Annotated in this window: 105 protein-coding genes and 1 tRNA gene (1 of these 106 running past the window's edge); 37 read left to right on the top strand and 69 right to left on the bottom strand. The window is 41.4% G+C overall.

Going from position 1 to position 115,343, the window contains the following annotated elements:
• On the bottom strand, positions 1 to 94 hold the beginning of the coding sequence (gene dnaQ, locus BKK48_RS03945) for a DNA polymerase III subunit epsilon (protein WP_077426868.1). It extends 674 nt beyond the left edge of the window; only the first 94 of its 768 coding nucleotides appear in the window; it begins with the start codon at positions 92 to 94; the stop codon falls past the left edge of the window.
• 59 nt (positions 95 to 153) lie between these two features.
• Here dnaQ and rnhA point away from each other — a divergent pair, with 59 nt between their 5' ends.
• The gene (rnhA, locus tag BKK48_RS03940; protein WP_077426867.1) at positions 154 to 618 is read left to right on the top strand and encodes a ribonuclease HI; all 465 of its coding nucleotides are present in this window, start codon (positions 154 to 156) and stop codon (positions 616 to 618) included.
• Positions 619 to 844: 226 nt separating this feature from the next.
• On the top strand, positions 845 to 1,906 hold the full coding sequence (locus BKK48_RS03935; protein ID WP_077426891.1) for a porin: 1,062 nt from the start codon (positions 845 to 847) through the stop codon (positions 1,904 to 1,906).
• A 77-nt stretch (positions 1,907 to 1,983) separates the two neighbouring features.
• Here BKK48_RS03935 and BKK48_RS03930 read toward each other — a convergent pair whose 3' ends face one another.
• The 7 genes from BKK48_RS03930 to BKK48_RS03900 form a co-directional block, all read right to left on the bottom strand.
• Positions 1,984 to 2,739, bottom strand: coding sequence for a class I SAM-dependent methyltransferase (locus BKK48_RS03930; protein ID WP_077426866.1), 756 nt, complete (start codon positions 2,737 to 2,739; stop codon positions 1,984 to 1,986).
• Between the two features lie 128 nt (positions 2,740 to 2,867).
• Positions 2,868 to 4,022 carry an N-acetylglucosamine-6-phosphate deacetylase gene (gene nagA, locus BKK48_RS03925; RefSeq protein WP_077426865.1) on the bottom strand — a complete coding sequence of 385 codons (1,155 nt, stop codon included), beginning with the start codon at positions 4,020 to 4,022 and terminating at the stop codon, positions 2,868 to 2,870.
• Between the two features lie 56 nt (positions 4,023 to 4,078).
• Positions 4,079 to 4,885, bottom strand: a complete 807-nt coding sequence (nagB, locus tag BKK48_RS03920; protein ID WP_077426864.1) for a glucosamine-6-phosphate deaminase — start codon at positions 4,883 to 4,885, stop codon at positions 4,079 to 4,081.
• A 100-nt stretch (positions 4,886 to 4,985) separates the two neighbouring features.
• Positions 4,986 to 5,864, bottom strand: coding sequence for an N-acetylneuraminate lyase (gene nanA / locus BKK48_RS03915; RefSeq protein ID WP_077426863.1), 879 nt, complete (start codon positions 5,862 to 5,864; stop codon positions 4,986 to 4,988).
• A 9-nt stretch (positions 5,865 to 5,873) separates the two neighbouring features.
• Complete coding sequence (locus tag BKK48_RS03910) at positions 5,874 to 6,740, bottom strand: MurR/RpiR family transcriptional regulator (protein WP_077426862.1); 867 nt, start codon at positions 6,738 to 6,740, stop codon at positions 5,874 to 5,876.
• Positions 6,733 to 7,647, bottom strand: a complete 915-nt coding sequence (locus BKK48_RS03905; protein WP_077426861.1) for an N-acetylmannosamine kinase — start codon at positions 7,645 to 7,647, stop codon at positions 6,733 to 6,735. The genes BKK48_RS03910 and BKK48_RS03905 overlap by 8 nt, the downstream gene beginning before the upstream one ends.
• A 67-nt stretch (positions 7,648 to 7,714) precedes the next feature.
• Complete coding sequence (locus BKK48_RS03900; protein WP_077426860.1) at positions 7,715 to 8,398, bottom strand: N-acetylmannosamine-6-phosphate 2-epimerase; 684 nt, start codon at positions 8,396 to 8,398, stop codon at positions 7,715 to 7,717.
• A 315-nt stretch (positions 8,399 to 8,713) separates the two neighbouring features.
• On the opposite strand from BKK48_RS03900, the gene BKK48_RS03895 reads away from it, so the two are divergent.
• From BKK48_RS03895 to nagE, 4 genes are all read left to right on the top strand, one after another.
• On the top strand, positions 8,714 to 9,703 hold the full coding sequence (locus BKK48_RS03895; RefSeq protein WP_143538780.1) for a sialic acid TRAP transporter substrate-binding protein SiaP: 990 nt from the start codon (positions 8,714 to 8,716) through the stop codon (positions 9,701 to 9,703).
• 75 nt (positions 9,704 to 9,778) lie between these two features.
• Positions 9,779 to 11,629, top strand: coding sequence for a TRAP transporter large permease subunit (locus tag BKK48_RS03890; RefSeq protein WP_077426858.1), 1,851 nt, complete (start codon positions 9,779 to 9,781; stop codon positions 11,627 to 11,629).
• A 120-nt stretch (positions 11,630 to 11,749) separates the two neighbouring features.
• A complete protein-coding gene (locus tag BKK48_RS03885; protein WP_077426857.1) occupies positions 11,750 to 12,877 on the top strand; it encodes an N-acetylneuraminate epimerase in 1,128 nt (375 codons plus the stop codon).
• Between the two features lie 74 nt (positions 12,878 to 12,951).
• Positions 12,952 to 14,418: an N-acetylglucosamine-specific PTS transporter subunit IIBC gene (gene nagE / locus BKK48_RS03880; protein ID WP_077426856.1), complete on the top strand. Its 1,467-nt coding sequence runs from the start codon at positions 12,952 to 12,954 to the stop codon at positions 14,416 to 14,418.
• A 485-nt stretch (positions 14,419 to 14,903) separates the two neighbouring features.
• On the opposite strand, the gene trhP is transcribed toward nagE, so the two are convergent.
• From trhP to galE, 6 genes are all read right to left on the bottom strand, one after another.
• Positions 14,904 to 16,286 carry a prephenate-dependent tRNA uridine(34) hydroxylase TrhP gene (gene trhP / locus BKK48_RS03875; protein WP_077426855.1) on the bottom strand — a complete coding sequence of 461 codons (1,383 nt, stop codon included), beginning with the start codon at positions 16,284 to 16,286 and terminating at the stop codon, positions 14,904 to 14,906.
• 3 nt (positions 16,287 to 16,289) lie between these two features.
• Complete coding sequence (locus tag BKK48_RS10125; RefSeq protein WP_279625938.1) at positions 16,290 to 16,421, bottom strand: hypothetical protein; 132 nt, start codon at positions 16,419 to 16,421, stop codon at positions 16,290 to 16,292.
• Between the two features lie 29 nt (positions 16,422 to 16,450).
• Positions 16,451 to 18,460 carry a hypothetical protein gene (locus BKK48_RS03870; RefSeq protein ID WP_077426854.1) on the bottom strand — a complete coding sequence of 670 codons (2,010 nt, stop codon included), beginning with the start codon at positions 18,458 to 18,460 and terminating at the stop codon, positions 16,451 to 16,453.
• Positions 18,461 to 18,540: 80 nt separating this feature from the next.
• Complete coding sequence (adk, locus tag BKK48_RS03865; protein WP_077426853.1) at positions 18,541 to 19,185, bottom strand: adenylate kinase; 645 nt, start codon at positions 19,183 to 19,185, stop codon at positions 18,541 to 18,543.
• Between the two features lie 125 nt (positions 19,186 to 19,310).
• Complete coding sequence (locus tag BKK48_RS03860; protein ID WP_143538784.1) at positions 19,311 to 20,573, bottom strand: MFS transporter; 1,263 nt, start codon at positions 20,571 to 20,573, stop codon at positions 19,311 to 19,313.
• A 78-nt stretch (positions 20,574 to 20,651) separates the two neighbouring features.
• On the bottom strand, positions 20,652 to 21,668 hold the full coding sequence (gene galE, locus BKK48_RS03855) for a UDP-glucose 4-epimerase GalE (protein WP_077426852.1): 1,017 nt from the start codon (positions 21,666 to 21,668) through the stop codon (positions 20,652 to 20,654).
• A 189-nt stretch (positions 21,669 to 21,857) separates the two neighbouring features.
• Between galE and dld the strand changes: the two genes are divergently transcribed.
• Both dld and BKK48_RS03845 read left to right on the top strand, forming a co-directional pair.
• Positions 21,858 to 23,546: a D-lactate dehydrogenase gene (gene dld, locus BKK48_RS03850; RefSeq protein ID WP_077426851.1), complete on the top strand. Its 1,689-nt coding sequence runs from the start codon at positions 21,858 to 21,860 to the stop codon at positions 23,544 to 23,546.
• Between the two features lie 113 nt (positions 23,547 to 23,659).
• Entirely contained in the window at positions 23,660 to 25,138 is a 1,479-nt protein-coding gene (locus tag BKK48_RS03845) for an aldehyde dehydrogenase family protein (protein WP_077426850.1), read from the top strand.
• Positions 25,139 to 25,230: 92 nt separating this feature from the next.
• On the opposite strand, the gene BKK48_RS03840 is transcribed toward BKK48_RS03845, so the two are convergent.
• Positions 25,231 to 25,761 carry an inorganic diphosphatase gene (locus BKK48_RS03840; RefSeq protein ID WP_005695476.1) on the bottom strand — a complete coding sequence of 177 codons (531 nt, stop codon included), beginning with the start codon at positions 25,759 to 25,761 and terminating at the stop codon, positions 25,231 to 25,233.
• A gap of 175 nt (positions 25,762 to 25,936) precedes the next feature.
• Between BKK48_RS03840 and BKK48_RS03835 the strand changes: the two genes are divergently transcribed.
• The gene (locus BKK48_RS03835) at positions 25,937 to 27,256 is read left to right on the top strand and encodes an NCS2 family permease (RefSeq protein ID WP_077426849.1); all 1,320 of its coding nucleotides are present in this window, start codon (positions 25,937 to 25,939) and stop codon (positions 27,254 to 27,256) included.
• A gap of 107 nt (positions 27,257 to 27,363) precedes the next feature.
• Here BKK48_RS03835 and acpP read toward each other — a convergent pair whose 3' ends face one another.
• From acpP to dprA, 11 genes are all read right to left on the bottom strand, one after another.
• Positions 27,364 to 27,594, bottom strand: coding sequence for an acyl carrier protein (acpP, locus tag BKK48_RS03830; RefSeq protein ID WP_005544465.1), 231 nt, complete (start codon positions 27,592 to 27,594; stop codon positions 27,364 to 27,366).
• 259 nt (positions 27,595 to 27,853) lie between these two features.
• Positions 27,854 to 28,582 (bottom strand): 3-oxoacyl-ACP reductase FabG, encoded by a 729-nt coding sequence (gene fabG / locus BKK48_RS03825; RefSeq protein ID WP_077426848.1) that lies wholly within the window; start codon positions 28,580 to 28,582, stop codon positions 27,854 to 27,856.
• Between the two features lie 13 nt (positions 28,583 to 28,595).
• Entirely contained in the window at positions 28,596 to 29,534 is a 939-nt protein-coding gene (fabD, locus tag BKK48_RS03820) for an ACP S-malonyltransferase (RefSeq protein WP_077426847.1), read from the bottom strand.
• Between the two features lie 132 nt (positions 29,535 to 29,666).
• On the bottom strand, positions 29,667 to 30,617 hold the full coding sequence (locus tag BKK48_RS03815) for a beta-ketoacyl-ACP synthase III (RefSeq protein WP_077426846.1): 951 nt from the start codon (positions 30,615 to 30,617) through the stop codon (positions 29,667 to 29,669).
• An 18-nt stretch (positions 30,618 to 30,635) separates the two neighbouring features.
• Positions 30,636 to 31,652: a phosphate acyltransferase PlsX gene (gene plsX / locus BKK48_RS03810; RefSeq protein WP_077426845.1), complete on the bottom strand. Its 1,017-nt coding sequence runs from the start codon at positions 31,650 to 31,652 to the stop codon at positions 30,636 to 30,638.
• 21 nt (positions 31,653 to 31,673) lie between these two features.
• Positions 31,674 to 31,844, bottom strand: a complete 171-nt coding sequence (gene rpmF, locus BKK48_RS03805) for a 50S ribosomal protein L32 (RefSeq protein ID WP_005544470.1) — start codon at positions 31,842 to 31,844, stop codon at positions 31,674 to 31,676.
• Positions 31,845 to 31,866: 22 nt separating this feature from the next.
• Positions 31,867 to 32,391 carry a 23S rRNA accumulation protein YceD gene (gene yceD / locus BKK48_RS03800; RefSeq protein ID WP_077418435.1) on the bottom strand — a complete coding sequence of 175 codons (525 nt, stop codon included), beginning with the start codon at positions 32,389 to 32,391 and terminating at the stop codon, positions 31,867 to 31,869.
• Positions 32,392 to 32,641: 250 nt separating this feature from the next.
• The gene (gene pfkA / locus BKK48_RS03795; RefSeq protein WP_077426844.1) at positions 32,642 to 33,607 is read right to left on the bottom strand and encodes a 6-phosphofructokinase; all 966 of its coding nucleotides are present in this window, start codon (positions 33,605 to 33,607) and stop codon (positions 32,642 to 32,644) included.
• Positions 33,608 to 33,718: 111 nt separating this feature from the next.
• The gene (locus BKK48_RS03790; RefSeq protein WP_077426843.1) at positions 33,719 to 34,300 is read right to left on the bottom strand and encodes a hypothetical protein; all 582 of its coding nucleotides are present in this window, start codon (positions 34,298 to 34,300) and stop codon (positions 33,719 to 33,721) included.
• Positions 34,293 to 35,069: a peroxide stress protein YaaA gene (yaaA, locus tag BKK48_RS03785; protein WP_077426842.1), complete on the bottom strand. Its 777-nt coding sequence runs from the start codon at positions 35,067 to 35,069 to the stop codon at positions 34,293 to 34,295. Before yaaA ends, BKK48_RS03790 begins: the two co-directional genes overlap by 8 nt.
• A 40-nt stretch (positions 35,070 to 35,109) precedes the next feature.
• Positions 35,110 to 36,228 carry a DNA-processing protein DprA gene (gene dprA, locus BKK48_RS03780; RefSeq protein WP_077426841.1) on the bottom strand — a complete coding sequence of 373 codons (1,119 nt, stop codon included), beginning with the start codon at positions 36,226 to 36,228 and terminating at the stop codon, positions 35,110 to 35,112.
• Between the two features lie 535 nt (positions 36,229 to 36,763).
• Between dprA and leuA the strand changes: the two genes are divergently transcribed.
• The 6 genes from leuA to sodC all read left to right on the top strand — a co-directional run bounded on the left by leuA (position 36,764) and on the right by sodC (position 44,370).
• Complete coding sequence (gene leuA, locus BKK48_RS03775; protein ID WP_077426840.1) at positions 36,764 to 38,311, top strand: 2-isopropylmalate synthase; 1,548 nt, start codon at positions 36,764 to 36,766, stop codon at positions 38,309 to 38,311.
• Positions 38,312 to 38,706: 395 nt separating this feature from the next.
• Complete coding sequence (gene leuB, locus BKK48_RS03770; RefSeq protein ID WP_077426839.1) at positions 38,707 to 39,783, top strand: 3-isopropylmalate dehydrogenase; 1,077 nt, start codon at positions 38,707 to 38,709, stop codon at positions 39,781 to 39,783.
• 134 nt (positions 39,784 to 39,917) lie between these two features.
• A complete protein-coding gene (gene leuC / locus BKK48_RS03765) occupies positions 39,918 to 41,327 on the top strand; it encodes a 3-isopropylmalate dehydratase large subunit (RefSeq protein ID WP_077426838.1) in 1,410 nt (469 codons plus the stop codon).
• A 13-nt stretch (positions 41,328 to 41,340) separates the two neighbouring features.
• On the top strand, positions 41,341 to 41,943 hold the full coding sequence (leuD, locus tag BKK48_RS03760) for a 3-isopropylmalate dehydratase small subunit (RefSeq protein WP_077426837.1): 603 nt from the start codon (positions 41,341 to 41,343) through the stop codon (positions 41,941 to 41,943).
• Between the two features lie 137 nt (positions 41,944 to 42,080).
• The gene (locus tag BKK48_RS03755) at positions 42,081 to 43,739 is read left to right on the top strand and encodes a sulfatase-like hydrolase/transferase (RefSeq protein ID WP_077426836.1); all 1,659 of its coding nucleotides are present in this window, start codon (positions 42,081 to 42,083) and stop codon (positions 43,737 to 43,739) included.
• 85 nt (positions 43,740 to 43,824) lie between these two features.
• The gene (gene sodC, locus BKK48_RS03750) at positions 43,825 to 44,370 is read left to right on the top strand and encodes a superoxide dismutase family protein (protein WP_077426835.1); all 546 of its coding nucleotides are present in this window, start codon (positions 43,825 to 43,827) and stop codon (positions 44,368 to 44,370) included.
• Between the two features lie 75 nt (positions 44,371 to 44,445).
• Here sodC and BKK48_RS03745 read toward each other — a convergent pair whose 3' ends face one another.
• The 7 genes from BKK48_RS03745 to malQ form a co-directional block, all read right to left on the bottom strand.
• Entirely contained in the window at positions 44,446 to 44,739 is a 294-nt protein-coding gene (locus BKK48_RS03745; protein WP_077426834.1) for a heavy-metal-associated domain-containing protein, read from the bottom strand.
• Between the two features lie 7 nt (positions 44,740 to 44,746).
• On the bottom strand, positions 44,747 to 45,100 hold the full coding sequence (locus tag BKK48_RS03740; RefSeq protein WP_077426833.1) for a mercuric transporter MerT family protein: 354 nt from the start codon (positions 45,098 to 45,100) through the stop codon (positions 44,747 to 44,749).
• Positions 45,072 to 46,184 (bottom strand): transglutaminase-like domain-containing protein, encoded by a 1,113-nt coding sequence (locus tag BKK48_RS03735; RefSeq protein ID WP_077426832.1) that lies wholly within the window; start codon positions 46,182 to 46,184, stop codon positions 45,072 to 45,074. The genes BKK48_RS03740 and BKK48_RS03735 overlap by 29 nt, the downstream gene beginning before the upstream one ends.
• Before the next feature lie 256 nt (positions 46,185 to 46,440).
• A complete protein-coding gene (locus BKK48_RS03730; RefSeq protein WP_077426831.1) occupies positions 46,441 to 48,105 on the bottom strand; it encodes a PTS transporter subunit IIBC in 1,665 nt (554 codons plus the stop codon).
• Between the two features lie 15 nt (positions 48,106 to 48,120).
• Positions 48,121 to 48,909 carry an endonuclease/exonuclease/phosphatase family protein gene (locus BKK48_RS03725; RefSeq protein WP_077426830.1) on the bottom strand — a complete coding sequence of 263 codons (789 nt, stop codon included), beginning with the start codon at positions 48,907 to 48,909 and terminating at the stop codon, positions 48,121 to 48,123.
• A gap of 11 nt (positions 48,910 to 48,920) precedes the next feature.
• A complete protein-coding gene (gene glgP, locus BKK48_RS03720) occupies positions 48,921 to 51,188 on the bottom strand; it encodes a glycogen/starch/alpha-glucan family phosphorylase (protein WP_077426829.1) in 2,268 nt (755 codons plus the stop codon).
• Positions 51,181 to 52,695, bottom strand: a complete 1,515-nt coding sequence (gene malQ / locus BKK48_RS03715) for a 4-alpha-glucanotransferase (protein WP_077426889.1) — start codon at positions 52,693 to 52,695, stop codon at positions 51,181 to 51,183. Before malQ ends, glgP begins: the two co-directional genes overlap by 8 nt.
• Before the next feature lie 193 nt (positions 52,696 to 52,888).
• Between malQ and BKK48_RS03710 the strand changes: the two genes are divergently transcribed.
• On the top strand, positions 52,889 to 53,611 hold the full coding sequence (locus tag BKK48_RS03710) for a UTRA domain-containing protein (RefSeq protein ID WP_077426828.1): 723 nt from the start codon (positions 52,889 to 52,891) through the stop codon (positions 53,609 to 53,611).
• A 134-nt stretch (positions 53,612 to 53,745) separates the two neighbouring features.
• Positions 53,746 to 54,063: a met regulon transcriptional regulator MetJ gene (gene metJ, locus BKK48_RS03705; RefSeq protein ID WP_077426827.1), complete on the top strand. Its 318-nt coding sequence runs from the start codon at positions 53,746 to 53,748 to the stop codon at positions 54,061 to 54,063.
• Here the strand turns inward: metJ and cueR are convergent.
• Entirely contained in the window at positions 54,060 to 54,455 is a 396-nt protein-coding gene (cueR, locus tag BKK48_RS03700) for a Cu(I)-responsive transcriptional regulator (protein WP_077426826.1), read from the bottom strand. The genes metJ and cueR overlap by 4 nt on opposite strands.
• A 72-nt stretch (positions 54,456 to 54,527) precedes the next feature.
• Between cueR and BKK48_RS03695 the strand changes: the two genes are divergently transcribed.
• Positions 54,528 to 54,734 (top strand): heavy-metal-associated domain-containing protein, encoded by a 207-nt coding sequence (locus tag BKK48_RS03695; RefSeq protein WP_077426825.1) that lies wholly within the window; start codon positions 54,528 to 54,530, stop codon positions 54,732 to 54,734.
• Positions 54,721 to 56,886, top strand: coding sequence for a heavy metal translocating P-type ATPase (locus BKK48_RS03690; protein WP_143538776.1), 2,166 nt, complete (start codon positions 54,721 to 54,723; stop codon positions 56,884 to 56,886). The genes BKK48_RS03695 and BKK48_RS03690 overlap by 14 nt, the downstream gene beginning before the upstream one ends.
• Before the next feature lie 51 nt (positions 56,887 to 56,937).
• Here BKK48_RS03690 and BKK48_RS03685 read toward each other — a convergent pair whose 3' ends face one another.
• The 3 genes from BKK48_RS03685 to BKK48_RS03675 form a co-directional block, all read right to left on the bottom strand.
• Entirely contained in the window at positions 56,938 to 58,074 is a 1,137-nt protein-coding gene (locus BKK48_RS03685; RefSeq protein ID WP_077426823.1) for a glycerate kinase, read from the bottom strand.
• A gap of 14 nt (positions 58,075 to 58,088) precedes the next feature.
• On the bottom strand, positions 58,089 to 59,351 hold the full coding sequence (locus tag BKK48_RS03680; RefSeq protein WP_077426822.1) for a GntP family permease: 1,263 nt from the start codon (positions 59,349 to 59,351) through the stop codon (positions 58,089 to 58,091).
• Between the two features lie 121 nt (positions 59,352 to 59,472).
• A complete protein-coding gene (locus BKK48_RS03675; RefSeq protein WP_077426821.1) occupies positions 59,473 to 60,579 on the bottom strand; it encodes a sugar diacid recognition domain-containing protein in 1,107 nt (368 codons plus the stop codon).
• Between the two features lie 207 nt (positions 60,580 to 60,786).
• Here BKK48_RS03675 and BKK48_RS03670 point away from each other — a divergent pair, with 207 nt between their 5' ends.
• A complete protein-coding gene (locus BKK48_RS03670; protein WP_077426820.1) occupies positions 60,787 to 62,172 on the top strand; it encodes a DASS family sodium-coupled anion symporter in 1,386 nt (461 codons plus the stop codon).
• Positions 62,173 to 62,243: 71 nt separating this feature from the next.
• On the opposite strand, the gene BKK48_RS03665 is transcribed toward BKK48_RS03670, so the two are convergent.
• Positions 62,244 to 64,094 carry an ABC transporter ATP-binding protein gene (locus BKK48_RS03665; RefSeq protein ID WP_077414636.1) on the bottom strand — a complete coding sequence of 617 codons (1,851 nt, stop codon included), beginning with the start codon at positions 64,092 to 64,094 and terminating at the stop codon, positions 62,244 to 62,246.
• Between the two features lie 204 nt (positions 64,095 to 64,298).
• Between BKK48_RS03665 and BKK48_RS03660 the strand changes: the two genes are divergently transcribed.
• A complete protein-coding gene (locus tag BKK48_RS03660) occupies positions 64,299 to 64,643 on the top strand; it encodes a carboxymuconolactone decarboxylase family protein (protein WP_077426819.1) in 345 nt (114 codons plus the stop codon).
• 47 nt (positions 64,644 to 64,690) lie between these two features.
• Here the strand turns inward: BKK48_RS03660 and BKK48_RS03655 are convergent, their stop codons facing one another.
• The gene (locus BKK48_RS03655; protein WP_077426818.1) at positions 64,691 to 65,734 is read right to left on the bottom strand and encodes a glycosyltransferase family 9 protein; all 1,044 of its coding nucleotides are present in this window, start codon (positions 65,732 to 65,734) and stop codon (positions 64,691 to 64,693) included.
• Positions 65,735 to 65,811: 77 nt separating this feature from the next.
• Between BKK48_RS03655 and BKK48_RS03650 the strand changes: the two genes are divergently transcribed.
• Together BKK48_RS03650 and BKK48_RS03645 are read left to right on the top strand one after the other, a co-directional pair.
• The gene (locus BKK48_RS03650; protein WP_077426817.1) at positions 65,812 to 66,561 is read left to right on the top strand and encodes a 3-deoxy-D-manno-octulosonic acid kinase; all 750 of its coding nucleotides are present in this window, start codon (positions 65,812 to 65,814) and stop codon (positions 66,559 to 66,561) included.
• Entirely contained in the window at positions 66,558 to 67,151 is a 594-nt protein-coding gene (locus BKK48_RS03645) for an XTP/dITP diphosphatase (protein ID WP_077426816.1), read from the top strand. Before BKK48_RS03650 ends, BKK48_RS03645 begins: the two co-directional genes overlap by 4 nt.
• A gap of 145 nt (positions 67,152 to 67,296) precedes the next feature.
• Here the strand turns inward: BKK48_RS03645 and BKK48_RS03640 are convergent, their stop codons facing one another.
• The 11 genes from BKK48_RS03640 to glyQ form a co-directional block, all read right to left on the bottom strand.
• Positions 67,297 to 69,117, bottom strand: coding sequence for a monovalent cation:proton antiporter-2 (CPA2) family protein (locus BKK48_RS03640; protein ID WP_077426815.1), 1,821 nt, complete (start codon positions 69,115 to 69,117; stop codon positions 67,297 to 67,299).
• 202 nt (positions 69,118 to 69,319) lie between these two features.
• Positions 69,320 to 70,294, bottom strand: coding sequence for a protein translocase subunit SecF (gene secF / locus BKK48_RS03635; protein ID WP_077426814.1), 975 nt, complete (start codon positions 70,292 to 70,294; stop codon positions 69,320 to 69,322).
• Between the two features lie 11 nt (positions 70,295 to 70,305).
• The gene (gene secD, locus BKK48_RS03630) at positions 70,306 to 72,156 is read right to left on the bottom strand and encodes a protein translocase subunit SecD (RefSeq protein WP_077426813.1); all 1,851 of its coding nucleotides are present in this window, start codon (positions 72,154 to 72,156) and stop codon (positions 70,306 to 70,308) included.
• 24 nt (positions 72,157 to 72,180) lie between these two features.
• On the bottom strand, positions 72,181 to 72,474 hold the full coding sequence (gene yajC, locus BKK48_RS03625) for a preprotein translocase subunit YajC (RefSeq protein WP_018356379.1): 294 nt from the start codon (positions 72,472 to 72,474) through the stop codon (positions 72,181 to 72,183).
• 224 nt (positions 72,475 to 72,698) lie between these two features.
• Positions 72,699 to 72,775, bottom strand: a tRNA-Ile gene (locus BKK48_RS03620).
• A gap of 85 nt (positions 72,776 to 72,860) precedes the next feature.
• Positions 72,861 to 74,927 (bottom strand): glycine--tRNA ligase subunit beta, encoded by a 2,067-nt coding sequence (glyS, locus tag BKK48_RS03615; RefSeq protein ID WP_077426812.1) that lies wholly within the window; start codon positions 74,925 to 74,927, stop codon positions 72,861 to 72,863.
• Positions 74,928 to 76,201: 1,274 nt separating this feature from the next.
• Positions 76,202 to 76,573 (bottom strand): endonuclease domain-containing protein, encoded by a 372-nt coding sequence (locus BKK48_RS03610; RefSeq protein ID WP_077426888.1) that lies wholly within the window; start codon positions 76,571 to 76,573, stop codon positions 76,202 to 76,204.
• Between the two features lie 6 nt (positions 76,574 to 76,579).
• Positions 76,580 to 77,032 (bottom strand): hypothetical protein, encoded by a 453-nt coding sequence (locus BKK48_RS03605; protein WP_244154854.1) that lies wholly within the window; start codon positions 77,030 to 77,032, stop codon positions 76,580 to 76,582.
• Positions 77,029 to 78,306, bottom strand: a complete 1,278-nt coding sequence (locus BKK48_RS03600) for a histidine-type phosphatase (protein WP_077426887.1) — start codon at positions 78,304 to 78,306, stop codon at positions 77,029 to 77,031. Before BKK48_RS03600 ends, BKK48_RS03605 begins: the two co-directional genes overlap by 4 nt.
• Positions 78,307 to 78,333: 27 nt before the next feature.
• Positions 78,334 to 78,981: an FABP family protein gene (locus BKK48_RS03595; protein ID WP_077426810.1), complete on the bottom strand. Its 648-nt coding sequence runs from the start codon at positions 78,979 to 78,981 to the stop codon at positions 78,334 to 78,336.
• A 46-nt stretch (positions 78,982 to 79,027) separates the two neighbouring features.
• On the bottom strand, positions 79,028 to 79,936 hold the full coding sequence (gene glyQ / locus BKK48_RS03590; RefSeq protein WP_077426809.1) for a glycine--tRNA ligase subunit alpha: 909 nt from the start codon (positions 79,934 to 79,936) through the stop codon (positions 79,028 to 79,030).
• Between the two features lie 194 nt (positions 79,937 to 80,130).
• On the opposite strand from glyQ, the gene BKK48_RS03585 reads away from it, so the two are divergent.
• Positions 80,131 to 82,056: a TonB-dependent receptor plug domain-containing protein gene (locus BKK48_RS03585; RefSeq protein WP_077426808.1), complete on the top strand. Its 1,926-nt coding sequence runs from the start codon at positions 80,131 to 80,133 to the stop codon at positions 82,054 to 82,056.
• Between the two features lie 50 nt (positions 82,057 to 82,106).
• Here the strand turns inward: BKK48_RS03585 and rpsT are convergent, their stop codons facing one another.
• Positions 82,107 to 82,370: a 30S ribosomal protein S20 gene (rpsT, locus tag BKK48_RS03580; protein WP_005548279.1), complete on the bottom strand. Its 264-nt coding sequence runs from the start codon at positions 82,368 to 82,370 to the stop codon at positions 82,107 to 82,109.
• A gap of 267 nt (positions 82,371 to 82,637) precedes the next feature.
• Between rpsT and murJ the strand changes: the two genes are divergently transcribed.
• The 7 genes from murJ (at position 82,638) to ispH (ending at position 90,039) form a co-directional block, all read left to right on the top strand.
• Positions 82,638 to 84,212, top strand: a complete 1,575-nt coding sequence (murJ, locus tag BKK48_RS03570; protein ID WP_077426807.1) for a murein biosynthesis integral membrane protein MurJ — start codon at positions 82,638 to 82,640, stop codon at positions 84,210 to 84,212.
• Positions 84,213 to 84,258: 46 nt separating this feature from the next.
• Entirely contained in the window at positions 84,259 to 85,197 is a 939-nt protein-coding gene (gene ribF / locus BKK48_RS03565) for a bifunctional riboflavin kinase/FAD synthetase (protein ID WP_077426806.1), read from the top strand.
• Positions 85,188 to 85,430, top strand: a complete 243-nt coding sequence (locus tag BKK48_RS03560) for a DUF4160 domain-containing protein (RefSeq protein ID WP_077426805.1) — start codon at positions 85,188 to 85,190, stop codon at positions 85,428 to 85,430. Before ribF ends, BKK48_RS03560 begins: the two co-directional genes overlap by 10 nt.
• Complete coding sequence (locus tag BKK48_RS03555; protein WP_077426804.1) at positions 85,414 to 85,662, top strand: DUF2442 domain-containing protein; 249 nt, start codon at positions 85,414 to 85,416, stop codon at positions 85,660 to 85,662. Before BKK48_RS03560 ends, BKK48_RS03555 begins: the two co-directional genes overlap by 17 nt.
• A 26-nt stretch (positions 85,663 to 85,688) precedes the next feature.
• Positions 85,689 to 88,514: an isoleucine--tRNA ligase gene (gene ileS / locus BKK48_RS03550; RefSeq protein WP_077426803.1), complete on the top strand. Its 2,826-nt coding sequence runs from the start codon at positions 85,689 to 85,691 to the stop codon at positions 88,512 to 88,514.
• Positions 88,515 to 88,579: 65 nt separating this feature from the next.
• Positions 88,580 to 89,098 (top strand): signal peptidase II, encoded by a 519-nt coding sequence (gene lspA, locus BKK48_RS03545; protein WP_077426802.1) that lies wholly within the window; start codon positions 88,580 to 88,582, stop codon positions 89,096 to 89,098.
• Positions 89,095 to 90,039 (top strand): 4-hydroxy-3-methylbut-2-enyl diphosphate reductase, encoded by a 945-nt coding sequence (gene ispH, locus BKK48_RS03540; RefSeq protein WP_077426801.1) that lies wholly within the window; start codon positions 89,095 to 89,097, stop codon positions 90,037 to 90,039. The genes lspA and ispH overlap by 4 nt, the downstream gene beginning before the upstream one ends.
• A 99-nt stretch (positions 90,040 to 90,138) precedes the next feature.
• Here ispH and mnmA read toward each other — a convergent pair whose 3' ends face one another.
• The 11 genes from mnmA to BKK48_RS03485 form a co-directional block, all read right to left on the bottom strand.
• Positions 90,139 to 91,290 (bottom strand): tRNA 2-thiouridine(34) synthase MnmA, encoded by a 1,152-nt coding sequence (mnmA, locus tag BKK48_RS03535; RefSeq protein ID WP_077426800.1) that lies wholly within the window; start codon positions 91,288 to 91,290, stop codon positions 90,139 to 90,141.
• Between the two features lie 97 nt (positions 91,291 to 91,387).
• Positions 91,388 to 92,332: an ADP-ribosylglycohydrolase family protein gene (locus BKK48_RS03530; protein WP_077426799.1), complete on the bottom strand. Its 945-nt coding sequence runs from the start codon at positions 92,330 to 92,332 to the stop codon at positions 91,388 to 91,390.
• The gene (gene nqrM / locus BKK48_RS03525) at positions 92,332 to 92,592 is read right to left on the bottom strand and encodes a (Na+)-NQR maturation NqrM (protein ID WP_077426798.1); all 261 of its coding nucleotides are present in this window, start codon (positions 92,590 to 92,592) and stop codon (positions 92,332 to 92,334) included. The genes BKK48_RS03530 and nqrM overlap by 1 nt, the downstream gene beginning before the upstream one ends.
• 2 nt (positions 92,593 to 92,594) lie before the next feature.
• The gene (locus BKK48_RS03520; RefSeq protein ID WP_077426797.1) at positions 92,595 to 93,635 is read right to left on the bottom strand and encodes an FAD:protein FMN transferase; all 1,041 of its coding nucleotides are present in this window, start codon (positions 93,633 to 93,635) and stop codon (positions 92,595 to 92,597) included.
• Between the two features lie 170 nt (positions 93,636 to 93,805).
• Positions 93,806 to 95,041: an NADH:ubiquinone reductase (Na(+)-transporting) subunit F gene (gene nqrF / locus BKK48_RS03515; RefSeq protein WP_077417255.1), complete on the bottom strand. Its 1,236-nt coding sequence runs from the start codon at positions 95,039 to 95,041 to the stop codon at positions 93,806 to 93,808.
• 12 nt (positions 95,042 to 95,053) lie between these two features.
• A complete protein-coding gene (nqrE, locus tag BKK48_RS03510; RefSeq protein ID WP_077421192.1) occupies positions 95,054 to 95,650 on the bottom strand; it encodes an NADH:ubiquinone reductase (Na(+)-transporting) subunit E in 597 nt (198 codons plus the stop codon).
• A gap of 3 nt (positions 95,651 to 95,653) precedes the next feature.
• Positions 95,654 to 96,280 (bottom strand): NADH:ubiquinone reductase (Na(+)-transporting) subunit D, encoded by a 627-nt coding sequence (locus BKK48_RS03505; protein WP_077426796.1) that lies wholly within the window; start codon positions 96,278 to 96,280, stop codon positions 95,654 to 95,656.
• Complete coding sequence (locus BKK48_RS03500; RefSeq protein ID WP_077426795.1) at positions 96,280 to 97,014, bottom strand: Na(+)-translocating NADH-quinone reductase subunit C; 735 nt, start codon at positions 97,012 to 97,014, stop codon at positions 96,280 to 96,282. The genes BKK48_RS03505 and BKK48_RS03500 overlap by 1 nt, the downstream gene beginning before the upstream one ends.
• Positions 97,007 to 98,242, bottom strand: coding sequence for an NADH:ubiquinone reductase (Na(+)-transporting) subunit B (locus BKK48_RS03495; protein WP_077426794.1), 1,236 nt, complete (start codon positions 98,240 to 98,242; stop codon positions 97,007 to 97,009). Before BKK48_RS03495 ends, BKK48_RS03500 begins: the two co-directional genes overlap by 8 nt.
• A 2-nt stretch (positions 98,243 to 98,244) precedes the next feature.
• Positions 98,245 to 99,588, bottom strand: coding sequence for a Na(+)-translocating NADH-quinone reductase subunit A (locus BKK48_RS03490; protein ID WP_077426793.1), 1,344 nt, complete (start codon positions 99,586 to 99,588; stop codon positions 98,245 to 98,247).
• A 320-nt stretch (positions 99,589 to 99,908) separates the two neighbouring features.
• Complete coding sequence (locus tag BKK48_RS03485; protein WP_077426792.1) at positions 99,909 to 100,220, bottom strand: BolA family protein; 312 nt, start codon at positions 100,218 to 100,220, stop codon at positions 99,909 to 99,911.
• Between the two features lie 92 nt (positions 100,221 to 100,312).
• Here BKK48_RS03485 and BKK48_RS03480 point away from each other — a divergent pair, with 92 nt between their 5' ends.
• The 3 genes from BKK48_RS03480 (at position 100,313) to BKK48_RS03470 (ending at position 102,710) form a co-directional block, all read left to right on the top strand.
• A complete protein-coding gene (locus tag BKK48_RS03480) occupies positions 100,313 to 100,912 on the top strand; it encodes a YajG family lipoprotein (RefSeq protein WP_077426791.1) in 600 nt (199 codons plus the stop codon).
• Between the two features lie 305 nt (positions 100,913 to 101,217).
• Positions 101,218 to 102,165 carry a magnesium/cobalt transporter CorA gene (corA, locus tag BKK48_RS03475; protein ID WP_077417240.1) on the top strand — a complete coding sequence of 316 codons (948 nt, stop codon included), beginning with the start codon at positions 101,218 to 101,220 and terminating at the stop codon, positions 102,163 to 102,165.
• The gene (locus BKK48_RS03470; RefSeq protein WP_077426790.1) at positions 102,165 to 102,710 is read left to right on the top strand and encodes a YggT family protein; all 546 of its coding nucleotides are present in this window, start codon (positions 102,165 to 102,167) and stop codon (positions 102,708 to 102,710) included. Before corA ends, BKK48_RS03470 begins: the two co-directional genes overlap by 1 nt.
• Before the next feature lie 57 nt (positions 102,711 to 102,767).
• On the opposite strand, the gene pyrH is transcribed toward BKK48_RS03470, so the two are convergent.
• The gene (gene pyrH, locus BKK48_RS03465) at positions 102,768 to 103,481 is read right to left on the bottom strand and encodes a UMP kinase (protein WP_077426789.1); all 714 of its coding nucleotides are present in this window, start codon (positions 103,479 to 103,481) and stop codon (positions 102,768 to 102,770) included.
• 130 nt (positions 103,482 to 103,611) lie between these two features.
• Here pyrH and BKK48_RS03460 point away from each other — a divergent pair, with 130 nt between their 5' ends.
• Positions 103,612 to 105,168 (top strand): phosphoethanolamine transferase, encoded by a 1,557-nt coding sequence (locus tag BKK48_RS03460; RefSeq protein WP_077426788.1) that lies wholly within the window; start codon positions 103,612 to 103,614, stop codon positions 105,166 to 105,168.
• 101 nt (positions 105,169 to 105,269) lie between these two features.
• On the opposite strand, the gene tal is transcribed toward BKK48_RS03460, so the two are convergent.
• Positions 105,270 to 106,223: a transaldolase gene (tal, locus tag BKK48_RS03455; protein WP_077426787.1), complete on the bottom strand. Its 954-nt coding sequence runs from the start codon at positions 106,221 to 106,223 to the stop codon at positions 105,270 to 105,272.
• Positions 106,224 to 106,475: 252 nt separating this feature from the next.
• Here tal and BKK48_RS03450 point away from each other — a divergent pair, with 252 nt between their 5' ends.
• Positions 106,476 to 108,113, top strand: coding sequence for an ABC transporter substrate-binding protein (locus BKK48_RS03450; protein ID WP_077426786.1), 1,638 nt, complete (start codon positions 106,476 to 106,478; stop codon positions 108,111 to 108,113).
• 121 nt (positions 108,114 to 108,234) lie between these two features.
• On the opposite strand, the gene BKK48_RS03445 is transcribed toward BKK48_RS03450, so the two are convergent.
• Entirely contained in the window at positions 108,235 to 108,585 is a 351-nt protein-coding gene (locus BKK48_RS03445; RefSeq protein WP_077426785.1) for a hypothetical protein, read from the bottom strand.
• A 12-nt stretch (positions 108,586 to 108,597) separates the two neighbouring features.
• Positions 108,598 to 109,635, bottom strand: a complete 1,038-nt coding sequence (locus BKK48_RS03440) for an IS1595 family transposase (protein ID WP_077426784.1) — start codon at positions 109,633 to 109,635, stop codon at positions 108,598 to 108,600.
• 347 nt (positions 109,636 to 109,982) lie between these two features.
• Here BKK48_RS03440 and BKK48_RS03435 point away from each other — a divergent pair, with 347 nt between their 5' ends.
• Positions 109,983 to 110,471: a hypothetical protein gene (locus BKK48_RS03435; protein ID WP_077426783.1), complete on the top strand. Its 489-nt coding sequence runs from the start codon at positions 109,983 to 109,985 to the stop codon at positions 110,469 to 110,471.
• Between the two features lie 38 nt (positions 110,472 to 110,509).
• Here BKK48_RS03435 and BKK48_RS03430 read toward each other — a convergent pair whose 3' ends face one another.
• Genes BKK48_RS03430 through BKK48_RS03425 form a run of 3 tightly spaced genes read right to left on the bottom strand, consistent with a single transcriptional unit; the run spans position 110,510 to position 115,195 of the window.
• Complete coding sequence (locus tag BKK48_RS03430; RefSeq protein WP_244154853.1) at positions 110,510 to 113,200, bottom strand: type III restriction-modification system endonuclease; 2,691 nt, start codon at positions 113,198 to 113,200, stop codon at positions 110,510 to 110,512.
• 8 nt (positions 113,201 to 113,208) lie between these two features.
• Positions 113,209 to 113,415, bottom strand: a complete 207-nt coding sequence (locus tag BKK48_RS10085; RefSeq protein ID WP_244154852.1) for a hypothetical protein — start codon at positions 113,413 to 113,415, stop codon at positions 113,209 to 113,211.
• 1 nt (position 113,416) lies between these two features.
• Entirely contained in the window at positions 113,417 to 115,195 is a 1,779-nt protein-coding gene (locus BKK48_RS03425) for a site-specific DNA-methyltransferase (protein WP_244154851.1), read from the bottom strand.
• Positions 115,196 to 115,343 lie beyond the last annotated feature (148 nt).

Raw genomic sequence — 115,343 nt, 5'->3', positions numbered from 1 at the left:
TTTCAATAATTCCATGACCTTCGTAATGCGCCCCCAGTTGGTTCATCCCCGTGGTTTCCGTATCCAACACAATTTGGCGGTTTGGATTAATCATTTGTTCACCCTATTTCTTTCCATTAAAATGTCACCATTTTACACAACAACGATTTTGTTATGCAAAAACAGATTGAAATTTTTACTGACGGTTCTTGTCTTGGTAACCCCGGCGCAGGCGGAATTGGTATTCTGTTGCGTTATAAACAACACGAAAAAACCCTCTCCAAAGGTTATTTCACCACCACCAATAACCGAATGGAATTGCGTGCGGTGATTGAAGCGCTCAATTCCCTAAAAGAGCCTTGCCAAATCACCCTTTATAGTGACAGCCAATATATGAAAAAAGGCATCACCCAATGGATTTTTAATTGGAAAAAAAATAATTGGAAAGCCGCTAGCGGTAAACCGGTGAAAAACCAAGATTTATGGATCGCGCTCGATCAGGCAATCCAACGTCACCAAATTGAATGGAAATGGGTAAAAGGCCATGCCGGCCACCGTGAAAATGAAATCTGCGATAGATTAGCCAAAGAGGGCGCAACAAACCCGACTTTTAACGATGAAGGATATCAAGCTGAATAAAAGTGCGGTTGATTTTTGTCTTATTTTATGAGCAGATTGTTCAAATTTCACACTCGACTGTCTAAAAAATGTGATCTTGATCTGATATTTAAACATTCGCAACCGTTTTCCATTGACAGAAAAAAGGCTTTTTGCAATGATCCAAGCCGTCTATTTCAGCAGTTGACATTTTCAATCATGAAAAGTTCAATCCTAGACATTAACCAACCAATAAGGAATAACAATGATGAAAAAAACACTAGCAGCATTAATCGTTGGTGCATTTGCCGCCTCAGCAGCGAATGCGACAGTAATTTATAACAACGAAGGAACAGAAGTTGAATTATACGGTTCCCTTCGTTTAATTATGGAAAAGAGCAGCTCAAAAACAACTACTGCAACTTCTTCAAGCAAAAAATCACAATCTGCATTGCGTAATGCGGGTTCCCGTATGGGTTTCAGAGTGAAACACGACTTAGATAACGATTTCTATGCGTTAGGGCGTGTTGAGTTCCGCTTTAATGATACGGAATCTCGTGATAAGTTCGGTAGCCTTTATGCTTACCGTGCTTATGCTGGTTTCGGTAGCAAACAATATGGTGAATTAACATTTGGCCGCCAAGTAACGATTGCTGATGATTTAAGCCAAACAACCGACTATGAATACGGTATTATTCCAAAAGGTGATTATATTCCAACAGCAGGTACTGGTGTAATTCGTTATGGCTACCGTGGTATTGAAGGGTTACAGTTAAGCGCAAATTATAACTTTGGTCAAAGACATGATGAAAAAGGTGATGACCTCGTACCAGGAATTAAAGGCGGATTTGGTGTAGGTGCTGTGTATGCTCAAGATAACTACGATATCCGTTTTGCCTATGGTCACACTAACTATGAAACAGGTTCAAATAATCAATCTCACCGTAAAGACGGTTATTTAGCCTCATTAAGCTATAAATTTGGTGATTTCAAATTAATCGGTGACTTCGGTTATGCTCATGAAAAAGATGGCGATCTAAAAACCGATAAATTCTATGTAGCACCTGGTTTCGAATATCAAGCACTTGCTAAATCTAAAATCTATGGTAACTACCTCTATGAACGTGTGAAAACCAAAGAAAAGAGCAAATCTAAAGAACATGGTTTCTTACTTGGTGTTGACTATCAATTCCACAAACAAGTGGTGGTGTTCTTAGAAGGTAAATATACTCGTACTAAAAACTATGACTACAATGCTAACGGTGGTTATGACTACATCAGCAAAAAAGATGACAAAGCTATCGGTGTAGGTATGCGTGTATACTGGTAATTTGAAATTCTTTTCAAATCTTTAAAAAGGCGAATCGAAAGATTCGCCTTTTTTAATAAGTGCTGTCAATTTCTCAATTATTTTTGACTACACACTGCAATAAAATGCAATTTGTGTTCAGGATCATTAAAGGTTTTAAACATTCTTTTAAATTGCTCACGGTTTTCAGTTTTCATTGCATTTCTAACGATTTTTAATGTACCCAACACGCCTTCATCATAAATCATTCCCTTTGGTGAAAGTAATGTCATTTCGCCTGAAAACGTATCCACATTTCGGAATCCGCTTTCTTGAAAAAGTCCTTTCCAACCTTCTTTGGTTAATGGGGTTACCGTGACATTAATCGCTTTACGCATATTATCAAGAATAGTTTGGTGATCTTCTCCTACCAACATCACATCATGGGTCAGTAAAAAACCGCCCGGTTTTAACACCCGAAAATATTCTGCAATGGCTTTTTTCTTCGCCTCCACCGGCAACATTGTCAACATTGCTTCATTGATCACGATATCAAAGGTTTCATCTTCAAAAGGCAATTTCATTGCATTAGCACGCTGAACATGAATTTTATCTTGTAAATTATTGGCGATGATATTTGCTTTCGCTTTTTCTAACGCTTCCTCATCTAGATCCACGCCCTCAATATGGCAACCGAATTGTTTCGCCAAACCAATTGCCGTTGTTCCCATATTACATGCAACTTCTAACACTTTTTTATGCTGAGTGAAATCACCGTTTCCTATCAACCAATCCGTTGCTTTTTTGCCACCGGGACGTAAACGTGTTTTGCCTAAACGTGCCAGAAAATTATGTCCCACTTCTCCTTTCGCCATTTTAATCTCCTACTATAAAACTAAGTTTTTATATTATAGATAAAAATTATTCTTATTAAAGACAATAAAGAAAAAAATCCATACCGTTGTGACGATATGGATTTTTTAATTTTGATTCAATCTGTTTTTTATGATGACAAATTGGGTTTCCATTCCCCGTTCAATACCGTACCAATCACCTCATAATTTGATGTAAACACAGCAAGATTGGCGACTTTACCTTTTTCTACCGAACCCAAACGATCATCTACGCCGATAGCTCGAGCCGGATAAAGGTTACTCATACGAATCGCTTCAGCAAGGGGAATTTCAACGTATTCCACGGCATTTTTGATGGATTCCATCATAGTAATCGAAGCGCCTGCAATAGTACCATTGGCATCATAACAACGCCCTTCTCTCACATAAATAGTTTTGCCTTCAAAGGTAAAAGTTTCTAATTCAGGGCCTGCCCCTGCGGCCGCAATAGAATCAGTCACAATACATAATTTGTCGCCTTTGATTTTTTTATCAAGTCGGACATTGCCATAATTCACATGCACACCATCGATAATAATACCGGTATAAATATCGGAGTCTAACACAGCCCCCACAACCCCCATTGCTCTGCCGGAGCTGATGGGCGACATGGCATTATGCAGATGGGTGGCAAAGGTTGCCCCTTTACGAAAAGCTGCCTTTGCGGTTTCATAATCAGCATTGGAATGACCAATAGAAACAATAATACCGCTTTTGACAAAATCAGGAATATATTGTGAAGTCGGGTTTTCTGCGGCAATCGTGATTTTAGTAATCACATCGCCATTCTCACACAGAAAATCTTTCATTTCTGGGGAAATTTCACGGATATATTCCGAGCGATGCACGCCTTTTTTTTCTACACTAATATAAGGCCCTTCAATGTGTAACCCGAGTGCTTGGTTTTTATGTAGGGTTAAATATTCACGCATGGTGTTAACCGCTCTTTTAATGCCTTCGTCTGGGGCGGTAATAAAAGTGGGAAGAAAACTGGTACAACCGGATTTTAAATTGGTGGCTTGCATGATCTCCAAGGTTTCCACCGTGGTTTGATCGTTAAACATCACACCGTCACAACCATTGAGTTGAAGATCAATAAAACCGGCCGTTAGATTATTGCCCCGTAAATCAATGGTTTTAATGCCTGCTTCAAGTTCATTTTGCGGTATAACGGCTTCGATAAATTCTCCGTTAATCACCACTGCAAAATCGTGTAACACCTCGTATTTGGTATAAATCACTGAATTCACTAATGCATATTTCATTTTGTCTTCCTAAAATCATCAAAAAAACAACCGCACTTTTGTGCGGAATTGCTAAATTATGATAACACGCTATGAATGGCGCGTTGCTCTAATTCACTGAAATATTTTACCGTTTTCACTTTTAATTCTTGCTGTGCGGCTTCATCGCATACCAAAATAAAGTGGCGGTGAAGCTGCAATGCACTAACGGTCCACATATGGTTTACGGCCCCTTCCACGGCAGCTTGCACAGCAAGCGCTTTTTGGTGTCCGGTCGCTAAAATCATCACTTCTTCTGCATCCAATAAAGTGCCTACCCCAATGGTTAAGGCATATTTCGGCACTTGATTGACATCATTATCAAAGAAACGGGAATTGGCAATGAGTGTATCTTGCGTTAGGGTTTTAATGCGTGTACGGGAATTTAATGATGATGCCGGCTCATTAAAGGCGATATGCCCATCATTTCCCACACCGCCCATAAATAAATTGATTTTTCCGTAAGATTTAATTTTTTCCTCATAACGGCGACATTCTTCATCATGATCCTCTGTATTACCGTTTAAAATGTGAATATTTTGCGGTTGAATATCAATGTGATTAAAGAAGTTTTTATGCATAAAGCTGTGATAGCTTTCAGGGTGAGCTTGTGGTAAACCCACATATTCGTCCATGTTAAAAGTAACGACATATTTAAAACTCACTTCACCTGTTTGATAAAGTCGGATTAATTCTTGATAGGTTTTTAACGGCGTACTGCCGGTGGGTAGCCCCAGCACAAAAGGGCGTTCTGCTGTGGGTTGAAAATGGTTAATCCGATCAACAATATGACGGGCAGCCCAACGGCTGACTTGTTCGTTTGTTTGTAAAGGGATAAGACGCATAATAAATTCCTTATCGTTTGACCGCACTTAGCACATTGCACGACTTTAGAGAAAATGAATTCTGACAGAATGGGCTATTGTGCTAAGTGCGGTCAATTTTTTATAAATATTTCTGTTTTAATTCTTTTGCTTTGGCAAGTTGTTCCGGCGTTGCTTTTGCCGTCATTGGTTCACGACAATAGCCTGCCTCCACGCCCTCCAATTTAAGCAATTCTTTAATGGTTAAATATAAACCATTAGCCAAAATGCCTTCAATCAAATCATTGGTGATATGTTGAATCGCAAGAGCATCTTGCAGCTTACCGGCTTGGGTTAATTCAAAGATTTGACGGGCACGCACACCGTTGACATTAAATGTCGAACCAATCGCACCATCAACGCCTAAAGCGGCAGCCGGCAACATCATTTCATCAAACCCTGCCCAAATAAGGTGATTTGGATAAGCCTTTTTCAAACGTTCTAAGAGATAAAAATCCCCTGCGGTAAATTTCACACCCAGCACTTTCGGGTTTTTATAAAGTTCACCGAATTGCTCGATCCCCATATTCACCCCGGTTAAAAATGGAATGGAATAGACGATCATATTATTACCGGTTTTCTCAATAATAGTGTCGTAATAATGTTTGATCTCAGGAAAGCTGAATTTATAGTAGAAAGGTGTAACGGCAGACAAACAGTCATAACCTAATTCGGTGGCATATTGACCTAATTCAACGGCTTCCTGTAAATTCACACTGCCCACTTGTGCAATCAATGCCACTTGATCTTTTACTTCATCTTTTGCAATGCGGAAAATTTCTTTTTTCTCTGCCGTAGAAAGCATAAAGTTTTCTCCGGTAGAACCACCCACATATAAACCATCCACTTTCATTTTGTCGATATTATAACGAATAATCTGGCGTAATCCTTTCTCATTAATGGATCCGTCTTCGTTGAATGACACTAATAACGCACTGAAAATACCTTTTAAATCACGCATAATTTTCTCCTATTTTATACGTTGTTCGAGAATCACATTGAGGGTCTTTTGCTTAGTTTCCACCGCTCGTTCCTGCTCTGATTGCACCAGCAAAGCATAAATTAAATCCAAGACAAAAAGCTGGGCAATTTTGGTTCCGATGGAATCCCCCTGTAATTTGCCCTGCTTATTCCCGTTCACCAAAACAAAATCCGCAGAATCAGTAATGGGTGAACGTAAACTATGGGTGATCGCCACAGTGGTCGCCCCATTTTTTTTCGCAATATTTAGGGCATGAGCGGTTTCTTGCGAATAACCGGAATGGCTAATGCCAATCGCCACATCTTTTGGCGTTAATAATGCCGCTTGCATATACATAAAATGATTGTTACCTGTGGCATCCACTTGAAAGCCGATACGCATCAATTTATTTTTTGCTTCTTCTGCCGTGATCCCTGATGATCCCACGCCAAACAAGAAAATACGATTTGCCTGACGGATAGCGGAAACCGCCTTTTCCAATTGTTTAAAATCCAGCAAATTTAGGGTTTCATTCACCACATTGGAAATCGCACTTTGTAATTTTTGAGCGATATGTAACGAGCTATCTGTATGCTCAATATCCGTTTCCAACAACGGATTATCGCCATTATCCTTAGTGGCGAGTTCGATAGAGAGTTCTAATTTAAAATCGCTAAAACCCTTAAATCCAATAGAACGACAAAAACGGACAAAAGTGGCTTCCCCCACCTCTAAATGGTCGGCAATTTCCGAAAGCGGACACTGCACCACCAAATCCGGCGACATTAAAATTCTGTCGGCAATTTTTTTCTCTGTTTTTGTTAGGCTTTGATAAAGCGAGCTGATGGTGTTTAAAATATTTCCATTTTTAGGCATAACAATTCTCTTCACTCACATCTTGAGGCTGACTAAGCAAGCTATCTTTAACCCAGCGGGCTGCCCCCACTAAACCGGCATCTTGTCCCAATCGGGCGCTTTCAATTTCGCAACGATAAATGGATGGCATTTCATCAAGAAATCGTTGCACCAAAGGCAGATAGCCTTCTGCTAAACCGACACTTCCGCCTATCACGATTTTTTGCATATCCATGGCTATTTTTAAATCGGCCACTAAATTGGCAATAGCCCTTGCGGAATTTGCGACAAGTGCGGTCGCTTTTTCATCATTTTTTCTAAAACGTTCAAATACTTCTTTCGGAGAACAAGGATCGCTCCAAGTTGATGCCACCGCTTCAATGGCTCGACCGGCGGCAATTGCCTCCACACAGCCACGCCGCCCACAACCGCACAACGGGCCATTCGGATCGGCTAAGGTATGACCGATATGCCCTGAAATGCCGTTGGGTTCTGTGAGTAGTTGATGATTGACAATCAACCCACCGCCAACCCCGGTTGACACCGTAATAAAGGCAAAATTGGCTAATTGACTACGATCTTGTAATTGATATTCTGCATAGGCCGCCGCCTGCACATCATTTAATAAACCAATAGGTTTGGAAGTATGGCGGGCAATACTTGCTTTTAATGGAAACTCGGCAAGTCCGCCCAGGTTTTTAGGATTAAGTGCGGTCAAAATTCCTTGATTAATGATACCGGTAGAGGCCACGGCAACATAATCAAACTGATGACAATAATCCGCCATTAACTGCGCAATAGCTTGATGTAATGCTCTCGCGGCATGCGCTTGTGGTGTGGCAATTTGTTGACGCTGAATAATGCCGCTTTCTTCGACAAGGGCGGCCGCAATCTTCGTTCCACCAATATCTAAAGCTAAACCACGCATAATGCCTCCTTTTTGATAGGATTTTCCCCGACTGTTACCATTTAAACGTTAGCGCCAACTTTGCTTACTAGGCGGATTTCACCGCCTGAGCAAACCAACTGACGATATGCTCAAGGCGTGTTAATGCAGAACCTACCGTGACAAAATCCGCACCGATTTCTATCGCTGTTTTCGCCAACTCCGGCGTATTGTAACGCCCCTCTGCCATCACCCGACAGCCTGCTGCTTTCAAATCTCTTACCAGTTGATAGTCCGGTTCTTCTGGCACTTCTCCTCCGGTATAGCCGGACATTGTGCTACCGATAATATCAAAGCCGAGTTTTTGACAATGTAGCCCTTCTTCCAAATTGGCACAGTCTGCCATAGCAAGACAACCTAATTCATGAATTTTTTTGACCGCACTTTCTAAATCAACAGGACGGGGGCGATGAGTACCATCCACGGCGATAATATCTGCACCGGCATTTGCCAAGGCTTCAATATCCTGCAAGAAAGGGGTGATGCGAATTGGGCTATCCGGTAAATCACGTTTTACAATGCCAATAATCGGCACTTTGACGACTGCCCGAGTGGCTTTTAAATTTTCTACACCCTCAATACGAAGCCCCGCTGCTCCACCAATAACAGCGGCTTGCGCCATAGCGGCCACAATTTCAGGCTTATCCATCGGGCCATCATCAACGGGTTGACAAGAGGCGATTAACCCCTTTTGGATTTGCTGGAAAATCTGTTCTTGTGTCAATTTGGACATAGATTGCCCCTTGTTTTTAGTCAAATCATTCTATTCAGATAAGCTTTCAACAATATCGCTAAAGCCTAGCATTTCATCGTTGATGGGCATTATATAGAAATAAAATTTTATTTTAAATTTATTTTTGAAGTGTTTTTTCTTAAATGTGATCTACCTCTCAATTTTGAAATAAAACTCCACAATCTATTTAAAAAGCATTTTTTTACTCTTAGAATGAAACCTGAAAATCCTTTGGGTAGGCGCTGTGGAAGCAACTGTTTTACCAAACTCTTTTTTAAAACACCCTCTATTCTTATCGTTTTCAACAGGAGCAACATGATGAAATTAACCAAACACTTTTTAGCTACAGCAATCACTTTGGGTCTGTCTTCCGCCGTTTTTGCCGCAGATTATGATTTAAAATTTGGCATGAATGCCGGCACTTCATCAAATGAATATAAAGCCGCAGAAATGTTTGCCAAAGAGGTGAAAGAAAAATCCGGTGGTAAAATTGAGGTGTCGCTTTATCCAAGTTCACAGTTGGGTGATGACCGTGCAATGTTAAAACAATTGAAAGACGGTGCCCTTGATTTTACTTTTGCAGAATCTGCACGTTTCCAATTGTTCTATCCTGAAGTGGCAGTACTCGCCCTTCCTTATGTTATTTCTGATTATGAGGTGGCACAAAAAGCCCTGCATAACACCCAATTTGGTCAAGATCTCATTCAAAAAATGAACAAAGAATTAGGGATCACTTTATTGTCGCAGGCCTATAATGGCACTCGTCAAACCACCTCAAACCGTGCCATTAATAGCATAGCAGATATGAAAGGGCTTAAACTTCGTGTACCGAATGCGGCAACGAACTTAGCTTATGCCAAATATGTCGGCGCTTCCCCAACGCCAATGGCCTTTTCAGAAGTCTATCTTGCTCTTCAAACCAATTCTGTAGATGGCCAAGAAAATCCATTAGCCACGGTGCAAGCGCAAAAGTTCTATGAAGTGCAGAAATTCTTAGCCATGACCAATCATATTTTGAACGATCAGCTTTACTTAGTGAGTAATGAAACCTACCAAGATTTACCGGAAGATCTGCAAAAAGTGGTGAAAGAGGCGGCAGATAATGCGGCTAAATACCACACGCAATTATTTGTCGAGGGGGAAAAAGACTTGTCCGCTTTCTTTGAAAAACAAGGCGTTACGATTACCCGTCCGGATCTTGCGCCATTTAAAGAAGCGATGAAACCGTTTTACGCAGAATTTGTAAAACAAACCGGCAGTAAAGGTGAAGTGGCATTAAAAGAAATTGAAGCCCTCAATAAATAATCATACCAAGTGCGTCAATAATTTGGCGCACTTCTCTCATCTTGCTTCCTTTGGTCTTCTTTCATGGAGTGAAGTATGAAAATTTTTAACAAACTTGAAGAATGGATTGGTGGCGTTTTATTTCTCGTCATTTTTTGTATTCTTATCGCCCAAATTCTTTCCCGACAACTCTTTCACGCTCCGCTGATTTGGAGTGAAGAACTGGCTAAGCTCCTTTTTGTTTATGTCGGGATGCTCGGGATTAGTGTGGCAATCAGAAAACAAGAACACGTCTATATTGATTTCTTAACGAATTTGATGCCCGAGAAAATCAGAAAAATTGCCAACACCTTTGTTCAACTCATTATTTTTGCCGGTATTTTCTTTTTTATTCACTTTGGTGTTCGAAATTTCATGAATGCCTCCTTCCCTATTGATGCACTGGGTGGCATTTCTGAAAAATGGATTTTTGCTTCTCTCCCTATCATCGCATTGTTGATGATGGTGCGTTTTTTCCAAGCTCAAGCCCATAATTTCAAAGAAGGGAAAAGCTATTTACCTGCCACATTTTTCATCATAAGTGCGGTCATTTTACTGGCAATTTTATTCTTCGCCCCTGAGTGGTTTAAAGTGCTGCGTTTCACGAACTATATGAAATTAGGCTCAAATGCCGTCTATGTCGCTTTGTTGGTGTGGCTTGTCATTATGTTCTTAGGCGTACCGGTGGGCTGGTCGCTTTTTATTACCTCTCTGCTTTATTTTTCCATGACCCGCTGGAATGTGGTCAATGCGGCGGCAGATAAACTGGTATACAGCCTTGACAGCTTCCCACTGCTCGCTGTGCCGTTTTATATTCTCACCGGTATTTTGATGAATACCGGCGGGATTACCGAACGCATTTTTAGTTTCGCCAAAGCCCTGCTAGGACACTATACCGGCGGAATGGGCCATGTGAATATTGGCGCAAGTTTATTATTCTCCGGTATGTCAGGCTCTGCCCTTGCCGATGCAGGCGGTTTAGGTCAACTTGAAATTAAAGCCATGCGTGATGCCGGTTATGATGATGATATTTGTGGGGGGATCACTGCCGCCTCTTGTATTATCGGCCCTTTAGTGCCACCGAGCATTGCCATGATCATTTACGGGGTGATTGCCAACGAATCCATTGCGAAACTCTTTATTGCCGGTTTTGTGCCGGGCGTACTCGTCACTATCGCATTAATGGCGATGAATTATTATGTGTCTAAAAAGCGGGGTTATCCAAGAACCCCTAAAGCCTCCCGCGAGCAACTTTGCAGCGCATTTAAAAGGGCATTTTGGGCAATTTTAACGCCATTATTAATTATTGGTGGGATCTTCTCCGGTCTCTTTAGCCCAACGGAATCTGCCGTAGTCGCTGCAACCTATTCTGTAATTATCGGAAAATTTGTCTACAAAGAACTCACTCTAAAAATGCTTTTCAACAGCTGTGTTGAAGCCATGGCAATTACCGGTGTGGTGGCATTAATGATTATGACGGTAACTTTCTTCGGCGATATGATAGCCCGTGAACAAGTGGCTATGCGTATTGCCGATGTATTTGTTGCGGTGGCAGATTCACCGTTAATGGTCTTAGTGATGATTAATGCCTTGTTGCTCTTCTTGGGGATGTTTATTGATGCTTTAGCATTGCAATTCTTAGTGCTACCAATGCTTATCCCCATTGCGATGCAATTTAATATCGACCTCGTATTCTTTGGGGTGATGACCACGTTAAATATGATGATCGGTATTTTAACCCCACCAATGGGTATGGCGCTCTTTGTGGTCGCCCGTGTCGGCAATATGTCGGTATCTACCGTCACCAAAGGGGTATTACCGTTCTTAGTCCCTATTTTTGCGATGTTAATTTTAATTACGGTGTTCCCACAAATTATTACCTTTATACCGAATCTGTTGATTCCGTAAAGGAGAGATAATCCAAAGTGCGGTTAAAAATACGCTCATTTTTGACCGCACTTTAAATCACACGCTATTCAATGCTGTTTTATGAATAGCCAACCCTAACATTACCCAATGAGGTTTATGATGACACGAACAAAAACAGCATTATGCACAGCACTTTTTGCCACCCTCGCCTTTTCTGCAAACGCTCAGGCTTATCCGGATCTGCCTGTGGGCATTAAAAGTGGAGCGGGGGCATTAATCGGTGATACCGTTTATGTGGGATTAGGTTCCGGTGGCGATAAATTCTATTCCCTCAACCTAAAAGACCCTGCCGCCCAATGGCAAGAGATTGCTACCTTCCCGGGTGGAGAACGCAATCAGCCCGTTGCCGTTGCAGTAGAGGGAAAACTTTATATTTTTGGCGGCTTGCAAAAAAATGAAAAAGGTGAGCTTCAATTAGTCAATGATGCCTACCAGTATAATCCAACGGATAATACTTGGACAAAATTGCCAACCCGTTCTCCACGAGGTTTAGTGGGTTCATCCGGTGCATCATATGGCGATAAGGTTTACATTGTCGGTGGCTCCAATCTTGCTCTCTTTAATGGTTTCTTCCAAGATACGATGGCTGCCGGTGAAGATAAAATGAAAAAAGAAGCCATAGCCGCCGCCTATTTCAATCAACGCCCGGAAGATTATTTCTTTACCACGGAATTATTAAGCTATCAGCCTTCAACCAATCAATGGCGTAATGAAGGTCGGCTGCCATTTTCCGGTCGGGCCGGTGCCGCATTTACCATTCAAGACAAAGATTTAATGGTGGTGAATGGAGAAATCAAACCCGGACTTCGCACCGCAGAAACCCACCAAGGGCAATTCACCGCCAAAGGTGTGCAATGGAAAAATCTACCTGATTTACCAGCCCCTGAAGGAAAAAGCCAAGATGGTTTAGCCGGTGCAATGGCAGGTTATAGCCATGGGCATTATTTAGTCACCGGAGGCGCAAACTTCCCGGGATCGGTTAAACAATTTAAAGAAGGTATGTTGCACGCTCACAAAGGGTTAAGCAAAACATGGCATAAGGAAATTTATACCTTAAATAATGGAAAATGGCGTATTATTGGCGAGCTACCAATGAATATCGGCTATGGATTATCCGTTTCTTATGATAATAAGGTGCTATTAATTGGTGGTGAAACCGACGGTGGAAAAGCCTTAACCTCGGTGAAAGCGTTAAGCTATGACGGTAAGAAATTAACCGTGGAATAACCACAAATAAAGATAAACGACCGCTTGTGAACAGTATCCTTACAAGCGGTGCATAAAAAATCTAAGGAGTATTTATGAGTGTTCTAAGCTATGCACAAAAAATCGGACAGGCATTGATGGTTCCAGTTGCCGCCTTGCCTGCCGCCGCACTATTAATGGGGATCGGTTATTGGATCGACCCCGACGGTTGGGGGGCAAATAGTCAATTAGCGGCCTTATTAATCAAATCAGGGGCGGCTATTATTGATAATATGGGCTTATTATTCGCCGTTGGGGTGGCTTTTGGTTTATCCAAAGACAAGCATGGTTCCGCAGCCCTTTCCGGCTTGGTAGGTTTTTATGTAGTGACTACATTGCTTTCTCCGGGCGGTGTCGCACAATTGCAACATATTGACCCAAGCCAAGTTCCTGCCGCTTTTGGCAAAATTAACAACCAATTTATTGGGATCCTAATTGGGGTTATTTCTGCCGAACTTTATAATCGTTTTTATCAGGTGGAATTACCTAAAGCCCTGTCGTTCTTTAGTGGAAAACGCCTCGTACCGATTGTCGTGGCCTTTGTAATGATCGCCCTTTCTTTCCTTCTTCTCTACGTTTGGCCACCTATTTTTAATGGTCTTGTTTCTTTCGGTGAGTCAATCAAAGATTTAGGCGCCGTTGGTGCAGGCATCTATGGTTTCTTTAACCGCTTGCTCATTTCAGTGGGCTTACACCATGCCTTAAACTCCGTATTCTGGTTTGATGTAGCGGGAATTAACGATATTCCAAATTTCCTCGGTGGCGCAAAATCCCTTGCTGAAGGCAGCGCAACTGTCGGGGTAACCGGTATGTATCAAGCAGGCTTCTTCCCGGTGATGATGTTTGGTTTACCGGGTGCGGCTTTGGCTATTTACCACAGTGCCAAACCAAGCCAAAAAACCAAAGTAGCTTCCATTATGTTGGCTGCCGCCTTTGCTTCTTTCTTCACCGGGATTACCGAGCCACTTGAGTTTTCATTCATGTTCGTCGCCCCAATTCTTTATGTTATTCACGCACTCTTAACCGGGATCTCCGTGTTTATTGCAGCAAGTATGCACTGGATTGCCGGCTTTGGTTTCAGTGCCGGTTTAGTGGATATGGTACTTTCTTCTCGTAATCCGCTTGCGGTAAATTGGTATATGCTCATTGTACAAGGCGTCGTTTTCTTTGCCATTTACTATGTGATATTCCGTGCCGCAATCAAGATGTTCAACCTCAAAACCCTTGGACGTGAAGATCAAGAAGAAACACAGGAAGAAACGGCCGTGGCAGAAAACAGTTCTCGTGAAGAAACGGCGATCAAATTTATTGATGCGTTGGGTGGGAAAGAAAACTTCAAACATATTGATGCCTGTATCACTCGATTACGTCTTACCTTGGTTGATCACAACAATATCAATGAAGCGCAGCTGAAATCCCTCGGTTCAAAAGGGACGATCAAAATAGGCAATGATGGGTTACAAGTGGTGCTAGGCCCTGAAGCAGAGCTCATTGCTGAAGCGATGAAACGCTATGTTCACTAAGCATGATTAAAAGCCATCAGAATACCGCTCAATAAACTGGGCGGTATTTTTTTATCTATACTTTTCTTTTTAGCGCACATAAAAAAAGGCCCTTTCAAACACTGAAAGGGCAAAAAGTTATTTGGAGTCATACTATGAGTTGTTGAATTAACAAATCAGGTACGGAGAGAATTATACTCAAATTCAAAACCAATGCAACTATTATTTAACAAATATTTCACATTTTTTGTAAAAATAATATTCTTCGCTTTGATTAGGCTATATCCTCCCCATGCCGGCTAACCTCCCCCCTTTGCCAAGCAGGGATGACGCCCTGTATTTACAGCGTGATATTCTTTTCAATACGCAAAAAAAAGCCCTTTCGAAACAATCTGAAAGGGCGAAAGTATTTGGAGTCATACTATGAGTTGTTGAATTAACAAATCAGGTACGAGGCGCATTATACTAAAACACAAAACAAATGCAACAATTATTTAACAAATAATTTATATTTTATGTGGATTACGAGTATTGCTATCCACTAAATTACGCATTAGCAGTGCATAGGCAAGGTTAATGTCTTGTGGCACGTCTAAAAAAACAAAATGCCCGTCACCTAATGCTGCCTCAACCGGCTCATTTTTTCGATTAAGCATTTTCTCTATTTTAAAATTGATATTGCCTTGTGGCGTCATCATTTCGACTTCATCGCCCAATAAAAACTTATTTTTTACTGCCACTTCAGCCATGCCCTGATCGTTGCGTTTTCCGGTAAACTCACCAACAAACTGCTGACGATCAGAAATAGAATAGCCATATTCATAGTTTTGATACTCATCATGTGTATGGCGACGTAAAAACCCTTCGGTATAGCCACGATGGGCGAGGGATTCCAACGTATCCATTAAACTTTCATCAAAAGGTTTACCCGCTGCTGCATCATCAATCGCTTTTCGATACACTTGCGCAGTACGGGCGCAATAATAGAAAGATTTGGTTCGCCCTTCGATTTTTAAGGAATGGACACCAAGTGCGGTCAATTTTTCCACATGTTGTACGGCACGCAAGTCTTTTGAATTCATAAAGTAAGTGCCGTGTTCATCTTCAAAAGCAGTCATTTGTTCATCCGGCTTTTGTGATTCCGTATAAAGAAAGACTTTATCCGTCACCTGTCCTTCACCCAGCGTTGGGGCAACATTTTTAACTTCAATTTGTTGGTGAGGATCGACTTTTGGCACAATATTGCCCACTTCATCTGTCGTGCCTTCTTCCATTTTATATTCCCAACGGCAGGCATTGGTGCAAGTGCCTTGGTTCGGATCACGCTTATTAATGTAACCGGAAAGTAAACAACGCCCTGAATAGGCCATACATAACGCACCGTGTACAAAAATTTCGAGTTCAATATCCGGCACTTGCTGACGAATTTCAGCAATTTCGTCTAACGAAAGCTCACGGGATAAAATCACCCGAGTAAGCCCCATTTGCTTCCAAAACTTCACTGTTGCCCAGTTTACTGCATTAGCTTGTACGGAAAGGTGAATATCGATATGAGGGAAATGTTCACGCACTAACATGATTAAACCGGGATCGGACATAATTAACGCATCCGGTCCCATATCAATCACCGGTTGTAAATCTTTAATAAAGGTTTTCAGTTTAGAATTGTGCGGTGCAATATTCACCACCACATAGAATTTTTTGCCAAGGGCGTGGGCTTCATCAATACCAATTTTTAAATTCGCATGATTAAATTCATTATTACGCACACGCAAGCTATAACGAGGCTGACCGGCATAAACGGCATCTGCCCCATAGGCAAAGGCATAGCGCATATTTTTGAGCGAACCGGCGGGAGAAAGTAATTCGGGCTTAAATGAAGTTGTCATAATTTACTCTTTTTCTGATTTCAAGTCAGTCACCTGCCCATGGGCAGATGGGGTTAAAAGCCCGTATTTTAGGTCGATTTCATTAATTGTAAAGAATAAAGTGCGGTCAGTTTTTGGCGTGTTTTTCGTCACCATAAAAATACCCACGCAAGGTGGGTATTTGTTTATTCTTCCTCGGAAGAACCTTCTTCTATCAAAAGCTCTTGTTCTCTCTCTTCAAGGGACTGACCGTTGATAAAAATGCCATTGTCATTTTTTTCAAACTTAGCCATATAATTTCCTCCCTCTTCAACAAAAGGAGGAAGCAACCTTTCTCTAGGTTTAATTTCATTTTGAATGAAAGACCACACTCCACTTTGTTCTTTTATTTGCCGTGTTTTCTCATCCGGAATATCCACCAATCCTTTATCAAAGGAAAGGCTAACTAAGCCCTCTACCCTTTCTAAGAAAGCATCCTCCCGAGAGGATTTCACATTTTCCGGTGCTTTTGTCAGTATGCCATTAGCCTCAAGGTTTACCGCATAGGCTTTCGTTTCAGGGAGGGTGTTAAGGTTAAAACTCAACTTGGCATTATCCAAAATAAAATCAAGATCCAACCCAATATTATTCAAATATTTTTCTTGCGTTGATGGGGTTAAATAAGCTTGGCAAAGCCTATCATACATTCCTAAACAAAAAGCAGAGGATAAATAAGCCCGATGCTCATTGCCTTTCATGGGAAGAGATATAACCAACTCTTCAATTTGTATCCCCTCTTCAGGCACGCTCACTTTCTTGGTATTGAGCGTAAAGGTTTCATTATATTGATCATTGGCTAACGCTTGATATTGGTTATCAAAGACGAGATCAGTGAGTTTATTGTTAAATAAGCGCAATTCCCCCAATGAAAAATGAACACTTGAGCGTCCGCTAAATTCCTCTGCCCATTTCTCTTTAAGTTTTAAAAAATCTTTATTATCTTTCACCACCGGTGCTTTAACCGTAAGACTGTCTAACCAAAAAGGCAGAAAAGCAAGCTCATTTGCAAGGTGATAATCCGCAAATTGAATCGCCACTTTTCCTTGTTTGGCTTCCCATTGTTGAGATTTATCTTCCGGGGTTTGTTTTACATTTTCGACATTAAGTTTAAAATCAACCGAAGCTTTTTCAAGATCCTGATTATTTAAACTCAAGACCAATTCCCCCTCTTTCAAATGAAAGTAAGGTTTTTGATTTTTCGGCGCATTCACCGAAAGCACAGAAAGTTTCCCGTCAAATACCTCATTTTGAGTGAGAATGGCACTAAGTAAATTGACCCCGGCTTTGATATTTTGATTGCCTTTTTCAAGGCGTTTAAATTCACTATAAAAATTCACCGAACTTGGCACACCCTGTTGTTTCAAAGTGATATTGAGGCCACCAAATGTGGTTTGGCTTTCTTCTGTTGTGCGGTTTTTATTGGAAATACGCAAAATATCACTACTGAATGTCGTGGTTAAATCCCGTTTTTCCCCCTGATCTTTTTTATTAAATTTGTAGGTGGCATTTTTGAGCTGTAAACGCGTATTCTCCCCGTTTAATAAAGCAATATCCGCATTTTCAGTGAATAATTCGATATTCGTTAAATCATATTGACGGGCTGTAACAGGGATAAGATGAATTTTTCCCTCAAGTTTTTTTAGATTGCTGTCATTATCATAATTAAACCCGGTTAAATTTCCCTTGAGTTCTATTTCTTTATGATTAACAAAGTTTAGTGAAACTGCGAGTTCTTGCGGTTTATTGGCAAAATCTCTAAATTCGGTAAGGATAGTTGACTGCAAATAATCCCCTACCGGTGAAAATTGACTATTAATCGTATTCTTATCAATGGTAATGTTTAAGGATTTATTTAATTTTCGGACAAACTGATCAGAAAATTTGGATTCTGCGGTAATAAAGAAAGGCAAAGTCGTTAATTGAGTGGAAATCATCTCCGCCTTATCATCTTCGCTATTTTTTATACTGAATACTAAATCACGGCGAAAAAAATTCTTATTGCTTTCTGTAATCTGTAATATCGCTTCGTTATCTAACGAGTAAGGGAATTTTTGTAATACCTGATCCACTTTATAATTGGTATAAATTTGTGCACCTGTGCCTAACGCAACCAATATTGCAGCAAGCGTCAAGGTGATTGCTTTTCTTTTACTCATATTTCCCTCAATTCAATATTGAAAACAAGCAAGAAAATGACCGCACTTTTCATCAAAGTACGGTCAGCGTTTCGTTATTTTTAACCTAAGATTTTATCCAGCTCTTGGCTGACGGCTTCCACTTTTTGTGTGCCATCTAAGCGGAAATATTGTGTATTCCCCGCTTTCGCTTCAGCTTGATAATAATCCACCAATGGTTGGGTTTGTTTGTGATAAACCGCTAAGCGATCCAATACGGTTTCCGGTTTATCATCCGCACGGATAATCAGATCTTCGCCGGTAATGTCATCTTTGCCTTCCACTTTCGGTGGATTATAAACAACGTGGTAAGAACGCCCTGAAGCTTGGTGAACACGGCGGCCACTCATACGCTCAACAATCACCTCATCAGGCACATCAAACTCTAAGACATAATCAATTTTCACACCCGATTCTTTCAAGGCATCAGCTTGTGGAATGGTTCGAGGAAAACCGTCTAATAAGAAACCCTGTGCACAATCCGGTTGGGCAATACGATCTTTTACTAATGCCACGGTTAATTCATCCGGCACTAATTTTCCTTCATCCATTAAGGCTTTCGCTTGTTTCCCCAGTTCCGTCCCCGCTTTAATGGCGGCACGAAACATATCGCCGGTTGAAATTTGAGGAATACCAAATTTTTTCATAATAAACTGTGCTTGTGTTCCTTTCCCTGCGCCCGGTGCGCCTAAAAGAATAATTTTCATAAGAAATCTCCATTAACTCAATATAAATAAACGTGGGTAAGATACTGATAAAGCAAGCGAGGGTCAAACCTTTTATCTTTTTGACCGCACTTTGCTATTAGGCCGATTTGTTCTCGTTCCTTTTCTCATTCCTTTTTATCATTCCAGGGGGCGACCCAATATAGGCAAATCATCCCCGGAAGGGCTAAAAATAAACATAACCAAAAATAATCATAATAGCCCACTGCTCCCACTACATAGCCTGAAAGCATTCCCAATCCTTTACTCGGCAAAGCAGAAAGGCTGGTAAACAATGCCAGTTGGGTGGCAGTATAAAGTGGGTTAGTTTCACGCGCCATAAAAGCCACAAAGGCTGCCGTGCCAAGCCCTACACCAATATATTCAGCCGCGATAACAAAACCTAATCGCCACAATTCGGTGGAACTGATGCTGTCAAAATGACCAAATTTTGCCAACCAAATAAAACCGCCAATGGTAACCATTTGCACAAAACCGAATAACCATAATGCTCGGTTAATACCGAGTTTTAACATAATCACGCCCCCGGCAAGCCCGGATAAAATGCTTGCCCAAAGGGAGGTGCTTTTCACCACCAGTGCAATGTCTTCTTTGCCAAATCCCATGTCATAAATGAATTTGGTTTGAAGCGTGGTAGCAAAGGAATCGCCAAATTTATATAAAAACAAAAACAATAAAAAACCGATCCCTTGTGCCACACCTTTACGTTGGAAAAACTCTTGCAAAGGAATCCAAAAGGTTTGATAAAAAGGCTGATTGTGTTGTGGCGTATCAATCTTGGGTTCTTTGGCGAGAAATAAGGTCATAAAAATCCCCGCCAGCATACAAAGTGCCGTCCATAAAAACACCGTTTCCCAAGGGTAAATTGTAGCCAGATAAAGAGAAAGCCCACCGGGAATTAAACCCGCAATGCGATAGGCATTAATATGAATGGTGTTGCCTAAACCAAGTTCATGGTCACTTAAAATTTCACGGCGATAAGCATCAAGCACAATATCTTGTGTGGCAGAAAAAAAGGCAATCAGCAATGCAATATTCGCCACCACCGTCAATTGCGAGCGAGGATCAAAAAGGCTAATAATATAAAGTAAAATCAATAAGATCACTTGAGAAATTAAAAGCCAACTTCGGCGGCGGCCTAAAAAACTGGGAAAATAGCGATCTAATAACGGCGCCCATAAAAATTTTAAGCCGTAAGGCAACATAACCCCTGTCACCGCACCAATTAATTCCACAGAAAGCTGCTTATCGGTTAACCATACCGGTAACATTTGCAATAGTACAAAGAGCGGTAAACCGGAACTGAAACCGGTGAACACGCAAATCAGCATCTGACGTGTAAAAATTTGGGAAAAAAGCGAATTTGTCATAAAAGTGCGGTCAATTTTAGTCATGTTTTCGTGGCACAGCGTTGGCTGCCGTGCCACCATAAAGGATTTTTAGAAAAATTAATCCTTATATCCTTGCGGGTTATTTTTTTGCCAATTCCAAGTATCCTTCATCATTTGCTCCAGATTACGTTCAGCACGCCAACCCAATTCTTTTGCCGCTAAACTTGGATCCGAGTAGCAAGTGGCAATATCACCCGGACGGCGATCCACCAGTTTATAAGAAATCTCAATATGATTGGCTTTTTCAAAGGCTTTCACCATATCTAACACTGAATAACCTTGTCCTGTGCCAAGATTATAAATGTGTAACCCCGGATCCTCTTCGTGACGCTGAAGGGCTTTTAAATGCCCGATAGCTAAATCCACCACATGAATATAATCACGCACGCCGGTGCCATCATGCGTGTCATAATCACTGCCAAAAACAGAAAGCTGTGCCAGTTTACCAATCGCCACTTGGCTAATATAAGGCAATAAATTATTCGGAATACCGTTTGGATCTTCACCAATCAAACCGCTTGAATGTGCGCCTACCGGATTAAAATAGCGTAAAATCGTCATACTAAATTGTGGTTCGGCTTTTGCCACATCCCGTAAAATTTGCTCCACCATATATTTTGATGTGCCATAAGGATTGGTTGTGCCGCCCACTTCGCAGTCTTCCGTAATGGGAATAATTTTGGGATCACCATATACCGTAGCAGAAGAGCTAAAAACAAAGTTCCACACCTTCGCTTTTTTCATTTCTTGCAACAACACCACTGTACCGGCAACATTGTTCATATAATATTCCGCCGGTTTTTGCACACTTTCTCCCACCGCTTTTAAACCGGCAAAGTGAATAACAGAATGAATAGCATTTTCAGCAAAAACTTTTTGCAGTAATGTACGATCTAAAATATCGCCTTCGTAGAATTTAACGCTTTTACCGGTGATTTGTTTGACACGTTCAAGAGATTTCGGCGATGAATTGCAAAGATTGTCTAATACCACTACCTCTTTGCCTGCATTTAATAATTCAACAACTGTGTGCGAACCAATATACCCCGCCCCACCCGTGACTAAAATTGCCATCTTCGGCTCCTCTTCATAGACTTGTAACTGGCGTTGATTATAGCACTATTTTGCTTTAAAAAAATGCAGCAAAGTTAACCGCACTTTTATGTGATCTTTGTCACAGAACTCTTTTTTGCTACTGGCATAATTTTTTATTGGAGTATATAAAATAGAAACGACTTTTTAACATGCCTATTACAACTCACTATGAATCAATTAATTTCTCAGCTCACAAACATTGTGGGAACACAACACATCATCACTGATCCGTCAAAAACCGAATCTTATCGTAGCGGATACCGTTTCGGCTCAGGAAACGCCATTGCAGTTGTTAAACCGGCCACCTTACTTGAATTTTGGCAAGTTCTGAAAGTGTGTGTTGCGCAAGATGTTATTGTGATTAACCAAGCTGCCAACACAGGATTAACCGGGGGTTCAACACCAAACGGCAATGATTATGATCGTGAGATTGTGATTATCAATGCCATGAGAATTGACGGTATTCAATTGATTAACAATGCCTCTCAAGTGATTTGCCTACCGGGCTCAACATTAAATGATTTGGAAAATAAACTAAAACCTCACGGGCGTGAACCACATTCAGTGATCGGTTCATCTTGTATTGGTGCCTCTGTCATCGGAGGAATTTGTAATAACTCCGGTGGCGCACTTGTTCAACGAGGCCCCGCCTATACGGAAATGGCACTTTATGCTCAATTAAATGAGCAAGGTGAATTAGAACTTAAAAATCACCTTGGTATTGATTTAGGCCATACCCCGGAAGAAATTTTAACGAATTTACAAGGTCATCATTATCAACAGAAAGATATTGTTCAGGATTGCGGAAAAGGGCATGACCACAGTTATTGCAATCACGTTCGTCAAGTGGATGAAAACTCTCCGGCCCGTTTTAATGCCGATCCTGCTCGCCACTATGAAGCCTCAGGTTGCGCAGGAAAACTGGCTGTGTTTGCCGTGCGTTTAGACACCTTCCCATCAGAAAGTGAAACGGCTGTTTTCTACATAGGTACGAACCAGACCAATGTGTTGAACGGAATCCGCCGTCAAATGTTAGGGCATTTTGAACAGTTGCCGATTTCAGGTGAATATATTCATCGAGATGCTTTTGACATTGCCGCCCGTTATGGAAAAGATACCTTTTGGGTGATAAAAAAATTTGGCACGCATTGGCTACCTAAGTTATTTTCCTTAAAAGCCAATGTGGATCGCTTAAGTAAAAAAGTCGCCTTTTTGCCTCAACATTTAAGCGATAAATTTCTACAATTGGCCTCCAAAATATTACCGAAACATCTACCCAAACGCTTATGTCAGTATCGAGATCGCTATGAGCACCATTTAATTATAAAAATGGGTGGAAAAGGGGTAAGTGAAGCCCGTCATTTCTTAAAAGATTATTTTAGCGATCATCAAAAAGGGGGGTATTTTGAATGTGATGCGGTAGAAACACAAGCAGCAATGCTCCATCGTTTTGCCGTCGCCTCAGCCGCTGTCCGTTATCGTGCTATCCATGAAAAAGAGGTTGAAGATATTGTTGCACTTGATATCGCATTGCGTCGTAATGATAAAGAATGGTTTGAGAAATTGCCCGAGGAAATCGATAAACAAATCAGCCATAAACTTTATTACGGACACTTTATGTGTCATGTATTCCATCAGGATTACATTGTTAAGAAAGGTTATGATTGCGAAAAATTAGAACATGACATGTTGGAATTATTAGATAAACGGGGTGCGCAATATCCGGCAGAACACAATGTCGGTCATTTGTATGAAGCGAAACCTGCATTACATAAATTCTATAAAAAGTTAGATCCAACCAATAGCTTCAACCCCGGTATCGGACAAACGTCAAAGAAAAAGTATTGGGCCGAATAGCCTTTTAATTTACTGGTTTTATTTAATTTTATCGGTGTATACCGATAACCCTTTCAACCCAATCAAAAGGGTTGAAAATAAACTACTCACAATGACAATTAAAGGAGTCGTCTATGGCAAAAAACCTCAATGTTTTTGAAAAGGAATACGGTTTATTAATTAATGGAGAATGGAAAATGGGAGGAACGCTACTTGCCTCCTATAATCCGGCCAACGGGGAAGAACTGGCAAAATTTGTTGATGCAACAGATGCCGATGTAGATGCCGCTGTTTCTGCCGCACAACAGGCATTTAAAACATGGCGTCACACCACGGTTACCGAACGGGCGGCAATATTAAATAAAATAGCTGATGTCATTGAGGAAAATACCGAATTATTCGCTTTACAAGAAACCTTGGATAACGGCAAACCAATTCGAGAAACAAGAGCTGCAGATATTCCATTAGCCGCCGATCATTTCCGTTATTTTGCCGGTGTAATTCGTTCGGAAGAAGGCTCGGCAAATCAGTTGGATAACGAAGATTTATCTTTGGTCTTGCGTGAACCTATCGGTGTTGTAGGGCAAATTATTCCATGGAATTTCCCATTTTTAATGGCAGCATGGAAAATCGCCCCTGCATTGGCAGCCGGTTGTACTATTGTCATTCATCCCTCTAGTACGACTTCATTGAGTTTGTTATCGCTTGCGCAAAAAATTAATCACTTGCTACCAAAAGGTGTGCTGAATGTTATTACCGGACGAGGCAGCAAATCCGGAGAATATATGTTACATCATAAAGGATTTAGCAAACTCGCCTTTACCGGTTCAACCGCAATTGGGCGTAATGTTGCAGTGGCAGCAGCCGAGATGCTCATCCCAGCAACCCTTGAGTTAGGCGGCAAATCAGCCAATATTTTCTTTGATGATATGCCCTTTGATAAAGCATTAGAAGGCGCACAAAAAGGAATTTTATTCAATCAAGGTCAAGTCTGCTGTGCCGGTTCTAGAATTTTTGTCCAAGAAGGCATTTATGATAAATTCGTGGCTGCACTGGCTGAAGAATTTAAGAAAGTCAAAGTGGGCTTGCCTTGGGAAGATGATACCCAAATGGGCGCACAGGTAAATGCAGGTCAGTTAGAAACCATCCTGAAATATGTCAAAATTGGCGAACAAGAAGGTTGTCGTATCATTACCGGCGGAAAACGTTTGCAAGAAACAGGCCTAGATAAAGGGGAATTTTTAGCTCCAACATTAATTGAAGCACCAAATAATCAAGCTCAAATTGCACAGGAAGAAATTTTTGGTCCGGTGGCGACCGTCATTAAATTTAAAACTGAAGAAGAGGTCATTAAAATGGCCAATGACAGTGAATACGGTTTAGGCGGTGGTATCTGGAGCCAAAACATCAACCGTTGTTTGCGTGTTTCTCGTGCTCTTGAGACCGGTCGGGTTTGGGTAAACTGCTATAACCGATTGCCGGCAGGTGCACCGTTTGGGGGGTATAAACAATCCGGTATCGGGCGTGAAACCCATAAAATGATGCTTGATGCTTATACTCAAGTTAAAAATATTTACATCAGCACCCGTGAAGAGCGTGAAGGCATGTACTAATTCACGGTAAACAGAAAGGCAGCCTACAAGCTGCCTCTCCTCCTAATATAAAGGGCTGATGTGAATTCAGTCCTTTTATCTCAACCTAAAAATTAACGCTCATTCCAACGTTTAATGGATTCACGAATCACTTCTTTCGCTTCTTCAACATCGCCCCAGTGTGTCACTTTTGTGCTACCCGGTTTTTTCAATGCTTTGTAATTGTTGAAATGAAATTCAATTTGTTTGATTAATTGAGCCGGAACATCCGCAAGGCTGTTATAAGCATTACCGGTATCACGGTCATCTGCCGGTACACAAACAATTTTATCGTCCACTTCGCCATCATCTACAAATTTCATCACACCAATCACTTTGGCTTCAAGAAATACGCCGGTTGCCAGTGGTTGACGGGTCAGTAATAACACATCTAATTCATCACCATCTTCGTCTAAGGTTTGTGGAATAAAACCATAGTTTGTCGGCTTGGCAAAAATTGCCGGTTCAACACGATCCAACTGGAACGCTGCAACTTTACGGTTCCATTCAATTTTGTGGCAGCTGCCTTCGGGAATTTCATTGACGACATTGATGATTCCTGCATCCACATCACCTGGAGTTAAAATTTGATTAAAATCAGCCATTGTCTTTCCTTATTTAATTGAGTTAAAAAACGGCAAGAGTATAGCAGTTTTTAAGTGGTGTTGTCGCTCTAAATTTTATTCAAAAACAACCGCACTTTAGTCACGCAAACGTTTACATCTCATCCTGTTTCGGTAAAATAACCCCCTTTCATTCCAACTTACCTTTAGAGGCAACATGTCTAATTTAGAAAAAATCTTTGAACTGCAAAAACGGGGTTCAACCATTCGCCAAGAAATAATTGCCGGTTTAACCACCTTTCTTGCGATGGTGTATTCTGTGATTGTCGTACCTAATATGCTTGGCGCAGCCGGTTTTCCCGCTGAATCTGTCTTTATTGCGACCTGCTTGGTCGCTGGTTTAGGCTCGATTTTAATTGGCTTATGGGCCAACGCACCAATGGCAATTGGTTGTGCTATTTCCCTTACTGCCTTTACAGCCTTTAGTTTGGTGATTGGACAAGGCGTGTCTATCCCTGTTGCATTAGGTGCGGTATTCCTAATGGGGGTTGCATTTACCCTGATTTCAGCAACAGGTATTCGTGCTTGGATTTTACGCAATCTACCTTCCAGCATCGCTCACGGTGCCGGTATCGGTATTGGATTATTTTTACTGTTAATCGCCGCCAATGGTGTCGGCTTAGTGGTGAGTAATCAAACCGGTTTACCGGTGAAATTGGGGGATTTCACCGCATTTCCTGTGATGATGTCATTAATCGGATTGGCCTTTATTGTTGGATTAGAAAAAATGCAAATCAAAGGCGGGATTTTATGGGTGATTATCGCCATTACGCTCATTGGTCTTATTTTTGATCCTAATGTAAAATTCAGCGGTGATATTTTCAAAATGCCTACTTTTGGTGAAAACTCTCTATTTTTACAATTAGATTTACAAGGGGCATTACAACCGGCAATTTTACCTGTCGTCTTTGCTTTAGTAATGACTGCCGTTTTTGATGCCACCGGCACTATCCGCGCAGTGGCAGGACAAGCGAATTTATTGGATAAAGACGGACAAATTATCAATGGTGGCAAAGCCTTAACTTCTGATTCCGTCAGCAGCTTATTTTCAGGATTATTCGGCACCGCCCCTGCTGCGGTCTATATTGAATCGGCAGCCGGTACTGCCGCAGGCGGTAAAACCGGAATTACCGCGGTTGTCGTAGGAATTTTGTTTTTATTTATGCTCTTTTTCCAACCTCTTGCATTCTTAGTCCCGGGATATGCCACCGCACCGGCACTCATGTATGTGGGGTTGTTAATGTTAAGTAATGTAAGCAAATTGGATTTTGATGATTTTGTTGGAGCGATGAGTGGGCTAATTTGTGCTGTATTCATTGTGCTAACAGCAAATATTGTCACCGGAATTATGCTAGGTTTTGCCGCATTAGTGATCGGTCGAATTGTCAGTGGTGATATTAAACGCCTCAATATCGGCACAGTGTTAATCGCTATTGCGCTGGTCGCTTTCTATGCCGGTGGTTGGGCATTAAGCTGATCTTAGACATTTCACCGATCAAAATGACCGCACTTTAAAAACTGCGGTCATTTTTTAAAAGATTGAATAAAAAATTAGGCGACCTAATAAAGTCGCCTAACTTGAAATTATTGATTATTTTGAACGTAGTCAATCGCAGATTGAACAGTTGTGATTTTTTCAGCTTCTTCATCTGGAATTTCAATATCGAATTCTTCTTCTAAAGCCATTACTAATTCAACTGTGTCTAAAGAATCCGCACCTAAATCTTCAACAAAAGAAGCTTCAGGTTTAACATCTTCTTCTTTAACACCTAATTGTTCAACGATGATTTTTTTTACGCGTTCTTCAATACTCATTTGTTTTTCCTATGTTGTCATAACTCATTGCTGAGGGTTAGTAGTGTATGGATTTTTAACCGCTTTGCAACTTTTTGAGCGGTGGTAACACCACAAAAGCGCAAATAAAAAACCATACAGAAAAAATAGTTACATACCTTTACAATACGCATAAGGCGTAACCAAATCAGGTTGCGTGGCAGATTTTAACATTATCTAAAATCTTTGGCTATGATTTTATAAGGGAAATCCACCCGGACAAATAGCCAGTGCCAAAGCACTAGCTCATATACAAGCCACCATTGACATGTAATGTGGTGCCTGTGATATAGGCCGCATCATCAGAAGCTAAGAAAGCCACAGCTTTTGCAATGTCTTTTGCTTCACCCAGACGACCGGCAGGAACGTTCGATAAGATCCCGGCTTTTTGCTCGTCCGTTAACACTTCTGTCATATCTGTAGCAATAAAACCCGGTGCGACCACATTGACAGTAATCCCTCGAGAGGCCACTTCTTTTGCCAATGCTTTTGAAAAACCAATGACCCCGGCTTTAGCCGCACAATAATTGCTCTGACCTGGGTTACCCATTGAGCCAACCACGGAGCCAATGTTGATGATACGCCCAAAACGTTTTTTCATCATAGAACGCAACATCGCTTTAGAAAGATGATAAATCGAGGTTAAATTGGTTTGCATAATGTCAAACCATTCTTCATCTTTCATACGCATAAGGAGATTATCACGGGTGATACCGGCATTATTGACAAGAATATCAATATCCCCAAAATCGTTTTTGATTTGCTCTAATACCGCTTCAATAGAAGCGCTATCTGTCACGTTTAATACTAAACCTTTACCTTTTTCACCTAAATAGGCCGAGATCGCTTCCGCCCCTTTTTCAGAGGTTGCCGTACCAATAACAAATGCCCCTTTTGATGCCAATTCTTCGGCAATAGCACGACCAATTCCACGCGTTGCCCCTGTTACTAACGCAATTTTATTTTGCATGTTTTCTTCCTTTTTACGCTAAAAATTCTTCAATGCTATTAAGTGAAGCAAGATCATTCACTGATGTCGCTTGTAGGTCGCCCACAATTCGCTTGGTTAAACCGTTTAACACTTTACCCGGCCCTATTTCTACTAAAGCTTGAACACCCTCTAGAGCCATTTTTTCTACGGTTTCTGTCCAACGTACCGGGCTATAAAGTTGACGAATCAGTGCATCACGAATAGCGGCACTTTCTACTTCTTTCGCCACATCAACATTATTAATGACTGCAATTTCCGGAGTATTGATAGCCATTGCATCTAACGTTACGGCTAACTTATCCGCCGCCGGTTTCATTAATGCACAATGCGATGGCACGCTTACCGCTAACGGCAATGCACGTTTTGCGCCGGCTTCTTTACACAATGCAGCCGCTCGTTCTACCGCTGCTTTTGCACCGGCAATCACCACTTGTCCCGGTGAGTTAAAATTCACCGCAGACACCACTTCGCCTTCCTCTGCTTGCTGACAGGCCTTAATAATCGCCTCATTATCCAAACCAATAATGGCATACATTGCACCGGTGCCTTCCGGTACCGCTTGTTGCATGAGTTTTCCTCGTAATTCCACTAATTTAATGGCATCTTGAAAGTCTAATGCGCCCGAACAAACCAAAGCGGAATATTCACCTAAACTGTGCCCTGCCATCACTTCCGGTTTTAGCTGAGGATACTTTTCTTGCCATACCCGATAGATCGCAACAGAGGCAGCCAAAAGTGCCGGCTGGGTTTGCCATGTTTTATTCAGTTCTTCAGCTGGGCCTTGTTGCACAAGTTGCCACAAATCATAACCCAGTGCTTCAGAGGCCTGTTTAAATGTCTCCAACACCACAGGATAGACGCTGGCAAGTTCGCTTAACATTCCTACGGTTTGTGAGCCCTGTCCAGGAAATACCATTGCAAATTTTTTCATTTTTTTCCTACTTTTATTTTTAATTGAAATATTTCTTTAATAAAAACCGGTATCCACGATGGTACATATTAAAAAGTGCGGTCAAATTTAACCGCACTTTCCAATAATTCCACGGCGATTCTAACAGAATTATCAGAAACGCACCAATGCCGAACCCCAAGTCCAACCACCACCGAAAGCTTCCAGTAGTAACAACTGTCCGCGTTGGATACGCCCGTCACGCACAGCTTCATCTAATGCTACCGGTACCGTCGCCGCACTATTATTAGCATATTTATCAAGGGTGACCACCACTTGAGACATATCCATATCTAATTTTTTCGCTGTTGCCGCAATAATGCGCAAGTTGGCCTGATGCGGTACAAGCCAATCTAAGTCTTTTTTATCCAAATTATTGGCAGCTAAGGTTTCTTCCACCACATTAGAAAGCTCACGCACGGCAAGTTTGAACGTTTCATTGCCCTGCATTTCAATATAGCCGGATTTTTCAACACCACGCTCAGGCTGTGGCAACACCAAGGCATTATGTTTATCCGCAGAGGCGTGTAAATGGGTTGAAATGATCCCTTCTTGCTCACTTCCTTCTAAAATCACTGCACCGGCTCCATCACCAAATAACACAACGGTGCTGCGATCCGTTTCATCTAATTTACGGGAGTTAAGATCTGAACCAATCACTAACGCTTTTTTTACTTTGCCGGTTCGGATAAATTGATCGGCTACACTTAATGCATAAACAAATCCTGTGCAGGCTGCGGCTAAATCAAAGGAAATGGCATCATCAATCTCCAAAAGACCTTGGATTTGGCAAGCGGCACTCGGGTAAGCGTGAGAGCTACTTGTCGTAGCGACAATGATAAGATCGATATCTTGAGGATTAAGTTTTGCACTTTCAATGGCATTTTTCGCCGCCTCAAAACCCATTGTTGCAACGGTTTCGTCCGCTGCAGCAATACGACGTTCACGAATACCCGAACGGGTGACAATCCATTCGTCTGAAGTATCAACCATTTTTTCAAGATCCGCATTGGTACGGATTTGGCTTGGTAAATAACTACCGGTAGATAAAATTCTGCTATTCATAATCAATAAGTTAAGTCATTAATAACGGGCCAAACCCGCCAAAATTTTTTCAGGAAGTTTCTGACGGGCTTGGAAAGCGGCATCAGCAATAGCCTGAGCAAAGGCATTCACATTTGCACTACCGTGGCTTTTGACAACCACTGCGGTTAATCCAATTAGCGAAGCCCCATTATATTCATCGGGATTAATACGTTTTAAACGTTGATAACGGGTTTTAAATAAATAACGCATTCCCCAAAAAACAGGTTTTAAACAATAATGTTTAGACTGTCCTTTAAATAAAGATAAAACATTTTTGGCCGCCCCTTCTAGGGTTTTTAAGGCAATATTACCGGAAAAACCATCACTGACGATCACATCAGCTTTACCGTTTAATAATAAATCCCCTTCAATAAACCCGATATAATTCAGTGCAGTCGATTTTTCTAACAAATGGGCGGCATCACGAATAAATTGATGCCCTTTAATTTCTTCCACACCAATATTTAATAATCCGATTCGGGGATAAACTAAATTAAGGCGATGCTCGGCAAAAATGCTCCCCATTATAGCAAATTGATAAAGATTTTCCGCACTACATTCAAGGTTTGCCCCCAAATCCAACATCACCGATTTTTCACCGTCAATAGTGGGGATCATCGAAATCAAAGCCGGCCTGGCAATGCCTTTTAGGGGTTGCAATAAAATCTTTGACAGCCCCATTAACGCCCCGGTATTCCCTGCACTGACACAACCTTGAGCAATCCCTTGTTGAACCGCCTCAAGCGCTAAACGCATCGAGGTGTTTTTACTATGGCGAAGTGCATAGGAAATGCCTTGATGGTTATCAATTGTTCGAGTGCAATGATGAACTTGAATACGCGCTAAACTGGCTTGCGGGATATTTTCAAGAAAAGGGGAAATTTGCTGGCTATCACCAAACAAGATTAAAGAAAGCATTGGATCTTTTTCCAACGCTAAAAGTGATGCGGGGAGAGTAATACGGGGACCAATGTCCCCGCCCATCACATCTAACGCTAAGGTTAGACGGTTCAAGTGAATACCTATAAGTAAAAATTACTTATTAATCACTTTACGACCACGATAGTAACCATCAGCGGTTACATGATGGCGTAAGTGAGTTTCACCACTTGCTTTATCCACAGATACGGCAGCAGTAGTTAATGCATCATGTGAACGACGCATATCACGACGTGAACGAGATTTTTTATTTTGTTGAACAGCCATTGGCTATACTCCTAAATTTAATTTACTTTTGTTTTAAATTAGCTAATACAGCGAACGGGTTCGGTTTTTTTGCCAATTCTTCCGGCAATTCGCCAAAAACCTGTTCCTGCGCGGACACTTCACAGTGTTCAGATGAATGCTTTGGTACCAGTGGTAAAGTTAAAATTAACTCATCTTCCACCACACCAAGTAAATCTATTTCGCCAAATTCATTAAATTCAATCGGCTCATAAATTTCCGGCAATACATCAGCCTGATCCCAATTAGCCACTGGGCTGTAAAGAAAATCACATTCCAGTGTCTGTTTGAACGGTTTACCACAACGCTGACATTCTAACTCGACATCAACTCGGGCTTTTCCCTTCATCACCACTAATTTTTGTGGATCAATATAAAACGATAATGTTACCTGTGCATCGCTAAGCACATTTACCACGGATTCCGCTAACCGCACTAACTGATTAATCGCATAACAACCTTCATAATCAACACGTTGTTGTGCGCTTTTAACAGGATCAATGGTGAGGGGTAGTTTTACCTTTTGCATAGGGCGTGAATATTACCCCTTGTAAAGAAAATAGTCAAAGGGAAATCACACTTTTACACAATAAAAAAACAAGCAAATTTTAGATAAAATTAACTTTTACAAGAATTCCCTTTTTATTTTTACTAAAATCGGGAAATTGTTCGTAGCAGAACAATGCTACGCTCAAACTCAAAAGGATATCAGCCCGAAGATTATGCTCTCACGATCATGAAAAATGCGGCTGAAAGCAACCGCACTTTCTATTGGTTAATTATTCTAAGCGTTTTGCCACTTCTAACCAATCTGCTTTAAATTCACGGCGCATATTATTAATGGCGTCAATAATGTCATGATGAACAAGGTGTTCATTTTGGATGCCGACACAATACCCGCCTTTGCCTTGAAGCAGAATATCCACCGCATAAACGCCCATGCGTGAAGCCAAAATACGGTCAAATGCACAAGGTGAACCACCACGTTGAATATGACCCAATACTGTCGCACGGGTTTCATGTCCTACTCGTGCTTCGATTTCTTTTGCAAGCGAATGAACATCAGTAATCAATTCAGTGATCGCAATGATCGCATGGCGTTTTCCCCGAATAATACTGCGTTCGATTTGTTGCACTAACTCTTCACGATCAAATTCCATTTCAGAGGCAACAATATATTCACAACCGCCGGCAATGCCCGCAGAAATAGTTAAATCACTACAATGGCGTCCCATAATCTCTACAATAGAAATGCGTTGGTGGGAACTTGAGGTATCCCGTAAACGGTCGATAGCATCCACCGCTGTTTGTAATGCGGTTTGATAACCAATGGTATAATCCGTGCCCGCTACATCATTATCAATAGTGCCGGGAATCCCCACACAAGGGAAACCATGTTCTTCCGTTAAAAGTTTGGCGCCCATATAAGAACCGTCTCCCCCGATTACTACGAGGGCATCAATACCGTGTGAACGTAAAATTTCCGCACATTTTGCCCGTACGTTCGGATCTTTAAACTCAGGAAAACGTGCAGAACCTAAAAATGTTCCGCCACGGTTAATCACATCGGACACACTATAACGGTTTAATTGCTTGATTTTATTGTTATATAAGCCTTGATAACCATCATAGATACCAAACACTTCTAAACCTTCTGCTAATGCCGCACGCACAACACCACGAATTGCGGCGTTCATACCCGGTGCATCGCCACCACTGGTTAATACTGCAATTTTTTTAATCATATACGACCTACCTAACGTTAAATAAGAAATGCTGTTAAGGTTACACGATTCAGCCTAATGGCTCTAGAAAAAATTTAAGAAATTTCTTCACCTTTTGATCTAGATAAATTTTTATTTCGAATTTTGACAATGCCACTGCCAAGGCATTTTATCAATCTGTTTCATTTCCTTTGCAATGAGGTATTTTTGCAAGTGCCGTAACATTTTTTCCTCACTTAAATGTCGGCTTTTTTTCACTTTTTGGGAATACTGAAACTGCACAAAACCACATTTGGCGATCTCTTCCCCCCTCATCATATTGACCTGCCAATAGGGATCTTTTTCTGTTGGTCGGTAAATCACATAGCCTTTTAATCCGTCATCTCGATTGGTTTTGCTACTTTTCATCGGGGTTAATTTAAACAACGCTACCTCTGTGTTGCGATAGACCCGCTCACGCAAGCCAATCCGCTCTTTAATGTCACGATGTTGTGCATTGCGATCTAACAGCAACTCAATTTGTGACTGCCATTTTTCTAAGCTATCCGGTTGACTGACATACACATAACGAGCCACAGAGCCTAAATCTTGCCCGGCTGCCTTATGATAGTGTTTGTTTTGGTATTGAATCTGCTCAGGGATATCCAGTTGTGAGGTTTGACTGGCACAAGCAGAAAGGAAAAGTGCGGTTAAAATAACAACAATTTTATTCATCGTGATCTCGCTTAAATACCCATTCTTTTTCAGTAGAAGCAGCCTCATCAAACCAATAGCCGCCCAAATCGAAATCTTTTAATTGTCCAGCTTGGGTTAAACGCTGTTGAATCATATAACGGCACATCAACCCTCGGGCTTTTTTAGCATAAAAACTCACCACTTTATATTGACCGTTTTTGTTATCTAAAAAGATTGGTTTAATAATGTTGGCGTGAAGTCCGCTTTCTTTTACCGATTTATAATATTCATCGGAAGCAAGATTAATCAACACATTATCGCCTTGTTCATCAAGGGCTTGTTGGAGTGATTGGGTAATCACATTTCCCCAAAATGCGTAAAGATCCTTACCTTTCTTATTGGCTAATTTTGTGCCCATCTCTAAACGATAAGGTTGCATTAAATCCAGAGGTTGAAGTAAACCGTATAAACCGGAAAGCATACGCAAATGCGATTGGGCAAATAAAATATCCTCATCAGATAAGGTATCGACATCTAAACCGGTATAAACATCACCTTTAAAGGCAAAAATGGCAGCGCGTGAATTCTGTTCGTTGTGTTCTTTTGTCCACTCGGTAAAACGTGCCGCATTAAGTCCTGCCAGCTTATCGCTGATAGACATTAAAGAGGCAATTTCTTGTGGGGAAAATTGGCGACAAATATCAATTAACTGTGCGCTATAGTCAGTTAAGTGCGGTTGAAAAACAGGCAGTTTTCTGACCGCACTTTCAAAATCTAGGGTTTTCGCAGGGGAAATAATCGCTAACATAGGCTCTCCTCAATAGAATGTGCGCTATTTTAGCATATTTCTATACTCGTTTATAAAGCCCATTTTCGTTCAAAATCAAATCTTGCAATTCTAAGTCCAGAAGTTGGACCAATAGCACATCCACCGGCAAACCAAATTCCTGTGCAAGATCATCAAGACTCACCGGGGTGTAACCAATTCTCGCATAAAGTTTGGGGTGACTTGGCGCTTCAACCACTCTGCGGGGATCAGGCGGTGGGGTGTAATTTGCCGTTTCCACTTGGTTAAAATCAATTTCAGTTTGACTATGAATAGAATGTTGATAAAGCGTTTCAAGAATATCTTTCACATTTTCAACAAGCACCCCACCTTGCTTAATCAGTTGATGACATCCTCGACTAAAATCACTCAAGACATTTCCCGGCAAAGCAAACACTTCCCGATTTTGCTCCAAGGCATAACGTGCCGTGATTAATGATCCGCTTTTTTCTGTGGCTTCGATCACCAATGTGCCGACCGAAAGCCCGCTAATAATCCGATTACGGCGGGGAAAATGAGCGGCAATCGGTGGTTGGTTTGGCATAAATTCGGACACCAACGCACCATTATTTTCAATAATCTGCTCCGCCAAGACACGATGTTTTGCCGGATAAATCTCATTTAATCCACTGCCCAATACCGCAATAGTTTGCCCACCAATTTCCACCACCGCACGATGGCAATGCCCGTCAATGCCTAAAGCCAAACCGCTTGTTACCGTAAAACCGGCAAGGGAGAGTTCTGTGGCAAAATATTTCGCCCAGCGTTCGCCATAAGTGGTGCAATATCGGCTTCCAACAATGGCCATTTGTCGCTGTGAAATCGCCGTCACATTGCCTTTCACAAATAATAAAGGTGGAAAACTTGAAATTTGTTTCAATAAATAAGGGTAAAACGGTGAAAAATAATTCACTAAATGATTTCCCTCTTTCTCCGCCCAAGCCAGCGCTAAATCCATAAATTTATTTTCAGGTTTAAACCAACGGCGAATTTGAATAGCACTCCAACCCATTTGACGAAAAGCCGCTTCATCATATTGCAATAATTCTTTTAACGTAACATTCGATAAGATTTTCTCAATTGCCACACCGCCTAATTTAGGCACTTGCATTAATCGGAGTAAGGTTTCATTGACATTCATTGTGTTTATTTATCTCTTCTCAATCAATGCATTAAGGCTATGTAAAAAGCGAATAATTGACGAGCATTTCTAATCACTTTTGTGAAACAGCTCGTAAAAATCATATAAAACAACGATTTTTTACCTACCTTAGAAATAAAGAAAAGATAGAGGAAAAAACAGTACGAAATCATTTATTTGGAATATTTATCTAACAAACTTATATTTAAAAGATGAAATCACTAAATCAACATTCCACATATTCAAGATGATAAGATAAAACGCTAAAAAAAGCATTTGACAGCGTTTGATTTATTCGTAACATAGCAAGGGTTTTACAACGAATTTTTATAGGATTTTTATGTTTTCTTCTGTTTTTTTATCCCTCAACCTGCTGCTCTCACATGTTTTGTGCGGCTAAGTTGTGGATGAAAAACAGTTCAATGTAAATCCTCTTCATTCAACCAACCCGCACTTCAAAAAGTTGCGGGTTTTTGTTTAAAAAATTTTGCAAAAAACAACCGCACTTTTGGCGTGATTTTAGAAGGATATGGCTATGACAGATCGCATCATTATTTTTGATACTACGCTACGAGACGGCGAACAAGCATTAAAAGCAAGTTTGACCGTGAAAGAAAAATTACAAATTGCCTTGGCGTTGGAACGCTTAGGGGTGGATGTGATGGAAGTGGGCTTTCCGGTTTCTTCTCAAGGAGATTTTGAATCGGTAAAAACCATTGCTCAACACATTAAACATTCACGGGTTGCCGCGTTATCCCGTGCCGTTGATAAAGATATTGATGCTGCCTACGAAGCCTTAAAAGTAGCGGAAGCATTTCGTATTCATACGTTCATCGCCAGTTCCGCTTTGCATGTAGAAGCAAAATTAAAACGTACTTTTGATGATGTGGTAGAAATGGCCGTTGCGGCGGTAAAACGTGCCCGTAACTACACCGATGATGTGGAATTTTCCTGCGAAGATGCCGGCCGTACCGGTATTGATAATATTTGTCGTATTGTCGAAGCAGCAATCAATGCCGGGGCGACCACTGTCAATATCCCTGATACCGTAGGTTATTGCTTGCCAACAGAATACGGCAATATTATTGCGCAAGTGCGTAACCGAGTACCGAATATCGACAAAGCGGTCATTTCCGTGCATTGCCATAATGATTTAGGCATGGCAACCGCCAATTCCTTAACGGCAGTACAAAATGGGGCACGTCAAATTGAATGTACGATTAATGGTATCGGCGAACGTGCCGGTAACACCGCCCTTGAAGAAGTGGTGATGGCGATTAAAACCCGTCAAGAATTGTTTGGTGTGGATACCCGTATTAACACGCAAGAAATCCACCGTGTCAGCCAAATGGTGAGCCAGCTTTGCAATATGCCAATTCAACCGAATAAAGCCATTGTGGGTTCTAACGCTTTCGCCCATTCTTCCGGTATTCATCAAGACGGGATGTTAAAAAATAAAAATACCTACGAAATTATGTCGCCGGAAACCATTGGTTTGAAAAAAGAAAAACTAAACCTCACTGCCCGCTCCGGCCGTGCCGCAGTGAAAGGCCATATGGCAGATATGGGTTATACCGAGCAAGACTACGATTTGGATAAATTGTACGATGCGTTTTTGAAATTAGCCGATAAAAAAGGACAGGTGTTTGATTACGATTTGGAAGCCTTAGCCTTTATCGATATGCAACAAGGCGATGAAGATCGTTTGGTATTGGATAAACTGTCTGCGCACTCGACCAAAGAATACCCTGCCACCGCCTTTGTTCAACTACAATTAGACGGAGAAAAATTAAGCACCTCCTCTATCGGAGGAAACGGCCCGGTCGATGCCGTCTATAATGCGATTTTGACCTTAACAGGCTTAGACATCAAAATGTCCCACTACCACCTCACCGCTAAAGGCGAAGGCGCAGAAGCCCTAGGCCAAGTAGATATTGTGGTGGAACACGAAGGCAGAAAATTCCACGGTGTGGGATTAGCCACAGATATTGTGGAATCCTCCGCATTGGCGTTGGTGCATGCGATTAATGCGATTTATCGAGCGCATAAAGTGGCGGATATTAAGGGAAATAAACCTCATTAAAAAACATTCCCCTCTTTCGTAAAGAGGGGTTAGGGGAGATTTAGCAGAAATAATATCAACCCCATAGGTTAATTTAACATCTAAAAATCTCCCCCTGCCCCTCTTTAAAAAAGAGGGGAGAAAATGCGGAAAATCAACCGCACTTTTAAAATAACGCTCCGATAAATTCGGGGCCCCATATAAATTGCCTTTGCGACTTTCAATTTTTAGGCAATTTTCGTCTGTTTGAGCCGCTTGCGGCGAGTTCAGAAAATTGCCGTCAAGAAAATTGAAACCAAGCAAAGATCAGCAATTTAACTGGGGTGTGTTTCTTTTGCCTACTTTGCTTTGCACAAGCAAAGAAAAGTAGGTCGCCCATTGGGCGAAATTCAATACATAAAAATAGGAAAATCCAAATGAAATCATACAACATCGCCGTCCTCCCCGGTGACGGCATTGGTCCGGAAGTGATGGCTGAAGCCATTAAAGTCCTCAATAAAATTCAAGAGAAATTCAATGTTAAATTCAACTTTAATGAATTTTATGTGGGGGGAGCAGCAATTGATCACTATGGCAACCCATTACCGGAGGAAACCTTAAAAGGTTGTGAAACTGCAGATGCCATTTTATTCGGTTCTGTAGGCGGCCCGAAATGGACGCATTTACCACCGGATCAGCAACCGGAACGTGGTGCACTTTTGCCTTTACGCAAACATTTCAAATTATTCTGCAACCTTCGTCCGGCAACCCTTTACAAAGGGTTAGAAAAATTCTGCCCATTGCGTGCCGATATTGCAGCAAAAGGCTTTGATATGGTGGTGGTGCGTGAGCTCACTGGGGGAATTTATTTCGGTCAACCAAAAGGCCGTGAAGGCGAAGGAGCACAAACCAAAGCATTTGATACCGAGGTGTATTACAAATACGAAATCGAACGCATTGCCCGTGCAGCTTTTGAGGCAGCCATGAAACGCCGTAAACATATTACCTCAGTGGATAAAGCCAATGTGTTGCAATCCTCTATTTTATGGCGTGAAACCGTGGCAGAGGTCGCTAAAGATTATCCTGACGTTACCGTTGAAAATATGTATATCGACAATGCGACCATGCAATTAATCAAAGCCCCGGAATCTTTTGATGTGTTGCTCTGCTCTAATATTTTCGGCGATATTATTTCCGATGAAGCGGCGATGATTACAGGCTCAATGGGCATGTTACCTTCCGCTAGTTTGAATGAACAAGGATTTGGCTTATACGAGCCAGCCGGGGGATCTGCACCGGATATTGCAGGAAAAGGTATTGCCAATCCGATTGCACAAATTTTATCGGCGGCGATGATGTTACGTTACAGTTTCAATTTGAATGAAGCGGCAGATGCCATTGAAAATGCCGTGCAGAAAGTCTTGGCGAGCGGTCATCGCACCGGTGATTTAGCCGATGACTCAGCACCAGTTTCTACGGCAGAAATGGGTACATTAATTACCAACGCAATTTAACCCTAGGGGAAAGGCTATGTTATGCAGGTTAATCATTTAAACTGGCATGAATAACTTGTCACTCCCTAAAAGTGCGGTCAAAAATTTCATCTTTTTTCACCGCACTTTCCCCCTAAAAAAACAGGAAAAAAATTATGGCAAAAACACTCTATCAGAAATTATTTGATGCTCACATTGTTTACGAAGCGGAAGGCGAAACCCCAATTTTGTATATTAACCGTCATTTAATCCACGAAGTGACTTCACCACAAGCCTTTGACGGATTGCGTGTAGCCGGCCGCCAAGTGCGTCAAGTGGGAAAAACCTTCGGTACAATGGATCACAGTATCTCCACGCAAGTGCGTGATGTGAATAAATTAGAAGGTCAGGCAAAAATTCAGGTGTTAGAACTTGAAAAAAATACCAAAGCCACCGGTATTCAATTGTTCGATATGAAAACCAAAGAACAGGGCATTGTGCATGTTATGGGACCGGAACAAGGTTTAACCCTACCGGGGATGACCATTGTTTGTGGAGATTCCCACACTGCCACCCATGGTGCATTCGGTGCTTTGGCATTTGGTATCGGCACTTCCGAAGTGGAACATGTTTTAGCCACCCAAACCTTAAAACAGGCACGGGCGAAAAGCATGAAAATTGAAGTGCGTGGTAAGGTTGCACCGGGTATTACCGCAAAAGATATTATCCTTGCTATCATCGGTAAAACCACGATGGCAGGCGGCACAGGGCATGTGGTGGAATTTTGCGGTGAAGCCATTCGTGATCTTTCGATGGAAGGGCGAATGACTGTTTGCAATATGGCAATCGAAATGGGAGCAAAAGCCGGTTTAATCGCCCCAGATGAAACCACCTTTGCCTATTTAAAAGGTCGCCCTCATGCACCAAAAGGGAAAGATTGGGACGATGCGGTGGAATACTGGAAAACCCTAAAATCCGATGATGATGCAGAATTTGATACGGTTATCACTTTGGAAGCCAAAGACATTGCCCCACAAGTGACTTGGGGAACCAACCCGGGTCAGGTGATTGGTATCAATCAGTTAGTGCCTAATCCTGCTGATATGGACGATCCCGTCACCCGAGCCTCCGCCGAAAAAGCCTTGCAATACATTGGCTTAGAAGCCAATACCGATCTCAAAGAAATTAGCGTCGATCAAGTATTTATCGGCTCTTGTACCAATGCCCGTATTGAAGATTTGCGTGCTGCCGCTGCCGTCATGAAAGGACGTAAAAAAGCCGACAACGTGAAACGTATTCTCGTGGTGCCGGGTTCAGGGCTAGTCAAAGAACAAGCGGAAAAAGAAGGATTAGATAAAATCTTTATCGAAGCGGGCGCAGAATGGCGTAACCCGGGCTGCTCTATGTGTTTAGGTATGAATGATGACCGCTTAGGGGAATGGGAACGTTGCGCCTCCACCAGCAACCGAAACTTTGAAGGTCGCCAAGGTCGTAACGGACGAACTCACCTCGTCAGCCCGGCAATGGCGGCAGCGGCCGGTATGTTCGGTAAATTTGTTGATATTCGTGATGTGGCATTAAATTAAAGAGGAAAATAAAATGGCAGGATTTAAACAACTTTCAGGCTTAGTCGTACCGCTAGACGCGGCAAATGTGGACACTGACGCCATCATTCCAAAACAATTTTTACAAGCCATTACACGAGTAGGCTTTGGCAAACATTTATTCCACGAATGGCGTTATTTAGATGTGGAAGGCACACAACCGAACCCGGAATTTGTGCTAAATTTTCCACAATATCAAGGGGCAACCATTTTACTTGCCCGCAAAAATTTAGGTTGTGGCTCTTCCCGTGAACACGCCCCTTGGGCGCTTGCCGATTACGGTTTTAAAGTGATGATCGCCCCAAGTTTTGCAGATATTTTCTACAATAACAGCCTAAACAATCATATGTTGCCAATTCGTTTGAGCGAGCAAGAAGTGGAAGAAATTTTCCAATGGGTGTGGGCCAATGAAGGCAAGCCCATTCATGTGGATTTAGAAGCGATGACCGTAACAGTAGGCGAAAAAGTCTATCACTTTGAATTAGACGAATTCCGCCGCCATTGCTTATTAAACGGTTTAGATAATATCGGTCTTACCCTTCAACACGAAAACAAAATCGCAGAATACGAGAAAAACATTCCGGCATTTTTGCGTTAATACATTCAAGTGCGGTGAAATTTTCGGTATTTTTTACCGCACTTTCTTGAAATCCCCTGATAGCGTTTGACAGCTTTTCCCCTTCCCCCTATTATCTCGCAGATAACGTTACACCCATAATGACAAGGAATAATGCAATGATTGCTTACACCTTTTTATCTTTATTTACCCTTGCGGCAATAATTTTTATCATCAATTCCCATTACCGATGGACCTATCTCTTTGCCATTTCGTTATTTGTTTTCTTTTTTGGTGGAATGTTTGCCCTCACTGGGCAATGGCAACGTGCGCTTAATTTCGCCTCCGTCCTCTTTGTTGCGTTGATGCTATTCCACCGCTTAAAAATCCATTATTACAAACAACCTCTTCTTATTTCCGATTTTTTTCTTGTGGTCGATTGGCGAAACTGGGAAACCCTCATGCACTATAAAGGGGCATTAGTCGGCGTGATAGGCTTGCTCGGCTTACTTGGCTATGCGATTTTCGGCTGGTCAGATGTCGAATCCTTAAGTCTATTCGGCCATCTTTTCGGGGGGATATTATTTCTCGGCAGCTTTGCTTTAATGTGGCATTATTCTAAAAACCCTCAAGCTTTGCAGGTTTGGTTAGATTCTCTCCCTGATGACGGACGTGATGTCTTTTTAAATTTACCGATGTCTTGCCGAGGAATATTCTTTAAAGTGCCACAATTCTCAGGTGAAGGTGAAAATTTTACGAAAAAAATGACCGCACTTTATACCGAACAAACAGAACAAGCGCCCACCACCAAACCGGATATTGTAGTGGCTTTATTAGAATCCACCCTCAATCCACACCAATTTGCTTTCACCCAACAAAATATTCCCCCTTTATCGATGTTTGAACAGCAAGATGACACGGTATTTATCTCGCCATTACGGGTGCATACTTTTGCGGGGGCTACTTGGCGATCGGAGTTTAGTTTTCTTGCCGGCGTGCCTTGTACAGATTTTGGCGCATTAGCCAGTGGCGTGTTCTATTCTGTTGTGCCACATCTACAATCAAGTTTTGTTAAAAATTTACGGGCACAAGGTTATTTTTGTGTCGCACTTTCGCCTTTCACCAAAGGTAACTACAACGCAAAATCCGCTTACGATCATTTTGGTTTTGATTTAATGTTACAACCGCAAGATTTAGGCTACCCTGCTCCTTTGAGTAAAAATTTGTGGACGATCAGCAGTGAAGAAATGATGACATACACCAGAATGATTTTAGAAAAACAACATCCTTCACTCGAAAAAATTAATCAACCTCTGTTTGTCTATGTGTTAACCATGCGTGAACACGGCCCTTATCGTTTGGATATGGAAAATCACTACAATCTTGCGATGCAAAATCTCAGTGATAAAAGTATTTCCGCCCTCAATGATTACACCCAACGTATTGTTGCCCTCAATGACGCTATTGAGAAAATGGATGATTACTTACACCAACGCAATAAGCCCTTTGTTTTTGGTTATTTTGGCGATCATCAAGTGGCCTTTGATAACGCCATTCCTGCCAAAAAAGGCGATTTACCTTTGCCGGATTACATTACCCAATTTGTGGTGAGAACAAATATTGATAGCGCCTTTAAACAAGAACAGGATTTTCTCGATCTTGCCTTTGCCGGCGGGGTATTACTGGATGTAGCAGGGCTAGCGGCACAAGATGATTTTATGAAAGCAAATAAAGCGATGCGTCATTTAAGCAAGGGAAAATTAGAAGACAGTGCCGATAGCCAATTGGTCAATGATTATCGCCACTATCTCTACCAACAGTTAAAAATTACACAATAATGTTAAATTGTTGCAAAAACTTGTCGAATTATTATCCAATCTTTTATTATAATGAGAATGAGTTTTCAACAATAAGGAGCTTATTATGAATCTAAAAACTCTCTTGGCATTAACCTTAACGGCGGTATGCACATCGGCTGTGGCCCATGCCCAAACGACCGATAAATCGATTGAAGTGAAAGTTCAACAGCTTGATCCGGTAAAAGGAAATAAAGAAGTGGGGACTGTTACCATCACCGAATCGGCTTATGGTTTAGTCTTCACCCCAAATTTACAAGGCTTAACAGAAGGCTTACATGGTTTCCATCTTCACCAAAACCCTAGCTGTGAACCAAAAGAAAAAGACGGCAAACTCACCGCAGGTCTCGCCGCCGGGGGGCACTGGGATCCAAAAGAAGCCAAACAACACGGTTATCCATGGCAAGATGATGCCCATTTAGGGGATTTACCGGCATTAACCGTATTACATGACGGCACTGCAACCAATCCGGTGTTAGCCCCACGCATTAAACATTTAGATGAAGTGCGTGGACGTTCCATTATGATTCACGCCGGTGGGGATAACCATTCCGATCACCCTGCTCCACTTGGCGGTGGCGGTGCTCGTATGGCATGTGGTGTGATTAAATAAATGAATTTTTAGAAACACAAGAGCGGTCAAAATTCTCGGTATTTTGACCGCTCTTTTTATTTAGATTTCAGTAAGTTAGTTCACCACTTCCGCCGTATAATTCAACTTATGAATGGCGTTAATCAGCTGTTCATCCGTCACTTTGGGATCTTCTCGCACTGTTACCGTTCTATCCTTAATTGAGGCTTTTGTGGAAATCACGCCATCAATATCCCGTAATTCTTTATTCACCAAATAAGCACAAAGTTGGCAAGTCATTTCCTTCACTTTCAAAACAACCTGTTTTTCAGCCTTTATTGCTGCCTCTTCCGCTTGGGTAGGGAATATGGCACATAATGAAAGTAAAAGTGCGGTCAATAATTTCTTCATTTTTTCCTCATTCTAAAATCCACGGAAGAATCGTCGGATAAGTTAAAAAAAACAACATAACAATGAAAACGATCCAATAAAGTAAGATAAGTTTTCTGCGTGAAATATATTTTGTACAAATGATTTTATTGGAAAACATCAGTAACCAAAAACCATAGGCAAAAGCACAAAGTGAAACTAAAATCATCGGAACACGCAAATAATCGTATTCCCCCAACCCGATAAGCCAAGTGGATGACACGCCGAACACAAGATAAATTAAAGGGGCAATGCAGCATAACGTGGATGCCACCGTGGCACTCAATGCGGTGGCAATGGCAACCCAAAAAGAGTTATTTGCGTTTTTTAGAGACATAGTCATATTTAAAGGCTTTTGGATCAAAGAAATTGAGCGGATCGCCACCGATTTCTGCATAGGGATAACCGAAATTATTAATCGGTGCGAGTTCCGGCTGCGGATATAAATCAAAATCACGAGCGTGGTTAAATCCTACCCAATTCGCCTCCCAATTGCCGAATAAATATTTTGCGACAGCTTGGGTATCTTTATCTTCTACCGATTTGTTCTCTGCTAAACGCATTTTGGCGACATCCGCAGAATCGACCGGAACCCAACCAAAACCGGCAAGATAGAACTCTGCACGACAATGTTGAGCGCCACTAACATTGGCTAATCCATATTCATCTGCACTGCCAAACGCCCCTTTAGAATATTGCCCCATTTTCTCCGCTGCCCCTAAACGAATACCAAAAATTTCACGGGCAGGAATATCTACTGCTCGGGAAAGGGCAACAAAAACGGAATTAATGTCTGTGCATTTGCCTTTTAGCACACCCGTGGTGAGGATTTTTTCCACATCACCGTCACCACAACCTAATACGGAATTATCACGCTCCATATTTTTGACAATCCATTGATGAATCAACTCAGCCTTTTTCAATGGGTTACGCTCTGTCCCAACAATTTTATCGGCAAACTGTTTCACAATACCATCGGTTTTAATATGTTGGGTTGGTTTTAAATATTCCTGCACATCCACAGAATAACGAATTTCTTTGGGCGGTTGATAATGTTCTAATGCTCCTGTGACCATAGGTTCACGATCTTTGGTTTCAATCAGCATTGTGATTTTTAAGTCACGTTTTTGTGCTGCTTTATCCCAAGTCGCAAACAACGTTTTCGCTCCATATTGATTATTTTCTGTCACATAAGCCTCAAGATAATTTCCTTCAAAATGGAGGGATTTCACTTGTTGATAATCACTGTTAAAAGGCAGTGGTACCCATAAATTGGTTTGCCCTTGCGAGCCTTTTGGTGCAATCAAATCATAGGTTTGGGTAAATTCATACAAATGGGAATCAGTATTGTAATTTGGGAGGTTAACATTGGCATAAGTAAATGCGCTACACGCAGAAACCATTGCCACGACAATGCGTTTTTTCATGGAAAGATCCTCTAGTTAATAACAGTTAAAACTTAACACATTAGATAAACTAATATGGACAGAAAATATGCTAACGGATCTCCTCATCGTCCGTCAATGTTCTTCATAAAATTTATTTGTGGGCATTGAAATGCTTAATCTGATCAGAAACGAATAGGCTACCTATCCTGATTTCATAGTAGATAAAGGCAATTTGAAAGAGGGGAATTTGAAAAAGAGCGGTCAAATTGACCGCTCTTTTAGTATCTAAAGGTGATTATTCTTTTGGAATTTCAGCACCTGAGGCTAGTAAATCTTGGATATCGGATTTCAGTACATCGGCTTTTGGCCCGTAAATGGCTTGAACACCGGTTCCTTTAATAATAATCCCCATCGCCCCGGCTTGTTTCCAACCGGCTTCATCGCCGATTAAATCCGCATTATGCACAGAAATTCGTAAACGTGTCATACAAGCATCCACATGAGCAATATTATTACGACCACCCAGTAAATTCACAATTTGCACTACTTGTGCACTGGCATTCGCCACTTTTGGCTCATTCGATGTATTTTCATCAGCACTTTTCGCATCATAGTTACCATTACGCCCTGCGGTGGCAAGATTAAATTTTTTAATCATAAAATTCGCAATGAAGAACATGGCAACCGCAAAGAGAAGTGAAACCCAGATAAAGTTAATCACATCCATTCCAATGCCGGCTTTAATCGCCATTGGTGTGCGGGTTAAAAACTCAATATTACCGAAAGAATGCATGCGGAGATTGACGATATCTGCCATCGCAAATGCCGCCCCTTGAACTAAGGCATATACAATATAAAGCGGCATAGCGGCAAACATAAACATATATTCAATCGGTTCGGTAACACCGGTGAGGAACACCGCCAATGCGGAGGAGAGGAAAATCCCTTTGTAGAGTTTTTTCTTATCCGCATCCACATTGACATACATAGCAAGGGTTATCCCCATTAAAATCCCACTTGAACCAATCATTTGCCCCACTTTAAAGCGAGCCGGAGTGACGGTTGAAAGCAGATCATTATATTGCGCTAAATGACCGGCATCTTTTAAATTAATTAAATCGGAAATCCACGCCAACCACAATGGGTCTTGTCCAAAGACTTGTGCCCCTTTTTGCGCCCCAGTTAAGAACTCATAGGTTCCCCCTAAGGAAGTGTAGTTCATTGGGATCGTCAGCATATGGTGCAAACCAAAAGGTAATAAAAGACGTTCTAATGTCCCGTAAATAAATGGTGCTAAAATTGGTGCGCTATTTTGTGAAGTCGCAATCCATTGACCAAAATGGTTGATCCCGGTTTGTACCAAAGGCCAAAATAAGGCAAGAATGATCGCCACTAATACGGAACGGTAAATCACCACAAAAGGAACAAAACGTTTACCGTTAAAGAAAGTCAGCACTTCAGGTAATTTGCGGAAGTTGTAGTAGCGATTGAAGGTTGTCGCCCCCACGAAGCCTGCAATAATCCCGACAAACACCCCCATATTTAATGCCGGTTGGCCGAGTATGTTGACAAAGTAGTTTGCCACCGGAATATCACCGGCAAAGAATGTGCTGACATAGGCATTAGGATCCGCAAGCATTTCAATTTTCACCCCGAAAAAATGTCCGGTAATCAGGTTAATTAAAATAAACGCCAATCCTGCGGCAAATGCACCACCGGCACGTTCGTTTGCCCAACTACCACCAATGGCGAGAGCAAATAAGAGATGGAGGTTACCAATAATCCCCCAACCGATTTGGGCAATAATATTACCAATGCGTGCAACCCATTCGGCATCGCTTAACAAAGGCAATGAGTTACCAATACTCACCATTAATCCGGCAGCCGGCATAACCGCAATCACCACCATTAGGCATTTGCCAAATTTTTGCCAGAATTCAAAACTTAGCAAGTTTTTCATGTGTTCCCCCTATTTTTATAGTGTGATATCGACTTCCAAGCCAAAATGGTCGGAAATTATCGGTTTATTTTTACCGTTAAAAATCACCTGACTGGATAACACATTTTTGGCTTGATTTAAGAAAATATAATCTAAACGCTTTGCTTCCCGATGACTACTCCAACCATCAATGGCTTTTTCAACGGTAATGCCCGAATCTTTTTGTTTGGCAAGTTCATAGCTATCAATCAAACCTAAGGATTTAATTTGTTGATAGGCTTGCGGATTGCTGATCGCATCGGTATTAAAATCGCCCATCAGGATTTTTAAATTTCCACTTTGGCTACGATTGATAATATTCCTAATGTTGTCGAGTTGATCCTCTTCGCTATCAGGTAAATTAATATGGCAGGAATAACAATCAATAAGTTGGTTTTGATATTCCACCGTTAAACCGAGGATTTTACGAGAGAGGATAGAATCAAGACGTTGGTGCTGACTACAATAAAAAGGATCGACTTCATAAACCGGTAAACGGGTTAAAAAAGCAATCCCTTCATCGTATTTGTCATAACCGATATGGGAATTACTCCAATATAAAGAATATTTCTGCTCAACTTGCCGATTAATTTGGCGTAATAATATGACGCCATAATTATCTTGTTTTAAGGATTGGGCAATGGAGGGGGCGGCCATTAGCTGGTTGACCTCTTGCAAAGCAATAAGATCATACCCCTTTTCCACAATAGTTTGCGCAAGAAGTGTGATTTTTTCTGCTTGGTTGGTTTCCAACCAAGCATGTACATTTAGGGTAAGTAGTTTCATTGCCCTCTCCCTTAGCCCTCACAATGCCAAATATCTGCGTTATATTGTGCAATAGTGCGATCTGATGAGAAGAAGCCCGCTTTGGCGATATTTTGAATGACTTTTTTATTCCAACTGTCTTGATCTTCATAATCTGCTAGGATTTGCTCTTTCGCTTTCACATAAGCATTGAAGTCAATTAAGGTCATAAACCAGTCTTTATTTAATAATTCATGATAGAGGCGTTCTAAACGTACCGGATTACCCAATTTCACTAATGCCGGATTAACAATAAAATCCACGGCCCGTTTAATGTCTTTATCATTCTCGTAGTAATCTTTTGAAACATAGCCTGCGGTTTCATAAAGTTTAATGATGCTTTGTGAGTCTTTCCCGAAAGTATAAATATTCTCCGCACCTGCAAGTGCCGCAATCTCAACATTCGCCCCATCCATTGTCCCCAGAGTTAATGCACCGTTAAGCATAAACTTCATATTTCCGGTACCGGACGCTTCTTTTGAGGCGAGGGAGATTTGTTCAGAAATATCAGTTGCCGGAATGAGTTTTTCTGCCACACTTACATTATAATTTTCCACTAAATAAACATTTAAATATTTGTTGACTTGCGGATCGTTATTAATCAGTTCCGATAAACAAAGAATTAAATGAATAATATCTTGGGCAATCACATAAGCCGGGGCGGCTTTTCCACCAAAAATCACCGTAATTTTACGTTGAGGTAATTTACCTGCTTTGATTTCAAGATATTTATGAATCACATAAAGCGCATTCATTTGTTGACGTTTATATTCATGGAAACGTTTAATTTGTGTATCAATAATGGAATTTTCGTCTAACTCAATGCCTTTATTTTCTTTAAGATAGGTTTTTAACGCTAACTTATTGTTAAATTTAATTTCAGCGAGTTTTTGATGAACTTGTTTGTCATCTGCAAAGGCAAGTAATTTTTCTAATTGTGTAGCATCTTGCAGGTAACCCTCTCCAATAAGTTGTTTGAGATAGGCTGCCAATTCTTGGTTGGAAAACTCTAACCAACGGCGGAACGTGATCCCATTGGTTTTATTATTAAATTTCTCCGGATAAAGGGCATAAAATGCTTTAAGCTCCGCATTTTTCAAAATATCGGTATGAAGTGCCGCAACACCATTGACCGAATTTGAGAAATGGATATCCATATGTGCCATATGAACACGCTGATGTTCATCAATAATTTGCACCGCAGGATCGGTATATTCCGCACGGACTAATTCATCTAATTTTTTGATAATCACCACAAGATGAGGCACCACTTCTTCTAAATAAGCCAATGGCCATTTCTCTAACGCTTCTGCCAAAATGGTATGGTTGGTATATCCCACCATATTACGAACAATATCCACAGCTTGAGCAAAGCCAATCTGATGTTTTTCGGTCAGTAAACGAATTAATTCAGGGATCACCAAAGAAGGGTGAGTATCATTAATTTGAACATAAGCATAATCGGCTAAATCCTGTAAATTACTACCACGTTCAATAGCTTCATCAATCAATAATTGTGCCGCATTAGAAACCATAAAATATTGTTGGTAAATGCGTAAAAGTTCACCGTTTTTATCGGAATCGTCAGGGTAAAGGAAGAGGGTTAAATTTTCTTTAATATTAGTTTTATCGAATTCAATCCCATTTTGAATTAAGTGATAATTGACCGATTGGATATCAAATAAATTCAATGAATTTTTGGTTGATTTTTTATAGCCTAAAATATCAATACGATCTAATTTTGAAGTTAATGTAAAGGCTTTAAATGGCACTTCATAACGAACATCCGTTGGCACTAACCAAGAATCATTTTCGATCCAATAATTCGGTTCGGCATTTTGTTCATTGCGTTTAAACACTTGCTTAAATAAACCACAGTGATAGTTCAATCCCACCCCTTCTGCATTTAATCCAAGGGTTGCCATGGAATCGATAAAACAAGAAGCCAAACGCCCTAAACCGCCATTGCCTAAAGAGGGTTCCGGCTCAATATCTTCAATATGGCTTAAAGATTTTCCGGCCTGTGCCAGCTCGTCTTTAATGTCTTGATAAACACCAAGATTAATCAGATTGTTTGATAATAATTTACCAATCAAAAATTCAGCGGAAATATAATAGACTTTCCGTTTTCCGGTATTTTTGGGTTTATCTGCCGAAATACTTTTTACATAGTTTAATAACTGTACATAAATATCTTGATCATTTAATTGCTCAAGTGTTTTATTCGTTGCAATTTGCACAAAAGTACTGAATTTAATCATTGTTTTTTTCCTTATTCTCTCTTTGGTAAAGTGCGGTTATTTTGCTTAAGAAATCTTTTTTATCTTGCGTGAGATCGCTTTCTCTCATTCGCCACTGCCAATTTCCGCCCACGGTAGAAGGAATGTTCATTCTTGAGTGAGCCGGTAAATCTAAAATATCTTGCATGGTAGCAATAGCCGTATTACTCACGGTGGCAAAGAGCTGGCGAATAACGGCCTGACAAAGCGATTCCCCCGCATGGCGATGGGTATAATCATTGACATATTGCTGTTGCGTAACCGTTAATTTGTCGTACCAACCGTTTAGCACATCATTATCGTGGGTTCCCGTGTAGGCAATACAATGAGGGATACAATAATGGGGGCTATCAAAACTTGCCCCTGTGGTATCTTCAAAACCAAATTGTAAAATTTTCATACCGGGATAACCGCAATCTGCCAACAATTTTTTTGCTTTATCATCAATGTTACCAAGATCTTCTGCGATGATAGGCAAATCCCCTAATTGCTGTTTCACGGCTTCAAATAGGGCATAACCCGGCCCCGGTTGCCAACTGCCATACTTGGCAATTTCCGCATCGCCATCCACTTGCCAATAGTCGGAAAACCCTTTGAAATGGTCTATCCGCAATACATCATAAATTTTAAAACTTTCTTCGATACGATAAATCCACCAGGCATAGCCTTCTTTTTTATGCGCTTCCCAATCATAAAGCGGATTACCCCAAAGCTGACCGGTTGCACTGAATTGATCGGCTGGAACACCGGCGACAAAAAGTGGGTTACGTTCGGCATCCAATTGGAACAGCTCCGGTTTTGTCCACACTTCTACACTGTCTGCAGAAACATAAATCGGCATATCACCAATGATTTTAATGCCCTTTTGATTGGCATAATCTTTCAATGCCAACCACTGTTGAAAGAAAAAGTATTGGGTGACTTTGAAATACTGAATTTGCTCTGCCAACAGAGTGCGGTATTTTTCTAACACTTCCGGCACACGGGCGATGACCTGTTTATCTTCCCATTGTTGTAAGGCCTGATTGCCAAAATGCTCTTTGAACGCCATAAATTCTGCATAATCGGCTAACCAAGTGCGGTTATTTTTTTCAAAGTTTTCAAATGCCGTGCAAAATTTTTCATTCGCCACAAAGTTTTTTACCGCCCTTTCTAAAATCGGCCGTCTGGCATAAAAAATCCGCTCATAATCCACTTGGGTCGGATCCTCACCAAAATTGACGGTTTGATAATCTGTTGCTTGCAAAAGCCCCATTTTGGCTAATAAATCAAAGTCAATTAAATGGGTATTGCCTGCCACCGCAGAAAAGGATTGGTAAGGTGAATCACCATAGCTTGTGGTGGTTAATGGAAGGATTTGCCAATAGGTTTGTTTTGTTTCAACCAGAAAATCCACAAACTCATAAGCAGATTGGCCAAAAGTACCAATACCCAATGAATTTGGAAGTGAGGTAATGTGCATTAATACACCACTTGAACGAGTCTGCATAATATTTCCCCAAAGCATAAACATTGGCGCTCATTCTAACCTAAATCCAACTTTACGCAATAACTTTTCCGTAAAAGTTCAATCTTTAACGTAAAAATTTGAAATAAATCAAAACTATTCCGTATAACCCAATTTTTTATGCTATGCTATCCCCTCCATAAGGAAAGGAATGACAATAAACGGATAGTCTAAGATGAGTAAATACAAAAAAGTTTATCGTGATATAAAAGCCAAAATTGATCGTGCAGTTTTCATGGCAAATCAAGAATTACCGAGTGAAGGTGAGTTAATGCAATATTACGGTTTTTCAAAAGATACGATTCGAAAAGCCCTTTCACTGCTTGAAATAGACGGTTACATTCAAAAACAACAGGGGCGAAACTCTGTTGTTTTGGCACATGATGTCCCCAAACCCCAGATGTTGTCTGAAATTAAAACCGTTGGCGAATTAAACCCCACCACCTCTCATCAAGTCAAAACAACGTTAACGGACTTGTATATTGTGCAAGGTGAAGCGGAATTAATGCGTATCTTTAACGTCAATGAGCAAATTGACTTTTACCGTATTGGCCGTACCCGGGAAATTGATGGGGAACGGGTAGAATATGAAGTGTCTTATTTTGATCGCCGTATTGTACCTTTTATTAATCGGGATATTGCCGAACAATCCATTTACCGCTATTTAGAAAGCGAATTAGGCTTAGAAATCAGTTATTCCGAGCGGGAAATTGTGTTCCGTTATGCCAATGAAGAAGAGGAAAATGCAATGGATCTTGGGCAATATAATATGGTGGTAAGTGTCATCAGTACCACCTATTTGGCTGATGGTCGCCCATTTCAATATGGCAGCATTAGCTATCGTCCCGATAAAATTACCTTTGCCTCAACCGCCACTCGGGAAGTCAAAAATAAATAGCCTTGCCTCGCTTTACAACAGGGATGATGCACAAGGCTAAAGTGCGGTCATTTAGCCGTCTAGATTGTTATTTATCGGTTTTTTATTTAAAATAATGCCGTTTGTTTGGTTTTGAATTTATAAAAAGGTGCGTTATGGCAGATTGGGATGGCAAATATATCAGCCCTTATGCGGAACATGGGAAAAAAAGCGAGCAGGTAAAAAAAATTACCGTATCTATCCCCATTAAAGTACTGGAAATATTGACAAATGAACGCACCCGCCGCCAATTAAAAAATTTACGTCATGCCACAAACAGTGAATTGCTTTGTGAAGCCTTTCTCCACGCTTTTACCGGCCAACCTCTTCCAACAGATAAGGATTTAATGAAAGATCGTCATGATGAAATCCCGGAAGATGCCAAAGCGATCATGCGCCGTTTAGGCATTGTTCCCAAAACTTGGGATTATTAATTTTTTTCGTTATTTAATCCTGCCAGAATGGTACATTCCGGACAATCATTGCCTTGGCAACTATCGTGCCAACGTTGTAATTCTTCCACCATGTGCTCTAATTGCTCAATCTGCTGCTTGAGTGTATTAATGTGTTGTGTCGTTAATGCTTTCACCTCACGACTACTACGATGAGGATTATCTTGTAACGCAATCAATTGCTTAATTTGTTGTAAAGAAAACCCCACCTCGCGAGAATGACGAATAAAATTTAATCGCTCAATATCTTTTTCTTCATAGTAACGATAGCCGGAAAAACTACGTTGTGCCGGTTTAAGTAAGCCCCACTTTTCATAATCCCGAATTTGTTTTGCACTCAATCCGCTTAGTTTTGCGGCTTCACTAATATTCATAAAAGCCCTTGACCCTCACCTTAAGTTAAGGTTTATAGTATAGCAATCATTCAACCAGAACAGGAGAAAATCATGCAAAATATTCGCTTAACCATAACAGGAATGCATTGTGGTGGCTGTGTAAAAAGTGTTACCCGTGTATTGGAAGAATTGGAAGGGGTCGAGCAAGTAAAAGTTATGCTTGAAGGTTATGCCGATATTCAATTTGATGAAAATAATGTGTCTATATCACAACTGATTGATGCCATTGAGGATGCCGGTTTTGATGCAACAGCGTAAAAATCTCACCCTTCAAATTGAGGGAATGACTTGCCAGGCCTGTGCAAATAGAATTGAAAAGGTATTGAATAAAAAAGCCTTTATTCAGCAAGCCAATGTCAATTTTGCTGTTGAAGAAGCCCAAATCACCTTCGACCCTACACAAACCAACGAACAAGACATTCTCACGCTTATTCAAAAAATAGGGTTTAAAGGAACGCTAAAACCTGATGTCGTGCCTGTTCAAGAAAAGGAAAAAAAATCCCATTGGCGACTTTGGTTATTATTGCTCATTAATGTGCCGTTTTTAATCGGGATGGTAGGCATGTTAATCGGCAATCACAACCTGATGCTACCGCCAATGTGGCAATTTGTGCTGGCAACGCTTGTACAGTTTGGTTTGGCGATTCCTTTTTATCGTGGCGCAATCGGCAGTATTCGTGGCGGCTTGGCAAATATGGATGTGTTAGTCAGCTGTGGTACGCTCATCATTTACGGCTATTCCACTTATATGCTGTTTTATCATACCGCCCAAGGACATGAAGCTTTACACCATATTTACTTTGAAGCCGCCGTGATGGTGATAGGCTTTGTCAGTCTAGGGAAGTTTTTGGAAGAACGAACTAAAAAGCATAGCCTCAACAGCTTAGAGCTTTTGTTACAACTGACACCAAAACAAGTGGAGGTTTTCCGTGCTGACACTTGGCAGACCATTCCACTTAATCAAATCACAATAGGGGATAAATTACGCGCCAATCAAGGGGAACGGATCGCCGCAGATGGCGAAGTGGAAAGCGGAGAGGGGTGGTGTGATGAAAGCCATTTAACCGGTGAAGCTTTACCTGAGATAAAACGAGCAGGAAGCACGGTGCTTGCCGGTGCGATGGTGACCGAAGGCAGCCTAATTTACCGAGCCAATCAACTTGGGGCGCAAACCCTACTTGGTGATATGATGAAAGCCCTTTCCGATGCACAGGGAACAAAAGCCCCAATCGCCCGCTTTGCAGATAAAGTGGCGGGCATTTTTGTTCCAGTCGTACTGGCGATTGCGCTTATCACATTCATACTCACTTGGTGGATAACAACAGACATAAAAACGGCGATTATTCATTCCGTTGCCGTTCTCGTGATTGCTTGCCCTTGCGCACTAGGACTTGCCACGCCTGCAGCGATAATGGCGGGTATGGGCAAAGCGGTAAACCACGGTATTTGGTTTAAAGATGCGGCCGCGATGGAACAGGCTGCCTATGCCAATACGGTTGTGTTAGATAAAACCGGGACACTAACAACTGGTGAATTAAACATTGCTGCGATATGGCAACCGAAAAGTGCGGTCATTTCTGAGCAAGATCTCTATCAAATCACCGCGGCCGTAGAACAGCATGCCACTCACCCTCTGGCTAAAGCCATTGTGCGTGAAACCTTGGCAAAAGATCTGCCTATTCCTACCGCATATTCAGTGAAAACAGAAGTGGGTGCCGGTATTTCGGCTGAAATTGAAAACATCGGGTTTATTCGGGTCGGCTCGCCTGAATTTTGTGGTTTTAGCCTGCCTATGCAACTTGACCCGGTATGGCAGATTGCTAGCGTTGTTGCCGTTTCCATCAATGGTAACATTGCCGGTGCCTTTGCTCTCACCGATACCTTAAGAGAAGAAAGTCAATTGGCTATTGAACGCTTAAAACAACACAATATTGAAGTGATGATCATGAGTGGTGATCGTCAATCTGTGGTGGATTATTTGGCGCAACAATTAGGCATCACAAAAGCCTGGGGTAAACTCAGCCCGCGTGATAAAGCCACTCAAATTCAAGCTTTACAAAAAGAAGGAAAAATCGTTGCCATGGTGGGCGATGGAATTAATGATGCCGCCGCGCTGGCAACCGCAAATGTGAGTTTTGCCATGAAATCAGGATCTGATGTGGCGATACAAACCGCTTCTGCCACATTAATGCGCCAGTCTGTTAATCAGCTTGCAGAGGGTCTACTTATCGCCCAAGCAACATTAAAAAATATTAAGCAAAATCTATTTTTTGCCTCTATTTATAATGTACTGGGAATTCCCCTTGCAGCATTGGGTTACCTAAACCCCATCATTGCCGGTGCTGCCATGGCATTAAGTTCAATCTCCGTATTAACCAATGCCCTAAGATTAAAACGGTTAAAACTTTAATAGTGGCATACCCAACAAAAGTGCGGTCAAAATTGGCCGCACTTTCAACGCTTAAACAGATTTCAACGCCAATACTCTCGCCACATTCTGTGCCGTAGAGATCAAATTCTGTTCACCTTGTTTAAGGATCTCAGGCAAACTGTCTAATTGACGAATAATCGGAAATACAGCATCAATGCCATGGGCAAAGACCACCTCATAATCTTCACGCAAGCACCCCACAATGGCAATCACCGGTTTATTAAATTGTTTTGCCGTGCGGGCCACACCAATAGGCGTTTTCCCCATAATACTTTGTGCATCCATTCGTCCCTCACCGGTGATGACATAATTCGCCTCTTGAACATAATGAGCGAGATTGAGTGTCTCTAACACAATTTGTACGCCTGCTTTTAGTTCTACTTTTGGTAAGAGTAATAACCCGCCTCCCATTCCGCCGGCAGCGCCTGCCCCGGCTTGTTGAGCAATATCCTTACCGCAATCCCGTTTCGCCACCGATGCAAAATGCGCCAATGCACGATCAAGTTGTTGCACCATCTCAGGCGTTGCGCCTTTTTGTGGGCCAAAAATCGCAGAAGCGCCCCGTTCACCGCAAAGGGGATTATTCACATCGCAAGCCACCTCGATATGTACATTTTGCAGACGTGGATCTAACGCTTTCGTATCAATTTGAGCAAGATGAATAAGCGCCTCCCCACCAAAACCAATGGGTTTACCTTGCGAATCTAAACATTGCATCCCTAAGGCTTGCAACATCCCTACGCCACCGTCATTCGTGGCACTGCCGCCAATACCAAGAATAAATCTTTCCACTCCAAGGTCGAGGGCGTGTTTAATCAACTCTCCGGTACCATAGCTTGTAGTGATAAGAGGGTTACGTTTTTCCAGCGGTACTAAATGCAAGCCGGAAGCAGCAGCCATTTCAATAATGGCGGTTTTACCATCACCGGATAAACCAAAGAAACTTTTGATTTTTTCCCCCAATGGGGCGGTAACTTCCGCTTCGATCATTTTGCCTTGCGTGGCATCCACTAAAGATTGCACCGTGCCTTCTCCCCCATCAGCCATAGGCAATTTCACATATTCCGCATCAGGAAAAACCCGTTTAAAGCCACTTTCAATGGCACTTGCTACTTCAAGTGCGGTTAAACTTTCTTTAAAAGAATCGGGTGCTATCACAATTTTCATGTTGAACTCCTTGATTAGAATAAGTTAAATACACCGAAAATTAAGGTTGAAACAATGGTCATTATCAAACCGACCGCACTTTCGTAAGGAATGAGTTTTAAACGCTCTTTCATCTCCATATTCACACTACCACCGGTGGCGTGGAAGAAAGATCCGTGAGGCATATGATCAAACACGGTCGCCCCTGCGTGAATCATCGCAGCACCGGCAAGACTGCTCACGCCCAGTTCCAATAGGGTACTGCTAAAGACATTCGAGGCAACCGCTGTGCCTGCGGTGGTGGAAGCGGTGGCAAGTGACATTAACGCCCCTGAAATCGGCGCAAGAATGTAAGAAGGTAAACCGGAATGTTCCAATCCTTGAATCAACACGTCTTTCAAACCGGAATTGGCGATAATACCGGCTAATGCCCCAGTGCCTAATAACATAATGGCAACCGGCGCCATTTTGCCTAAACCACTGATTGCATAACTGTTCGCTTGGCGTAATTTCCCCATACAAAGCGCGCCAATTAAGCCGCCTAACGGTAAGGCAATGAGTGGATCGACTTTAATATCAAACAAAGGACGAAGGGCAAGTAATAAAATCGCTACCAACGGTGCGACAAGTGCTGTGGAAAATGAAGGAAGGTGCTGGCTTTCAACGCTCACCACTTCTTTATCTGTAACTTTCGAACCTTTATTAATCAACCGTTTGGCTAAGAAATAAGTGAAAACCAAACCAAAGATTGCCGGAATAACGCCCGCCATCATCACCGAGGTCAGTGGCAAATGAAAAGTATCCGATGCGGCAATGGCATTGGGGTTTGGGGACATAATATTCCCTGCTTTTCCCCCACCAATCATTGCTAATAAAATGGCCGGTTTGGATAAATCCGTGCGGCGAGCCAATGCTAAAGCAATTGGTGAAACGGTAATCACCGCCACATCCACAAACACGCCGACCGCTGTTAAAATCATGGTGGCTAATGCCAATGCTAATAAGGCACGGGTTTCGCCCAGTTTATTGGTAATACTTTCTGCAATGCTGTTTGCCGCACCGGATTCAATTAACACACCGGCTAGCACACCGGCGGCTAAAATACGCATTACTGCAGTGGTGATCCCTTGAGCACCACCAATCATTAAACTCACGGTTTGAGATAAATCCACACCGCCTACCAAACCACCGACTAATGCCCCCACTAACATCCCATAAGCAGGTGATACTTTTTTCAATATCAGGAAAATGGCAACGACCAACGCCACCAATGCTCCGAAAGCCGATACGATTGTCATAATTTCTCTCCTCTAAAATAATAAGCTCGGAGAAATTATTTCTTTTTTAACGAAAAATTGCTTTATTTGAATCAACAAAAAAGCACATATAAATTTGACAAATTTTGTAAATCTAAACAAATCAATGTTCCAACAAGGTCCCTAAATAAAGGCTTAAATTATCATCTATCTTATTGAAAGATAAGCCTGTTATTTGTTCAATTTTTGTCAGGCGATAACGTAAGGTATTGGGATGAATGAATAGTTTTTCAGCAGCGAGATGAAGATCACAATTTGCAAAAAAATACTGTTGCAGGGTTTTATAAAGCATCGCATTTTCTTCAGTAAATAAAGGGGTCATCGGTTTTAGCAGTTCCTTTCCTTGCCAAGAAACGGATAAACCGCTCAACAATACCGGTAAACGATACGCTTCAAAGCAATAAAGATTTTTTCTCGGATGATGTTTCAGCCCATAAGTTAAAGTCGATTGTGCGCTCTGAAAAGAAAGAGGAAGTTGCTCGGATAAAGGAATATTCAAACTCGCCCCCACCGCAATTTTATAGTCCTGTTTAATACAATCAGCGGGGAGCAAGGCTTTTATTTGCTGAGAAAGTGCGGTTGAAATCAACAGCGTTTTTAACACCACAATTTGATCAAGGGATAAAATCGCCACCTCTTGAGCAAATTCAGGTTGTTCTAAATAATGAATTAGATACTGTAACGTATCCGGATGAGGCTGGAGCAATTTAATCAAAATCACCACCCGGGGTTTTGTTAAATCAAAAGCAAAAAAACGGGCTTGTTGCTCAATGTCTTTCCAATTCAAATTGCCCTGTAATAATTGCAAAATAAATTCTTCTTTGTAACGATGCCGCCATCTTTCTTGTTCTAATAAAGCGTGCTGTTCCACAATTAATTCAGCGGTCATTTTGACCAATTCCGCATATTGTTTCACTTGTGTCGGATCACCGGAAATACCCACCACCCCCATTGCTTTTCCCAAATAATGAATGGGTAAATTGATTCCCGGTTGCGCTTCAAAATTCCATTTTTGGGCCAACCCTTGATCCACTTCCACTACCCGATTTTCTCTTAACGCCAATACCGCCCCGGTGTGTCGTTGCGATAAACGCTCAGGATTACCGGAGGCAATAATCACCCCCTCATCATTCATGACATTCACCGAATGGTGGATAATTTTCATCACACGTTTCACAATTTTTTGGGCGATGGCAGTATCGAGTTGCATTTTCGTTTTCTCAATAGGATAGAAAGGGTTATACAGTATCGGGGATAGAAGAAGATCGTCAATAAAATTTCACGGCAATTCCTTTTAACCCCACTTTTTTTATCAGAATTTTTGCACTTGATCACACTTTTGAATTTTCCCCATTGCAAGTTAATAACATTACGTTAACATGGGCTTTTCTTAGCCTGTAAAAATAGAGAGGACTTTATGAACGCAACATCTCCACTCAAAAATCACAAAAACGGAATAATATTCCTTGCCGATATTGTTCTCTTTTTTGTTTTATTGAAAGGCTTGCCTTTTTCTCCAAAAGAAAATGCTGGGCTTGCTTTATTAGGCTTTATTGCGGTGCTTTGGTTAACTGAAGCCTTGCATGTCACTATCACCGCACTGCTTGTGCCCCTACTTGCCATTGCATTGGGTTTGGTCACCACAAAACAAGCATTGGCGACCTTTTCCGATCCAACTATTTTCTTATTCTTCGGTGGGTTTGCATTAGCCACCGCATTACATATCCAAAAATTGGATAGAATGATTGCCAATAAAATTATGTCTTTAGCGAAGGGCAATCTTTTTGTTGCGGTCATTTATCTCTTTTTAATCACCGCATTTCTTTCTATGTGGATGAGTAATACGGCAACAGCGGCCATGATGTTACCGCTTGCGATGGGGATTTTAAGCAATCTCGATCGTGAAAAAGAACATAATACTTATGTATTTGTTTTATTAGGGATTGCTTATAGTGCTAGTATTGGCGGTATGGGAACCCTAGTCGGTAGCCCGCCAAATGCGATTGTTGCCAGTAACTTACATCTCACTTTCTCAGATTGGCTTTGGTATGGTTTGCCAATTATGTTGATTTCATTGCCTTTAATGATCGGTACACTTTTCATTGTGTTCAAACCGAAACTGAACCACCATTTTGAACAATCCTTTGAAAAAATGGAAATGACCCCACAGCGGGTTTTAACCCTCGTGATTTTTATCTTTATCGCTTTATGTTGGGTATTTAGCGGTAAAATTAATCCGCTCATTTCCGAGCTATTAGGTTTGCCTAAAAAAATCGCCAGTTTTGACAGTGTTGTCGCCTTACTCGCTGCAATTATTATCTGTGCAACCGGTGTGGCGAGTTGGAAACAAATTCAAGACAATACCGATTGGGGCGTATTAATGCTCTTTGGTGGCGGTTTAACCCTAAGTGCCGTATTAAAAGATTCCGGTGCCAGTAAAATTCTCGCAGACGGTATTGTTTTCCTCGTTCAAGGACAACATTACTATTTAATTGGTTTATTGGTCGCCACATTTATTATTTTCTTAACGGAATTTACTTCCAATACCGCTAGTGCAGCCTTGCTTGTCCCGATCTTTATTTCTATCGCCCAATCCCTCGGTATACCTGAAATTGGTCTTGCATTAATTATCGGTTTAGGGGCTTCTTGTGCATTTATGCTACCGGTGGCAACCCCACCTAATGCGATTGTATTTGGCAGCGGCCAGATTAAACAAAGCGAGATGGTACGAGCCGGTTTCGTATTAAATATCATCTGTGTCTTTGTGATTGCCACATTCGGCTATTTCTTCTGGCTGAACTAACCAGAAAAAACACGATAAAAAACGACCGCACTTTGCTCCAAGTGCGGTCGTTTTTCTTTTTGTTTTAGCCCTTAATCTAAATGTTCATGGCTGCTTAAAAAGCCGCCACTTTGGTGTTTCCAAAGTTTGGCATACAAGCCATTTTGTTCAAGCAATTCACTGTGTGTGCCTTGCTCCACAATTTGCCCTTTGTCTAACACAATTAGACGGTCCATTGCAGCAATGGTGGATAAACGATGGGCAATGGCAATCACCGTTTTATTTTCCATCATCTTATCAAGGCTTTCTTGGATTGCCACTTCTACTTCTGAATCCAATGCACTGGTCGCCTCATCAAGCAACAAAATCGGTGCATCTTTCAACATCACTCGGGCAATGGCTATACGCTGACGTTGACCGCCGGAGAGTTTAACACCTCGTTCACCCACATGAGCGTCATAGCCGGTTCTGCCTTGAGCATCGGTCAAAAATGGAATGAAATCCGCGGCTTCGGCACGCTCTGCTGCCCATTTCATTTCTTCATCCGTTGCATTTGGGCGACCATAAATAATATTGTCACGCACAGAACGGTGGAGTAACGAAGTATCCTGTGTCACCAAACCAATCTGACTACGCAAACTTTCTTGCTGCACATCCAGTACATTTTGTCCATCAATCGTAATCGTTCCTTGCTGAGCCTCATAAAAACGCAGTAAGAGGTTCACAATGGTGGATTTACCTGCACCGGAACGCCCAATTAACCCCACTTTTTCTCCCGGTTTAATGGTGAGATTAAAATGATTTAATAGCGGTTTTGTTGGATCATAAGCAAAGGTAATATCATTAAATTTGATTTCCCCTTGTTTAACCTGCAGTGGCGGACAATTTGGTTTATCCACAATAGTGTGTGGTTTTGTCAGTGTCGCCATGCCGTCATTTACTGTACCGATATTTTCAAATAGCCGTGCCGATTCCCACATAATCCAACGGGATAGCCCATTCACTCGCAATGCCATAGCGGTAGCAGTGGCAATAGCGCCTACGCCTACCTGCCCATTCTGCCATAAAATCACCCCTAATATTGCCGTGCTAAGGGTTAAGAAAATGTTGCTGGCATAAGTTAAGGTATCAAGAGAACTGGCAAGACGCATTTGTGCATGCACTGTCACCATAAACTCTTCCATTGATCGTTTCGCATAGGCCGCTTCACGAGAGCCATGAGAGAACAATTTTACCGTGGCAATATTGGAATAAGCATCGGTGACACGCCCTGTCATCAAAGAGCGGGCATCCGCTTGACGCTCGGCGGTTTTTGCCAAACGGGGAATAAGCAATTTCAAGATCGTGATAAACAGAACAATCCAAATCGCAAAAGGCAATAAGAACCAAATATCTAACGCTGCTAAAACCAACCCTGAGGTAATAAAATATACCGCCACATAAACCAACATATCGGCAATGGTCATCACCGTATCCCGCACAGCCAGGGCGGTTTGCATCACTTTGGCAGAAACACGGCCGGCAAACTCATCTTGATAGAAACTCAAACTTTGCCCAAGCATTAAACGGTGGAAATTCCAACGCAATCGCATTGGGAAAACCCCTTGCAAGGTTTGCAGTCGAACATTCACGCCAATAAAAGACCACACAATGCTGAGTAACAGGAGTGCCGCCATTCCGATCAGCAAATGCCCTTTTTCTTGCCATAAGGTCGCCGGGCTATAAGCGCCAAGCCAATCGACCAACAAGCCCATAAATTGGAAGAGCAATGCTTCCATAATACCGGTACCAACCGTTAAAATCGCCAGCAGAAAAATCCAGCCTTTCATCCCGTCAATACTCGACCAAATAAAACGGAACAAACCTTTTTCCGGTGTTGTCGGATTGCTTTCCGGATAAGGATTCAAACGGTTTTCAAACCATGAAAAAATTTTATCGAACATAAGATTTCCTTAAAAACAAAAGGCAACATAGGTTGCCTTCAAAACCGTTACATTATAGCGTAAAAAAAACGCAATTTACATTGCACAATTGCATTAAATCGTCCATTATACGTTGGCTATAACCATGGGAAATATCAGCCTGCCTATTATTAGACAATGGTTTTCCCCAATTCATCATCCCCTTATATTCTAGGAGAAAATATCATGTTTACCGATTGGAAAGAACAGACTTCACACGTTAAAAAATCATTTGGCGAGCTTGGCAAAAAACACCCGAAAATGTTGCAAGCCTATCAAGCATTAGGTGCGGCAGCGGCTGAAGGAAATGTACTGGATGCCAAAACCCGTGAACTCATTGCATTGGCTGTGGCGGTGACAACCCGCTGCGAAAGCTGTATTAGCGTTCATGCCGAAGAAGCGGTAAAAGCCGGTGCAACGGAAGAAGAGGTGTCTGCTGCATTAGCCATGTCTATTGCGCTCAATGCCGGTGCGGCTTATACCTACTCTTTACGCGCATTAGAAGCTTTCAATGTACAAAAAGGGGAATAAACTTTCCCCCTTTTCCTCCACTGGCGTTCATTAAACGCCAGTTTTAATTACCACAAATGCAATTTTTCCATCTGTGTAATCACCTCTTCCACTTGAATTTCCGCCATCAAATTCTTCCCTTTCAATTTTGTTGCCCAAGGCAATTCAGAAGAAGGTTTGCCAAATTCTTTTTGCACATTTTCTTCATAGACTGATACCACATTTTCTCTATTATTATAGGGGGCGGTACGCAATGGGTTGTGATAGGCATACAACCCTATCACCGGTGTGCCTTGTGTGGTGGCAATATGAGCGGGGCCGGAATCCGGTGAGAGGACAAGATCCACTTTCGCAATCAATGCCGCCAGTTGTTTTAAGTTCGTTTTTCCTGCGGCATTGGCTGGCGTAAAATCGCAAAGTGCGGTTATTTTTTCCACCATTTCCAACTCTCTTTTCGCTGGAGAACTACAAAAAATCACATTCACATTATGTTGATTAGCGATATTGGCGACTTCCGCATAACGTTCAACTAACCAATCTTTTTCTGCTTTACTGGAACAAGGGGAAATTAATAAATTCTTACGGGTCAGATCAATAAATTGCTCTGCAAACTGTTGATCTTGCTGTGAAATTGCCAAATGCCAAGAGGAGACGGATTGCGGCACACCAATATATTCAGCAAATGCCATAAAACCATCTAACACATGAGGTGATTGGGGATCCTTCACTCGCCGATTGACAAAAAGCCATTGCCCCTCACGAGAACGTTTTTGCCCAAACCCAATTTTATATTTGGCTTTAATTCCTAAAGAAAGCATAGAAGCACGAAATGCGGTTTGCATATTCAAAAGGGCATCAAAATGAGTATGTTTAAGCTGTTTCCATAAGGAAAAAATGCCCTTCCAACCCGTTTTTTTATCATAAGGAAGCAACTTCACATTCGGTATTCCTTCTAACAAGGTAGCTTCTGTTTTTCCCACAATCCAAGTGATTTTGGTCTGTGGATAGTACGCCTGAATATGTTGCACCACGGCAAGGGCATGGCACACATCTCCTACGGCTGAAAGACGAAGAATACAAAGTGAGGTTGGCGCTTCAGTAAAAAGCGGCATAGCGGTTCCTTTCTCGTTTAAATTGCCGTTATTTTAAAGTAGAATGAGGGCATTTTCTATCATTCAATCCATCTAAAATGCTTGAGTTCCAACAAGATAACCAATTTTTTATCTTTAATTTTGACCGCACTTTTGAGCAACAACATCACTTCTTTGATCCCTCATTTTGGCAAGCACAACAGCGTATCCTTGGTTTGGCAAAAGGGCGAGGAACCACTTATTTTTTGGCAACACAGGATTGGTTTGGCGTAAATTGTGCACTGCGTCATTATTATCGTGGCGGATTATGGGGAAAATTTAATAAAGATCGTTACATTTTTTCAACTCTTTCCCAAACACGCAGCTTCGCCGAATTTTCCTTATTACAACGCTTGTATGAAGCAGGCTTACCCGTTCCTAAGCCCATTGGTGCACGCATACAAAAAGGCAAGATTGGCGTTTGCTATCAAGCCGATATCCTCACCGAAAAAATTGAAAATGCGCAGGATTTAACCGCACTGCTACAAAGCCAATCTCTTTCTGATGAAACTTGGCAACAAATCGGTGGGTTAATTCGCCAGCTACACGATCTACAAATCTGCCATACGGATCTCAATGCACACAACATTCTTGTTCAAAATACGGAACAAGCGCAAAAATGTTGGCTGCTGGATTTTGATAAGTGCGGTGAAAAATCGGGCGATTTTTGGAAAGCGGAAAACTTAAACCGTTTACACCGCTCTTTTATGAAAGAAACCGAAAGAATGAAAATCCAATTTACAGAACAAAACTGGACAGAGCTTATGTTCGGTTATCATCAATATTTCAACCAAAAGGATAAACCATAATGCAAAAAATTGTACTTGCCACCGGCAACCAAGGCAAAGTAAAAGAAATGGCGGATGTGTTAGCGACATTCGGATTCGAAGTTATCGCTCAAACAGATTTAGGCATTGAAAGCCCGGAAGAAACCGGGCTGACCTTTGTAGAAAATGCTTTATTAAAGGCTCGTTATGCGGCAGAAAAATCCGGTTTGCCGGCCATTGCGGACGATTCCGGTTTAGTTGTCAATGCGCTAAATGGCGCCCCGGGTTTATATTCCGCCCGTTATGCCGGCGAAGAAGGCAATGATGCCAAAAATCGCCAAAAATTGTTGGCAGAACTCGCCTCTATCCCCAAAGAAAAACGCCAAGCAAAATTTGTCAGTTGCATTGTGTTATTACAACACCCTACCGATCCCTCTCCAATTATTGCAGAAGGCGAATGTCAAGGTATGATTGGTTTTGAGGAAAAAGGGGAAAATGGCTTTGGTTACGACAGTCTATTCTTCAGCCCGGAACAAGGCTGTACCTTTGCAGAACTGGAAACCAGCGAAAAGAAAAAAATCTCTCACCGAGCCCGTGCCTTGCAGACATTAAAAACAAAATTGAGCGTTTAGTAAAACTCGGTATGTAAAGAAAGGTAGGGGCACACGCACTGCATCCCTACAAATGCGCCTAAAATAAGAGCATTATATGACGAAAAAATGAAAGAAAACGACCGCACTTTGGTATTTAAAAGTGCGGTCGTTTTTGTCGGATTTTTTAGTTTTCTTCTTGTTCTTTTTCTTTCGCTCTAACAAGGATTTCTTGAATTTCTGCGGCCATTTTTTGATCGCATTCTCGAGCAATATCCCGTAATGCCGGATTTTTAAAGAATTGCGCTTGAGGATCGTACACTTGCGACATTAATTTCACCTCATGACGATCAGCATGGAAATAATATTCCGCAATTTCTTTTGCTACCTCCGGTTCCATACCGAGATTTTCCAGTGCCACCCGACCGGTACGAACAGCGGAATCGAAAGTTTCACGCACCGCTTCATTAACCCCTGCATCATATAAATCAAAGGTATGGAAACGGTCATAAGCACGGGCAATAATTTTAATATTTGGGTTCACTTCACGGGCAAAATGCACAATATCGGAAGCTTGCGCTTTATTGTCAATAGCTACCACCAGCATTTCTGCCTGCTCTAATCCTGCGGCAATTAAAAACTCACGGCGTGAAGCATCACCAAAATAAGATTTAATGCCGTATTCATTGAAACCTTTGATCATATTTGGATTGAGATCCACCACCGTTGTGGCATAACCGCTTAAACGAAGCAAATCGTTCACAATTTGTCCGAAGCGTCCCATACCAATAATGAGGATAGGATGCTGTTCATCAATTTCATCAGGTTCGATTTCCTCTGCCACTTCTTTCGCACCATATTTTTCATAAATGACAAGAATAAGTGGAGTCAATACCATAGAAAGCACCACAATGGCGGTCATATTGGCATTGACGGTTTCATCAATCACCCCTTTTGATAAAGCTGCAGCGAAAAGCACAAAGGCAAATTCGCCCCCTTGCGCCATTAAAAGCGTACGTTCTAATGCGGTTTTATGGGTGCTTTTTGCTAAACGTGCGACAACATAAATACAGGTTCCTTTGGTGAGCATTAACACAATCACGCCTAACAGAATTAATTGCCAGTTTTCTGCCACCACTTTTAAATCTAGCGCCATCCCTACGCCAAGGAAGAAAAGGCCGAGCAATAAGCCACGGAAAGGCTCAATATCCGCTTCTAGTTGATGGCGGAATGCAGATTCGGAAAGCATCACCCCTGCCACAAAAGCCCCCATTGCCATGGACAATCCGGCTTCTTCCATTAGTAATGCAGCGCCTAATACAACAAAAAGTGCGGCAGCCGTCATCACTTCACGGGCTTTGGCATTGGCTAGAATACGGAAAACCGGATTTAAAATGAAACGACCAATAAAAACCAATGCGGCTAAAGCAAGCATAGCAATGCCGGCAGATTGCCACCAAGGCATCGAGGCTTCTGTTTTTTCGAAAGGGGAAAGAAAGGTCACTACCGCAAGCAATGGTACGATCAATAAATCTTCAAAAAGGAGAATTGAAACAATTTTTTGGCCACGCTTTGTAGAAAGTTCTTTGCGTTCGCCTAATACTTGCATCACAATGGCTGTCGAAGTCAATACAAAACCGGAAGAAGAAACAAACGCCACTTCCCAAGAAACGCCAAACTGTGTGCCGACGATAGTCATTAAAATAGCAGAAATGATCACCTGCATACTGCCCAGCCCAAAAATCTGACGCCGTAATCCCCAAAGATGTGAAGGTTTCATTTCAAGCCCAATCACAAATAAGAACATCACCACACCAAATTCGGCAAGATGAATAATCGCATGAGGATCACCAATTATTTGTAAACCATAAGGGCCGATCGCCAACCCTGCGGCAAGGTAGCCTAAGACCGATCCTAACCCTATGCGTTTAAATAAGGGCACGGCCACTACTGCGGCACCTAGCAATGCCACGACCCGAACTAAATCACCTGCACTTTCCGCTGCCATAGTCACTCCTAACTAAAATATAAAAACAATATAAAAAAATCGGGCTATTCTACTTGGTTTTAGTGTGAATTTATAGCAATTAAACCAAGAAATAAGGTAAAAAAACAAAAAGGACAAATCCACGATATCTACCGAGATTTGCCCTTAATTTATTTAGACGTTGTTTTAAAACTCGCTGATTTTCAACCGCACTTTTAATGCGTTAAGGGAGTTCATCCACTTCTTTATCCACTTTCGGTGGGATCATATGTTCACGTCTAAGCCCCACATCATAAGCAACGGCAATCGCCACAAAGATAGAGGAATAAGTACCAAAACCAATCCCAACCAGCAAAGCAAGGGAGAAGTTATGAATAGAGGGCCCCCCGAAGAAAAAGAGGGCAACCACAACAATCAATGTTGTTGCAGAAGTCATGATGGTTCTGGATAAGGTTTGTGTAAGCGAGATATCTATAATATCAAGGGTATCTAATCGTCTAATTTTGCGGAAATTTTCACGCACACGGTCGAACACCACAATACTATCGTTAATGGAATACCCCACCACTGAAAGAATCGCCGCAACGAAAGTGAGATCCATTTCTACCTGCAATGCGGAAAACACCCCGAGAGTAATCACCACATCGTGGGCAAGGGAAGCAATTCCGCCCAAACCTAAACGCCACTCAAAACGGGAACCGATATAAATTAACATCATCGCAAGAGTGGCAAGTGTGGCATACACCGCACCTTGCGCCAATTCTTCACCCACATTTGGGCCGACAAATTCAATACTTTTAATTTGAATTGCCGAATCCAACTCAACCAACATGGCTTTGACACGATCACCAATGCCGGCATCATTATCCGTGGCTGGCAAGCGGATCATCACATCTTGAACCGAACCCGTGGTTTGCACAATTGGGCTTTCAATTCCATGTTCTTTTAACTTACCACGGATTTGTTCAAGGTTGGCAGGTTGTGAAAAATGAGTATCAAAGACCACTCCACCGGTAAAATCTAACCCCCAGTTAAATCCCTTTGTCACAATAAAAAACAGGGAAACCGCCATCAGCAATACGGAAACAAGATATCCCCATTTGCGAACTTTCATAAATTCTGTTAATGGGAAAGGAAGTTTAATGCCATTAATTTCTTTGATGAGATGTCCGTTTTTATCTCTTGCAAAAAGTGCCATAGTCACCTCAATTAAATCGAAAGTTTTTCAACACGTTTGCCGCCATAAATGATATTCACAAGCGCACGCGTTCCCGTAATAGCGGTAAACATGGAAATTGCCACCCCTAAGGAAAGAGTGATAGCAAAGCCTTGAATTGGCCCCGTTCCCACTGCATAAAGAATAATTGCCGTTAGAATTGTGGTTAAGTTCGCATCAAAAATAGAAGTAAATGCGCCATTATAACCTTCGTTGATCGCCTGTTGAACCGGACGACCATTGCGGATTTCTTCTTTAATACGTTCAAAAATAAGTACGTTGGCATCCACCGACATCCCCAATGTCAGCACAATACCGGCAATCCCCGGCATGGATAAGGTTGCCCCCGGAAGAATCGACATTAATCCAACCAATAACACAATGTTAATCACCATCGCAAGGCTGGCGATAATGCCGAAAAGTTTGTAATAGAGCAACATAAATACAATCACGGCGATCAATCCCCAGAAACTGGCATTCAAACCCTGTTCGACATTTTGCGCTCCTAATGATGGGCCGATTGTACGCTCTTCCACAATTTGCACCGGTGCAATTAATGCCCCGGATTTTAATAACGTGGAAAGATTATGAGCTTCGGCCATACTATCCACACCGGTAATTTGGAAATTGGCACCAAAGCGGGCTTGAATCGTCGCCACATTAATGATTTCTTCGCTTTTCTCGAGAATGGTCTTGCCGTTTTCGTCTTTCTTACCGTTGTCTTTATATTCAACATAAAGGGTTGCCATCGGTTTTTTATAGTATTTTTTGGTGAGTTGCGACATCTGTTCCCCACCTTCACTATCCAATGTTACACTCACTTGTGGTGTGCCGGACTGCTGATCTAACGCTGCACTGGAGTTAATGATATGCTCTCCCCCCAAAGAAGGACGTTTGAAAAGCACCACAGGGCGACCGTCACGATGATATTTCACCTCGGAATCGGCCGGTAAAATACCACGCACTGCCGCTTCAGCATTCACATTTTGATTCACCATACGAAACTCAAGTGTTGCCGTCGCCCCCAAAATTTCTTTTGCGCGGGCGGTATCCTGCACCCCCGGTAATTCGATCACAATACGCTCTGCACCTTGACGCTGTATGACGGCCTCAGCAACGCCTAATTCAGAAACACGCTTACGCAAAATAGTCAGGTTTTGTTCAATCGCTAAATCACGAGCTTCATTTAGCGCCGAGGTAGAAAGGGATAAGTTGAGTGTATCGTTATTCACATCCGTGACGTCTAACGTTGGATGCGTCTGGCGAATAATGCGGGAGGCTTTTGAAAGTTGATCGGGATTGGCAAGGGTGACCGTTGTACCAAAATTCTCCGCATTTTTAATGCCGGTATATTGAATTTTTTCCTTGCGAAGTTCATTGCGTAAGGTGTCTTGTAACTGCTCTTGACGTTTTGCCAAAGCGGAATTCATATCCACCTCCATCAAGAAACGCACACCACCACGCAAATCCAAGCCCCATTTCATCGGGTTTGCCCCAATACTGCTTAACCAAGCCGGGGTTGCCGGTGCAAGATTTAATGCCGTGGTATAGTTATTACCGAGTTTTTCAGCAATTTTATCTTTCGCAAGCAACTGATCATCCGTATTATTGAAACGCGCTAAAATAGAGCCTTGCTCAAGAACAATGGATTTGGTTGAAAGATGATTGGCATTTAAGACCTCTTGGACCTGTCCTAATGTTGCCGTGGTGGCTTGTTGCCCACGAGTACCGGAAATTTGTACTGCAGGATCTTCACCATAAATATTTGGAAGAGAGTATAAAACACCAATGGCGACCACAAGGATCACCATTAGATTCTTCCATAATGGGTAACGATTTAGCATAGTTGTCCCTTTAGGAATAAAAAATTAAAGCGTTTTTACCGAACCTTTTGGAAGGATAGTAACAATATAGTTGCGGTTAATCGTAATTTCTGTCGTTTCATTTAAAGCGATCACCACACTGTTATTATCTTCAATCACTTTCGTGATTTTTCCCATTAAACCACCGGCGGTTAAAACCTCACTGCCTTTCGCTAATTCAGACATTAATTTCTTATGTTCTTTATTACGTTTCGCTTGTGGACGATAAATCATAAAGTAAAAAATTAAACCGAAAATCACGAAAATCACTAACGTGGACATTGGACTTTGAGCTTCCATTTGATGTTTTCCTTATTAAATTTAAGTTGAAAATTGGGCGTTAAAATACCATAAATCGCACAAAATGTGAAAAGCATATTCGTTAATCTGCCAATTTATTATCACAAAAGTTTGCTCACAGTATGGCATAACTGCCTACTCATCAAAGAAAAGAGTAAATTTCATATTGAACGAATAATTTGGTAAGAAAAAGTGAAGAAGAGATAATCGGAGAAAAGTCCGTTTGGTCCCCCCTACCGGACTTGAACCAGTGACCAAGCGATTATGAGTCGCCTGCTCTAACCGACTGAGCTAAGGGGGGAAAGTGCGCTGATTATAGAGAAATAATCCCTTGAAGTCTATAAGAAAAGGGATGGTCGATGAAAAAACAACCACCCCAATCTCTATTATTGAAGTACTGAAATATCTGCCACTTGTAAGAACAAGCTTTGCAAGGTATTTAAGATCGCCAAGCGGTTTTGACGCAGTGCTGGATCTTCTGCATTTACCATCACATTATCAAAGAAGTTATCCACAGGCGTGCGTAAGTTAGCGAGTTTATCCAATACCGCCGTATATTCACCTTGTGCGATTAACGGTTGTACTTCAGCTTTTAATGCCAACACCGCTTCAGCCAAAGCTTTTTCCGCAGGCTCTACACAAGCGCTTAAATTAATCTCACCGATCGTAATATCTGCTTTGGCAAGAATATTCGCCACACGTTTATTGGCTGCTGCCAAGGCTTCTGCAGAATCTAAGGTTCGGAAATGGGATACCGCACGCACCCGTGCATCAAAATCTGCCGGACGGGTTGGACGGCGAGCCAACACCGCTTGGATCACATCCACTGCAATACCTTCGTCTTGATACCATGCCCGGAAGCGCCCCAACATAAAGTCCACCACATCGGCAACCACGTTTTTATTCGTCAATTTATCACCGAAAAGTACAGTGGCTTTTTGCACTAAATCTTCTAAATCAAGTGGAAGATTTTTCTCTACAATAATGCGTAAGGCCCCTAATGCGGCACGGCGTAGCGCAAAGGGATCTGCACTGCCTTTTGGTGCTTGCCCGATCCCAAAAATTCCGGTGAGAGTATCAAATTTATCCGCCAAAGCGACCGCACTTGCCACTAAAGATTTTGGCAATTCATCGCCGGCAAAACGTGGCATATATTGCTCATTTAACGCCACTGCCACTTCTTCATCTTCCCCATCGTGGCGGGCATAGTGCATCCCCATCACACCCTGCGTATCGGTGAATTCAAACACCATATTAGTCATTAAATCACATTTTGAAAGCAAACCTGCCCGTTTGGCTTTTGCTTCATCAGCACCGATTTGTTTGGCAATTTCACCGGCAAGCTGTTCAATACGCGCGGTTTTATCACGCAATGTACCAAGTTGTTGTTGGAACAATACGGTTTCCAAACGTGGCAAGCGATCCACTAATTTTTGTTTTAAATCCGTTTTGAAGAAAAACTCCGCATCCGTTAAACGTGGACGAACCACTTTTTCGTTCCCTTTAATAATCGCACTTGGATCATCCGGGTTAATGTTCGATACGAAGATAAAGTGCGGTAATAATTTGCCCGCTTTATCATAAATCGGGAAGTATTTTTGGTCGCCTTTCATCGTATAAACCAAGGCTTCCGCAGGCACAGCAAGGAAACGTTCTTCAAATTTCGCTGCCAACACGTTCGGATATTCCACCAACGAAGTGACTTCATCGAGCAAATCGTCTTCAATATCTGCCACGCCGCCAAGTGCGGTCGCTTTTTCTTGAGATTTTGCTAAAATTACTGCTTTACGTTCGTTGAAATCGGCAATAACCGAGCCTTTTTCACGCAATAATTGCGGATATTGATCGGCGTGTTGGATTTCAAATTCAGCTTCACCTAAGAAACGGTGTCCACGAATAGTGCGACCACTTGCCACCCCTAAAATTTCACCTTCGATGAGTTCATCACCCAACAACATCGTGACGGTATGAACAGGACGGATGAATTGCACGGTTTTGTCCGCCCAACGCATCGGTTTTGGAATCGGCAATTTCGCTAGAGCATTCGCTACAATCTCACCAAGTAAATTTTTGGTCGGTTGACCTTCAATTTTCGCACGATGAACCAGCCATTCGCCTTTGTCTGTGGCAAGGCGTTCCGCTTGATCAACGGTGATCCCACAGCCTCTCGCCCAGCCTTCCGCTGCTTTGGTTGGCTTGCCTTCTGCATCAAAGGCTGCTGACATCGCAGGACCACGTTTTTCAATTTCTTTGCTTGGCTGTTGTGTGGCAAGTGCCAACACTTTCACTGCTAAACGACGTGGCGCAGCAAACCATTCAATTTTCTCAAAGGTTAAGCCCGCTTGGCTCAATTCCGCCTGTACGTTATCCGCAAAGGCTGTAGCTAATGTTTTCAGAGCTTTTGGCGGCAGCTCTTCTGTGCCGATTTCTACTAGGAAGTTTTGGGTTGTCATTGGTTTTTCTCTTATCTAAAAATTCCGTGGGTTAACATTACTATTTTCTTCGTTTTTCATTTCTGCCAAATCTCCCCTACCCCTCTTTGCTAAAGAGGGGATTGGATCGAGGCTAAATTAATTTTCAATATTCTACTTTAATATTGTAGACATCTTATAAGATCGGTATAACTTAGACCTTTACTACTATTTTATATTTCACTAAAGAAATCCTCCCCTTTGAGCAAAGAGGGGTTAGGGAAGATTTGGCAGAAGTCACTCAACCTCATATCCAATCACCCCCAATCAATTATTCTACTAAAAGAATCCCCCTCTTTAGCAAAGAGGGGTAGGGGAGATTTGGCAGAAGTCACTCAACCTCATACCCAACCACCCTAATCAATTATTCTACTAAAGAAATCCCCCTCTTTAGCAAAGAGGGGTTAGGGGAGATTTGGCAGAAGCCACTCAACCTCATACCCAACTACCCTAATCAATTATTCTACTAAAGGAATCCCCCTCTTTAGTAAAGAGGGGTTAGGGGAGATTTGGCAGAAGCCACTCAACCTCATATCCAATCCCCCCCAATCAATTATTCTACTAAAGAATTTCCTCCTCTTTAGCAAAGAGGGGTTAGGGGAGATTTGGCTGAAGTCACTCAACCTCATATCCAATCACCTCCAATCAATTATTCTACTAAAAGAATCCCCCTCTTTAGCAAAGAGGAGTTAGGGGAAATTTGGCAGAAGTCACTCACCCTCATACCCAATCACACCAATCAATTATTCTACTAAAGAAATTCCCCTCTTTAGCAAAGAGGGGTTAGGGGAAATTTGGCAAAAGTCACTCGACCTCATATCCAATCACCCCCAATCAATTATTCTACTAAAGAAATCCCCCTCTTTAGCAAAGAGGAGTTAGGGGAGATTTGGCAGAAGCCACTCAACCTCATATCCAATCACCCCAATCCATTATTCTACTAAAGAAATCCCCCTCGTTAGCAAAGAGGAGTTAGGGAAGATTTGGCAGAAGTCACTCAACCTCATATCCAAGCCCCCCCAATTAATTATTCTACTAAAAGAATCCCCCTCTTTAACAAAGAGGGGTTAGGGAAGATTTGGCAGAAGTCACTCAACCTCATATCCAATCACCCCCAATCAATTATTCTACTAAAAGAATCCCCCTCTTTAGCAAAGAGGGGTTAGGGGAGATTTGGCAGAAGTCACTCAACCTCATATCCAATCACACCAATCAATTATTCTACTAAAGAAATCTCCCTCTTTAGCAAAGAGGGGTTAGGGGAGATTTGTCAATTTATTCTCCAAAAACAAATAAATCTGCTCAACCACACCCTCAATTTCACGCATCACTTCATCATTGCTAAATCGCATCACAGTGAAGCCTAACGAAGTTAATTCCGCATCTCGTAATGCATCTTTTTCTTGATAATCAGGTTCGTAGTGTTGGCTACCGTCCAGCTCAATAATCAATTTTGCTTTCGCACAATAAAAATCCACAATGTAATTCAAAAGTGGCTTTTGTCGATTAAATCGAAAGCCTAATAATTGATCCCGATTAATCCTTTGCCATAGCTTTCGTTCAGGATCAGTTTGATTAATGCGTAATTTTTGAGCATTTTCTTTTAAATATTTTTCATAAGGTTGAATCATTCCCTACCCCGCTAACGCCCCAATCGAACTATAAAAATTCAAGGTATAGCGGATGCCAAAGACGAACACCATAAATACTGCAACGATATTTACTACAAGGAAGAAAACAAGCTGTTTGGCATTGGTTTCTTGCCATAGATAATTGAACATTTCCCTGTTAATTTCTTGCTGAGTTTCGTCTTTATGATGTAATTCATTTAATGCTTTAAGCATTTTTTTGGTAAAGCCGACAATGTTAATCAAGATAACACTAAAAGCAATAAATGCCGATGATAGGCCAAAGAAAAGCATTAATCCAATATCAACACTCTGTTTGGCTCGTTCCATAGAACTGAACATAAACAACGCTAACGCCAAAAATAATACCGCAGGTGTTAGGTTGCGTAGGAACGTTAAATAATCATCGCCAATTTTAAATAGGAATTGCCAAAAACTGATTTTATGGGTTGACATCATTTTTCTGTTTTATTCCTTAAACTCCGCTGCAAAATTTGCTGAAAATCGGCATAGTCACATAAGCCGTCATTATCCCTGTTGCAACCTGCCAATGTAAGCGGAATACGATGAGGAGGCGTTGATAAATTTAACGGTGTCAGATTGATTAACTGTTCGGTGGTTTGGTAAACATATTCCAAGCGAAATTTCGGTTTACCGCTTACCTTGTGTTTCCACACTTCAAACATCAGTTTTCCGCCGATGGGAATATTTTCCAAAGAATTTTCTAACTCATAAGGCTCAGCCCCAAGGGCGGCAAGCAATGCGACAATGTTGGAATCATGCCCCACCAGGAGCATGATTTTATTTTCGCTCTCTAATTGTTGCTGAATAAATTGCAACAAGGGGTAAGCCACATGTTGTGCCAACTCTTGATTATTTTTAAATAGCGTTCGGTAATATTCATTTTTGATTTCATTGATAGCCTGCCATTTTTGCAAGCTATCAATGTTACCATTGGCAATCTCGTTTGGTGATTTGCCCACATAATGTGCCAGTAATAAACTGCTCACTATTTTTTTAGCGGTGCTGATCGAACCGGTAATCCGTACCGATTTTCCCTCTTCGATACGATATTCCCCTTGCTTTCCCCCCAAATCACATTCGGCTTTTTGTAAACAATTTGGTGAATTTTGATAATCGATCAGTTCACTTAACAAAGCGTAATTTGGGGCGAGTTTTTGCTGTAAAGCGGTTAAATCAACATTTTTTTTAGCTTGTTCAATCAAGGCAGTATTAAGATTTTTTGCCTGAGTGTGAAAAATAGGATCTTTTTCGTCACCTATTTTACCTTGATGTTGCAAAGCAACATGACACCCTGCAAAAGCCCCAGCAATGAGCGCCTGCCCTGTGGCAATAGTGCGTTGCACACTGTTTGCGTAAACAAAAATGCCTTCACCAGTGGCACAACGTTCTGTGGTGAGTAAGCCATTTTGTTTAAACCACTGCCCCAAATATTGTCCCAAATAAGTTTCTAAAATCGTGCCTTTCGGTGTGAGATAGCCGGATGGAACATCCCATTTCGCCCAAGGATAAGGGGAATATTTAGCCATTTCCTGTGGATCTTTTTCCACCGGTGAACGTAATCCATGACGGCTAAAAATCAACACCTTATCTAAATGATAATCCTTTGATGATAAGTCCTTCTGTTCACTCGCCCCTGCCTCATTAATAAAGAGCAAAAGGCAGAAAAGTGCGGTTAAATTTCGGGAAATTTTTGTAAAGATACGTTTCATCATTAGGCTTCCCCCTTATCCAAGCCGCTATTGTGCTTGCGCAGCCAAAGCAGTTGGGTTAAATGTCGGTTCTGCAATTTTCGTGAGGCGATTACGATCCGTATGATGAAAAGGCTCGTCATAGTTTGGGATAATCATCACTGTATCTTGCTCATAAGACCAAGTACCGTCATCGTTGATTTTCACCGTAATGGTGTAACTTTCAGTAGTGAAGTTCTGTTCAATAAACGGATTGGAGATAATGCCATTGGTAAGCGAACCCCGCACCGCTTTCACGGTAAATTCTTTTGCATCAGGGCTGGCATTGCCCGTTGCCATCAAGGTTTGTCCACGAGGAATACTTAAAGTGAAAAGAATGTTTCCTGTTGCCGGCTCCCATAACCAATAGCCCACTTGATCGTGGAAAGTTTCCACCTCATTGGGTTGAACGATGCGGGTGTGATAACGTAAACCATAAAAAAGTTGAGGACCGTTTGTTTGGGCATCAATAGGTTGTAATTCAATTCGTTCGATATAAGGGTCTTTTTCCGCACCTTCCGCTTTCGGATTGATATCCAACCCACGTTTTCCTTCCCAAATCCCTGCCATACCGGCTAAAGGCCCAAGATGAGCCAAGGTATTCACATCCGGTTCGGCTTCCGTGTAAATGTCTTTTGGATATTGGTAATCAGTCATTTTTATCTCCTGTTTAATCCTGTCTAAAGTGCGGTCGTTTTTCGGGTTATTTTTTACAACCGGGGAAACCTAAGGCCTCACGGCTGGCATAATAGGCTTCTGCCACCCCTTTGGTTAAGGCTCGAATGCGTAAAATATAGCGTTGGCGTTCCGTCACTGAAATCGCTTTGCGGGCATCAAGCAAGTTAAAACTGTGTGCCGCTTTTAAAATACGCTCATAGGCAGGTAATGGTAATGGTTTTTCTAATGCCAATAATGCTTGCGCTTCTTTTTCGTATTGATCGAAACAGTAGAATAAGAAATCTGTGTTGGCATATTCAAAATTATAAGTGGACTGCTCCACTTCGTTTTGATGGAAGACATCACCATAGATGGTTTTGCCAAGCGGGCCGTCTGACCAAACTAAGTCATACACACTGTCCACACCTTGAATATACATCGCCAAGCGTTCTAAACCGTAAGTCACTTCGCCTGTTACCGGTTTACATTCTAAACCGCCCACTTGTTGGAAATAGGTAAATTGTGTCACTTCCATTCCGTTCAACCAAACTTCCCAACCCAATCCCCAAGCGCCAAGAGTTGGGTTTTCCCAGTTATCTTCCACAAAACGAATATCGTTTTGGGTCGGATCAAAACCGAGCATTTCGAGAGAACCTAAATACAATTCTTGAATATTATCCGGTGAGGGTTTAATCACCACTTGGAATTGATAGTAGTGTTGTAAGCGATTTGGATTTTCACCGTAGCGGCCATCTGTCGGGCGGCGAGAAGGCTGAACATAAGCAAATGCCATCGGCTCCGGGCCTAATGCTCGCAATGCCGTCATCGGGTGGGATGTACCTGCCCCCACTTCCATATCAAAGGGCTGAACAATAGTGCAACCTTGTTTTGCCCAATAATCTTGTAGGGCGAGAATCATGCCTTGGAATGTTTTTATATTGAATTGATTGCTCATAATTTTGACGATTACTGTGATAAAAAATGTCGCCATTATACTTGAAACCAAGAGGCGGATAAAGGCGAAAAGTGCGGTGAAAAATCGATGTGTTTTTATGAATAAAATTCACACTTGATATGAAAAATCTCGATTAGGAAAGAAAAAAGAGGTTATGTCAAAATATGCCCTTTATTAACCAAAGGAACATCTTAATGAAAAAAAACCTGATAACAACCGCACTTTTACTGAGTGCTTCCGCTTTTAGCTATGCACAATCGGCCACCACAGAACTCCCTGCCATTAATGTGTATTCGGCTTACGCTACCCCCGTTAACCAAGATCAAACCGCCTCCTCTGTCACCGTGTTAACTGAACAAGATTTTGCATCACGCAATGCCACTTATGTCAGTGATGTATTGAAAACGGTGCCGGGTGTAGCGATAAGTGCCGCTGGCGGGCGGGGTGCCTTAACCAATTTTTACTTGCGTGGTGCGGATGCCAATCACACTGTCGTTGTGATTGATGGAGTAAAAGTAAACCCGGTAAGTGGATACGGTTATGATTTCGGTGGCTTATCATTGAGTAACATTGAACGTATTGAAGTACTACGTGGCGAACAATCTGCCCTTTGGGGAAGTGATGCCATGGGTGGTGTGATTTATATCACCACCAAAAGCGGGCTGTACAAAGATAAACCCTTTAATGTTGATTTTGACTTAGGTGTCGGCTCACATCGTACTCGTGATAGCTCGGTCACCGTTTCTGGCTATAACGAGGGATTTTATTACTCAGTTCACGGTGACAGTCATCGCACAAGTGGAATTTCTGCATTAAGCCAAGATCGTTTTCATTACACTGCAGAAGATCATACCGCAGTCACAACAGGTGGAGCGAATGAAAAAGATAAATTCCACCGTGATAATACCTCTGCACGTTTCGGCTATGATGACGGGAGTAAAGGAATTGAATTATTAAGCTCACATTATTCTCAAACTGTTAACTTTGATAATAACTTAACGGATGAAAAACATCATTACACCCGTACCCGTGAAACATTATTTAAATTAGGGGGCTATTGGGGAAGTGATAAAGATCGCTTCAAACATCGCGTTGCTGTCAGTCATATTAAAACAAAGAGTGATACCTTTGGTTTTAACAGTAACTATGAAGGTAAAAAATTCAATGCAAACTACCAGCTAGACATTAATTTTGATCAAGAAGGGGCTATCACTCAAGGATTGAGTTTATTCGGTGAATATCAACGCACAGATTACCAATCGAGCTACTTCAACAATATTGGTGAGAAAAAACTGACAGAAAAAAGCATTGCCGCAGAATATCGTTTATTCAGCGAGAACGATCATAGTCTTAGTCTAAGTGGTCGTTATACCAACAGTTCTGAATACGAAAACTCCTTCACAGGACGCCTGTCCGGCACTTATCGTTTCACTCCGAACCTAAAAGTCCACGCAAGCGTTGGCAGTGCTATCCAAAACCCAACGATTACCGAATATTACGGATATAATGGTCGCTATATCGGCAATCCAAATTTAAAACCGGAAAAAAGCCGTGGTGGTGATGTAGGGGTATTATTAGAAACTCATAATAAACAACACAGTTTGGATATCACTTATTTTCATCGTCGTGTTGAAAACTTTATCAGTAGTGAAATCATTGATTTTACAACCTACATTTCCCGAGCGATAAACCTTGACGGTAAAACCAAAATCAAGGGGGTAGAAATTGCTTATCGTGGCAAATTAACCGATGATTTAACCGCTTATGCAAACTACACCTATACCAATAGTAAAGAGAGCAATGGTCGCACATTGCTACGCCGTCCGAAACATACGGCAAATGCAGGACTATCCTATCAAATCACGGAAAAATGGGGATCAGATGTCAATGTTTCTTATGTAGGCAAACGAACAGACAATTATTTCTCGCCAACCTATTCAACCCACCGAACCCAATTACCTTCTTATACTTTGGTTAATTTAGGGGTGAATTATCAGGTCATTCCAAACCTAACCTTGTATGCCAACCTCAATAACCTATTTGACAAAAAGTATGAAAATACACTTGGCTACGGTCAAGACGGTCGTAATCTCTACGTTGGCTTGAGAGGGTCCTTCTAACAAAACAAAAAACCGCACATAAAAGTGCGGTTTTTTTAAGCTATTTTTAATTACGCTAATTTTTTGATTTGTGCAGCTAATTTAGATTTGTGGTTCGCTGCTTTGTTAGCGTGGATTAAGCCTTTTGAAGCCATACGGTCAACAACTTTTTGCATTTCAACGAATGCGGCTTCAGCTGCTGCTTTCTCACCTGCTGCTACTTGAGCATAAACTTTTTTGATGTAAGTACGCATCATAGAGCGTTGGCTTGCGTTGTGTTGGCGGCGTTTTTCAGATTGTACCGCGCGTTTTTTTGCTGACTTGATATTAGCCAAGGTCAAACTCCTAAAATTTCTGTTAATTAGTGTGACAAAATAAAGGGCGTCAATATGACGATATTTTATACCTTTGTCAATGGAAAATTTGTGTTGATTTCGGTGAGACACAACCGAAAGTAAGCATCGTTATTTTTACAAGCGCTTTCAATAGGGGCTCACACAAACGATGTGGGGCGGATTTTATCAGTTTTTTTACCTAGAATATAGCGTAAAAACAAAATTTCTATACAATTAAGCAAAATTTTTAGCCAAGGGAACCATGTTTTGAGTAAACGACTTTTAAAATCAGGTGTCATTGTCAGTAGTATGACCTTATTATCGCGTGTGTTAGGTTTAGTGCGTGATGTCGTTATCGCCCATCTAATTGGCGCAGGTGCGGCAGCAGATGTCTTTTTATTTGCCAACCGTATTCCAAATTTTCTCCGTCGTTTATTTGCCGAAGGTGCTTTTTCCCAAGCCTTTGTTCCCGTCTTGGCAGAATATCGTAAAAACGGTGATTTGGATAAAACCCGTGAATTTATCGGAAAAGTTTCCGGTACATTAGGCGGGTTGGTGAGTATCGTCACCTTATTAGCCATGGTCGGTTCACCGATTGTTGCCGCATTATTTGGCGTAGGTTGGTTTACCGATTGGCTAAATGACGGCCCTGATGCCCATAAATTTGAACAAGCCTCTTTATTATTAAAAATCACCTTTCCCTATTTATGGTTTGTCACCTTTGTGGCCCTTTCAGGCGCAGTGTTAAATACGCTGGGCAAATTTGGTGTGATGTCTTTTTCACCGGTATTATTAAACATTGCGATGATTGCCACCGCTCTTTTCTTAGCGCCAAACATGGATAATCCCGATCTTGCCCTTGCTATTGGGATTTTTCTGGGTGGGTTATTGCAATTTTTATTCCAAATTCCTTTTATGAAAAAAGCCGGGCTTTTGGTGAAACCGAAATGGGCGTGGCACGATGAAGGGGTGGTAAAAATTCGTAAATTGATGATTCCGGCGCTCTTTGGCGTATCCGTCAGCCAGATCAATTTATTACTGGATACCGTCATCGCCAGTTTTTTAATGACCGGTTCCATTAGTTGGCTTTATTATTCCGACCGATTGTTGGAGTTTCCTCTCGGTTTGTTCGGCATCGCCATTTCCACAGTGATTTTACCAACCCTCGCTCGTCATCACGTCAATCGAGAAGAAAATTCCGAACAAAGTGTCCTCAATTTTCGCCACACCATGGATTGGGGCGTACGGATGATTTTATTACTGGGCGTACCGGCAGCAATAGGGATTGCCGTACTGGCACAACCCATGCTCCTCACCCTTTTTATGCGGGGAAGTTTCACCTTTAACGATGTGCACGCCGCCTCCTATTCCTTATGGGCGTTTAATGCGGGCTTGTTGAGTTTTATGCTGATTAAAATTCTCGCTAATGGTTATTACGCACGGCAAGATACCAAAACGCCGGTAAAAATCGGCATTATCGCAATGGTAAGCAATATGGGATTTAATGTGTTGGCCATTCCCTTTAGCTATGTGGGCTTAGCCATGGCCTCGGCGATGTCTGCAACCCTTAATGCTTACTTACTTTATCGTGGTTTGGCGAAGTCTGATGTGTACCATTTTTCACGTCAAAGTGCGGTCTTTTTTGTGAAAGTTTTGTTGGCCGCCTGTATGATGGGGGCTGCGGTGTGGTATTACACCCCTGCGATCAATGAATGGGCGCTGATGAGTTTTATAAAACGGGTTCATTGGCTGGCTTGGTTAATCACATTAGCGGCATTCGTTTATGGTGCGATGTTGGTTTTGTTAGGCATTCGCCCGCACCATTTGCTGACAAAAAACTAACTACCCGCTATAATGCCGAAATTCTGAAATTTTCGTGGATAAGGTCATGCAATTAATTCGTGGGCTACATCATGCAAGCCGGGTTTTACAAGAATGTGCGCTCACTATCGGCAACTTTGACGGTGTACATTTAGGGCATCAAGCGGTGTTACGCCACCTTCGCCAAAAAGCGGATGAATTGCATTTACCCATGGCGGTATTGTTATTCGAGCCCCAGCCACGGGAATATTTTATGGGGGAAAATGCACCGGCCCGTTTGATGCGTTTGCGTGATAAGCTTTATTATTTACAACAAGCCCGCGTGGATGTGGTCATTGTGGCGAAATTTGACCGCACCTTTGCCGAACAATCGGCACAGCAGTTCATTGAACAGACGTTAGTTAATCAGCTCCATGTAAAATTTTTAAGTATTGGCGATGATTTCCAATTCGGTGCTAACCGTCAAGGCAATTTTGCGATGCTAAAACAAGCGGGAGAGCGTTTTGGCTTTACGGTGGAAGATAATCGCAGTTTCTGCCTAGATGAGCAACGCATTAGCAGCACCACCATTCGGGAAGCCTTAGCAAAAGATGAATTATCCCTTGCAGAAAGTTTATTAGGCAAACCTTATCGCATTTTCGGTCGTGTTATTCACGGAAATAAATTGGGCAGAACATTGGGATTTCCCACCGCCAATATCCGTTTACATCGCCAAGTGAATCCCATTAAAGGGGTGTATGCAGTAAAAGTGCGGTTAAAATCCGGCGAGATTTTTAACGGTGTCGCCAATATGGGAAAACGCCCAACCATTAACGGTGTCATGCAATTGTTAGAAGTGCATTTATTTGATTTTGCCAAAACAATTTATGGCGAATTGGTTGAAGTGGAATTCTGCCATAAAATCAGAGAAGAAATGAAATTTCCCTCTTTTGAGGCACTAAAAGCCCAGATTAAACAGGATGCAGAAACGGCAAAGGCGTTTTTTAGGAGAAAGCTATGCCAGTGATTTTACGTTTTAAAGGCTATGTTTTTTTCTTTTATTCAAACGAAGGTAATCCATTAGAACCGGCACATATTCACGTTCGTAATGCAGACTCAGAGGCGAAGTTTTGGTTAGAGCCGGAAATTGCTTTGGGAAGAAATGATGGATTCAACTCAAAAGAATTAAGAGAAATTTTTATTATTGTCGAGAAAAATAAAACGCAGTTTACGGAGGCATGGTATGACTATTTCAGCTAAAACAATTCGCTTTGATGAAAACACGATGTGGGTTGAACTGGATGATGCGCGTATTTTAGGCGTACCTTTAGCATGGTTTCCCAAATTGTTACATGCAAGTAAAAGTGAATTAGAAAGTTATGAATTAAGCCGTCGGGGAATCCATTGGGATTGTTTAGATGAAGATATTTCTGTGGATGGTTTACTTGCCGGACGTGGTGATGTAACACATCACCCTTTAAAAGTTGCTTAAGTTTACTCTAAAAATTGGAAGATAAAATGACAGTCGATTACAAAAACACCCTTAACTTACCGGAAACAGGTTTTCCAATGCGTGGTGATTTAGCCAAGCGTGAGCCTGTGATGTTGAAAAATTGGTATGAGAAAAATCTTTACCAAAAAATTCGTGAGGCCTCAAAAGGGAAAAAATCCTTTATTTTGCACGATGGCCCTCCTTATGCTAACGGGAGCATTCATATCGGTCATGCGGTGAATAAAATCTTAAAAGATATGATTATTAAATCCAAAACCGCATTGGGTTTTGATTCCCCTTATATTCCGGGTTGGGACTGTCACGGTTTACCGATTGAGCTGAAAGTAGAAGGGTTAGTAGGAAAACCTAACGAAAAAATTTCAGCTGCTGAATTTCGTCAAAAATGTCGTGAATATGCCGCCGAGCAAGTGGAAGGACAAAAGAAAGATTTTATTCGTTTAGGCGTGTTGGGTGATTGGGATAATCCGTATCTCACCATGAACTTCGATACAGAAGCCAATATTATCCGAACCCTCGGCAAAGTCATTGAAAACGGCCATCTCTATAAAGGTTCAAAACCGGTACATTGGTGTTTGGATTGTGCCTCTTCCTTAGCAGAAGCGGAAGTGGAATATGAAGATAAAGTCTCCCCCTCTATCTATGTGCGTTTTCCGGCAGAAAGTGACGATGAAATTGAAGCGAAATTTAATGCCAAAGGAAAAGGCCATGGCAAACTTTCTGCGGTGATTTGGACCACAACTCCTTGGACCTTGCCTTCTAACCGTGCTATTGCGCTCAATGCAGAATTAGACTATCAACTCGTTCAGTTCGGTGATGAACGTGTCATTTTAGCGGCGGATCTTGTGGAATCGGTGGCGAAAGCAGCAGGCGTTGAAAAGGTAGAAGTGTTGGGTTCGGTAAAAGGTCAAGCCCTTGAATTGGTTAAATTCCGTCATCCTTTTAATGATTATACTGTACCGGTGGTTTTAGGGGATCACGTCACCACTGATGGCGGTACCGGTTTAGTACATACTGCACCGGATCACGGTTTAGACGACTTTATTGTGGGTCAAAAATATGATTTGCCGATGGCTTGCCTTGTGGCAAATGATGGTAAATTTATTTCCACGACACCATTTTTTGCCGGCAAAGGCGTCTTTAAAGCCAATCCGCTTGTGGTGGAAAAATTGCAAGAAACCGGCACTTTATTAAAAGTGGAAAAAATTACGCACAGTTACCCCCATTGTTGGCGTCATAAAACCCCGATTATCTTCCGTGCCACACCGCAATGGTTTATCGGTATGGAGGTGAAAGGATTACGCCCACAAGCCCTTGGAGAAATCAAACAAGTGCGTTGGATCCCAAGTTGGGGGCAAGCACGCATTGAAAAAATGGTGGAAAATCGTCCGGATTGGTGTATTTCCCGTCAACGTACTTGGGGTGTGCCGATGACGATGTTCGTCCATAAAGAAACGGAAGAATTACACCCTCGCACCTTAGAATTGCTTGAAGAAGTGGCAAAACGGGTAGAAAAAGCCGGTATTCAGGCTTGGTGGGATTTAGACGAAAAAGAACTACTCGGTGCCGACGCAGAACATTATCGCAAAGTGCCGGATACCTTAGATGTGTGGTTTGATTCCGGCTCGACCTATTCTTCTGTGGTGGCCAATCGCCCTGAATTTGCAGGTCACAGTGCGGATATGTATTTGGAAGGTTCAGACCAACACCGTGGTTGGTTTATGTCCTCTTTAATGCTTTCCACTGCAACGGATAATCAAGCACCTTATAAACAAGTGCTTACCCACGGCTTTACGGTAGACGGTCAAGGACGCAAAATGTCGAAATCTATCGGAAATATTGTCACACCACAAGAAGTGATGGATAAATTCGGTGGTGATATTTTACGCTTATGGGTGGCCTCAACAGATTACACCGGCGAAATGACGGTTTCAGACGAAATCCTAAAACGTGCAGCGGACAGTTATCGCCGTATTCGCAACACTGCCCGCTTCCTGTTGGCGAACCTCAATGGTTTTGATCCAAAACGTGATTTAGTCAAACCGGAAGAGATGATTAGCTTAGATCGCTGGGCGGTAGCTTGTGCCTTAGAAGCACAAAAAGAAATTATTGAGGCTTATGATAACTATCAATTCCATGCGGTAGTACAACGCTTAATGCGTTTCTGTTCCGTAGAAATGGGATCATTCTATTTAGATATCATCAAAGACCGCCAATACACCACCAAAGCGGATAGCCTTGCCCGTCGTAGTTGTCAAACCGCCTTGTGGCACATTTCTGAAGCCTTAGTGCGTTGGATGGCACCGATTTTATCTTTCACCGCAGATGAAATTTGGCAATATTTACCAAAAACCGAAAATGAGCGTGCAGAATTTGTCTTCACTGAAGAATTTTACACCGGCTTATTCGGATTAGGTGAAAATGAAAAATTAGACGATGCCTACTGGCAAAAACTCATCACTGTGCGTTCAGAAGTGAATCGAGTGCTAGAAATCGCCCGTAATGAGAAAGTCATTGGTGGCGGATTAGAAGCAGAAGTCACCCTTTATGCCAATGACGAATACCGCGCCTTACTCAGCCAACTGGGGGATGAATTGCGTTTTGTATTAATCACCTCAAAAGCAACAGTAAAACCACTTGCGGAGAAACCGGCTGAGGTCGCAGAAGGCGAACTTGAGGGCATTGCAGTAAGCGTCGTGCGTTCAAGTGGTGAAAAATGTCCACGTTGCTGGCATTATTCCGACAAAATCGGCATCAACCCTCAACATCCGGCATTATGCCCTCGTTGTGTGGAAAATGTAGTAGGAAATGGTGAAATTCGCCATTTCGCATAATGTGATTTGTCATCTTCAAAGTGCGGTTGATTTTGACCGCACTTTTCATTTATTTAGGAATTTTTATGGCTAAAACAAAATCCGGACTTTCCTTTCTTTGGCTCAGTGTGCTGGCTTTCGCCCTTGATCTATTCACCAAATATCTTGTAGTTCAAAAATTTGCGCTCTACGAGAGCGTGAATATTTTGCCGATATTTAATCTTACTTATGTGCGTAATTACGGCGCGGCTTTCAGCTTTTTAGCGGATCACGATGGCTGGCAAAAATACTTTTTTATTGTATTGGCCATCGGTATTTCTTTGATGTTGATGTATTTCTTAAAGAAAAATACCGCCGATCAAAAGCTCCAAAATAGTGCCTATGCCCTGATTATTGGCGGCGCATTAGCCAATATGGTGGATCGCACTTATCACGGATTTGTGGTGGATTTTTTAGATTTTTACTGGGATATTTATCATTATCCTGTATTTAATATCGCCGATGTGGCAATTTGTATTGGGGCAGGTTTACTAATGATCGATGCCTTTAAAAGCGAAAAGAAAAAAATCCAAGATAAACAAATAGAAAAGAGCGGTCAAAAATGAAGATAATTTTAGCCAATCCACGAGGATTTTGTGCCGGTGTTGACCGTGCTATCAGTATTGTCGAGCTTGCCCTTGAAATTCACGGTGCACCGATTTATGTGCGTCATGAGGTAGTGCATAATCGTTTTGTCGTCAATGGATTGCGTGAACGTGGTGCGATTTTTGTAGAAGAATTAAGTGAAGTGCCGGACGGTGCTATTGTGATTTTCTCCGCCCACGGCGTTTCTCAAGCAGTTCGCCAAGAAGCCAAAGATCGTCAATTAAAGGTCTTTGATGCCACCTGTCCGTTAGTGACAAAAGTGCATATGCAAGTTGCACGGGCGAGCCGTAAGGGAACCAAAGCCATTCTTATCGGACATAAAGGTCACCCGGAAGTAGAAGGCACAATGGGGCAATACAGTAATGATGAAGGCGGTATTTATCTCATTGAAAGTGTGGAAGACATTGCCCGTTTACCGGTAAAAGAAAGTGATGAACTGACCTTTATGACACAAACCACCCTTTCACTGGATGACACAGCAGAAACCATTTCAGCATTAAAAGAAAAATACCCCTCAATCCAAGGCCCGCACAAAAATGACATTTGTTATGCCACCACAAACCGCCAAGAAGCGGTGCGTGAATTAGCAAAATTGTCAGATCTCGTTTTAGTAGTCGGCTCAAAAAATTCCTCTAATTCCAACCGTTTGGCAGAATTAGCCTCCCGTATGGGCATACCATCACAACTTCTTGATGATCCTGCCGATATTCAAGCCCACTGGTTTGATAACGTCAAAACCATTGGTATTACTGCGGGCGCTTCCGCACCGGAAGAATTAGTCCAATCCATTATTGCCCGTTTAAAAGAATTAGGGGCAACTGAATTGGAAGAGCTACAAGGGCTTGAAGAAAATATGTTCTTTGAAGTACCTAAAGAATTGCGAATTAAGGAAGTTAATTAAACAAAAAACGGTATCTTTGGATACCGTTTTCATTAGGCTTTTGATTTCACTCTCTGAGAATTTCAAACAAGGGTTAAAGAAAAGCTCTCTCTTTGAAAGTTATACTCTCTCTTCAATAATTCCCCCGCCTAAGCAGACTTCATCAAGATAAAATACGGCAGATTGCCCCGGGGTTACCGCAGCCTGAGGCTCATCAAACACAACACGAATGCAGTCATGATTAATCGGTTCTATCACACAAGGAATATCCGTTTGACGATAGCGGGTTTTCACCGTGCATCGTAGAGGTTTATCCATTGGCTGACGATCAACCCAATGAAGTTGTTTGGCGATTAATCCTTTGGAAAATAAACGAGGATGGTTATGCCCTTGCGCCACAATGAGTTCATTTTTTTCCACCTCTTTATCCACCACATACCAAGCTTCCTCACCAGCATTTTTCAACCCGCCAATCCCTAAGCCTTTACGCTGCCCTAAAGTGTGATACATCAAGCCCTCATGGCGACCAATCACCTCACCGTCTACCGTACGAATATCCCCCGGTTGGGCAGGTAAATAACGGGCTAAAAAATCTTTGAATTTACGCTCACCAATAAAACAGATACCCGTTGAATCTTTCTTCTTCGCCGTAATTAAGCCAAGATCTTCAGCAATGGCACGCACTATCGGTTTTTCAATTTCACCCACCGGGAAAAGGCTTTGTCCCACTTGTTGATGACTTAAGGTGTATAAAAAATAACTTTGATCTTTATTGGCATCTAAGCCTCGCAATAGCTGCGCATTTTCATCATCACCGGCACGGCGCACATAATGCCCCGTGGCGATATAATTCGCACCGAGATCTTCTGCAGCATACTCTAAAAAAGCTTTAAATTTAATTTCTTTATTACACAAAATATCCGGATTTGGTGTTCGCCCCGCTTTATATTCCGTTAAAAAATGCTCAAAAACATTATCCCAATACTCAGCAGCAAAATTAATTTTATGCAGTTTAATACCAAGTTTGTCACACACCGCTTGTGCATCGGCAAGATCGGCCGCCGCCGTGCAATAATCCGTATCGTCATCCTCTTCCCAGTTTTTCATAAACAAGCCTTCCACTTGGTAGCCCTGTTGCTGAAGAATAAAGGCAGAAACAGAAGAATCTACCCCACCGGACATTCCACAAATCACTTTTTTCTTACTATTTTCGGCAAGTTGTTCTGATGTGAGTTGAGGGAAATATTGATTGTAAGTTTTTGAAATTAACATAAATTCTCCCGTAACTTCGGTTAAGGCGAAGCACATTGGTTTGATTATTAAAATAATTAGAAGAAATTATTTTTTACTCACTAAGATATAATTGAAATTACCTTTTCATTGCATTAAAAAATTTTTTTGACAATTGTTCTATGTCTTCTTTTTTTGCTAATACATTCATCCATTCTTGTGGAATTGAGTCAATACCATACAACAATCCGGCAAGTCCGCCAGCAACAGCAGCAGTCGTGTCCGAATCTTCACCTAAATTAACAGCATTTAATACCGTAGAAGAATAATCGTTATTATTTAATAAACACCAAATACTGGCTTCTAATGTATGCAATACATAACCCGAACTTTCAATTTCATCCTCATTGAATTGTGCAATATTTTGTTTAAATAATCGATCAAACATGTCTATTTCAGTTTTGGATATATTTAGTCTAGCTAAATAATCTGGTATTTCTTTTTGTAAACACATGTAACTATCTAATTTATCTAGACCTTTTAGCAAATAACGAGCAAATTCTAAGTAATAGAAACACGCAATAATAGAACGAATATGCCGATGAGTTATTGAAACTATTTTTTTCGTATAAGTAAAACGTTCATCAATATTTTTATCAAACGTGAAAAATACTAAGGGTAAAATTCGCATTAATGCGCCATTTCCATTATCAAGCTCAGACTCACCACCAGATAATTCAGGTAGTACACCAGTATAGATGTTAAAAATGGATTTACGGGTTGCTACCCCAATATCAAAAATCTCACCTCTAGGACGCCAATAATCTTCTTCAACCCATTTTAGAAAGCTATTTGCGATTTTTTCTAAATTAAAATCAAGTTCAAGATTATCAGCAAGACAAAACGTAAGCGAACTATCGTCAGACCAAGTCCCTATCTCTTGATTATGTATACCTCCACTTTGCATGCCTGTAATCGGTGTGGCTTTTAGAGATGCACGATCCATAAATTCGGCAGGAACACCTAAAGCATCAGCGACACTAATACCAAATAACGCTGAACGCACTTGATCTAAATAGAACATTATTTCACCTCATAGAACTGTGAAGCATCATTTTTCTTTGCAAATTTTTGTTCGTATTCCGCTTTGGCTTGTTCATCGCCTGCATCTAATTTTGATTGAAGGGTATCGCAAGGTTTATCACAATCACAGGCTTTGGCGATCCCCAAAGTGGACAAGCCACCACAGCTGCCTTTTAGACTCTGTTTTTTGATAATAAAACCAATCGACATCAGTAAAATAATCGCCACAAAGGCGATGAGAGTAAAAAATAAGGTTTGCATGATTATTCCTTTGTTTCCATCAATTTTTTAAATGCCGATGACATTTTTGTTTCAAAACCCTTTTCGGTTTTGATGATTAAGTAAACCGCGAGATTATTTTTTTCCGCCACCTCAAGGGCTTTCTCTTCCCCAAGCACAAACAACCCGGTGGATAAACCGTCTGCTGTCATCGTTGTTGGGGCAAATACCGTGATAGAGGCAAGATGATGTTGAATAGGGTAACCGGTTTTGGGATCGATTTCGTGGGCAAAACGTTTGCCGTTTTCTTCAAAATAAATACGGTAATCGCCGGAGGTCGCCATAGCCATATTATTTAAACTAATCACATTGTCGACCGCTCTTTCCCCTGTCATATTAGGTTTTTCAATGGCGATCTGCCAAGGTTTCCCTTCTGCGTTTTTGCCTTTGGCACGAATTTCCCCGCCAATTTCCACCATATAATTTAGTACATTGATCTGTTCCAATTTCTCTGCAACTTGATCCACCCCAAAGCCTTTCGCAATGGAAGAAAGATCAATATAAACTTGTGGAACAGCTTTACTTAATGTTGGGGTTTGACCGTTCATATCAAGGGTAATTTTATTAATTCCCACCCAAGCTTGACGCTCTGACAGTTGTTCCGCTGTCGGTTGGCGTTCCGGGCGCTTCTCTGGGCCAAATCCCCATAAATTCACCACAGGACCAATGGTCACATCAAGCGCGCCTTCAGTGAGTTGATGTATCCGAATTGCTTCCGCTAACACTTTTGCAAAATCTGTGGAAATGTCGATAGGTGTGTTCACTTGGGTATTTTGGTTAAAACGGCTTAGTTCCGAATCCTGAATATAGGTGGACATTTTGGCATTGACGTCTTTCAAAATATGCTCAATCTGTTCATGAGCTTTTTGTGAATTTTCACTTACAGTACCATCGTCAATATATTTGACATGATAGGTTGTCCCCATGGTTTTACCGCTTAGCGTGATCACTTCCGCTTCTTTCTTACAGCCAACCAATGAACAAGCAAAAGCAGCGACAAGCAACCCACTCAATATTTTCTTCATTTATCTTTCCTAATACGATGAATTATAGGCAAACTGACTTTTCAATCAGCTTGCCTGTAATTGGAATAACAATAAGGGCGTATGCCATACGCCCCTTAAAATGCGTTAAATTTTGACCGCACTTCATCATAAAGTGCGGTCAATTTTTGTGATATTTTGATTAATTAAAATCAACCACCAAAGTCATCTAATAAGATGTTTTCGTCTTCAACACCTAAGTCTTTCAACATTTTGATGACGGCGGCGTTCATGACCGGAGGCCCACACATATAGTATTCACAATCTTCCGGCGCTTCATGATTTTTCAGATAGTTTTCATAAAGCACATTGTGAATGAAACCGGTATAGCCATCCCAATTATCTTCCGGTAATGGATCGGAAAGTGCAACATGCCATTTGAAGTTTGGATTTTCCGCTTGAAGCGTATCGAAATCTTCCACATAGAACATTTCACGTTTAGAACGTGCACCATACCAGAATGAGATTTTACGTTTAGAATGTAAACGTTTTAACTGGTCGAAAATATGCGAACGCATTGGCGCCATACCTGCACCACCACCGATAAAGACCATTTCCGCATCCGTTTCTTTGGCGAAGAATTCACCGAATGGGCCGGAAATCGTTACTTTATCCCCCTCTTTTAATGACCAAATGTAGGAGGACATTTGACCCGGAGGAGCATCAGGTTGACGTGGTGGAGGCGTTGCAATACGCACGTTAAGCATAATAATGCCTTTTTCTTCCGGGTAAGAAGCCATGGAATAGGCACGAATAATATGCTCATCCACTTTAGACACATAACGCCATAAATCGTATTTATCCCAGTCCTCATGATATTCTTCAGGAATATCGAAGTCTTTATAGTAAACCGTATGCGGCTCTGCTTCGATTTGGATATAGCCCCCGGCACGGAATGGCACTTCTTCCCCTTCAGGAATCGCCAATTTAAGCTCTTTGATGAAAGTGGCTTTGTTATCGTTAGAAATAACGGTACATTCCCATTTTTTCACGCCGAAGATTTCTTCCGGAAGTTCAACTTCCATATTGCCTTTCACATTCACTTGGCAAGCTAAACGATATCCTTCTTTGGCTTCACGCTTGTTGATGTGAGAAAGTTCCGTTGGGAGAATTTCGCCCCCACCGCTTTTCACTTTCACAATACATTGACCGCAAGAGCCACCGCCACCACAAGCTGAGGAAACGAAGATACCTTTACTGGCTAATGCGCCTAATAATTTGCCACCGGCAGGTAAAGTGATCGCTTTTTCCGGATCATCATTAATACCGATGGTAATATCCCCGGAGTCCACCAGTTTTGATTTCGCAAATAAGATGATTGCTACTAACACCAATACGATAATCGTAAATGCAGCAATACCGAGTGCAAGAATTACTGAACCACTCATTGATTACACTCCTTATAATTGAATACCGGAGAAGGACATGAAGCCCAACGCCATCAAACCAACGGTGATGAAAGTAATGCCTAATCCTTTCAATCCCCCCGGAATATCCGCATATTTCATTTTTTCCGTTAAACCGGCAAGAGCGACAATAGCAAGCATCCAACCTAAACCGGAACCGAAACCATATACGATAGACTCAGGGAAATTGTAATCACGTTGAACCATAAAGGATACCCCACCAAAAATCGCACAGTTTACAGCGATAAGCGGTAAGAAGATCCCGAGTGCGTTATACAGGGATGGCATAAACTTATCTAATACCATCTCAAGAATTTGCACTAAACCTGCAATCACCCCGATAAAGGTGATGAAGTTTAAGAATGATAAATCCACTCCGTCAATTAACGCATTTTCTTTTAATACGTTAGCGTAAATTAACTGGTTTACCGGTACCGCAATCCCTAATACGAAGGTCACTGCAATACCTAAACCAAAAGCGGTAGAAACCTTTTTTGATACCGCCAAGAATGTACACATTCCTAAGAAGAAGGAAAGTGCCATATTTTCAATGAAGACGGCCTTCACAAATAGGCTAATATAATGTTCCATTGATTATTTCTCCTGTTGCTCTGGTTTCCAAGTTCTTAATCCCCAGATCACAAACCCGATGATAAAGAATGCACTTGGTGCAAGTAGGAATAAACCGTTTGCTTGGTACCAACCGCCATTTTGAATTGTTTCAAAAATAGTGATGCCAAATAATTTACCTGAACCGATAAGTTCACGGAAGAAGGCGACAATGATTAACATTGCACCATAACCTAAACCGTTACCAATACCGTCCACAAAGCTTTCAAGGGGTGGCGATTTCATAGCAAAAGCCTCTGCACGACCCATAACGATACAGTTTGTAATAATCAAGCCAACGAAAACCGAAAGCTGTTTAGACAAACCGTAAGCATAAGCTTTTAATACTTGGTCAACCACAATAACCAATGAAGCGATAATCGCAAGTTGCACGATAATACGGATACTGTTAGGAATGTAGTTACGGATTAAAGAAACAAAAAGGTTTGATAGCCCTGTTACAAAAACCACCGCAATCGCCATCACAAAGGCGGTTTCTAATTTCGTTGTTACCGCTAATGCCGAACAGATCCCAAGAATTTGCAATGCAATTGGGTTGTTTTTAGCAATAGGAGCTAATAACAGATCTTTTAAATTTGTTTTTCCAGACATTAGTTCGCTCCTGCTTGAAGTTTTTCAAGATATTTACTAAAGCCATTTTCACTGAACCAGTAATCAAAAGTGCCTTGAACACCGTTGGCAGTCAAGGTTGCACCGGATAAACCATCAATACTGTGATCATCTTTCGGTGCTTGACCTTTCACAATATGAATAGCCGGTTGATGCTGTTCATTGAAAAGTTTTTTGCCTTTAAATAAACCGGCCCAATTTGGGTTTTCGATCTCACCACCCAATCCCGGGGTTTCTCCATGTTGATAATAAGTGATCCCGTTAATGGTATTACCGTCCGGTTGAACCGAAACCAAGCCATACATTACAGACCATAATCCAGTACCGTAAATCGGTAAAATCACTTGTTGGGTTTGACCTTGTTCATCTTTCACAAGATAAACTTCAGCGGTTTTCCCACGAGAGCGAATTCTCGCTTTATCTTGATCAGCAGGAATTGCCTGTTGAGCATCATCGGCTTGTGGAACATAGTCCCCGCTTGCCAAATCAACAAAACGTGATTCGATAAATTTTGCATAGGTTTCTTTTACATTTGTTTTCTCTTGTAAAAGTCCTGCTACATTAAGGATATTTTTTTGTTTATCGAGTAATTTTTGCTCTTCTTGTGCAGGTTTTAACATCACTGCGGAACCAGCAACAATAATGGAACAAACTAAACTCAGTAGCAACACAACAAGAATTGTGCCGCCAACACTGTCTTTATTAAACTTAGCCATTTGTTCTTGCTCTCCGACGTTTGATATTTGCTTGAACAACGATGTAGTCAAAAATTGGTGCAAACAAGTTTGCAAAGAGAATTGCTAACATCATCCCTTCCGGATAAGCCGGATTGACCGTACGAATTAGTACTGCCATCACGCCAATCAACGCACCATACCACCATTTACCGGTATTGGTGAACGAAGCTGAAACCGGATCCGTTGCCATAAATACCATACCCAATGCAAAACCACCTAATACAAGGTGCCAATGCCAAGGCATTGAGAACATATGATTGGTTTCAGAACCAATTAAATTAAATAAGGTTGAAGTGGCGATCATACCAATCATAACACCGGCGATAATACGCCATGAGGCAATACGGGTGAAAACAATAATCGCCCCACCGATTAAAATCGCTAAGGTTGAAACTTCACCCATAGAACCCGGAATATTACCAATAAAGGCGTCCATCCAAGAAATAGGTTGACCGGTTACCGTATGTTGCAATGCACCTTGACCGGCTTGCGACCATTGTGAAAGAGCGGTTGCTCCAGAGAAGCCGTCTGCGGCAGTCCATACCGTATCACCTGAAATTTGTGCAGGATAAGCAAAGAACAAGAAAGCACGACCTGCCAATGCCGGGTTCATAAAGTTACGTCCAACCCCACCGAAGATCTCTTTTGCCACCACGATACCAAAACTGATACCTAATGCAGCCTGCCATAAAGGTAGTGTTGGCGGAACAATTAAAGCAAAAAGAATGGTAGAAACGAACATCCCTTCATTGACTTCGTGGCCACGCACAACGGAGAACAAAAGTTCCCAAATAGTACAAACAGTGAACACCACCAAGTAAATCGGTAGGAAGAAAATTGCCCCTAATGCCATTTTGCTTCCCCAACCTGCATTTAAGGTTAAATCTAACCCTAAACTATTGGCGAGGGCATAATGCCAGTCTGTTGCAATTAATTGCTCTAAATTACCTAATTGATTTAATGCAGGAATTGCTTGGTTACCCACATTGTACATGCCATAAAAAATCGCAGGAAACAGTGCGAGGAACACGGTGATCATCATACGTTTTGAGTCTAACGCATCACGAACATGCGTGTTTTTATGCGTTACCGTACCCGGGGTATAAAGCAAGGTATAAATCGATTCAAAGATCGGATAAAGCTTGCTGTATTTACCCCCAGGTAAAAACGCGGGTTCCATTTTTTCTAAAAGATTTTTTAAACCCATTTCTAACCTTCCTTCTCAATCTTTTCTAAAGCCTGACGTAAGATTGAGCCATATTCATATTTGCCCGGGCAAACAAATGAACAAAGCGCTAAATCTTCTTCATCCAACTCTAAACAACCTAATGCTTGAGCACCGTCCGTATCACCTGCGATCAAATCACGCAACAATAAAGTCGGTAAAATATCTAACGGCATAACACGCTCATAGTTGCCGATTGGCACCATGGCACGCTCACCACCATTTTCTGCAGTGGTAAAGTTGAAGAGTTTTTTACCGAAATGTCCTAATACGGTACGGGTAATGGAATATTTATTCGGCTGCGGTGTAATCCAACCAAAAAATTCCTTATTATTCCCTTCTGCAAGCACAGAAACTTGTAGGGCATAACGACCTAGATAGTCGTGCACGCCTTTTGCCGTGTTACCGCAAAGTACAGAACCGGAAATGACACGATTTTCACCCGCTTTAAGTTCATTTTCAGTTAATTGAGAAAGGTTTGCGCCAATTAATGTACGAACTAAACGAGGTTCTTTGACCTGTGGACCAGCAAGGGAAATCACTCGCTCAACATAAAGCTCACCGGTAGTAAATAATTTACCAATAGCAATCACATCTTGATAATTAAGATGCCATACGGTTTTATGCACACCAACAGGATCGATAAAGTGAATATGTGTTCCCACCAAACCTGCCGGATGAACCCCACCGAAATCGTGGACCTGTAAATTAGATAAATCCACCGTCGGGATATTGCTATCACCCGCTTTACAAAGATGTAATGGTTTGCTTGGGAATAAACGGCTTAATACCGTTAAACCATTGATGAAATCTTGCCAATGCTCTTTTAATACCACCTCAGGATCGGCGGCCAACGGGTTGGTATCCATCGCATTAACAAAAATAGAGGAAGGCTCGCTTTCAATGGCCGGAATTTTGCTAAACGGACGTGTGCGAAATGCTGTCCAAAGACCGGATTCCACCAAGTTTTGTTTGACTTGTTCGGAAGAAAGCGTATTGAGTTCATCTGCATTATATTTCGCGAAAGTGATTTGTTCATCGCCTTCCACGTTAATGACCACAGATTGTAATACACGTTTTTCGCCACGATTAATCGCAGTGATAGTACCACTTGCTGGGGCTGTAAAAACCACACCAGGATTTTTCTTGTCTTCAAAAAGCACTTGGCCTTTCTTAACAACATCACCTTCGCGTACCTTCATGGAAGGACGCATCCCCACATACTCCTCACCAAGAATCGCAACTTGATTCACAACATTGCCGTTGTGGATTACTTGTGCCGGTTTTCCCGCAATAGGAAGATCCAAGCCTTTTTTAATTGTAATCATATTGTTTGCACTACTTTTCAAGGTTAAAAATACGATTGCAAATAAGTAAGCTTAAATGCAATCTCGTGTTTGAGCGTGACAGAAAATGCCCTAAAACTCAGCGCATTATTAACTGACACATAATTTAAAAAACTCAAATCTGTTTAATTTTCAGGCAGTTCAATCATCACTACACTACCCAAATTTGAAAATATAAAATTTAAACGCCCCATTCTAGCGAAAATCCGATTTTCATTCCACCTAAAGGCGGATTTTTTGTGAAATTTTTGTGTGCTTTTTTCAATATACATATAAAGAGTTACAAACTATAAAAGACAACCCTATAATCCGACACCACTGCAATTCGGAGAACGAGGAAACACTTCCCCAAGCGATTGCCATTCTTCTTTAGTGTAAAGATGTAGTGCCAAGGCGTGAATTCCGTTTTTTAACTCATTGGCAAATAATTGATAAACTTTTTGATGACGTTGTACTTTGGACATTCCCTCAAACACCTCACTGACAATGACAAATTTGAAATGTGAGTCTGCCCCTCTTCCTGAGCTATGCAGATGACTTTCATTTTCTACCGTCACAAAGTGCGGTCGAAATTCCGTGTGAATTTTTGCTAACAAAGCCTGTTGTTTTGACATCTTCAATCTCCAATAAATTTTGTAGAAACGCTATACATCCGCTATTAAGTCTGCAAGAATAGCACAGTTCAATTCAATCCATTGAGGAAATTATGAAACTGACAAACAAAATCAAAACACTATCTGCCATGGGTGTTGCTGTGGTGACCCTTTTCCTTGCCGGCTGCCAAGCCCAATCGAATACCCTCACCTTTACTCCACCGGCACCAACGGCATCTTTGAATGTTAATCAATCTGCGGTGGTATATGTCACAACAAAAGATGCACGTCCACAACAAGATGTGGCAAGTTATACGAAAAACGGTGAGTTAATCAAACTCAATGCCTCGCCGAGTGTCACGCAATTATTTCAACAAGTGATGCAACAAAACTTAGTAAGCAAAGGGTTTCGTATCGGTCAATCAAACAATGCTAACGCCGGTGTCACCGTTGAGGTGAAAGAATTCTTCACTAATGTTGAGCAGGGTAATTTCCGTTACAACCTCAGTACGAAAATTCAAGTGATGGTGTATGTGCAAGGCGCAAGCGGAAGCTATAACAAAGCCTTCAATGCCACACGTTCTCAATCCGGTGCCTTTAATGCCGACAATGATGAAATCCAAAAAGTGCTAGGCGAAACCTTCAAAGATATTGTTAATAATATTTATCAAGATCAAGAAGTTGCCTCTGCTATCAATCAATATACCCGCTAATAGAATTTGGGGCATTACGCCCCATTTATTTTCCATAAAAACTTGACGAACTCCCCTTTCAAGCGTAACATTCGCCCGATTTTTTAACGAGAAGGACACACACTTTGGACAGTCATAGTCGATACCGAATATCGCTTTAGTCTCCCGCCTTATGCCAATGGCTATCGGCGAGAGTTCGTCGGTAGGTTTACCATTTTCGGCATCTTTAAACCAAACGAAATACCGCAATTTTTAACCGCACTTTATTCGTTTGACATTCTTATATGTTCACGGTTAGCTGTTCATAATCCCAAAAGGAGTATGAAATGATCAACGCTTTTGCTATCAATGATTCCCGCTTAGTTCGCATTGATGAAGATCAAGCCAATCTGAGTAATGCCATTTGGCTCGATTTACTTGAACCCACAAGCGAAGAACGTGAAATGCTGCAAGAAAGCTTAGAACAGAGCCTTGCCTCTTTCCTAGAATTGGAAAATATCGAAGCATCTGCACGTTTTTTTGAAGACGAGGACGGCTTACACCTTCACTCATTCTTTTATTGTGAAGATGAAAACGACTATGCGGATTTAGCCAGTGTGGCATTTACCATTCGTGACGGACGCTTGTTCACCTTACGGGATCGGGAACTCCCTGCATTTCGCTTATACCGTATGCGTTCCCGTAGCCAGCGTTTATTAGAAGCGAATTCTTATGAAGTGTTATTAGATCTTTTCGAAACCAAAATCGAGCAGTTGGCCGATGTGATTGAAAATGTTTATGCAGATTTAGAGGCCTTAAGCCGTGTCATTTTAAACGGAAAACAAGATGAAGCCTTTGATGAAGCGCTAAACACCCTCACCGAACAAGAAGATACCAGTTCGAAAGTTCGTTTGTGTTTGATGGATACCCAGCGAGCCCTTGGTTTTCTTGTGCGCAAAACCCGTTTACCGGCAAACCAGCTGGAACAGGCGCGTGAAATCTTGCGAGATATTGAATCCTTACAACCTCATAACGAATCCTTATTCCAAAAGGTTAATTTCCTCATGCAAGCGGCAATGGGTTACATCAATATCGAGCAGAATAAAATCATGAAATTTTTCTCCGTGGTATCCGTGATGTTCCTTCCTGCCACACTGGTGGCCTCCACTTATGGCATGAACTTTGAATTTATGCCGGAGTTGCATTTTAAATACGGCTACCCAATGGCTATCGGTTTAATGATTGCCGCCGCCCTCACCCCTTACATTTATTTTAGACGAAAAGGATGGCTATAATGGAATTATCCCAAACCGCATTATTTGTCGGTTCGATTATCAATTTTTATGCGCTTGTATTGGTTTTACGCGCTTGGTTACAGTTCGCTCGGGTCGATTATTACAACCCGCTTTCACAATTTGCCGTGAAAGCAACAGAGCCGATACTGAAACCTCTGCGAAAATTTGCCCCGGTTATCAAAAATGTTGATACCTCAGCACTTTTTGTCATTTTTCTGCTTGGAGCATTAAAATCCGTGCTTTATTTTGGTTTAGCCATTGATGTCATGCTTATTTTAGGTGTGTTAAGTATTCTTAAAGCAATCGGTGTCTCTATTTTCTATGTACTCTTTATTAGTGCCATATCCAGTTGGTTTCACCAAGGGCATAATCCTATTTTCTATGCCTTTTATCAGCTTACCTCTCCACTGCTCCAACCCATAAGAAAAATTCTTCCTACACTGGGTGTGATTGATTTTTCACCGATGGTGGTGGTGTTTATCTTACTTTTTATCAATAATTTACTGACTGATCTGCTGCAAGGGCTTTGGGTCATTGCCGGATAAAATGCCAACAAAAAACGGTAGAAATCATTTCTACCGTTTTTTTGTATGACAATTTGATTAGCTAATCGTCGTTCCTTCTTCAGTACCCAACACCACATTGCGTAATGCACCGGGTTTTACCATATTAAACACCCGAATCGGCATACCGTGATCCCGTGCCAGCGTAAATGCCGCTAAATCCATCACTTGTAATTCTTTATCAATAACTTCTGCATAAGAAAGATGATGATATAACTTCGCTTGCGGATTTTTCGCTGGATCGCAATCATATACCCCATCGACTTTCGTTGCCTTCAAGACCACATCCGCCTCAATTTCAATGCCTCGTAAACAAGCCGCTGAATCCGTTGTAAAGAACGGGCTACCTGTACCGGCAGAGAAAATCACCACACGTTTTTCACGCAACATTTTGATCGCCTCAGACCAATTGTAGGTATCACAAATCCCGTTTAATTGGAAAGCGGACATCAATTTTGCATTCACATCCGCACGATGTAAGGCATCACGCATAGCTAAGCCATTCATCACGGTGGCAAGCATTCCCATATGATCTCCCACCACACGGTTCATTCCGGCTTTCGCCAGTTTTGCCCCACGAAACAGGTTGCCACCGCCAAGCACCACACCAACTTCTACGCCCATTTCCACTAATTCTTTGATCTCTAATGCCATACGATCAAGAATCGAGGGATCGATACCAAATCCTTCATCCCCCTGTAATGCTTCACCGCTTAACTTCAATAAAATACGTTTATAAATTGGTTGGCTCATTGTCTTTTCCTTTTTGGCTTAAAAAATTGGCTTATTTTATAGAATAACGAAACAAGAGTGAAGAAGTTAAAGATGGAAATTCTGATTGAAAAATGGATAATAAGCGACATTTCGTTTTGAGCAGAAAACTATGACAATACCAAAAACATACCGCATTTTAACCGCACTTTTTGTCTTTGCTTGTGCCAATCTCGCAGGCTATTTTATGTTGATCGGTTCAGGCATGTTCTCAGAACCCGGCATGGCACTTATCTTACTCACCGGGGCGATCATTTTGCTATTAAGCAGTAGCAAAAAGGCATTTTATTTTATTCTACTACCGCTCGCTTTCACCCATGCTATTTACACCCCAACAGGGCTTAATTTTGGCGCACCGAGTTATCAATATATCGCCTCTGTTTTCTCTACGGATCTATTAGAAACCAAAGAATTTTTATTACAAATTCCGTTTAGTAGCTATGTGATCGCCTTTTTAATCCCGATTTTATTGCTTGTGCAATATAAAAGTGCGGTCAAATTTGGGGTTAAATTTTATCGAAACAAAGCCTTTATCACGCTGAGTGCTTTGCTCTTTGCCTATCACCTCCCCATTGCCGAACCAATGAAAGAAACCGTCAGTTCGACCATCAAAATCTATGATGAAATGAACAAATTAAAACAAATGGCGCAATCGGATAACTGGGGAAAATCCACATTAAAAAATTCCCGTTACGATGATTATGTCATCATCCTTGGTGAAAGCGCACGCAAAGATTATCACCATGCCTACGGCTACCCCATTCACAATACGCCTTTTATGTCGAATGCCAAAGGCACGCTCGTTGATGGTTTTCGTTCTGCCGGCACCAATACAGTAGCCTCTTTACGTTTAATGCTCACCTTGCCAAATAAAGAAAAATGGGAGCCAAATTACGCATTAAGTTTAGTGGATTTGGTGAAATCTGCCGGCATTAAAACCTATTGGTTATCAAATCAAGGGTTACTAGGGGAATTCGATACACCGGTTTCCGCTCTCGCCTCAAAATCCGATGAAAGCCTTTTTCTCAAAAAGGGGGGCAGCTTCAACTCCACCAACTACAGTGATTTTGATTTATTACCCCACTTATCCCAAGTGTTAGCCTCGCCAATTCAGGGAAAACGTTTCATTGTGTTGCATATTTACGGCGCTCACCCGCTCGCCTGTGATCGGGTGGAAGATTACCCAAAAATCTTTAAAGAGGAAGAAATTGATCTTCGCTATGCCTACTTAAACTGCTATATTTCTTCCATTAAAAAAACCGATGATTTGTTAAAACAGGTTTATGAACAACTTCAAGAAAACGAACAAAAAACGCACCGCACTTTTTCTATGATCTATTTTGCTGATCACGGTTTATGCCATCAACAAGATGAAAAACAGCAGGTGTTATTTAATCAAAACTGTTTTAGCCAAGCACACCACGATGTGCCTCTCTTTAAAATTTCTTCTGATGACACTGAACGCAAGGAATACAAGGTGTTTAAATCCGGATTGAATTTTTTAGAAGGTATTGCAAATTGGATGGGAATTAAAAACCCACAACTTCACAAAGAAAACCTCTTTTCCAACGAAGCGGATCAAGAAGATTTTGGGTTACAAAAACGTATTAACGAAAAATATCGTCAAGAAAGGGATCCCGCCATCGATATTCGCTCTAAACCTGAATGAGCCGTCAATCTAAGCAAAGCCTCTCAACATTTCTCACAAAAAACATAAAAAAATCCCTTTAATGCCAAGGCATTAAAGGGAACAGAATAGAGAAAGAAAAATTATAATTTCGCTGCAAGCATCGCTTCTAATTTTTCTTGGTCGATAGCAAACTTGCGAATGCCCTCAGCCAATTTTTCAACCGCCATGGCATCGCTATTATGTTGCCAATAGAATTCCGCTTCAGTCAGTGGTTGCGGTTTGGCTTTCACTTCACCTTTGTATTCCAATTTACGCACAAGTGCGGTTGAATTTTCTTGTAATTCTTTAAGAAGCGGTGGTGCAATGGTTAAGCGATCACAACCTGCTAACTCGGTGATTTCCCCCACATTACGGAAACTTGCTCCCATCACCACCGTATTGTAGCCATATTCTTTATAGTAGTTGTAAATTTTGGTGACGGAAATCACACCCGGATCTTCCGCCGGTGCATAGTCTTTTTTATCACTATTGGCTTTGTACCAATCTAGGATACGACCAACGAAAGGTGAAATTAAATAGACCCCGGCTTCGGCACAGGCACGGGCTTGTGCTTCTGAGAATAATAAGGTGAGATTACAGTTAATGCCTTCTTTTTCAAGAATTTCTGCCGCACGAATACCCTGCCATGTAGAAGCAATTTTAATCAAAATACGATCGTTTGAAATGCCTGCGGCATTATAAAGAGCAATAAGCTTACGGGCTTTTTCAACGGTTGCTTGTGTATTGTAAGAAAGACGGGCATCCACTTCGGTGGAAATGCGTCCCGGGACGATTTTTAAAATTTCTAAACCAATGTTTACTGCTAATTTATCTTCTGCATCAATCAGTTGTTGTGCTTTATCACTGCTTTGCGCCTTAGCATAGCTGATCGCTTCATCGATAAGTGGGGCATATTGTGGCAATGCTGAAGCGCTTAAAATTAAAGAAGGATTGGTTGTCGCATCTTGAGGTTGATATTTTTTAATCGCTTCAATATCGCCGGTATCTGCAACCACGACAGTCATGCTACGAAGTGAATCTAATTGAGTTGTCATTGTCTTCTCCTGTTTTGATTGATGGGCGTTACGATAACATAAATTGAATTTGAAGTGATAGTGAGAAATCGTAATAGATTGAATAGTTTTCACTAAAAAATATTGATTTTTAATTTTTTATCAGAACTGTGATCAACATCACGGTTATTAGGGAATAAAACCTTTACAAACCTAAAGATTTAAGATAAATCATTGAACCTAATTATTTTTATAACGATGATTTCAACATAATTCACTAAAAAAGGAGTGTCTATGCAACCTAATCTATTCCGTCAGTTTCTCTTTTCCACCCTCACTTTAGCGCTGTCCGGCAGCCTTTATGCTGCTCAAGTGCCTACCGGTACAGAACTTGCACCGGTGCAAAATATTGTGATTAATAACGGTGCAGAGCCACAAAGTTTCGATCCCCATAAAACCGAAGGGGTGCCGGAGTCGCAAGTGGCTTATCAATTATTTGAAGGTTTAGTGAGCACCAATTCAAAGGGTGAATTAATACCGGGTGTGGCAGAACGTTGGGAAAGTTCACCGGATTATAAAACCTGGACATTCCACCTTCGCAAAGACGCCAAATGGTCAAATGGCGATCCTATTACAGCACAGGATTTTGTCTATTCTTGGCAACGTTTAGTCAACCCTAATACCGCTTCCCCTTACGCCAGTTTCTTAGATTACATGCAAGTGGTAAATGCACAGGATATTATTGACGGTAAGAAAAAACCGGAAGAACTAGGCGTGGAAGCCAAAGACGATTACACCTTTGTGGTTTACTCCGCCAACCCTGTGCCTTATGCTGTTGGGCTGACGACCCACCAATCTTTGCTCCCCGTACCTCAAAAAATCATTGAAAAATTCGGTGATGCTTGGGTGAAAAAAGAAAATATCGTAGGCAATGGCGCGTATAAATTAAAAGATCACGTTATCAATGAAAAAATTGAATTTGAACGTAATCCGCTGTATTGGAATGATAAAGAAACCGTCATCAATACCGCCACTTTCCTAGCCATTGAAAATGCCAGTACCGATGTTTCCCGTTATCGGGCCGGGGATTTGGATATCACCAGCTACTCACTCCCACCTGAACAATTCGCTAAATTGAAAAAAGAATTGCCGGATCAGGTGTTTACCGCTCGTACTTTGGCGACCTATATGTATGAAATCAACAATAGCAAACCGCCGTTCAATGATAAACGGGTACGCCAAGCCTTAAACTATGCCCTAGATCGTACGGTAATTACCGATAAAGTGATGGCACAAGGGCAAACCCCGACTTATGTGTTCACCCCAACTTATATTTCAGAAGGTGAGCGGATTAACCAACCTGCCTATTCCCAAGAACCCATGGCAAAACGTAATGAACAAGCCATTAAGCTCTTAGAAGAAGCAGGGTTTAGCAAAGCCAACCCATTAAAATTCACCATTCTTTACAACACTCACGAAAACCATAAAAAAGTGGCAATTGCTGCGGCCTCTATGTGGAAAGCCAATACCAAAGGCTTAATTGAGGTGAAATTAGAAAACCAAGAATGGAAAACCTATATTGATAGCCGTCGTGCAGGTCGTTATGATGTGGCGCGTGCCGGTTGGAGTGCGGATTACAACCAAGCCACTACTTTCGGAAACTATTTCTTATCCACCTCTAGCAACAACACGGCAAAATATGCCAGTGCAGAATATGATAAGGCAATGGCGGATTCCTACCTTGCCACCGATGAGGCAGGTCGTGCGGAAGCCTATGCCAAAGCGGAAGCGATTTTAGCGCAAGATTTTGCCCTTGTACCGGTTTTCAATTATGTAAACCCACGCCTAGTGAAACCTTATGTGGGCGGTTATACGGCACAAGATCCGCAAGACCATATTTTCTTGCGTGATCTCTATATCATTAAGCATTAATAAAAAGTGCGGTTGGAAAAACATTGTTTTTTTCGATATTATGTAGCAGTTGCACAAAGCCGTTTTAAAACAAGGCGACCTTTCCGTCGCCTTTATTTTTGTGGCTAATTCTACCATTTAATCAGTGGCGATTATTCCATTTTTGGTAATAAATCTCAACGCTATCTAAGCAGTAAACTAATATTCTGTCAGCAATCACCTCGTTTTCCCACTGCATTAAACCTTCGATTTCATTTAGCCTTTTCTGTGCTTGGTATTGGGCGTAGGCTTTTGAGTAGCGAGGTTCGACCGGCTCTATTTTTGCAGGGACTTTGGTTTCCAATAAATCGAAAAATTTGTTGATATTACGCCGTTCACGCCATCTTACCGTATGGCGTTTTATATCATCCAAAATGGAATGGTCGCCCCATCTCCAAATGTCAAAATCCTCACTAGATTCAAAATAGCTCCGCATATCATAATGTAGCTTCATTTTTGCTCCTTATTAGGTCGTTTGTAATGAATGGATGCCAAATCGGGCTTCGGGCATTTTATTGCCTTGCCAGTAGCCGGTGAAATGGCGTGAGGGTAAAGTGTTGAACGTGCAGCGTAGCAAATGTTCAAATTTCTCTTTGACGCTTTTTCGACGATTATCTTCCCGCCACGCTGTCTCGTTAGCGTAGAACATTAGGTACTTGTTTTTCATTTTGTGGTAAATCCCTGTAATGGCACGCCGCAGTCGTGCAAAAAAGGATTCGGCAAGGTTGTTGGTGATGCCCTCGATGGAACGATATTCTTGGGAATGATTTACCCGCCATAAATCATAATGGAATGTCAGGCTATCGTAGGCAGGGTTTTCGTCAGCGTGAATCGTGCTGTTGGGTTTCACAAGGTGTTGCGTTAACTCCAATATATCTTGGGTGTTTTCTTCGTTGACGAGAGCAACAATGCTTCGGTCTGCACCTTTCATTATTGATTGATTTTTTGCCCGTTGGCGGAATACCAATACACAAGCCTTATCCTTGCGTTGATAACGTTTCTTGCGTCTATCAATGCGTTTATGGAGGAAGTTTTTGGGGCGAATGTAGTAATTCACATAAGCCCCGTCAATGTGGACTTCGCCGTTTAGTGGTGTTAGGTCTTTTGCTTTATCTAAACTCTCGCGGAATTTATGTAGCAGTACCCACGCGGTTTTATACTGTACATTGAGCTTGTGGGAAAGGGAAATCGCAGATAAACCTTTGCTTTCCGTGGCAAAGAGAAGAAGCGCAATAAGGATTTGCCGTAAGGTGAGTTTGTGAAATTGAAATATTGTGCCTGTGGTAATCGAAAACCGATATTGGCAGTGTTTACATTGAAATTGCTGCCGAGAATGAATGAAATAGGCTTGATGACAAACGCCGCAACGCGGACAAACTTGTTCCGTGTCACTGTGCCAACGGGCATTTTTGAGTAAGGCAAAAATTTCGGCATCAGAAAGCCCCGCCACTTGCGCAATCGGCAAGCGGCGTGCTTTGGCTGATAACAGAAAATGCTGTGCCATAAAAACAATAATCCCTTTATTACAACGCTTAAATTTCAAGCCTTTTGGGGCTTTAAAAAATTAAAAGTCGTAATAAAGGGACTATTATTTTTCTGTGCGGAAAAATGTATTGTTATATAGGGTGCTTGTCAAGGAAAATTTTCAAGCGATTTAAGTCAATCTTTTGAAAAAGCTGTCAAGTGTTTTTTGAATTAATTTTGAAAATTAAAGAATATCAAAGAGTTAAAAAAATTGCATAAAAGGATCTTCTAGATCCTTTAGAAACTGATTGCTGATTTTTTAATCGGTGTTTTTAGATGATTAATCCGATATAATTACGTCAATGGAAGAAAAATGAGACGATAAAAATGCTTTATATTCCACCCACTAATCCCAATCACTATGTCAGTAGTATTGTAGCTTTAAACATTATCAGTCCTGAAAATACGGGGGACTGGCATAGTGCAGCTGCGTTAAGTGAAAATGCGTATCCCCTTGAGTTCTATCTCTATGGCGAAAATCAGTCTAAAAATACCCATCATTTATTAGGGCAACAAGGTATTATTGACGGTACGCAACGATTGAATGAGATGGGATATTATCCTCAGAATACACCGGTTTGGATAGCCGACCACCCGAGAGCTTGCGTGGATTATCTTTATTACGCCGTACTGAAAACAGGTTCGATTGGGCGTGTAATGCTCGATGATTGGTTTCCTAGCGAGGAAGATAAACTTTCTGTCTATGCTTTGATTGATGTGCTAGAACCTCACTTAACTGATGATGAAAGAGAGAATTTACAGCTATGGAAACGTAAGAATCCAATAATGAATAGCCCCAGAACATTTGGGGCTTAATACTAGATATTGATGTTTGCATTCCCTGCTTAATCTACTCACCGTAACGCTTGCTCAATGATGTCTATCATCTTCTCGCTTTCAAATTGCGTTTTAAAAGTTAACTTCACCGCTGATGTATCTGCGATGGTATTAAACCAACGTTCAGCGTGTTTGATTTTTTGTCGTTCTCGTTGGCGTAAGTTTTCTTTATTGGCAACACCTTTGCTTTCCACTACTAAATGAAGGGTTTCACCATTACTTGTCTTAACGATATAAGCAAAATCGGGGGAATAGGTTTCACCACCAGCCACAGGAATTCTGATCGCATTTTTCGGAATTTTGGTAAAGACTACCACCTCTTTAATTTCGCTCTCGGTAATGTTTTCATATTCAATCACACTATCCGAAAAGACTTTATCAAATAAAAAACTCTCTAACGGTATTTTTTCATCATTGATGACACCCCAATCTTGATTGATTTCAATTTCAGATAGAGGCTTACCTTGTCTGTCGGTCAATTTACTCGGGTGAACTTGACTGCTGATTTTTTGATACCCTACGTCAAATTGACTGATGGAGTGATGCAACAAATATTCTTTAAAACCACTGTGTATAGAATGAATAGTGTCATCATTCAAAAATCGGGCAATATCGATCTCATTGTTTACCGCAAAAAAGGCTTGATGCAAGGTCGCTTGTTTTACATATAATTTGATCGCCAGCTTTTGCAAAAACTCTCGATAATTCATCGTTACAAGTGGTTCAAAAATGATATTTTCGGCACTCTCTACCGTTTTAAAATCGATCAACCGATGTTGAATTTTTACCATTTCTTGTGTTTTTACTCGAACCCCCGTTGCTGTGAATTTTGCTTTATTTTCCAATAAAAATGCTTTAAAGAGTCCTAGCATTTGATTTTCATCAATATTGTATTGCAAAATGGCTTTTTGATTGACTAGCTCCCACAAGGCTTTTAATTCCTCATATTTCCCTACACGCATTGCCACTTTGGTTTTGCTTTTTTCTTTAGCATTAGCAACTTTGCCTGTTTTCAATTGGGGTTGATTAAATGCGAGCGGATATTTTTCTTTAAGTTTTGCAAACCCTTCATTGATAAAACAATCGTCATCGTTAATTAGATTTAACTCATATAATTCATTACCTAATGGTCGTTTTTTCACATTAGGATAGGCAGATTTAATTTTTTCAAATAATTCATCATTCCATTTGTCATAAATAATCTCATTATTTTGAGCTTGATTGATTTCTGCTTTGAGGCTTTCGACAAAATCGCTTTCACTACTATCGACAAAATAATGGAGTTTAAAATCGCCATTTTTAACGCGACTCATAAACTCATTGACAGGTAGCCTTAATCCTCGTCCCACTTCTTGTAATTTGCTGGTTTCGCTACCACTAGAACGCAATTTGCAAATGCCAAACACATTCGGGTTATCCCAGCCCTCACGCAACGTCCACTTAGAAAAAATAAAACGGCGTGGGTTCTCAAGTGAAAGCAAACTTTCTTTATCGTGTAAAATCTCGTTGATTTCTTGAGCGATTTTTTCATCGTCGCTACTATTATCTTTGGAAAAATATCCTCCGTGTGTGGCAGAAACATCGGCTAATACCGTTTGCAAGGATTGATAAAACGTCGTACCAAGCGGTGCATTTTCTAAGGCTTTTGTCGCTTCAGCTTTGACAATTTGCTCAAATCTGCTTTTTAGGCTGCCTGAAATACCATTTTCATCACGGTAGCCTGCTATATCATCAATAAAAAACAGAGTTAAGGGTTTGATTTTATCAGGGCGGTTTAATAGTAATTTTTCATTTTCAAAATGCGTGTGTACCGCTTGGCGTATCATTTGCTCAAATACGGTATTAGAATAGGAAAACGGATAAATTCCGTCGCCTTTTTTCAGTTCCACGCCATTGCTTAAAAGTGCGGTGGATTTATTCAAACTTTCCAAAAACAGATCCTGAATATGGTCGTGAATTTTGTGCAAACTTTCACCTTTATTTAATGTAAACTGGCGTTTTTCAAATTCAAAGGTCGCATTCGTGCCATTGCTATCCACAAAACGTACTTTACTCACCTTCTCGCCTTTAATTTCTTGAATATGAGCCAACACGCCTTTCACCAAATCTTGGTTAAACGCATCAATCGCAGAAAGACGGTAAAGCAAATTTTTGAATTTATCGTTAAAGGTTGCCCCATAGCGCAAAATATATTGCGGATTGAAATCCAGCAAGGCTTTCCACGTTTTATTTTTAGCATCAAAGCGGTGCGGCTCGTCAATAATCAATATTGGCTTCACCGATCCGATCGCCTCAAAAGGTTTAGCATACAAATCTTTGATTAGCACGCTGCCGTCATTACCGGCATCTTCGCCCCGCATTGTTTTGCTATTCACCATTCCCATATTCAGCAACAAAACGTGAATTTTTTTCTGCTCGTCTGCTTCGACAAAACGCACAATCTCATCGGGCATTGCACTGTTACGCTTGCCTTTTTTCACCTTTTGGCTTTGCACCACATAAAGCTGAATTTCCGCATCATTATAGCGGTTATCATCAAAATCTAATTTAAAATGGTTTTTTAAGGCTTTAGATTTTAAAAAATTCTCCGTCCCTGACTTAATGGATAAAGTCGGCACAACAATCACAAATTTATAAACGCCCAACCAGCGGTGCATTTCATACATCGTTTGCGTATAGGTATAAGTTTTGCCTGTGCCTGTTTCCATTGAAATATCTAAAATATTGGATAAATCCGCTGTTTTATCAATGCGGTTTTGCGATTGGACGGATTGGATATTTCTCTATAAAGGCTGCCTGAAAAGGATAACCTCGGGTTTTCCCCTGCACCATTTTCATTTTTGTTTGCACCGTTAAAAACTGCCAACACCGCATCGATCGCAGCCATTTGATGTGGCAACTCTTTTTCGTAATGAAAGCCCATCTCAATACCTCACCACGATATTTAGCTCAATATTTTTCTTATTGGAATAGGTTTTCATCGCTTGATGCAGTTCCATTTGTTTGGCACTGTCGATATTGGCACCGAATAATATTATCCGCTTAGGCAAAAAGGTGGGATCGCCATCCAATTTATTCAGCAAGGCTTTAATATGTTTGCTGTCAAGGTGGGGATAAAGCAAATAGAGATTATCACCGCATAAGTTTGCCGTATAACTGCCCAAATCTACCGCTTGTACGTTGTCCGTTAAGGCATTGCCGTCACGCAATCGCCAAGTGGTCAACAACGTGCGATATTCTTCATCGTTGAATACACGAGCAAGCGTTTCAGGAAGGTCGGACTGTTTCGGATTAAGTTCATCATCGGATACGGCAAGAAAGTTTTCTGTTGTTTCAAAAATCTTAAAGCCTAAATCCCCTTTAAAATCAGGGAAATCTTGACGGATTTTGACCGCACTTTTTTCGATACGGTCTTTAGTGATGTCGAAAATGGTTTTATAGCCTGCTTTATAGGCTTCGGATTTTTTATCGGTTTCTTCAGGCAGCTGTACCATAATAAAACGGCGATTGCCATCGTCTTTGGCATTCAGTTGCATCACTGCGTGGGCGGTTGTACCAGAGCCTGCGAAGAAGTCGAGAATTAGATCATTTTTATTTGTAGAGTATTTAATTAATTTTTCAAGCAAAGCACTTGGCTTAGGATAATTAAACACCGCCAAACTAAAAATATCATTTATTTCACTAGTAGCAACTGAGTTCATATAATCGTTCTCTGCTGTAAATAAAGTTCCGACAGGCATATAATCAGTACTTAGTTTTTCCGCATATCTTTTAAAAATAAAGCCACGATGTTTTGTACTATATTTTTCTTTAAATTTTATTCTCCCCGTTTCAATATATTTTTGCATTGTTTCTTTTGAAAATGCCCAGAATCTCCCTTTGGGCGGTAAATCTTCAATTCCTGTATATGGATTTTTGATTGGAAAATATGTTGATTCACTGCCACTTTTAGCACTTGGATCACCTGAACACCAATCACCATTTGGATCATTATCAGGATTTGAATACTCATCAAGAGTTTTTTCTTCACCGAACATTTTTAATGCATTTTTATTTTTTGCATAAGCGACTAAATACTCGTGTTGAATATTTACACCATTATTATCATCACCAGTCATCGTTTTGGTTTTCCTAATAAAGCTGCTTATAAAATTCCTCTCCCCAAAAACATCATCGCACAATAATCTTAACTGTACCTGTTCATTATCATCAATACTAATAAACATCACGCCATCATTTTTTAGTAATCTATGGGCGATATAAAGGCGAGGATACATAAAAGTGAGCCACGCACTGTGGGAATTGGATTTTTTAGCAGTAAAATTCAGCACCCTTTTCGCTTCTTCAAGCGACATATCCGCTAACTCGGCTAATTGCTCTGGGGTGAATTTGCGCTCATCTTGATAGACAAAGCCGTCTGAACCTGTATTGTAGGGCGGATCGATGTAAATCATCTTAACTTCGCCTTTATAGGCGTGTTCGAGGTGTTTTAAAACTTCTAAATTATCGCCTTTGATCAGCAGATTTTGACTGTGTTGGTTTGTAGGCAGGTTGTTGTGGGCAGTATTTTCCGCCGGCAGCGTATTTGGCGGACAATGTCGCAAATAGCGGGCATAAGATTTACCTAGCCAATTCATCGTGTAATCTTCACGGCTAACGTTAACTCCTTGCGATTGCACTTGCTCCGCCATTTTTTCAGGCAAAAAATTGCCGTTTTTATCAAAGCAGTTGGGGAAATGCTGTTTCAGTATTTCGAGAGAAGAATTTGTTGAAGATTCAAAAAGATTTTCGGAGATAATCATTGTGTTATCTCCAAAATAAAAGTTAGATTATTGCGTTGCGTTGCGTTGC

It is taken from the genome of Rodentibacter heidelbergensis (assembly GCF_002000125.1).
GTDB lineage: Bacteria > Pseudomonadota > Gammaproteobacteria > Enterobacterales > Pasteurellaceae > Rodentibacter > Rodentibacter heidelbergensis.
Note: the sequence above shows the minus strand (reverse complement) of the source record. Positions and strands in the feature narration are given on the sequence as shown.

Excerpts from the sequence above, each read along its gene's own strand:
- BKK48_RS03665 (WP_077414636.1), bottom strand. The coding sequence starts at position 64,094 with ATGTTCGATAAAATTTTTTCATGGTTTGAAAACCGTTTGAATCCTTAT.
- BKK48_RS03900 (WP_077426860.1), bottom strand. The coding sequence starts at position 8,398 with ATGTCCAAATTGACACAAGAACAGATTTTCCAGCAAATCCAAAAGGGG.
- BKK48_RS03815 (WP_077426846.1), bottom strand. The coding sequence starts at position 30,617 with ATGAATAGCAGAATTTTATCTACCGGTAGTTATTTACCAAGCCAAATC.
- secD (WP_077426813.1), bottom strand. The coding sequence starts at position 72,156 with ATGCTAAATCGTTACCCATTATGGAAGAATCTAATGGTGATCCTTGTG.
- BKK48_RS03600 (WP_077426887.1), bottom strand. The coding sequence starts at position 78,306 with ATGAAACGTATCTTTACAAAAATTTCCCGAAATTTAACCGCACTTTTC.
- BKK48_RS03485 (WP_077426792.1), bottom strand. The coding sequence starts at position 100,220 with ATGTCAAAACAACAGGCTTTGTTAGCAAAAATTCACACGGAATTTCGA.
- cueR (WP_077426826.1), bottom strand. The coding sequence starts at position 54,455 with ATGAATATTAGTGAAGCCGCAAAACTAAGCGGATTGAGTGCAAAACAA.
- BKK48_RS03895 (WP_143538780.1), top strand. The coding sequence starts at position 8,714 with ATGATGAAATTAACCAAACACTTTTTAGCTACAGCAATCACTTTGGGT.
- BKK48_RS03870 (WP_077426854.1), bottom strand. The coding sequence starts at position 18,460 with ATGAGTAAAAGAAAAGCAATCACCTTGACGCTTGCTGCAATATTGGTT.
- nqrM (WP_077426798.1), bottom strand. The coding sequence starts at position 92,592 with ATGCAAACCTTATTTTTTACTCTCATCGCCTTTGTGGCGATTATTTTA.
- BKK48_RS03745 (WP_077426834.1), bottom strand. The coding sequence starts at position 44,739 with ATGAAGAAATTATTGACCGCACTTTTACTTTCATTATGTGCCATATTC.
- BKK48_RS03730 (WP_077426831.1), bottom strand. The coding sequence starts at position 48,105 with ATGAAAAACTTGCTAAGTTTTGAATTCTGGCAAAAATTTGGCAAATGC.
- BKK48_RS03500 (WP_077426795.1), bottom strand. The coding sequence starts at position 97,014 with ATGGCTAAGTTTAATAAAGACAGTGTTGGCGGCACAATTCTTGTTGTG.
- glyS (WP_077426812.1), bottom strand. The coding sequence starts at position 74,927 with ATGACAACCCAAAACTTCCTAGTAGAAATCGGCACAGAAGAGCTGCCG.
- BKK48_RS03735 (WP_077426832.1), bottom strand. The coding sequence starts at position 46,184 with ATGAAAAAACGCATTGTCGTGGCAATGGTTTCTGCGTGTAGCGCATTT.
- BKK48_RS10125 (WP_279625938.1), bottom strand. The coding sequence starts at position 16,421 with ATGGTGACGAAAAACACGCCAAAAACTGACCGCACTTTATTCTTTACA.
- adk (WP_077426853.1), bottom strand. The coding sequence starts at position 19,185 with ATGAAAATTATTCTTTTAGGCGCACCGGGCGCAGGGAAAGGAACACAA.
- BKK48_RS03685 (WP_077426823.1), bottom strand. The coding sequence starts at position 58,074 with ATGAAAATTGTGATAGCACCCGATTCTTTTAAAGAAAGTTTAACCGCA.
- BKK48_RS03905 (WP_077426861.1), bottom strand. The coding sequence starts at position 7,647 with ATGCGTGGTTTAGCTTTAGATATTGGTGGAACGAAGATTGCGGCCGCC.
- BKK48_RS03675 (WP_077426821.1), bottom strand. The coding sequence starts at position 60,579 with ATGCAACTCGATACTGCCATCGCCCAAAAAATTGTGAAACGTGTGATG.
- leuD (WP_077426837.1), top strand. The coding sequence starts at position 41,341 with ATGGCAGGATTTAAACAACTTTCAGGCTTAGTCGTACCGCTAGACGCG.
- rpmF (WP_005544470.1), bottom strand. The coding sequence starts at position 31,844 with ATGGCTGTTCAACAAAATAAAAAATCTCGTTCACGTCGTGATATGCGT.
- BKK48_RS03885 (WP_077426857.1), top strand. The coding sequence starts at position 11,750 with ATGACACGAACAAAAACAGCATTATGCACAGCACTTTTTGCCACCCTC.
- glgP (WP_077426829.1), bottom strand. The coding sequence starts at position 51,188 with ATGATTAAATTCAGTACTTTTGTGCAAATTGCAACGAATAAAACACTT.
- BKK48_RS10085 (WP_244154852.1), bottom strand. The coding sequence starts at position 113,415 with ATGGGCTTTCATTACGAAAAAGAGTTGCCACATCAAATGGCTGCGATC.
- BKK48_RS03585 (WP_077426808.1), top strand. The coding sequence starts at position 80,131 with ATGAAAAAAAACCTGATAACAACCGCACTTTTACTGAGTGCTTCCGCT.
- acpP (WP_005544465.1), bottom strand. The coding sequence starts at position 27,594 with ATGAGTATTGAAGAACGCGTAAAAAAAATCATCGTTGAACAATTAGGT.
- lspA (WP_077426802.1), top strand. The coding sequence starts at position 88,580 with ATGGCTAAAACAAAATCCGGACTTTCCTTTCTTTGGCTCAGTGTGCTG.
- pyrH (WP_077426789.1), bottom strand. The coding sequence starts at position 103,481 with ATGAGCCAACCAATTTATAAACGTATTTTATTGAAGTTAAGCGGTGAA.
- BKK48_RS03655 (WP_077426818.1), bottom strand. The coding sequence starts at position 65,734 with ATGCCGCTTTTTACTGAAGCGCCAACCTCACTTTGTATTCTTCGTCTT.
- glyQ (WP_077426809.1), bottom strand. The coding sequence starts at position 79,936 with ATGAGCAATCAATTCAATATAAAAACATTCCAAGGCATGATTCTCGCC.
- BKK48_RS03650 (WP_077426817.1), top strand. The coding sequence starts at position 65,812 with ATGCTTGAGTTCCAACAAGATAACCAATTTTTTATCTTTAATTTTGAC.
- rnhA (WP_077426867.1), top strand. The coding sequence starts at position 154 with ATGCAAAAACAGATTGAAATTTTTACTGACGGTTCTTGTCTTGGTAAC.
- pfkA (WP_077426844.1), bottom strand. The coding sequence starts at position 33,607 with ATGATTAAAAAAATTGCAGTATTAACCAGTGGTGGCGATGCACCGGGT.
- nagB (WP_077426864.1), bottom strand. The coding sequence starts at position 4,885 with ATGCGTCTTATCCCTTTACAAACAAACGAACAAGTCAGCCGTTGGGCT.
- BKK48_RS03835 (WP_077426849.1), top strand. The coding sequence starts at position 25,937 with ATGTCTAATTTAGAAAAAATCTTTGAACTGCAAAAACGGGGTTCAACC.
- metJ (WP_077426827.1), top strand. The coding sequence starts at position 53,746 with ATGGCAGATTGGGATGGCAAATATATCAGCCCTTATGCGGAACATGGG.
- BKK48_RS03660 (WP_077426819.1), top strand. The coding sequence starts at position 64,299 with ATGTTTACCGATTGGAAAGAACAGACTTCACACGTTAAAAAATCATTT.
- BKK48_RS03790 (WP_077426843.1), bottom strand. The coding sequence starts at position 34,300 with ATGAATAAAATTGTTGTTATTTTAACCGCACTTTTCCTTTCTGCTTGT.
- yaaA (WP_077426842.1), bottom strand. The coding sequence starts at position 35,069 with ATGTTAGCGATTATTTCCCCTGCGAAAACCCTAGATTTTGAAAGTGCG.
- corA (WP_077417240.1), top strand. The coding sequence starts at position 101,218 with ATGATCAACGCTTTTGCTATCAATGATTCCCGCTTAGTTCGCATTGAT.
- dprA (WP_077426841.1), bottom strand. The coding sequence starts at position 36,228 with ATGAATGTCAATGAAACCTTACTCCGATTAATGCAAGTGCCTAAATTA.
- BKK48_RS03470 (WP_077426790.1), top strand. The coding sequence starts at position 102,165 with ATGGAATTATCCCAAACCGCATTATTTGTCGGTTCGATTATCAATTTT.
- BKK48_RS03640 (WP_077426815.1), bottom strand. The coding sequence starts at position 69,117 with ATGGCAGCGGAAAGTGCAGGTGATTTAGTTCGGGTCGTGGCATTGCTA.
- BKK48_RS03840 (WP_005695476.1), bottom strand. The coding sequence starts at position 25,761 with ATGGCTGATTTTAATCAAATTTTAACTCCAGGTGATGTGGATGCAGGA.
- BKK48_RS03440 (WP_077426784.1), bottom strand. The coding sequence starts at position 109,635 with ATGGCACAGCATTTTCTGTTATCAGCCAAAGCACGCCGCTTGCCGATT.
- yceD (WP_077418435.1), bottom strand. The coding sequence starts at position 32,391 with ATGCAAAAGGTAAAACTACCCCTCACCATTGATCCTGTTAAAAGCGCA.
- BKK48_RS03520 (WP_077426797.1), bottom strand. The coding sequence starts at position 93,635 with ATGAAGAAAATATTGAGTGGGTTGCTTGTCGCTGCTTTTGCTTGTTCA.
- BKK48_RS03930 (WP_077426866.1), bottom strand. The coding sequence starts at position 2,739 with ATGGCGAAAGGAGAAGTGGGACATAATTTTCTGGCACGTTTAGGCAAA.
- BKK48_RS03695 (WP_077426825.1), top strand. The coding sequence starts at position 54,528 with ATGCAAAATATTCGCTTAACCATAACAGGAATGCATTGTGGTGGCTGT.
- leuB (WP_077426839.1), top strand. The coding sequence starts at position 38,707 with ATGAAATCATACAACATCGCCGTCCTCCCCGGTGACGGCATTGGTCCG.
- fabD (WP_077426847.1), bottom strand. The coding sequence starts at position 29,534 with ATGAAAAAATTTGCAATGGTATTTCCTGGACAGGGCTCACAAACCGTA.
- leuC (WP_077426838.1), top strand. The coding sequence starts at position 39,918 with ATGGCAAAAACACTCTATCAGAAATTATTTGATGCTCACATTGTTTAC.
- BKK48_RS03560 (WP_077426805.1), top strand. The coding sequence starts at position 85,188 with ATGCCAGTGATTTTACGTTTTAAAGGCTATGTTTTTTTCTTTTATTCA.
- BKK48_RS03680 (WP_077426822.1), bottom strand. The coding sequence starts at position 59,351 with ATGACAATCGTATCGGCTTTCGGAGCATTGGTGGCGTTGGTCGTTGCC.
- fabG (WP_077426848.1), bottom strand. The coding sequence starts at position 28,582 with ATGCAAAATAAAATTGCGTTAGTAACAGGGGCAACGCGTGGAATTGGT.
- ileS (WP_077426803.1), top strand. The coding sequence starts at position 85,689 with ATGACAGTCGATTACAAAAACACCCTTAACTTACCGGAAACAGGTTTT.
- nanA (WP_077426863.1), bottom strand. The coding sequence starts at position 5,864 with ATGCGTGATTTAAAAGGTATTTTCAGTGCGTTATTAGTGTCATTCAAC.
- leuA (WP_077426840.1), top strand. The coding sequence starts at position 36,764 with ATGACAGATCGCATCATTATTTTTGATACTACGCTACGAGACGGCGAA.
- BKK48_RS03710 (WP_077426828.1), top strand. The coding sequence starts at position 52,889 with ATGAGTAAATACAAAAAAGTTTATCGTGATATAAAAGCCAAAATTGAT.
- BKK48_RS03755 (WP_077426836.1), top strand. The coding sequence starts at position 42,081 with ATGATTGCTTACACCTTTTTATCTTTATTTACCCTTGCGGCAATAATT.
- BKK48_RS03890 (WP_077426858.1), top strand. The coding sequence starts at position 9,779 with ATGAAAATTTTTAACAAACTTGAAGAATGGATTGGTGGCGTTTTATTT.
- BKK48_RS03505 (WP_077426796.1), bottom strand. The coding sequence starts at position 96,280 with ATGTCTGGAAAAACAAATTTAAAAGATCTGTTATTAGCTCCTATTGCT.
- yajC (WP_018356379.1), bottom strand. The coding sequence starts at position 72,474 with ATGGAAGCTCAAAGTCCAATGTCCACGTTAGTGATTTTCGTGATTTTC.
- BKK48_RS03495 (WP_077426794.1), bottom strand. The coding sequence starts at position 98,242 with ATGGGTTTAAAAAATCTTTTAGAAAAAATGGAACCCGCGTTTTTACCT.
- BKK48_RS03435 (WP_077426783.1), top strand. The coding sequence starts at position 109,983 with ATGCTTTATATTCCACCCACTAATCCCAATCACTATGTCAGTAGTATT.
- BKK48_RS03450 (WP_077426786.1), top strand. The coding sequence starts at position 106,476 with ATGCAACCTAATCTATTCCGTCAGTTTCTCTTTTCCACCCTCACTTTA.
- sodC (WP_077426835.1), top strand. The coding sequence starts at position 43,825 with ATGAATCTAAAAACTCTCTTGGCATTAACCTTAACGGCGGTATGCACA.
- galE (WP_077426852.1), bottom strand. The coding sequence starts at position 21,668 with ATGGCAATTTTAGTCACGGGTGGGGCGGGGTATATTGGTTCGCACACA.
- BKK48_RS03910 (WP_077426862.1), bottom strand. The coding sequence starts at position 6,740 with ATGCCTAAAAATGGAAATATTTTAAACACCATCAGCTCGCTTTATCAA.
- BKK48_RS03725 (WP_077426830.1), bottom strand. The coding sequence starts at position 48,909 with ATGAAACTACTTACCCTAAATGTACATGCTTGGTTGGAAACCAACCAA.
- BKK48_RS03480 (WP_077426791.1), top strand. The coding sequence starts at position 100,313 with ATGAAACTGACAAACAAAATCAAAACACTATCTGCCATGGGTGTTGCT.
- BKK48_RS03555 (WP_077426804.1), top strand. The coding sequence starts at position 85,414 with ATGACTATTTCAGCTAAAACAATTCGCTTTGATGAAAACACGATGTGG.
- BKK48_RS03595 (WP_077426810.1), bottom strand. The coding sequence starts at position 78,981 with ATGACTGATTACCAATATCCAAAAGACATTTACACGGAAGCCGAACCG.
- BKK48_RS03670 (WP_077426820.1), top strand. The coding sequence starts at position 60,787 with ATGAACGCAACATCTCCACTCAAAAATCACAAAAACGGAATAATATTC.
- ribF (WP_077426806.1), top strand. The coding sequence starts at position 84,259 with ATGCAATTAATTCGTGGGCTACATCATGCAAGCCGGGTTTTACAAGAA.
- BKK48_RS03490 (WP_077426793.1), bottom strand. The coding sequence starts at position 99,588 with ATGATTACAATTAAAAAAGGCTTGGATCTTCCTATTGCGGGAAAACCG.
- BKK48_RS03740 (WP_077426833.1), bottom strand. The coding sequence starts at position 45,100 with ATGACTATGTCTCTAAAAAACGCAAATAACTCTTTTTGGGTTGCCATT.
- secF (WP_077426814.1), bottom strand. The coding sequence starts at position 70,294 with ATGGCACTTTTTGCAAGAGATAAAAACGGACATCTCATCAAAGAAATT.
- BKK48_RS03845 (WP_077426850.1), top strand. The coding sequence starts at position 23,660 with ATGGCAAAAAACCTCAATGTTTTTGAAAAGGAATACGGTTTATTAATT.
- tal (WP_077426787.1), bottom strand. The coding sequence starts at position 106,223 with ATGACAACTCAATTAGATTCACTTCGTAGCATGACTGTCGTGGTTGCA.
- malQ (WP_077426889.1), bottom strand. The coding sequence starts at position 52,695 with ATGCAGACTCGTTCAAGTGGTGTATTAATGCACATTACCTCACTTCCA.
- BKK48_RS03690 (WP_143538776.1), top strand. The coding sequence starts at position 54,721 with ATGCAACAGCGTAAAAATCTCACCCTTCAAATTGAGGGAATGACTTGC.
- BKK48_RS03935 (WP_077426891.1), top strand. The coding sequence starts at position 845 with ATGAAAAAAACACTAGCAGCATTAATCGTTGGTGCATTTGCCGCCTCA.
- mnmA (WP_077426800.1), bottom strand. The coding sequence starts at position 91,290 with ATGTTAATTTCAAAAACTTACAATCAATATTTCCCTCAACTCACATCA.
- BKK48_RS03430 (WP_244154853.1), bottom strand. The coding sequence starts at position 113,200 with ATGGAAACAGGCACAGGCAAAACTTATACCTATACGCAAACGATGTAT.
- nqrE (WP_077421192.1), bottom strand. The coding sequence starts at position 95,650 with ATGGAACATTATATTAGCCTATTTGTGAAGGCCGTCTTCATTGAAAAT.
- ispH (WP_077426801.1), top strand. The coding sequence starts at position 89,095 with ATGAAGATAATTTTAGCCAATCCACGAGGATTTTGTGCCGGTGTTGAC.
- nqrF (WP_077417255.1), bottom strand. The coding sequence starts at position 95,041 with ATGAGTGGTTCAGTAATTCTTGCACTCGGTATTGCTGCATTTACGATT.
- nagE (WP_077426856.1), top strand. The coding sequence starts at position 12,952 with ATGAGTGTTCTAAGCTATGCACAAAAAATCGGACAGGCATTGATGGTT.
- trhP (WP_077426855.1), bottom strand. The coding sequence starts at position 16,286 with ATGACAACTTCATTTAAGCCCGAATTACTTTCTCCCGCCGGTTCGCTC.
- dld (WP_077426851.1), top strand. The coding sequence starts at position 21,858 with ATGAATCAATTAATTTCTCAGCTCACAAACATTGTGGGAACACAACAC.
- BKK48_RS03445 (WP_077426785.1), bottom strand. The coding sequence starts at position 108,585 with ATGAAGCTACATTATGATATGCGGAGCTATTTTGAATCTAGTGAGGAT.
- BKK48_RS03460 (WP_077426788.1), top strand. The coding sequence starts at position 103,612 with ATGACAATACCAAAAACATACCGCATTTTAACCGCACTTTTTGTCTTT.
- nagA (WP_077426865.1), bottom strand. The coding sequence starts at position 4,022 with ATGAAATATGCATTAGTGAATTCAGTGATTTATACCAAATACGAGGTG.
- BKK48_RS03860 (WP_143538784.1), bottom strand. The coding sequence starts at position 20,573 with ATGACAAATTCGCTTTTTTCCCAAATTTTTACACGTCAGATGCTGATT.
- BKK48_RS03605 (WP_244154854.1), bottom strand. The coding sequence starts at position 77,032 with ATGATGTCAACCCATAAAATCAGTTTTTGGCAATTCCTATTTAAAATT.
- BKK48_RS03530 (WP_077426799.1), bottom strand. The coding sequence starts at position 92,332 with ATGTTCTATTTAGATCAAGTGCGTTCAGCGTTATTTGGTATTAGTGTC.